Origin of the sequence: Mycobacterium sp. E136 (assembly GCF_001666865.1) — a bacterium.
Classification (GTDB): Bacteria; Actinomycetota; Actinomycetes; order Mycobacteriales; family Mycobacteriaceae; genus Mycobacterium.
In genome coordinates, this window is record NZ_LZJE01000083.1 from 1 (window position 1) to 86,325 (window position 86,325).

Sequence of the window (86,325 nt, forward strand, 5' to 3'; positions counted from 1 at the left end):
CGGCTCGCGATGGGGCCGGCCCGTATCCGCGGTGGTCGGACCCGACGGCGCGGTCTACATCACCGATGACTACGCCGACGCGGTCTACCGGCTGGCCCCGCCGGGGCGTTAGCGGACCGTGGTGCCGCGGGTCGTGCCCTTGCGGCCGGTGATGCCGACGTAGATCGCGATGAGCACGATCGCGACGATGATGCCGACGAGGAACGGAATGACTTCCCAGCCACCGTTCGAATTCGAGTAGCCGAGCTGGTAGGTCAACCAGGACCCGATGAACGAGCCGAGTGCACCCAGCACGATCGTCATGATCACGCCGATGTTCTGCTTGCCCGGCATGATGAGCCGCGCGAGCGCACCCACGATCAGACCGATGACGAGCGCGCTGAGGATGGTTCCGATCATTTCTGCTCCCTGTTCGTTGTCTGCCGGGGGCCGGTTACCCGTTAACCCCGGTTTCAATGCGCCGGCACGATGAAACCAGATCGTGATGCCGCTGTGATGCAAGTTAACGGTGTTCAAGGTGAGATTGGTGGTGTCACCGTTTCACCGTCGTATTGGGGCCCTCACGTGTCGGCGCGATCAGCAAACCTCCGGCGCCTCGCGGCATCGGCCGCGGCGCTGTTGATGTGCGCCGCATTGTCGACGACCGGGGGTGCACCCGCCGCCAACGCGGCCGGCGCACGCGAGATGCTCGCCAACGCGATCGCCAGCACCCGCGGGTCCTATCTCGTCTACAACTTCGGCGGTGGCCACCCCGCCCCGATGCTCAACGCGGGCGGCGGCTGGTATGAAACCACCAGCGGCGGGCGACTGATGATCATCAAGGCGGCCTCCACTCGGCTTGCGCCACGCCTGCTGGTCGACTCGCACAGGGGTTATCAAGCGCGTTGCGAACGTGATCCCCGCGCCCGCACCGGGGAGGGGTTGTTGCAGGCGTCGGAGATCTTCACTCCGCTGCAAGCCTGGCAGGCGCTCGGACAGCCGACGATCGCGATCAATGCCAACTTCTTCGACGTGCGCGGTCAACGAGGCGGTTCATGGAAAGCCACCGGGTGCAGTTCGCCACTGGGCGCCTACGTCGACAACACACGCGGCCAGGGTAAGGCGAACATGGCGGTGACCGGCACCATCGCCTATGCGGGAAAGCAGGGGTTGTCCGGAGGCAACGAGCACTGGAAAGCGTTGTCCACCATGATTCTTCCGGTGGGCGGAGCGCCGTACGTGGTGCCGCCCGCCAGCCCTGACGATTACGACGCGGCTTCACCGGTGGTGCAACGGCTGGTGGACGAGGGCGTGCGGTTCGTCGCGGTCGCCGGTATCGGCCTGCTCGCGCCGGGTGACACCGGTCAGCTCAACGACGGCGGGCCGAGCGCGGCGCGCACCGCGCTCGCATACGCCAAGGACAAGGACGAGATGTACGTCTTCCAGGGCGGGAGCTACACCCCTGACCAGATCCAGGATCTGTTCCGCGGGCTGGGCAGTGACGCCGCGATCCTGCTCGACGGAGGTGGCTCGTCGTCGATCGTGCTGCGCCGCGACACCGGCGGCATGTGGACCGGCGCGGGGGTGCCCCGCGGGTCCTGTGACACACGGCAGGTGCTGTGCGATTCGCGTGAACGCGGATTGCCGAGCTGGCTCGCGTTCAACTAGGCCGTTCAACTAGGCCGCGGCGCTGTCGGACCCTTCGCCGGATGTGCCGGACGTGCCGCTGTCGGCATTGCCGGTGCTGGCGGTCGAGGAGTGGTTGTCCGGTTTGGCATGCTTCGGGCCGGACTTGGCGCCCGCGTTCGGGCTGAACTTGTTGCCCGGCTTGTAGCCGTTCTTCGAAGTGACGGTGTCACCGTCCGTGTTGCCGGTCTTGGTTTCGCCGGCTTTCGTTTCGCCCGTTTTGGTGTCTCCGGTCTTGGTGTCGCTGGTGTTGGTCTCGCCGGTCCTGGTGTTGGACTCGCTCAACGTGGCGCCGCCATCGCCATCCTCGTCGGTCTTCACGTCCTCGGTGGCGGCCTCTTCGGTGACGGTCGCTTGCTCCGCAGGCGTCTCAACGACGACTTCGGAGCTGATCTCGTTGGCCGGCTCCACCTCACCTTCCGGTTCGTCGGTCACGAGGGTGAGCATCCGCGCGCCGGAATCGGGCAGATCCGTCGGCGAGGGAAGTTCGTCCTCCTCCCGCGTGGCGTCGGGGAGGACATTTTCGGTGGCCTGCTCCAGCGCCTCATCGACGATGTCGGTCAGCGTACTGGTCGGCGTTGTGCCCCAGAGGGATTCGCCGCTGAGGAACCTGAGCAGACTGGTCAGGACGTCTGAGCAAATTTCTTTACGCGCTAAATAAGTTAACTTATCGAACTGGTGGGTCCAGCCAGCGCATTCCTTGAATTCACCCGACTAGGGCGCTGCGCGCCGCCGCCGATGTTTGCCGTACATAACCGCCACCGAACAGGACGACGTGGGCTAACAGCGGATAGAGCTGATGCAGGCCGATCCGGCCGCGCCAGCCCGCCCGCAACGTCCGCGCGGATTGGTAGCCGTCGATCACCTCGTCGAAGTAGGGACAGCCGAACAGCGCAAGCATGGCCAGATCGGTCTCGCGGTGGCCGCCGTGGGCGGCCGGGTCGATCAGCACCACTCCACCCGGTGTCCACATCACGTTGCCACTCCACAGGTCGCCGTGCACGCGGGCGGGTGGGTCATCGTCGTCGAAATCGCCTTCTTCGCACTTCACCATCGCCGTGTCGATGGCAGCGTGGCACTCCGCGTCCAGTCGATCGGCCGCTGCGCGCGCCATCGGGGCCAATCTCTCGCGCGCGTAGAAGGCGCCCCAGCGCTCGTGTCCCCTCAACGACATGGGCAGCGGATCGTGGAGCGGCCCGAAGAACCCGGGCCCTTCCCATCCGTCGGGCGGGGCTCCGAACGCCGCGGCTCCGGCGTCGTGCGTACGAGCGAGTCGGCACCCGAACTCGCGCGCGGCGGATCGGCTGGGTCCAACGCTTCGCAGCCGTTCCAGGGTGAGGCTGCGGTCGTCGTAATCGAGCACGGCCGCGCACGGAACCCCTCCGTCGGCCGCCGAAAGCCACTGCAGCCCAGCGGCTTCACAGGCGAAGAAGCCTGGGGGTGCGGAGGCGTTGCGCTTGACGAACTCGCCCATCGGTCAGGGTTGGCCGGACACCCGGCGCAACACGGCGTCGCGCACGCGGGTCGGCAACTTCGGCACGGCAACCTGCAGTTTGGGCCCCACCCCGACCACATAACGAGCTCGTGGTCTGCGCGCGGTGAGCGCCTCCTCGACCACGGCGGAGACTTTCGCGGTCGGGACAGCGATTCGTTGCGCGACGGGCACCATCTTCTTCATCCCCGCGATGTGTTCGGCGTACAGCGCGCGGTGCTCCGAGGAAAGGGCGGCCTCGGCTTCGACCACCATGGTGTCGGCGGTACGCCACATGTCGGTGTCGGTCTGCGCCGGCTCGACGACGACAACCGGTATCTGCCAGGGCCGCAACTCCATACGCAACGCATCGGCCGCGGCCTCGAGCGCGAACTTGCTCGCGGCATACGCTCCGAGCAACGGCATCGACAGCCTACCGTTGACGCTGGAGATGAACACGATCCGGCCGCGGGCTGCCCGCATCCGCGGCAGTATCGCCCTGGTGACGGCGAGCTGGCCGATCACGTTGATCTCCAACTGCTTTCGCCATTCATCCGATGTCACCGTCTCCATGGGCCCGGTGACGACCACACCGGCGTTGTTGACCACCGCGTCCAGTCGCGGAGGCAGGACGTCGGCCAACGCGGCGATGTGGCCGGCGTCGGTGACGTCGAGGAGTACCGCCGAGATACGGTCCGGATCCAGCCCGGTGACCGCCTCGGCATCCTGCTCCGTGCGGACACCGGCAATCACCTGCCATCCACGCGCGGCCAGGTGCACGGCGATCGCCCGGCCAATTCCCCGTGACGCACCGGTGACGAGTACCGAAGGCATACGGCAAGACTAGCCTCGGCCGCGCCTGTCCCCGACCCAGAACAAGACTCCGGACAGCGCCACCATTGCCGCGGCGATGCCGATGATCGGCGCGACGGTGAAACGGCTCATCGTCGCCCCCACGACCGCCCCACCGCACATCGTCAGAACCACGCTGTAGCGCAACTTCTCCCGCTCACCGGTGCCACCGGCCAACCGGCTGTCGAAGCCGATCCGCACGATCGTCGTCGTCAACACCGTCGTCGACAACTCCTGGATGCCGAACTGCTGGGCGCTGGAGTTCTGGACGCCGAACGCCACAGCCAGGCCGGCGATGAGCAGCAGTTTGGTGTTGTCCTGATAGTCGAGCACGCCGGTCCCGGCAAGCACCGACAGGGCCGCGAGCAGCACGACCTCGAACGTCAGCGTGATCGCCAGCCACCGGCGGACATCGGTGCCGATGTGGCGGGTGAACCGGCCACTGACCACCGCACCCGCGACGAAGCCGGCGAACGCGACGAGCGCGGCGGTCACGTCGACCCCGGAGTTCGGCACCAGCCAGAAACCCAGGAAGATCACGTTTCCGGTCATGTTCGCCACGAACACGTGACCGAGCTTCAGCACGCTGACCGCATCGACCAAGCCGGTCGCGAACGTCAACAACAGCAGGCAGGTGATCGTCAACCGTTGCGAGACAGGGGATTCGACCGCCATGCGCCAGCTCCCCGACTACAGCTGTGGTGTCAGGTCCAGCGACGTGATGGTCGACATATTCGTGATCAGCCACTTGGCATCGCGGCGTTCCATCGTCAACCGGTAGGACAGGTAGCGCAGCGAAGGGATGTTCTTGCTCATCGGGCTGGTCGCCACCGAGTTGGTGTAGACGATCGCGGTGGCCTCGTCGGGGGTCAGGGTTTCCACCGCCGCGCCCAGCACCTGCGTGGTGTTGGTGACCTGCGCTTGTTTGTTCGTCGCGACGATCGCGTCGATGTACTTGCGGTACTCATAGGCGAAGTCGCCACCGAGGAACGCCGCCGACCGGTCCGGCAACGTCTCCATGTTGTCCGGCGTGTAGGTCCACAGTGTGGAGATCGCACTGGCCGCGGTGCGAGCCACGTCGAGTTTGGTGTCGATCTCGGCTCGCTCCGACAGGTAGGGCTGCAGGGTCGACGCGGCGAACGCGGCAGCACCGACGAACAGCACGGCGGCCGCCGCCATCGCAGCGACGAGCCGCTTGCCTGCTGGCCGGTGCGGTACGAATCGCACTTCCTGCGGCACGACGGCGGACTCGTCCGTGGGGTCGGCCTCGACGGCCTCGGCTTCGGCCTCTTCGGGTTCCGAGGCGGCTGCGTCCTGCGCCGCGGCGTCGACGGTGTCGTCGTCGGCCTCCTCGACGCGCGTCCTGCCCTGGCGTTTCGCCTTGCCGACCGGCCGAGGCGCGGGCGTATCCGCTGCGGGTGCCGCCTCCGGTGTCTCCGCCGTGGCGGAATCCGGGGCGGCTTCCGTCGATTCCTTCTGCCGACGCCGAAGGAAGGACCACCGACGCCGGCTCGGCGCCGGGGTGGATTCCGCCGGGGGTCCGGTGGTCAGATCACCTGGATCAGCTGGCTGATCTTCCACTGCTGTCCCTCCTTGATAGCCGTTGCTATCCAACGACTTCCACTCTCGACTGTCGATTTGCCGTCCGGCCCTTTCGTGGAGACCTTGGTCGCGACCAGGATGTCGGCGCTGCCGTTGTCGTTCCACCGCTGCACACCCGCGGCCAGCACTGCTCCACTGGTGGGCTCAGCCTGTGCGACCTGGATCAGTATCTCGTTCTGCTTCTCCTTGAACATCTTCGCGAAATCACCCGTCCCCTGCGCCAGGATCCGATCCACATAGGCGTTGGCGTTGAAGGGGTCCAACGACGTGTAGTCGGTCATGAATTCGCTGACGTACACCAGCGCGGCGTGGTCATTGGCGACCGTGCGGCGGTTGTTCTCGTGGCTGACCAACATCAGCGATCCCGCCGCGATCGCGGCCGCCATCAGAAGTGACGCCGCGGCGGCGATGATCGGAAGCCCCCAGCGGCGCGGTGGCCTCGGTTCCACCTCGAAGAAGTCTCGCTCATCGGCGTCGACTCTGCGCCGCGGACTCATCGGCCCTGCGTATTCATCTGGGGTCGCTTCAGCACGGTGAGATTGGCGACGCGCCACTGGCCGTCGCCGGATTTCGCCAACTCGACCTGCACGGTGGCGGTGATGAACTTCAGCTCGTTGGGGTCATCGCCCCGCTGGCCCTGCAGCGCCAGCAGCATCTCCGCGGTGTCCGGCGTCGCTTCGAGCACCGCGCTGCTGACCGCCCAGTACTCGTTGGAGCTGACACCCGCGCTCTGTCCGGCCTTCTGCTGGTCGATCAACTGCTGCCGGTAACCGTCGGTGGCCAGCGACTGTGCCCGCGCGAAATCCTCCTGCATGGTGTCGCTCTTGAAGCTCAGCATCTGCTCGACGATCCGCGGGCCCTGTTCGGCGATCTGTTCTCTGGTCTCCTCGACCGCGCGCTCGTGCCGGTACACCACCCAGTAGTTCACTGCGACGGCCGCCGCGCAGGCCACCGTGGCGACGATGAGCACGACGGCGGTCAGCGTGCGGACGTTGCGCTCGGGCGGCGGCACCGGACGTACCTCGGTGCGCAGCAGAAGGTCGGCGAAGGTGCGGTGGCGCCGATCCCACAGTGGCCATAGCCATCCGATGAACAACGCCGCGGTGTCGAGCACGTGCGCGACGTCGCGCAGCAGCAACCGCCACACTCCCGGGGTCGAACCGTCGCGCTTCCTGACCGCGATACCGAAAACGGCGCGTCCCAGCGAGAAGCCGACGATGCCAGGCAGTACGAGGCGATTGACCGCGATCACCAACACCACGACGACCACCGCGGCGATGTAGCACCACCACAGCGGACTGCGCAGCGGCGCGGTCAGCGAAACCAATGCCAGCGTCACCAGCACGGCGAGCCCGATCAGGACGTCGACGGCGAACGCGCCGGCCCTGGCCGGCCACGACGCCACCGGCTCCACGGTGGCCTGGTCGGTGGCCGGCGAATCCGGGGTCGTGTCGAGTGTCAGGGTGGACGATGTCACGATGTGACCTGATCCAACTCGGCGACCTTGTAGGTCCCTTCGTCCGGTGCCATCCGCACCCGCAGCCGGTAGCCCTGCTCCTCATCGGCGGTGTCGGAGTTGGTGACCTTGACCCGCACCGCGACCAGGATGTCGAAAGACCCGTCGTCGTTGTGCTTCTCCACCGCCGCGCGCATATCCGAAACCTGCACCCGCACGTCGGCGGCCTGGTACGCGTCGACCAGCACCCCTGCGTACAGCGAGGACTGCACGGCGAAGTCGCCGGTCGAGCAATCGATGATCTTGGTCTGCGCCGCGGTCATGGCGGCGGTGTCGGGCGCGTGCGTCGCGGCCACACAATCCTTCGCCGCCTGCAGTGCCGCCGCTTCGGCGCGCTCGCTGGCCGCGACCCGTTGGTCATTTTTGAAGAGCAGGAATCCCGCGACACCCCCGGCGACGGCGAGCGCGAGCAGCGCCGCGCAGATACTGACAGCCAGGCCGCGACCGATCCGCGACGGTCGGCGGGGATCGGCCGAAACCTGTTCTTCTGTGGTGTCCGGATCCTCGGCGGGCGCTGGGCCTGGGGATACTGCTAACGACTCGTCGGGCGTCTCATCAGCATCGGTGGGGTTCAGCTGGCGGGTGCCAGCATCTCCTTCCATCCGTCGTCTCCTGGGTTACTCGAGTTGCTGACGTTGTATTTCACGCCGTCGGGTCCGACCACCTGGCCGCTGCTCGGGCTGTACACCGCCGTGGAGCCGGGTGGCCCTGGTGCCGGAGTGTAGATGCAGGGGTTGGGTTGTTGTCCACTGCAGGTCACGCTGCCCTGTCCGGGCGGGCTCAGCGGATCGCTGACCGGCGCCGTCGAGTTCGGCGGCGGCAGGTCGCTCGCGGGTGCAGGATTCATCCCGCTGTTGACCGACGGCGCCTGGATGACGCCGCGGCCCGGGTTGACGCCCTGATCGCAGCGCGCGCCAGGGGCCGGGCAGGACAGGATCTGGTTTGGGTCGCCGTACCACGGGTTGGTGCCCAGCGGAACGTACGGCTCATCGCTGCGGCACTCCATCGGCGTCGCCGCCCGCTTGCCCGGGACGTCGACGCAGGGATAGTTGCGGGCGCCGCGAACGACGTTGCCCTGGTAGTCCTTCGGGATCTTGCAGTAGGTGCCCCGCGGCAGCGGCGCCATGCTGGTGTCGGCCGGCGAGCGCCACTCGGACGCGGGCAGGAAGCCGGTCAGACATGGCGGCGGCTGGTTGAGTGCACCTAACGCGAGCGGCAGTTGGCCGTAGCCCTCAAACAACGTGCCCGCTTGCGCCACCGCCGCGCCCTGCGGTAAGAGAACTAGCGACTGCTCGAGGCCCTTGTTGTAGCGCTTGAGCATGTCGGTGACGATCGCGAGGTTCGCTAGCGTCTGCGGCAACGACTCGCGCACCCCGCCGAACACTGCGTTGAGCTGGTCGGCTGTCGGAGCGGCCTGCTGGAGGCCGCTCCGCAGCGCCGCATCCTGCTCGGCCGACTGCGCGGCGATCACGTTCAGGTTGCGCGACCACTGCTCGATGTTGTCGCCGGACTGCACCTGGCTGTCCAGGATCGGGCCTGCGTTGACGATGATGTCGTTGACCTGCGGCAGATGGTCCTTGAAGCCCTGCGCGATGTTGGTCGTCGAATCCACCAGCCGTTGCAGCGCCGGGCCCAGCCCGCCGACCGCCTGTGACGTCTCGGTGAGCAGCGCGTCGATCTTCTCCTTGGGCAGCACCGCCAGACCCCTGTTCGCGGCGTCCAGCGCCGGGCCGACCTCGCTGGGCACGGTGCTCTCGGTGATCGTCGAACCCGGCGACAGGTACTGGTCCGCGTCGCCCGTCGACACCAGGTCCAGATACTGCTCGCCGATCGCCGACACCGAGTGCACGTTCGCCGTCGCGTCGGCGGGAATCTTGTAGCGGTCATCGATGCTCATCACCGCGAGCGCGCCCCGCTGGGTCGGCTCGACCGAGGTGACCTTGCCGATCTGCGTGCCGCGGTAGGTGACGTTGGCCGTCGCGTACAGACCGCCCGAGCGGGGGAGTTCGGCCTTCAACTCGTACTGGCCGATACCGACGAGGCTCGGGATGCGCAGGTAGTACCACCCCAGCACCACCAGCGCGACGATCGTCAGGATGGTGAACAGCACCAGCTGGATCCTGATGAACCTGGTCAGCACAGCTCACTCACCCCTTTCCACCAGCGGGCCGTTCGGTGCGTTGTGCGCGTTCGGCACGAACCGCACATCCGGGATCATCGTCGCCGGGTCGCGACCCCACGCCTGCTCCAGCGCGCGCAGCATCCCGGAAAGGCCCGTGCCCGTCAGTACTGCATTGTCGAGCGACGAAAGTGTCAAGTCCACCATCAGTGACGCGTTGAGGTAGTCGCCGCGGATCACCTTCGGCACGTTCTCAATCGAGAACGGCGCGGTGAGCATGAGCTTGAGGGCGCCGATCAGGTACGGCGACGCCCGCCCGAGCTGCTTGAGCGGCCGCTGCAGGTTCTGCAGGTTGGTGTGCAGATTGTCGCTGGCCGGCGCCAACGCGTTGTCTGCGGCCCGGCTGATCCGGCCGACGGCCTCCACCGCGTCGGCGAACAGATCGCGCGTCTCCGCGAAATGCTTGATCAGCGGCGGGAACTCGGTCAACACCCGGTCCAGCGTGTTGTTGCGCTCCGCGACGATCGTGAGTAGCCGGTCGGTGGAATCGATTGCGCGCGTGATGTCCTGGCGCTGCTGGTTCAATTCGGCGGTGAACGTGTCCAGCTTGTTGAAAAACTCGCGGATCTCATCGGCCCGGCCGTTGAGCACGTTGAAGATCTCGGTCTGGATGACCTCGAGGTTCTGCACCCCGCCGCCCTGCAGGATGGTGGCGATGCTCGCCAGCACCCGCTCGGTGCTCGGGTAGGCCGACGAGTTCGCGAGCGGGATCGTGTCACCGCTTTGCAGCGGCTCCGGCGACGGGTTCGGCGGCGGCTCCAGCTCCACATGCTGTGAACCCAACAAGCTGGTCTGGCCGATGCGGGCTAGGGCGTTCCTGGGCAGTTCGATGTCGGGCTGCAGATCCAGCGTCAGCGTCGCGACCCAGTTCTTCAGCTCGATGGCGCGCACCCGGCCGACATAGACGTCGGCGACCCGCACCCGGCTGTTCACGTTGAGCGCCAAGGTGTCCGGCATCTGCACATAGATCGTCGTCGCGTTCGGCCCCGTGCCCGGACCGCCCGGCAACGGCACGTTCGCGATGCCCTTCCAGTTACCGCAGGAACTCAGCACGAGCGCGACCGCGCCCAGCGCGACGGCTCGCTGCGCGAACCTGCTCCACCTACGAACGCTCATCACCGACCTGCCTCTGCTGGTAGCGGCGGCCCTGCCGGGGCGGGCGCGGCCGGAGCGGGCCCCGGTCCCGGGCCGGGAGCCGGCAGCGGGCCGGCCATCGCCGCTCCGCCCGGATCGCCCGGGATCACACCCGGCGCCGGCGGCGGCGGCGGGCCCGGCTGCGGGTACCACGGCGGCGGCAGCGGGTTGTTCTGGTCGAAGGCATTCGGCGGACCGGGCAGATTGCCGTTGCGCGTCGTGCCGAACGCCGGCGGTGCCGCGGGGACCACACAGTTGGGTCCGCCCAACAGTTCCGCCAGGCACTCCGGGGTCATCATGTTCGCCGTGAACGGTTGCACGTCGACACCCTGCATACCCGGCGCGGCGACCCAGCCCGGTTCGTGGTTGCCGTGCGAGAACAAGGTGTCGCGTGACCAGATGCCCGGCACGGTCGTGTCCTTGTAGCCCGGCGGCGGCTGCAGCCGCGGCTCGGAGTAGGCGATCTGCTTGGGCAGCGTCATCGCCGAGCTGAACTGGTTGATCCCGAACGGCGGGAAGTTGAACTTGATCGCGTCCAGGATCGGCGCTAGGTACTGCGCGCACATCTCGGCCGACTCCTGATAACCCAGCCGGCTGCCCGCCTGGATTGCACTGCACACAAACTGCAGCGGATTGGCGAAGTTGTTTATGACGGCGTAGCTGTTTATGCCACCGGTGACCGGAGAAGCAATATTCACGAGATTCGCGCCGAGATTCGGGAACACGTGTAGGGCGGTCTCCAGACCGTTGCGCGGCTCTGGTTGCAGGATCGCGGTGGTCGCTTCGGCCAGGTTGTTGACGTCGGTGGTGAGCACCTCGGCGTTCTCGTCGAGGAACCCGCGGGTGGTCGTCAACAGCTGGTTGAGGTCCTGCAGTGCGTTCGCGACCTCGCGGTCGGTGTTGGTGAACGCGTTGGTGAACTCGGCGAGATCGTCGTTCAGCGCGACGAACTGCTGATCGCTCTGGTGCAGCGCGTTGACGAACAGCGCCAGGCTTTTCACCACGCTGAAGAAGTCGTCGCGGCCCTCGTTGAGCGCGAACAGTGCCTCCGACAGGTTGTTCAACGTCTCGTTGAGCTGCTTGCCCTTGCCCGCGAAGCCGTCGGCCGCGGATTCGATGATGTCGCCGAACGGGCCCATGGGCTGCTCCGGCGTCGGCCCCAGATCGGTCAGGATCCGGTTGATCGAGTCACGCAGCTCGTCGTACTCGACCGGCACCTGCGTACGCTCCAGCGGGATGACCGCACCGTCCTCCATCACCGGCCCGCCGGTGTACGGCGGCGACAGCTGGATGGTGCGCGACGCCACCAGGCTCGGGTTCAGGATCGACGCGGTGGCGTTGGCGGGCACCTTGTACTTGTTCTCGTAGTGGAAGGTGACCTTCATCTTGTCGCCGGCCGGTTCGATCGCGTCGATCGAGCCGACCTTCACCCCCATGATCTGCACCTTGTCGCCGGGATACAGCGCCAGCGTGTCGGTGAAATAGGCGACGACGGTGTTGGTGGTCAGCTTCTTGTACAGGTTGTACCCGACGAAGGCGGCCACCAACGCCAGCACCACGACCAGCGCGCCGATGATGACGGTCACCCGGGAAACCTTGGGCAACTTCAGGTTTCGGATGTTGAAGATCGTTGTCATCGATCAGCCCCCCTGTCCCTGAGAGAGTGGCGGCAGGAACGGTGGGTTCCCCGGCAGCGGTGGCGTGTTGGCGGGTGGCAGCTGCTGACCGGGGCCCGGGACCGCCGGCGCGGGCAACGCCGGTGGCAACGGTGCGATGCCCGGCGTGAAATCCGGCGGCAGCGGCGGTTGCGGCCCGACCGGCACTGTGCGCGCTCCTGGCGGGGCCGGCGGCAGCGGCATGTCCGCACCCGGCACCGGCGGCGAGATCTGACCCGGAATCGCCGCGGCCGGCACGCCCGGAGACGGCTGCGGGCCGTGCACATTCGGGTCAGAGGTCGCCACATTGGGTGGCCCGTACGCGGGACCGCCGAACGGCCCCACGGACAGATCCGCGCAGGGCAGCGGGTCGCCTGGTGTCGGCAGACCGTCGGCCGGCGGCGTGTACGAGCACGGTGAGCCCTTCAGCACACCGGGTCCCGGGTTCTCGGGGGTGCCTTCGAGCACGGCCGGTCCCGGCGGCGGGGCGCCGTTCTCGAAGCCCTGCGCGTTCGGGTCCGGGAACCGCCAGGCGGGCAGGCCCGCGTCGCGCCAGAACTTCTGCGGGTCGATACCGCGCTTCTTGAAGGCGGCGTCCACGAACGGCTGCAGGATCTGGCCCGGCAGCAGGTTGACCAGCATGACCTTGAAGTACGGGCCCGAAGCGACCGCTTCACCGAGCGACGCCACGAAGCTTGCGACCGTGGTCAGGGTGTCCATCAGGTCGTACTTGCGGTCGACCAGCACGCCGCTGACCACGCGGAGTTGTTCGAGCACCCGGTTGAGGTTCGGGTTGTCGTCGATCAAGCCCTTGACCTGTTCGGAGAACGAGCCGACGCGCTCGAGCAGCATGCTCACCGCGTACTGGCGCTCATTGATCGCGCCGAGCAAGGTCTGGGCGTTGACCAGCAATTGGTTGATCTGTTCACTGCGGCTGCCCAGGATGCCCGCGATTTTGTTGGCGTTGCTCAGCAGCTTCTTGATGTCCTCGTCGCGCTTGCCGATGGTGTCGGAGAACCGGGCCACCCCGTCGAGCGCGGCGCTCAGGTGTGGATAGGTCTGGTCGATGGTCTCCGAGAGCACGTTCAGCGAACGCTTCACGGTCTGGGTGTCCCAATCCGAGGCGGCCTTCGTCACGTCGAAGAACGCGTCGTAGATCTGGTACGGCGTCGTCGTCTGGCCGAGTGGCAGAACGCCGTTCGCGCGCAACGGTTCCGAACCGCGTGGCTCGATCTCCATGGTGCGGCGTCCGAGAATGGTGTCGGTGCGGATGGCGGCGCGGCTGTCGGTGCCGATCTGCGTCCCGCCAAGCCCGAAGCCGATCTTGACCTTGTCGCCCTCGATCTCCATGCTGCGCACATCGCCGACGTCCACGCCAGCGATGCGCACCTTGTCGCCCGTGCCGATGCCACCGGTGTCAGAGAAGTACGCATAGTAGGTGGGCGATGCGAAAAGCATCGGGACACTGGCGAAGCTCTGTCCCACGCCGATGACGATGATCAGGATGATGATTCCCATCAACCCGCCACGGACCCGGTTCGACCCTTCGAGCGTCCTCATTGCGGTGTGCACCTACCCGACGGCTGACTGAAGAGTTTGACGGTCCGGACCGGCCCACCCGGCTGAAGGCCGTTGAGCCGCAAGGAGATATCGCAGGCGTAGAAGTTGAAGAAGTCGCCGTAGATACCGCCGGCCCTGCCGATGATCTTGAACGCGGTGGGCAGCCTGGTGAGCAAGTCGTTGAGCTCGTCCTTCTGATCGATCAGCGGTTGCTGGATGACCTCGAGATGTCCGACGGTGCTCTGCAGCAGCGGCCGGTTGTCGGCGAGCAGGTCGGCGACCGTGCCCGCCGCGTCGCTGATATCCCCGACCGAGGTGGCGATCGGATCCGCGCGGTTCTTCAAGCCGGTGATCAGCTTCTCGAAATCCTGCACGGTCTGGTCGAACTCGGCCTGATGCTTGACCGTGGTGTCCAGCACGGTGTTCAGGTTGCGGATCACCTCGCCGATCGCCTGGTCGCGGTCGGCCAGCGCCGATGTGAGCGAGGCGGTCTGGTCCAGGATGTCGTTGATCGTGCCGCCCTGGCCCTGGAAGACCGTGATGATCGACTCGGCGATGGTGTTGACCTTCTCCGGGTCCAGCGCGCGGAACACCGGCCGGAAGCCGCCGATCAGCGCGTCGAGATCCAGTGCGGGCTGGGTCTGCTCGAGCGGGATCGTTGCGCCGCTGGGCAGCCGCTTGTCGCTGTCACCCCGCTTGAGTTCCAGATAGCGGTCGCCGATGAGGTTCAGGTACCGCACCGAGGCGGTGGTGCCCTCGAACATCGGCAGCGATCGGTCGACATTGAATTCGACCTTCGCCTGCGATCCGCCGTTGACCAACTCGACGCTGTCAACCTTGCCGACCTCGACGCCCGACGCGCGGACGAACTGGCCGGCGCGTAGCCCGCTGGCGCTCGAGAAGATCGCCGAGTAGCTGGTGGTGCGGTCGAAGCGCATCTGTCCGAACACCACCACGATAATCGCGGTGAACAGCAGCAGCACCACTGAGAAGGCGCCGAGCTTGATGGCGGTACCGGTGATTTTCATGGGTTGATCGTGTTCTCCCCGACCTGGCGACCCCAGACGTACTCGATCAGGATCGGCTGGCCCAACTCGAAGTGGTTGTACGGCGCGATCGAAACACCCGTGTCCGCCACAAGATACGGCGCGGGATACAGGTCGCGCGTGATCGGCTGCCAGCAGCCCGGCCGGCCCTCGGGGCCACCGCGCGCGTTCACCCGCGGCAGGTTGTCCGGATACACATAGGGGTTACCGGCGCCTTCAATGGTGGACAGGGTCTGCAGCGAATACCCGTTGCCGCCAAGGGATGCAGCGACTTTTGGCTCCACGTCGTGAAAATTTCGAATGGTGCAGAACAGCGCAGGGCTGTACTCGTCGAGCGTCTTCGATGTCGTCAGAAGGTCTTCGGTGCCGCGAATCAGGTACGGCGCACTGCGCTCGAAGATGTCCGCACCGGTGTTGCCGAATCCGACGGCCGCCATCAGTGCCTGGTCGATGTTGCCCTGCTGCTCGTTGAGCGTGCGGGCGGTGGTGACCGCGTTCTCCAACCCGGCGAACAGGTCGGGCGCCGCGTCGGCGTACACCTCGCCGAGGTCGGCCAGCAGGCGGTTGTCCCGCGCGAGTTCGGGCATCCTGGCGTTGACGTCGGTGAGGATCTCGTTGCCGTTGATGATCGACTGGCCGAAGCGATCGCCCAGCCCGTCGAGCGCCTCCGCCGTTGCGCTCAGAGTCTGGTTCAGCTTGATCGGGTCGACCTGCTCGGAGAGCGACACGACCGTTTCGAACAAGGTGTTGAACTCCGTTGTCACCGTGGTCACGTCGATCACGTCCGACGACGTGATGCGTTGCGGTGTCGGGTTTTCCGGTGACGAGAAGTTGATGTACTTGTTGCCGAAGACGGTGGTCGCATCGATGCTGGCATCGACGTTCTTCGGGATCAGCTCGAGGTACTTCGGATCCACGTCGAGGAGGATCTTGGCCCTCGGCTCACCGCCGACGTTGACCGCTTCCACGTCCGCCACCCGGCCGATCTCGACGCCGTTGTAGGTGACCTTGGCGCCGGGATCCATGGACAGGCCCGACCGCGCGGAGATGATCGTCAGCTGTTCGCGCGGCAGGAAGTCGCCGCGGAACTGCATGTACACCAGCACCAGCCCGACGACTGCCAGCAGGCTCAGCACCAGGCCGGCCAGCTTGTACGGCGGGGTGCGGGGGTTGTTGAGTGGGGCGGTCATGGCGCTACACCGTCAGGTTGAAGTTCGGGTCGACGCCGTAGAGCGCCAACGAGGCGAACAGGACCACACAGACGATCGCCACCAGCGATGCGCGCATGGAGCGACCGACGGCCTCGCCGACGCCGACCGGGCCGCCGCTGGCGAAGTAGCCGTAATAGCAGTGGTTGAGCATCACGATGACCGAGATGATCACCGCCTGGATGAACGACCAGAAGACGTCGTCGGGACGCAGGAACGTCCGGAAGTAGTGCTCGTAGGTGCCGATCGACTGGCCGTAGAAGAACGTGGTGGTCACCTGGGCGGACAGGAAGCTCATGATGATCGCCATCGCGTACAGCGGGATGATCACGATGAAGCCCGCCATGATCCGGGTCGACACCAGGTACGAGATCGACTTGATGCCCATCACCTCGAGCGCGTCGATCTCCTCGCTGATGCGCATGGCACCCAACTCCGCCGTCGCGCCCGCCCCGACCGTGGCGGCCAGCGCCTGGCCCGCGACGACCGGCGCCGCGATGCGCACGTTGATCAGTGCGGCGAAGAAGCCGGTGAACGCTTCGACACCGATGTTGCCGAGCGAGGCGAAGCCCTGGATCGCGACCAGCGACGAACCGGACAGCGTCACGAAGCCCACGATCGCGACCGTGCCGCCGATCACGGCCATCGCGCCCGTGCCCATGCCGATCTCGGCGATCAGCCGCAGCGTCTCCCTGCGGTAGTAGCGCAGTGCGTGGCCGATCGACCCGACCGCGGTGATGACGAACCATGCGACGTGCCCGACGCTGTCGAGGAACCGGGCCGGCGCGCTGGCCACACCCTTGGTGCGCTCGTACGCCCGCGGAAACCGAGAACGCAGGACCGTTGTCGTCGACACGTCAGCTCCCTGTTCCGAACCGGACACCGATCGTGGTCAGGACCACGTTGACCGCGAACAGCGCGATGACGCAGAGCACCAGCGTCTCGTTGACCGCGGTACCGACGCCCTTCGCGCCGCCGGCGACGGTCAGGCCGCGGTAGCAACCGACCAGGCCGGCGATCAGGCCGAACGTCATGGCCTTGATGATCGAGATGACGACCTCGGGCAGCCCGGTGATCAGGGTCAGCGTCGAGACGTAGGCGCCCGCGGAGACGTTCTGCAGGTAGACGCCGAAGATGAAGCCACCGACCAGCCCGACCGTGATCACCGCGCCGTTGAGCAGCAGAGCGACGAAGGTGGAGGCGACGACGCGGGGCACCACCAGCCGGTGGATCGGGTCGATTCCGAGGACCTCGAGCGCGTCGATCTCCTCGCGGATGGTGCGTGCTCCCAGGTCTGCGCAGATGGCGGTCGAGCCCGCCCCGGCGACCACGAGCACCGTCACCAGAGGCCCGAGCTGCGTGACGGCGCCGATCGCCGCCCCGGCGCCGGAGACGTCGGCGGCGCCGAACTCGGCGAGCAGGATGTTGAGCGTGAAGATGAGGAGCACCGTCAGCGGGATGGAGACCGCCAGCGTCGGCAGGAACGCCACCCGCATCAGGAACCAGCTCTGCAGGATGAACTCGCGCCACTGGAACGGCGGCTTGAACAGTGCTTTACCGACGAGAACGCACATGCGTACGAAGCCGCCGACCGCTTCCAGGCCAGGTCTGACCTGATCGCGTACGTAACCGACAACGCCGGTCGACGCCGTCACCAGTGTGCTCCCGTGGCGCAACGGCGACTGTCGCGGTGCACCGGCAGCCCCTGTCGCACGGCCCCTCCTTGCCCCGACCTGATTGTTGTTGTCCCCGTCTCGCTACCAGTCGGTAGTAAGACAGACCACAGGAATGTACCCGATGCGATTCCCGCCGTGCAGGGCATCGGCCGGATTGTGCCTGGAACCGTTAGCAAACCCGATTCCGTTCTCTAATTCGGCTGTGGCGCAGTAGAAACCGTCCCTTCGGAGCTACTTTGCGCGGCGTCAACCGGCTTCGCGGCCCCAAACCGTGCTCGCAGTTCGGTTTTCAGGACTTTGCCGGCAGGGTTGCGCGGCAACGCATCAACGACCTCGACCGCCTTCGGGTGCTTGTACCGGGCGAGCCGTTCGTCGAGGAACGCGTCGAGCTCGCGCAGGTCGAGATGGGTCTGCTCGGCCGCGCTGAGAGCGGCATCCAGCGCGACAACGGCCACGGGGACCTCGCCCCACTTCTCATCCGGGCGGCCGATGACGGCGACCTCCGCGATCGCGGGGTGCGCGGCGAGCGCGTTCTCCACCTCGGCACAGTAGATGTTCTCTCCGCCCGAGATGATCATGTCCTTCTTGCGGTCGACCACCCAGACATAGCCCTCCTCGTCCTGACGGACGAGATCGCCGGAGTGGAACCAGCCGCCGGCGAACGCTTCCGCGGTGGCCTGGGGATTGTTCCAGTAGCCGGCCATGAGAGTCGGTGCACGATAGACGATCTCGCCGACCTGACCGACCGGAACATCGTTCATGTCCTCGTCGACGACACGCGCCGCCACCGTCGGGATCACCTTGCCGACCGATCCGAGTTTGCGGATCGCGTCCTCGCCCAACAGCATGCAGGTCACCGGCGACATCTCGGTCTGGCCGAACGCGGCCAGGATCTGGGTGCCGGGGAACGTCTCGGCCATCTGACGCAGCAACGTGTCCGACGCGGGCGCCGCGCCCCAGGACAGCACGCGCAGCCGCAGATCGCGGGGGCGGGCCTGCTGTGCCGCGCACACCGCCTGCCACTGGGCGGGCACCAGGAAGATGCCGGTGACCTGCTCGGCCTCGAGCACGTCGAGCAGCTCGTCGGGGTTGAACGCGCCCAGCGGGTAGACGACCGTCGGCCGCCCCAGCAGCAGGCCGGGGATCATGTTGCCGATCCCGGCGATGTGGAACAGCGGCACACCGATGAAGCCGACGTCGCTGTTGATGTCGGCGCCGTTGGTGAACAGGAAGGTCAGCGCCTGCCCGGCGATGTTGGTGTGGGTGAGCACCGCGCCCTTCGGCCTGCCCGTGGTGCCCGAGGTGTACATGATCAGCGCCGGGGAGTCGTTCGGGATGTCCACGACCGCCGCCGGTGCGCCGGCCTCGGAGATCAGGTCGTCGTAGCCGATCAGGTCGTTCTCGGTGCTGCCGCCGGCTACGACGACGGTGGTCAGCGTCGGGTCGATGTCACGCACCGCGGTGGCCACGCCGGCCAGCACCGCCTCGGTGATGACCACCCCGGCCTGACAGTCGCTGACCAGGAAGGCGATCTCGGTCGGGGTCATGCGGAAGTTGACCGGGACCGCGATCGCACCGAGCTTGTTGACCGCCAGGAACGACTCGATGTACTCGGTGCGGTTGAGCATCAGGATCAGCACCCGGTCGCCGGAGCCCACTCCCCGCCGGCTCAACGCCCCGGCCAAGGCGCCGACCCGCTGGTCGAGCTCACGCCAGGTGGTTGTCTTGCCGAGATAGCGCAGCGCGGTGGCGTTCGGCTGCATCAGTGCGTGGCGGGCCAGCTGGTTGGTCCAGTTCTGTCTGCGAGCGAGATAGGGCTGGGCGGTGGGGTCCGGCTCGATCAAGACTTGCTGCTCCATCGGATCTCGGGGTTGCGCGCGTTTGACATTTGATCAAACATGGTGTTGCCCCGGTCACACTATGGCCTCGGCCGCTCGGGTACAAGCCCTCGTCAACGAAGGCCGGATCGCACCGGGAGAACACAGTGAACGCACCGACCGCACGGCTCTCGAAGCCGCGCCGGAGCGTACGGCGCGAACAGCTGTCCGACGAGGTCGCGGCGCGGCTGCGCGCCGACATCATGACCGGCGTGCTGCGGCCGGGCACCTTCATCCGGCTCGACGAGACGGCCGCAGCGCTCGGGGTCAGCATCACGCCCGTGCGCGAGGCGCTGCGCACCCTGCGCGGCGAAGGCATGGTCCAGCTCGAGCCGCACCGCGGCCACGTGGTCGTGCCGCTGACGCGCGCCGACGTCGAGGACATCTTCTGGCTGCAGGCCGCTATCGCCCGTGAGCTGGCGGCGACGGCCACCGCCCGCATCACCGACGGCGAGATCGACGAGTTGGACCGGCTCAACGATGAGTTGGAAACCGCGGTCGCCCACCACGACATCGCCGAGATCGCCGCCGCGGAGTTCGCGTTCCACCGAGCGTTCAACCGGTCGACCGGCCGCATCAAGCTGGCCTGGTTCCTGCTCCACGTCGCCCGCTACCTGCCGGGCCAGATCTACGCCGGCGACCCGCAGTGGGGGGTCGCCGCGGTGGCCAGCCACCGCGAGCTCATCGCCGCCCTGCGCCGACGCGACGTCGACACCGTCGTCTCGCTGACCGCCGGCGAGTTCACCGACGGGGCCCAGCGCCTGATCGCGCGCCTCGACGAAACAGGGTTGTGGAGCTGACCCCTCTACGTGGCCGCCAGTTGTTCGGCGCGGGCCTTGAGATTGTCGGCCAAATAGTCGAGCGTGTCGCCGATCGCCTTCTTCACCATCGGCTTCGGAATGGGCAACTTGGTCTCGACGTCGAGGTCGACGGTCAGCAGCGAGGTCGCGCCCAGCGGCACGACGGAGAACTTTTGTTCCTGTTTCTCGAAGTGATCGCCCTGCTGCAGGACGGTGAAGATCTGGTTCTCGCCGGGGTAGTAGACCGCGGTGATGAAGGTGCCCGCCTGGCCCTGCACCACGACGTCGAGTCGCAGCTGGCTGGGCCGGCCGTCGTTGTACCGGGCCAGCACCCAGCACCCCTTGATCTCCTCGTTCCATTCGGGGTAGGCCTCGAAGTCCGCGACGATCCCCATGATCGCTTCGGCGGAGGCCGCCACCTCGACTGTCTTGCTCACGAGCGGCATCCGACGAGCATATCTATTGGTCGATGCGGGCCTTTTCCAGCAGTGCGCGGATCGGATCCGGGATCGGCACCGGCTTGCGTCGCGCCCGGTCGACGTAGACGTGAACCCAGTGCCCGACCGCGGCGGTCGGACCGTCCTGCTGCCACAGCCCCAGCCGGTACGTGACGCTGCTGTTGCCCAGCCGGGTGACCGCGAGGCCCACCGTCAGCGGGTCCGGGAAGCGCAGCTCGGCCTCATACCGGCAGCCGGATTCGGCCACCACGCCCTGCCAGGGCGCGGTCAGCGGGTCGAGCCCGAGGCTGGTGTTGATCCATCCGTTGATCGCCGAGTCGAACAGCGCGTAGTAAACCGCATTGTTGAGGTGTCCGAACATGTCGTTGTCGGCCCACCGCGTGGTCACCGGCCAGTGCACCGGAAAATCCGCCGGGGCCGGGATCGCCTCGCGTTCGGTCATGGCGCAAGTCTGGCAGGCGTGCGATTGCCGGTTCGGGCGGTGCGACGGCAGGCTGGTCCCATGAGGATCCGCGGTGCCGTGCTGGAGGAGATCGGCCGCGACCGGCCGTATGCCGAGTCCCGACCCCTGACCGTCGGCGAGCTCGACCTCGCCGCGCCGGGGCCCGGGGAACTGCTCGTGCGGGTCGAGGCCGCGGGGCTGTGCCACTCCGACCTGTCGGTGGTCGACGGCAACCGCGTCCGGCCGGTACCGATGCTCCTCGGCCATGAGGCGGCCGGCGTCGTCGAAGAGATCGGCCCCGGCGGATCCGACATCGGAGTCGGCGCCCGCGTGGTGATGACGTTCCTGCCTCGTTGCGGCGAATGCGCGGCATGCGCGACGGACGGCCTCACCCCCTGCGAGCCGGGCTCCGCGGCCAACGGTGCGGGCACGCTGCTGACCGGCGAGCGCCGGCTCTCGCGCGACGGGCAGCCCGTGCACCACCATCTCGGCGTCTCCGGTTTCGCGACCCACGCGGTGGTCGACCGCCGGTCGGTCGTGCCGGTGCCCGACGACGTGCCCGCGGTGGTGGCCTCGCTTCTCGGCTGCGCCGTGCTGACCGGCGGCGGTGCGGTGGTCAACGCTGGGCGGCCCCGCCCGGGCGACACCGTCGCCGTCGTCGGCCTCGGCGGGGTGGGCATGGCCGCCGCGCTCATGGCGCTGGCGCAGGACGACGTCCGCGTGGTCGGCGTCGATCAACTTCCCGAAAAGCTCGAGCGGGCACGCGGTCTCGGGGTGCACGACACCTACTCGCCGGAAGACGCCCGCGAGAACGGCGTCAAGGCGCACATCGTGGTCGAAGCCGTCGGGCATCCGAGCGCACTGGAGACCGCGGTCGATCTCACCGCCGCGGGTGGGCGCACGGTGACGGTGGGCCTCCCCCGCCCCGATGCACGAGTGACACTGTCTCCCTTGGGTTTTGTCGCCGAGGGACGTTCGCTGATCGGCAGCTATCTCGGTTCGGCGGTGCCGTCGCGCGAGATTCCGCAGTTCGTCGAGCTGTGGCGCGCGGGGCGGCTGCCTGTCGAATCGCTGGTGTCGTCGACGATCTCGCTCGACGAGATCAACTCCGGTATGGACGAGTTGGCCGACGGCCGGGCGGTGCGGCAGGTCATCCGGTTCGACTAGGCGTCAGAACCAACCGTCGCGCATTTCCAGGGTTGTGCGATCCAGGCTGGCCAGCAGGTCGAGTTGCGGTGCGGTCCTGGGCAATTCGTATCGGAAGAAGTAGCGGGAGGCCTGGCGCTTGCCGTCGTAGAAATCGCCGGTGTGGCCGTGCGCGGCGATCTCCTGCTGTAGCCATATCCAGGCGATGACGATGTGGCCGAACGCCTCGAGGTAGATCACGCTGTTGGCCATGGCCGCGTCGACGTCACCGGAGCCGAACATGTCGGCGGTGACGGCGGTCAGGCGTTGCCACGCCGCGTCCAGAAGGCTCGCGTGTTCGGCGGGGCGACCCCCGAGTGCGGCTGCCTCGGCGACCGTCTTCTCGATCGCGGTTCCCAACGCCGCCAGGCCCGCGCCGCCGCGCGCAGGAACCTTGCGGCCCAACAGGTCCAGGCTCTGGATTCCGTGCGTGCCTTCGTGGATCGGGTTGAGCCGGTTGTCGCGGTAGTGCTGTTCGACGTCGTACTCGCGGGTGTAGCCGTATCCGCCGTGCACCTGGATCGCCAGGCTGTTGGCCTCCAGACACCACTGCGACGGCCAACTCTTGCCGACGGGCGTCAGCATCTCGAGCAGCAGGGTGGTGGCGTCGCGCTCCTCGTCCGACACCGCGCTGTGCTGCAGGTCGACCAGCTTCGCGCAGTACAGCAGCAACGCCAGCCCGCCCTCGGCATACGCTTTCTGCGCCAACAACATCCGCTTGACGTCGGCGTGCTCGATGATCGGCACCTGCGGCGTCGACGGATCCTTGGCGCTGACCGGGCGGCCCTGCGGGCGCTCGCGGGCGTACTGCACCGATTTGAGATAGCCGGTGTAGCCGAGCGCCACCGCGCCCATCCCGACGCCGAGTCGGGCCTCGTTCATCATGGTGAACATGTAGGCGATGCCGCGGTGTGGTTCGCCGACGAGATAGCCGACCGCTCCGGGCTTTCCGCCCGGCGTGTACGTGCCCTCGCCGAGGTTGAGCACCGTGTTCGTGATGCCCCGCTGGCCCATCTTGTGGTTCAGCCCCGCCAGCACGATGTCGTTTCGCTCGCCGACCGCGCCGTCGCCACCGGGCAGGTATTTGGGCACGATGAACAACGAGATGCCCTTGGTTCCCGGTGGCCCGCCGGGAATCTTGGCGAGCACCAGGTTGACGATGTTGTCGGTCAGTTCGTGTTCGGCGCCGGAGATCCACATCTTCGACCCGAACAGCCGGTAGGTGCCGTCTTCTCGGGGTTCGGCGCGGGTGGTGATGTCGGCCAGCGACGAACCCGCCTGTGTCTCCGACAGCGCCATGGTGCCCGAGAACCGGCCCGCCAGCATCGGTTTGACGAACCCCTCGATCTGCTCTTCGGTGCCGAAGCGGGCCAGCAGGTTGGCGTTGGCCATCGTCAGCATGAGGTAGCCGGTCGTGCTGAGGTTGGCCGCCGAGAACCAGGCGAACGCGGCCTGTGCCACCGCTGCGGGCAGCTGCGCGCCGCCGAGACGGTGCTCCATCGACATCGCAATCAGGTCGGCGGCGGCGAACGCGTCCCACGCCTCCTTGACCTCGGGGATCACGGTGACCTTCTCGCCGTCGAAGGTCGGCTCGTTGGCGTCGCTGGTCTTGTTGTGCGGCGCGAAGTACCGCGTCGCCAGCTGCTCACAGAGTTCCAGCACCGCGTCGAAGGTCTCGCGCGAGTGCTCGGCGAACCGTTCGCGTTCGGTCAGCTGCTCGACGCGCAGCCACTCATAGAGCAGGAAGTCGAGGTCGCGACGCGACAGCAGCAGCGACTTCACGGTGCGGTCGCGGTGTCCGGTTCGCCGGGTAGCGCGTCGACCTCGATGCCCAGCGGGGACTCCGCCCGCACGGACTCGTCGCGGATCAGGCCGCGCAGTAACGCCGTGCTGAACTCGACGGCGATCTCCTGGGCGGTGCGCCTGCCGTGGGGCCGCAGCCAGCGGTACGCGCCCAGCGTCATGCCGATGTAGCCCAGCGCCAGCACGTGTGAGTCGCAGTCGTAGAACTCACCGCTGGCGATGCCACGGTCGATGACGTCGCGCACGTGTTCGTAGACCTGCGTCTCCTTCTCGCGGATGTAGGCCACCTGCTCCTCGGTGAACCACTCGCCGATGTAGGGGCCCTCCTGGAAGTACACGGCCGCACGTTCGATGTCGCTGGCGATGCCGACGAGCAGGCGCCGGGTGAAGTGGTAGATCGTCTCGCGGGCCGACGCCGTGGGGTCGTCGTGCAGCGCGTCGACCGTGAAGTCCGCCGCGCCCTTGTAGATGTCGTAGAGGATCAGCGACTTGCTGGCGTAGTAGTGGTAGACGGTCGCCTTGTTCAGGCCGACCGCGTCGGCGACATCGTCCATCCGGGTGCCGTGGTAGCCGCGCGCGGCGAAGAGCTTGGTGGCTACGGCCAACAACTCGTCGCGACGGGTCCTCCCGTTCTGGGTGGCGGCGTCCGAAGAGGGCATGGCGACTCACTATATGCAGGCCGGAAGCGCGTCCGGCGGTCAATCAACTGGTTGGAAGTGTAGGTGTTGGGGGTGTCGCACTGCGCAGGGCGGGTCTAGACTTCGGTCATTACCGGCCGCACTCGAGAGGTGACCCCATGGATCCGAATCCGGACTATGACGCGAGCGACGAGCTGGAATACGGCGTGAACTGGTTCGCCTGGATTCTGCGTGGGGTCTACCCGCCGCCCGCCTATCCGCCGGTCTAACCCGTCAACTGCCAGCGGTGTACCCCTGCGCCTTGGGCATAGGACAGGTGCCCGCCGAGCGCACCGCCCACTGAAACCGCGGTCAACCCGAGCACGCTGAACGTGCGCGCCGCGCCCAGCTTCCCCCTCTTGTATTTCCGATAGGCCATCCAGAACGCCAGCGCCGCGACGGTGTTGCCTGCCGCGTGCACGAGCCCGACCCGCCGCTGCCGCGTTCCCAGCGTCGGGAACTCCGCAAGCCCCGCGAGTACCGCGGGTGGCGTCGCGGCCAACCCGATCGCGATGAGCTGGCGCGCGGCGTCGCGGTCCTTGAAGATCAGGTCCAGCACCATCGACGACATCCATGCGCCTATCGGAAGCGTGATCATCAACGGATGCGTCGGGTGGCCGAGCCAGGAGCCGCGCAATCCCTGCGCCAACGCGCCGTCGCCGAGGACCCGGTCGACCGCGTCGGCCGTCCGGTCCGCGACCGCGTCGAGAGAGCCGGCCGATTCGGGGATCTGAAGAAGGGCGTGCATGTCCATGACGTCGGATTACCCGACCGCCGTCGGCTGAACCGCCCAAGGTCAGGCCGCGGCCGCCTTCACCGCTGCCCCCACCTCCGCGCGCAGTTCCGCGTACTCAGGCGAGCGCCGCAACTCGTCGGGGTCGCTGCCGGTGCGGGGGAGGTCGACGGGAATGTCCAAGGCCACCTGGCCGGGCCGCCGGGTGAGCACCACGATGCGTGAGCCGAGGAACGCGGCCTCGTCGGCGCTGTGCGTGACGAACACCGTCGTGCGCCCGGTCTCGGCGCTGACCGCGCGGACGTCCTCCTGCAGCAGCTCACGTGTCAGGGCGTCGAGCGCGGCGAACGGTTCGTCGAGCAGAAACAGCGGGGTCTCGGCCGCCAGCGCCCTGGCGATCGCGACCCGTTGCTGCTGGCCGCCGCTGATCTCCCAGATCTTGCGGCCCGCCGTGCCTTCGAGCCCGACCCGACGCAGCAGTTCGTCGCGCCGCTCGCTGCGACGCTCGCGCGGCACTCCCGCGTATCGCAGCGCCAGGTCGACGTTTCCGCCGACCGTGCGCCACGGGAACAGCCGCGGCTGCTGGAAGACGACGCCCGCGGTGACACCCGGCGTAGGCGGGGCGCCCGCCACCCGGACCGAGCCCTCGCTCGGCGCCTCGAACCCGGCCAGCAGCCGCAGCAGCGTGCTCTTTCCGCAGCCCGACGCCCCAACCAGGACCAGGAATGCCCCCGGTTCCACGGTGAGGTCGACGGGGCCGAGTGCAGTCACGGCGTCGCCTCCGCGGCCGTACCGGTGCGAGACGCCGCTGATCCGGACCCCGTCGGTGTTCCGCTGCTGTGCAACGGTTTCGACGTCACGAAGTGAGGACACCCGGCAGACCCTTGGTGTAGAGCGCGGCCTGGAACGTCGACAGCGGTGCGGCTTCGGGAATCTGCTTCTGGTCGGCGAGGAACTGCGAGGCGCTCTGCAGGTTGACGGCCAGGTTGCCGGGTTCGCCGTCGGAGCCGAGCCATTCGATGGACGCGACTTCCTGCGGTGTCAGGTACACCGTCTGCTTGAGCTGTCCGGCGACTTCCGATGGAGTGAGCCCGATTTCGGCGGCGATGGCCTTGGCCGCGGCGTCGGGATCGTTGTGGAGGACGTCGAGCGCGCGGGCCTGCTGCTGGCGCCAGGTGTCGACGACGTCGGGATGTGCGCCGGCGAACTCGTCGGCCACCACGGCGAGGTCGAGGGTGGGTTTACCCGCCTCGGCCAGTTGCCGGCTGGTGATGAGGTCCTTGCCGTTCTTGCGGAGCTGATCCAACGTCGGCAACCAAGAGTACCCGGCGTCGATGTCGCCGCGGTCGAAGGCCGCAAGAATGGCCTGCGGTTGCAGGTCGACGAGCGCAACGTCGTTGGCGGACAGCCCGTTCTGGGCCAACGCGGCGAGCAGGCTGTAGTGCGCGGTGGAGGCGAACGGCGTGCCGACCCGCTTACCGCGCAGTTCGGCGATGGTGTTCACACCGCTGCCGTTGCGGGCCACCAACGCCTCGTTGTCGCCGGCGACGTCGAGCACGAACGCGACCTTGTAGGGGATGTTCAGCGGGGCCGAGAGGCCGCGCGCAACGGGGCTCGAGCCCAGCGCGCCGAAGTCGAGTTCCTTTGCGATGAACGCGGTGTTGACGTCGGCGCCGGAGTCGAACTTGGTCCACTTGATGTTGTAGTCGGGCAGCGCCTCCTCGAGCCAGCGGTTGTTCTTGACGATCAGGTCGCCGCTCGGGAAGGTCTGGTAGCCGATCCGGATCGTCGGTTTGCCCGCCACCTGGTCGGACTTGTCCACCGAGCAGCCGGCTAGGGCCAGGACGGCCGAAAGAAGCGCTATCAGAAGAGCTTTGGTTCTCATATCTTTCCTCTCCACGGGACGGCGCGCCGTTCGGCGGCCCGAAGCAGACCGTCGATCAGCAGGCCGGAGATGCCGATGGCGAAGATGCCGACCAGCACGACGGGGGTGTTGTTGTAATTGCTCGCGTCTTTGACCAGACCGCCGATGCCCGGAATGCCGTTGAACAGTTCGGCGGCGACCACCGACGAGTAGGCCATGCCCACCGCGAGCCGGATGCCGGTGAACGTTTCGGGCAGTGCGGACGGGACGACGACGTCGCGGATCACCTCCCGCCGCGACGCGCCCAATGCCCGTGCGGCTTCCTGTAATCCGACCGGCGCGGCGAGCACGGCGGCGGTGGTGGCGACCGCGGCGGGCGGCAGGGCGGCCAGCGCCAGCAGGGTGATCTTCGGGGCCTCGTCGATGCCGAGCCAGATCACCAGCAGGAAGAAGTATGCCAGCGGCGGCAGCGCGCGCAGGAATGTCAGCCACGGTTCGAGGACGCTGCGCACCCAGCCGATCGAACCCATCACCAGGCCGAGCAGCACGCCGAGGGCCACCCCGATCGCGACGCCGGCCAGCACCCGGCGCAACGTCATGTAGAGGTGCTCCCACAACAGGTACCCCGCATAGCCGCGGACCCCGTCGTGGGTGGTGGAGATGTCGACGAAGGCTCGCCACACAGTGCTCGGATAGGGCACGAACGTCTGGTTCCAGACCCCGCTCGCGGCGGCGAGCTGCCAGACGGCGAAGAACACCATCACTGACAAGACCGGCAACATCGCACGGGTCAGACGGCCGTGCCACCTCGCGGTGGGCTTCTCGACGATCGGCTCGTCGCGCACGATGTCAACGAATACGGACACGGTCTGCGGCTTTCTGTGGCTGAAGTGAGGCGAGAAGGGTTCAGCGACAGCAGCAGTCGGCAGCAAGTGTCGCGCTCACCCGGGTATTCGTACCGGGTGTCGGCGCAGGGGTGAATATCTGCGATCAGCGCGAGCGAAATTCCGCGAGCGGCTCAGGCGGAGCGCGGCAGCGTGCGCAGCGCGGTGCGGATCGCGAGGTAGATGACCGTCGAGGTGACCACGAAGATCGGCCAGCCCATCGCGACGCGCGCCAGGGCAAGCAGCCCCTCCCGGTCGGTGTCGTAGAGGTAGTACTGCACACAGAATCGCGACCACGACGCCGCGGCCATCACCGCGGTCGCGATGTCGAATGCCAGCCGCGCACTGCGCACCCGGCGCCAGGAGCCGTCGCGTCCGGTGATCCACGCCCACACCACGCCGACCAGCGGACGGCGCACCACCAGCGAGGTCGTGAACGCGATCGCCAGGCCCAGATACATCCAGATTCCCGGCAGATAGAAGTCCTTGGCGCGCCCGGTGATCAGTGCCACCACCGCGCAGACCGCGACCGCGCCGAAACCAAACAACGCTGGCCGCACCGAGTTCCGTTGCAGCAGTTGCCAAATAGCCACCACCGCCGCGGCACCGACGGCGGCTGCGGTGGCGACCGGCAGCCCGAGCGTCGGCGACGTCGCGGCGAACACCACGACCGGCAGTGCGGAGTAGATCAGGCCGCGAACACCGCCCGCGCGGGCCAGCAGGACCTCGAAGGGCGAACGTCGCTGCGTCACCCGCCCGAGCTTACGTTCGACGCGAGCTGCGCGGCGGGCGGGACCGGTGCCACGGTCACCCGGGCGGCCGCGACCTGGGCGGCCTGGTCGACCAGGCCGGACTGGATGTAGAGGCTGTGTGCGGCACGGTCGTCGCCGTCGGAGCACACCGGGTCACCGACAGTGCAGTACTCGGCGGTCTTGGCGCCGTACAGCGGGCTCGCCCCGGTGAGCGGCAGGCCGACCCGGTCGGAGGGGTTGCCGAACACCGCGACGGCCGCGACGCGGTCGGCCAGCGCCGGCGGCAGCGGGTCGGCGAAGTCGAGTATGGGCCCCGGTGCCGCCGTGAGGATGTCGACGACCGCCGCGCCCTGCGAGTAGCCGCCCAACACGAAGCTGGTATTCGGGCAGGCCGCCGCGGTGGACTGGATGTGGGCGCGTCGATCTCACCGCGGGCGCAACGCCGCGCCAATGGCGCTGGCAGCAGAACCCACTACCGGCTAGCAGGTAGTCGTTAGAGCGCCTTGAGCTCCTCGATCACCGAGGTGACGGACTTCTTTGCGTCGCCGAACAGCATCGAGGTCTGGTCGAGGAAGAACAGCGGGTTCTCGATGCCGGCGTAGCCCGCGTTCATCGAGCGCTTGAGCACGATCACCGACCGCGACTCGTCGACGTTGAGGATCGGCATGCCGTGAATCGGGCTCGACGGGTCGTTGCGCGCGGCCGGGTTGGTGACGTCGTTGGCGCCGATGACCAACGTGACGTCCGTGCGGCCGAATTCGCCGTTGATGTCGTCCATTTCCTTCATCGCGTCGTACTCGACGTCGGCCTCGGCCAGCAGCACGTTCATGTGCCCCGGCATGCGGCCCGCGACGGGATGGATCGCGTATTTGACCTCGACGCCCTTGCTCTCCAGCAGATCGGCCATCTCCTTGACGGTGTGCTGGGCCTGCGCGACGGCCAGTCCGTAGCCCGGGACGACGATCACCTGGTTGGCGTAGGCCATCTGGATCGCGGCGTCCGCGGCCGAGGTCGCCTTGACGGTGCCCTGGTCGCCGCCGGGGCCGGCCGCCGCGGCGGCGCCACCGCCGAAGGAACCGAACACGATCGCCGGGATCGACCGGTTCATCGCCACGGCCATCAGGTTGGTCAGGATCGAGCCCGATGCGCCGACGATCATGCCCGCGACGATCATCGCGGTGTTGTTCAACGCCAGACCCGCTGCGGCCGCGGACAATCCGGTCAGCGCGTTGAGCAGCGAGATGACGACCGGCATGTCGGCGCCGCCGATCGGGAACACCACGAACAGGCCCATCAGGCCGGCCAGCACGAGCACCACCGCGATCGTCCAGTCCGGGCTGCCCGTACCGGCGTTCAGCCCGATGTAGATCGCCGCCGCGGTCGCACCGAGCAGCAGCACCACGTTGGCGGCCTGAAAGACCTTGGCCGAGGCGACAAGTCGCTTCTCGACTTTCTTGGGTATCGACTCCTGGAGTTTGAGGAACGCCACCAGCGAACCCCAGAACGACACCGAACCGATGATCGCGGCGAACAGCGACCCGGCCACCAGCGCCACCGTCGGGTGCTGGTCCGGGGTGAAGTGTCCGAAGCCATCGGTCTCGATGAACTCCGCCCACGCGATCAGCGCCACGGTGCCGCCGCCGACGCCGTTGAACAGCGCCACCAGCTGGGGCATCGCGGTCATCTTGGTCTTCTTGGCCGGCGGCACACCGAGAATCACGCCCAGCGCCAACCCGGCGACGATCAGAATCCAGTTGATCGGCGCGGTGTCACGCACCTTGATCAGGGTGGCGATCACGGCGATGGCCATACCGGTGGCGGCGATCCAGTTGCCCCGCACCGCGGTCTTGGGTCCGGTCAGCCCCGAGAGGCCGAGGATGAACAGCGCGAACGCGACGATGTAGAGGACGGTGACGAGGTAGTTCACTTGTCGGCCGCCGCTTCCGTCGTCTCGATAGATTTCGGCTCCGGTTTGCGGGACTTGAACATCCCCAGCATCCGGTCCGTCACCAGGAAGCCGCCGATCACGTTGAGCGTGCCGAAGATCAAGGCCACGAACGCGATGGCGCGTACACCCCAGTGCGCGTCGGCGGGCAGGTCGCCCAGCACGATCAGCGCACCGAGCACCACGATGCCGTGGATGGCGTTGGTGCCCGACATCAGCGGTGTGTGCAAGGTGTTGGGCACCTTGGAGATGACGGCGAACCCGACGAACCCGGCGAGCACCAGGATCGCGAGATTGGCCAGCAGATTGTCGTACATCATCCCTCCCGGGTGACGCAGGAGGCCGCCACGACCTCGTCGTCGAAGTCGGGTGCCAGCGCACCGTCGGTGATCAGCAGGTCCAGCAGCGAGGTCAGGTTCTTCGAGTACAGCTCGCTGGCGTGCTCGGGCATGGTCGCGGGCAAGTTCAGCGGCGAGGCGATGGTGACGCCGTGCTTGACGACCGTCTGTCCCGGTTCGGTCAGCTCGCAGTTCCCGCCCGTCTCACCCGCGAGGTCGACGACGACACTGCCCGGCTTCATCCCCTCGACGGCGGCGGCGGTTACCAGCCGGGGCGCCGGCCTCCCGGGCACCAGCGCCGTGGTGATCACGACGTCGAACCCGGTGATCGCGCGTTCCAGCTCCTTCTGCTGCTGCGCGCGCTCCTCCTCGGAGAGCTCACGGGCGTAGCCACCCTCACCCGCGGCCTCGATGCCCAGTTCGAGCCACTGCGCGCCGACCGAGCGGACCTGATCGGCCACCTCGGGGCGCACGTCGTAACCGGTGGTGCGCGCGCCCAACCGCTTGGCGGTGGCCAGCGCCTGCAGTCCGGCCACTCCCACCCCGAGCACCAACACCGACGCCGGCTTCACGGTGCCGGCCGCGGTGGTGAGCATCGGGAAGAACCGCGTCGACTCCGAAGCCGCCAGCAGTACGGCCTTGTAGCCCGCGACGTTGGCCTGAGACGACAGCGCGTCCATCACCTGGGCGCGCGAGATGCGGGGGATCGCCTCGACGGCAAACGCCTGCACACCCGCCGTCTTCAGCGCCGCGATCTGGTTGTCCGCGTTGCGCGGCGCCAAGAATCCGATCAGCGTCTGCCCGCTCTTGAGCCTGGCCACCTCGTCGGCGCTCGGCGGCGCCACCTTGACCACGACATCAGCGCTCCATGCGTCGCCGATCGTCGCGCCCGCGGCGGTGTAGAGATCGTCGGGCAGCAGCGCCCGCTCGCCCGCCCCGGATTCCACGACGACGGCGACGCCGCTGTTCACCAGCGACGCGACGGCCTTCGGCACCAGCGCGACGCGGCGCTCGTCCGCCCCGGATTCGCGGACCACCCCGACCGTCGGAGCCGCCGCGGCGGCGACATCAGCATGCGTCTGCTCCGTCATGACGGAACACCTTAACCGCTACCGCTGGTCACAGCTAAATCGATACGGGTCGTCGCGGATTTCCACCGGCACGGCGCGCCGGGATCCGGCGCCGCTGCAACTAGCATCCGCGTGGTGGGGGAAGAAGAACCGTCGAGGTTGCGCAGCCGCAGGCGCTCACGGTTGAACGACATAGCCACCGTCCTGATCATCCTGATCATCTACGCCGCCTCGCTGGTCGGCTATCACTACCTCTCCGGACAGGCCTCGACTCTCGGTTCGCCCGACCTCGGCACCGACGACGACAACATCGTGCGCGTGACCTTGTCGGAGCTGCACACGGTCGCCAACCAGATCGACGTCAAAGTCGTAGTCTTCCCGTCCGACGATCACATGAACGACGACCTCAACGTGGTCAACACCGATATCGCGGTGCGCCTCTTCATTGACGAGGTCAACATCGACGTCGACGATCTGCAGACACCGAAGGGCCAGCTGCCCGCCGAGATCAGCACCACGCTCACCGCCAGCGGCGACGCCGACAAGTGGCCGTTCGACTCGTACAGGCTGGGCGCGCTGGGGGCCGACATTCTCATCGGCAGCGGTGACGCCCGTACGTTCGAGCCCGCACGGGTGGTGGTGACCGGCGGGCTGGACGGCTGGGACGTCTCGAGCACGCGCAGCGGCCCGGCCACCCAGTCGGCCAAGGACGGTGACTACGAGACGGTGACGTTGAGGCGAGCCAAGGGCCCGCTCGCGTTCGACGTGGGCCTATGCCTGGTGTTGATCACGCTGCCCGCGCTGGCGCTCTTCGTGTCCATCGAGATGCTGCGCGGACGACGCAACTTCCTCCCGCCGTTCGGTACCTGGTATGCCGCGTCGTTGTTCGCGATCATCCCGATCCGCAACTTCATGCCCGGTGCTCCGCCGCCCGGCGCGTGGATCGACCAGGTGCTCGTCCTGTGGGTGCTGCTGGCGATGACGGGGGCCATGGTGCTGTACTTCACCGCCTGGTGGAGACGCAGCGACTGACGGCGCAAGCGCCCGCCTATGGTTGTCTCGACCCGCACAACCAGGAGGCCATCGGATGGCTGTCGACCGGCTGCTGCCCACCCCGGACGCCGAGGACCTGATCGCGCTGACCCGCGACATCGCCGACAAGGTGCTCGACCCGATCGTCGACGATCACGAGAAGGCGGAGCGCTATCCCGAAGGCGTGATGGCTCAGCTGGGCGCGGCCGGGCTGCTGAGCCTGCCCCAGCCCGAGGAATGGGGCGGCGGCGGACAGCCGTTTGAGGTCTATCTGCAGGTGCTCGAGGAACTGGCGGCGCGCTGGGCGGCCGTCGCGGTGGCCGTCAGCGTGCACAGCCTGTCGTCACATCCCCTGTTGACCTTCGGCGCCGACGAGCAGAAGCAGCGTTGGCTGCCCGGGATGTTGTCCGGTGAGCAGATCGGCGCGTACAGCCTGTCCGAACCCCAGGCCGGTTCCGACGCGGCCGCGCTGCGCTGCGCGGCCACCAAAACCGATGGCGGATACCGGCTCAACGGCTCCAAGTCATGGATCACCCACGGTGGGCGCGCCGACTTCTACACGTTGTTCGCGCGGACGGGCGAAGGCTCGCGGGGCATTTCGTGTTTCCTGGTGCCCGGCGACCTTCCGGGGCTGAGCTTCGGCAAGCCCGAGGAGAAGATGGGCCTGCACGCGATTCCGACGACGTCGGCGTTCTACGAGGACGCCGACATCGAGGCGGATCGGCTGATCGGCGGCGAGGGTCAGGGCCTGCAGATCGCTTTCTCCGCACTGGATTCCGGGCGGTTGGGCATCGCCGCGGTGGCCACCGGGTTGGCGCAGGCCGCGCTCGACGAGGCCGTCGCCTATGCGAACGAACGAACCACGTTCGGGCGCAAGATCATCGACCACCAGGGCCTCGGGTTCCTGCTCGCCGACATGGCGGCCGCCGTGGCCACCGCCAGGGCGACGTACCTGGACGCGGCCCGACGGCGTGATCAGAACCGGCCGTACTCACAGCAGGCCAGCGTGGCCAAGCTGGTCGCGACCGATGCCGCGATGAAGGTGACGACCGACGCGGTGCAGGTGTTCGGCGGCGCCGGCTACACCCGCGACTACCGCGTCGAGCGATACATGCGCGAAGCGAAGATCACCCAGATCTTCGAGGGCACCAACCAGATTCAACGTCTCGTCATCGCCCGGGGCCTCAGTTCCTGACCGCGAGCAGACAGCAAACTGCCCTTCTTCGCGGCGAAATGGTCAGCTTTGCGTCTGCTCGGCGGTTGACGGGGTCGGCTCCGGCGGCGAGGTGACCGTGGCCTGGGTGCCGTGGCCCTCAACGGAGTTCACCTTCATCGAGCCGCCCATGGCGTCGAACCGGGCCAGCAGCGAACCCAGTCCGATATGGCCGTCGGCGACATATTGTTCGATGATCGCCGGGTCGAAACCCTTGCCGTCGTCGGAGACCGTCAGCACGACCCGGTCCCCCCGCCGTGTCAGCCCCACCCGCACGGTCGTCGCGCCGGCGTGCTTGTGGATGTTGGCGAGCAGCTCCCGGGCGGCGCGATAGAGCAGTTGCTGTGATTCTGGCTTTCCGACATCGTCGAGGTCCGCGTGCACGACATAACCACCGCGGGATTCGAATTGCCGCACCAACTCTCGCACGGCTGGCGTGAGGCCCAGCTGTGCGAGCACCTGCGGGTGCAGTTCGGTCACCGTCGAGCGCAGCGCGGCGGCGGTCTGCTGAAGCGCTTCACGCACCGCCTCCAGCGCGGGATCGTCGTTGCGCTCCTGCAACTCGTCGAGGTCGAGGCGCGCCGCGAGCAGTGTCTGCAGCGGTCCGTCGTGGAGGTTCTCGGCCACCTCGCGGTTGTGACGCTCGTCGGCCTGCATCGCCTCGGACACCAGTTGACGCCGCACCGCTTGAAGTTTCGCGACACGCGCCTGGCGGCGGACCAGCACGACGCACAGCGCGGTCATCGCCACTGCGCCCCATACTAGGAATCCGAATTGGGTGTATACGACGTCCGGCAAGCCCACCGAGTCATCCCGCTTCGAGTAGACGATCCATGCCCCGAGATACGCGCACGCCGCGCCGAGTCCGAGCAGCGCTGTCAGTGCCGGCCGGTCCTGAAACGCCACCGCGATGGGCAACAGGAAGAAGACCGGGAGCAGTGCTGCGGTGGCTCCACCCGACACCAGGCACAGCACCAGGATCATCAGGACGTCGACACCGGTGGACGCCCAGCCTCCCCACCGCGGCACCGGGCCACGCAGCACCGCGATGAGCCAGACCACGGCCGCCACCGACCACGTCCCCAGCACCACCGCGTAAAGCCCTGGCAGCCAGTGATCGACCTCCCAGATCAGCACGAGCACCGCGACGAGTGCGAGCAGCGGCAGCCGCATCACGGCGGAGACGCGCACGGGTTCCGTGGCGAAGAAGTTCGCGATCCGGTCCACCACGGCGGTGTCAGTCCAGCAGCTTGCGACGCATCGCCTCGGCGACGGCGGCGCCGCGGTCGTTGACTCCGAGCTTCTCGTAGAGCCGCTGTACGTGGGTCTTCACCGTCGATGGAGCGAGGTAAAGCTGTTTGGCCATCGTCGGGATGCTGCAGCCAGATGCGATGAGCTTGAGCACTTCGCGCTCGCGTGGGCTGAGCGTCGGACCGTCGGGCTCCGCGCGCTTGCGGATCTCACCGGCGAGACCGGCGGCCAGGCTCGGAGCGACGATGTCTCGGCCCTTCGCGCAGTCGAGCACGGCGTTGACGAGCTCGGAGCGGGTGGACTCCTTGGGCAGGAAGCCCGAGGCGCCGTTCTGCAGCGCCTGATAGACGATCGCGGATTCGTCGTGTGCGGAGATCAGCAGTACCCGGGTGACCAGCTCGTCGCGCGCCACCGCGGCGGCCACTTCCGAACCGTCCATCCCCGGCATCCGGTAGTCCAGCAGCGCCACTTGCGGGTTGTGCTCGCGGATGGCCGCGAGCGCGGTCGCCCCGTCATCGGCCTCGGCGACCACGTCGATCTCCCCGCTGGATACCAACGCCCGGACCACTCCGTCGCGAAACATCGGGTGGTCGTCGCCCACCACCACGCGGACTTTCTCACCGGTCGTGCTGCTCACCACGCGTTCAGCTTGGCACAGCGGCGCCTTCGCTTCCCCCATTTGGAGGACACGAGATTCATCCGGTTCGACCGCCGTTCGCCGGACATACACCGAGATCGCGTTGCAGCACTCTTGAGTCATCACCGGAACAACCCGGTCGACAAACCAAAAAGCAAGGATCACAGGAGATTCAGATGGACACCAACACCACTCACCGCTTCGCCCGCTTCTTCGCGCTGCCCGTCCTCGCGGGCGGAATCCTCGCCGGGGCACTCGGTTTCGCCGGTGCGGCCAGCGCCGGGACCTACACGCAGGATCCGACGCCGCGGCCGGGCATCGTCGCGACGCCCGACGTCCATGCGCCGGGAGTCCAGTCCGGAACGCACGGCCACCGCATCGATCACATCGAGTTCGAGCAGCCGAGCTATCACCGCTGAGGCGGACACGAAAGCGGGGGCACCCCACCGGTGCCCCCGCTTCATCGTGTTCGGTCAGACAGTGGTCAGCACGTCCGCGGTCTGCAGCGCCTGGGCCACGCCCGAGACGATCGAGGCCAGCCGGATCGCTTCGAAGATCACCGTGCGCGACACCTGCGCGTCACGCAGCGTCTTCTCGTGCGCCGCGAGGCAGTGGCCGCATCCGTTGATCGCCGACACCGCCAGCGACCACAGCTCGAAATCCTCCTTGGCCACACCGGGATTGCCGATGATGTTCATCCGCAGGCCGGTGCGCAGATCGTCGTAGCCGCCGTCGAGCTGGCCCTTCGTGCGGTAGAACACGTTGTTCATCCCCATGATGGCGGCCGCGCCGAGCGCGGCGTCGTAGGCCTCCTGGCTGAGGATGTCCAGTGCGTCCTCGGCGATTTCGCGCAGCAGGCGGTCGGACTTGGTCGCCGCGGCCGTCGCCACCAGGGCACCCCACAACTGCTGTTCGGACAGCTCGTTGGTCTTGACGATGCTGCCGAAGTTGAGCTTCAGGTCCTTGGCGTAACCCGGAAGCGCTTCCTTGATGTTGTCGATGCTCATGGTCACACCGCCTCCGCCAGCAGCTCGGCCGGCTTGATCGTCGGATCGCCCTTCTTCCAGTTGCAGGCGCACAGCTCGTCGGACTGCAGCGCGTCGAGCACCCGCAGCACCTCGTCGACGTTGCGGCCCACCGAGCCGGCGGTCACCGACACGAACTGGATCTCGTTGTTCGGGTCGACGATGAACGTCGCGCGGTCGGCGACTCCTTCGGCGTTGAGCACGCCGGTGGCCAGCGACAGCTCGCGCTTGAGGTCAGAGGCCATCGGGAACGGCAGCGTCTTGAGGTCCTCGTGCTGGGCGCGCCACTGGAAGTGGACGAACTCGTTGTCCACCGACACCCCGATGACCTTCGCGTCTCGGTCCTCGAAGTCCTCGTTGAGCTTGCCGAAGGTGGCGATTTCGGTCGGGCACACGAAGGTGAAGTCCTTCGGCCAGAAGAAGACGATCCGCCACTTGCCGGGGTGATCCTCGCTGGTCACACGGATGAAGTAGTCGTCGGGCTGCTTGGCATCGACCTCGGAGAGGTCACCGCCGACCACCGCCGCCATGTCGTAGCTGGGGAACTGGTCACCGATTGTCAACAATGCCATCGCGAGCACCATCCTTCTTTCGCTTAGTTTGGATTCAGTCCAGATTACGTACTCAATACTCTGTCCCTCGGACGAATAAGGCAAGCAAAAAGGCCGTGATTGTGGCCACACCGCGCCCAGTCAAATCGGTTCGCAGTCAGCAGATTTCGGGGACGTGCGCGACGGTGGACGCATCGGCGAACGCACGACACCATAGCCTGCAGCCGACGTTGCTACGGTCGACGGATGTCGAACATCTCTGAGAACGACCGCATCGAGGACGTCGCACCCGGCGACATCGTCCTCGTCGACCGCGGCGCCGAACCCGTCCCCTGCAAGGTGGTGCACAAGGACGTCAACGACGGCACCGCCCTGATCACCTACGAGGTCGACGACGGTGCGACGTTCCAGGTCGAGTACGCGGCGGGCACCCGGGTGACCCGCAGCCTGGAGTCCAAGTGGGAGTCCCCGCAAAGCCCGACGCAGCAGAAGCCCGGCTGAGGATGTGACATATCGTGGCGGGCATGGATTTCGCGATGTCGGCCAAGGCTGCGGACTATCACCAGCGGCTGTCCGAGTTCATGACGGAGTTCGTCTTCCCCGCCGAAGCCGAATACGACCGCTACCGCGAAGAGGCCGGCCCCAAGGACCACACCGTCCCGCCTATCGTCGAGGACCTCAAGAAGCTCGCCAAGGACCGCGGCCTGTGGAACCTGTTCCTGCCCGCGGAGTCCGGTCTGACCAACCTCGAGTACGCGCAGCTCGCCGAGCTGACCGGCTGGAGCATGGAGATCGCACCCGAGGTCACCAACTGCGCGGCCCCCGACACCGGCAACATGGAGACGCTGCACCTGTTCGCCGATGAGCAGCAGCGCAAGCAGTGGCTCGAGCCGCTGCTGGCCGGCGAGATCCGCAGCGCGTTCGCGATGACCGAACCCGCGGTCGCCTCCAGCGACGCCCGCAACATCGAGACGACCATGCTGCGCGACGGCAACGACTACGTCATCAACGGTCGCAAGTGGTGGATCACCGGAGCGGCCGATCCGCGCTGCAAGATCCTGATCGTGATGGGCCGAACCAATCCGGATGCCGCCAGCCACCAGCAGCAGTCGATGATCCTCGTGCCGGTCGACACCCCAGGTGTCGACATCCGGCGGTCGCTTCCGGTGTTCGGTTGGCAGGACCAGCACGGTCACTGCGAGATCGTGTTCGACAACGTGCGGGTGCCCGTCGAGAACCTGCTCCACGAGGAGGGCAGCGGCTTCGCGATCGCCCAGGCGCGACTGGGTCCGGGCCGTATCCACCACTGCATGCGGGCGCTGGGCGCGGCCGAGCGCGCGCTGGCGTTGATGATCGACCGTGTGCAGAAGCGCGTGGCGTTCGGCAAGCCGTTGGCCGAGCAGGGTGTGGTGCGCGAGTCGATCGCGAAGTCGCGCAACGAGATCGACCAGGCCCGGCTGCTGTGCCACAAGGCGGCGTGGACCATCGACCAGCAGGGCAATAGGAGCAAGGACGCCCAGGTGCAGGTGGCCCAGATCAAGGCGGTCGCCCCGCAGGTCGCCTGCGATGTCATCGACCGCGCCATCCAGGTGCACGGCGGCATGGGCGTTTCCGACGACGTGCCCCTGGCGCGCCTGTATGCCTGGCACCGCGCCATGCGGCTGTTCGACGGCCCCGACGAGGTGCACATGCGGACCATCGCGCGCGCCGAACTGGGCAGGGAGAAGAGCGCTTTCGCTGCCGCGGTGACCGGAGGGACCGGATAGGTGGCGGGCAACCCTGACGCCCTGTCAGGGGCGTGGAACTTTCGCGACATAGCCGAGGAAACGGGCATCCGGCCGGGCCGGTTCTTCCGATCCAGCGAGCTGAGCGGTCTGAACGATGTGGGCCGGGAACTGTTGCGCCGGTTGAACATCACCGATGTCGCCGACCTGCGCTCGGAGCGCGAGGTCGAGCGGCGCGGGCCGGGCCGCGTACCCGACGGTGTGGCGATTCACCGGCTGCCGTTCCACGAGTTGGCCAAGCCGGGCGCGGAGGCCCCGCACGAGCAGAGCTTCCAGCGGATGATGACCGAGAAGCCGGACGACGAGGACGTGACGGTGGCCGCGCGCCGGTTCATGATCGAGGAGTACCAGAAGTTCCCGACGTTGCCCGGTGCGCATCTTGCCGTGCGCCGGGTCGTTTCGATGCTCGCCGAACAGCGTCCGGTCATCGCGCACTGCTTCGCGGGCAAGGACCGCACGGGTTTCACGGTGGCGACGGTGCTCGACGCCATCGGCGTGGACCGCGACGCCGTCGTCGCCGACTTCCTGCGCAGCAATGAGGCCGTGCCGCGGCTGCGCGAAAGCATCCTCGAATCGATCCGCGACCGGGCAGAGGAGAGCACCGACGAGATCCTCACGTTCGCCGAGGCGCGACTGAACTCCGAGGTGCTGGGGGTGCGTGAGGAGTACCTGGATACCGCGCGGCGCTCGATCGTCGAGAACTACGGTTCGGTGCGCGGCTTCCTCGAGGCATCCGGCGTGACCGACGACGAGGTGGTCCGGCTGCGCGCGGTCCTGCTGGGCTGAAATCCCCTCAGCTGCCGCCTTTTTCGGCCTCGTACTTCTGCGTCATGTGCTCGATCGCGGACAGCTGCGTCTGCGCGAGGTTTTCGCGCACATCGCTGGCCCGCGCGGCGGCGTCCAGCGTCGGCTGGGCCTGACCCTGGAAGTGCGGCATGACCTCGGCGGCGAACAATTCCGCCGAGCGTTTGGTGGCCGCGGGGTTGGCCCACTCGTGGCCCATCTGCAGCATGCAGCCGAAGCCGCCGGACTGGTCCCACAGCCGCTGCACCTGGGCGCGTGCCTGCTCGGGTGTGCCGATCACACCCGCGCCCGCGCCGTTGATGATGTCGACGACCTCGTCGAGGTTCTCCCCCGGAACCTCCATCTGCGGGAACGCCGCGACCTTCTGGAAGTAGCGGTACCAGTGCTCGAGGCCGAAGCGCACGTCGGCGCGGGCCTGCTCCTCGGTCTCGGCGATGTGCATGGGGCAGACCAGCGACCAATTGCGGCGGTCGACCTTGGTGCCGAACGCGGCCGCGCGTTCCTCGGCGATGCCCCAGTGATGCGCGAGCGCGTCGAATCCCTCGACCACCAGCGTCGCGCCGATCGACAGCAGGCCGATACCGTGCTTGCCCGCCAGCCGAGCACCGGTCGGCGACGCCACGGCGGCGACGGCGAGCGGGATGCCGTCCTCCGAGTAGGGCGCCAGTTGCAGTCGCGCGTCGAACAATTCGTGTGTGGCGGTCTTCGCGGACACCGTCTCGCCCTTGAGCAACCGGACCATGATGTCGAGGTTGGTCTCGAGCAGTTCGCGGGTGTCGGTGGGGGTCAGCCCGATCATCGCCGAATCCGTGGGTAGCGAACCGGGTCCCACGCCGCCGATGATCCGGCCGTGGGTGAGGTGGTCGAGCAGCATCAGCCGGTCGGCCGTCCACAGCGGGTTGTGATACGCCAGCGAGATGACGCCGGTGCCGAACCGGATCCGCTTGGCCCGCTGCGCGGCCGCGGCGATGAACACCTCGGGTGAGCTGATGATCTCGCTTCCGGCCGAATGGTGTTCGCCGATCCAGGCCTCGTCGAAGCCCAGCGCGTCGAGGTGCTCGATGAGCTCCAGGTCGCGCTGCAGCGCGAGCGTCGGGTTGGTTCCCGCGCGGTGGAACGGAGCGATGAAGTATCCGAAACGCAGCTTGGCCATGCCTGCAAGTTACTGCGTCAGGTACACCCCGATGGCCCAAACGACGGTGGCGAGCAGCGCGCCGGCCATCTCGACGCCGACCGACAGCGCGACGCCCTTGAGCGCGTGCTTGGTCGACGTCCACGCCGCGCGCTGCTCGTGCCGGTTGGCCAGTTCGGCGAGGTAGATGCCCAGCACGAAACCGATCGGCAGCCCGAGCACGGGGATCACGAAGAAACCGACGACCCCGAGCACGCCCCCGGCGACCAGGCTCGACGTGCGCACGTCGGCCTCACGCATCCGCCGGACGGGCCAGGTGTACTTGATGAACGCGGCCGTCAGGAGCAGCGCGGTCGCGACGCCGAACGTCACCCACGCGGTGACGTCGCGCTCGACGACCGCCCACACCGCGATCGCACCGAAGACCAGCAGCGTGCCGGGCAGCAGCGGTACGACGATGCCGACGATGCCGACCGCGATCGCCAACGCGACAAGGACGATGCCGCCGGTGCTCATGCGTCGAATCTACGGGCGCTGCGCCCGGACCCACTGCATGTTGCCGATGGTCTTGGTGCGCACGCGCTCGAATCCGCGATGTTCGAACACGTCGCCCAGTTCGTCTTCGGCGAAGAAGCGCGCCCCGCCCCGCGACAACCATCGCAGCGGCGGAGGAACGCTGCCGACAGTGGGCACCATGATCGCGATCCGGCCGCCGGGTCGCAGCACCCGGTGCATCTCGGCCACCGCCGAGGAGGGCTCGGGGATGAGCTGCAAGACCGCGAGCGACGTCACCGCGTCGACGGTCGCATCGCGGAACGGCAGCCGCTGCGCATCCGCGCGCAGGAACCCGACGTTCGGCCCGGCCTGCGCGCTGACCGCGCGCGCCAGCATCGGTTTCGAGATGTCGACGCCGATCGCCAGCCCCTGCGGTCCGGCCGCGCGGGCCAGCGAGGCGGTCACGTTGCCGGGGCCGCTTCCGATGTCGAGCGCGACACCGCCCTGCGGAATCTCGAGCCACTCGATCGGCAACTGCCACATGCTCAGGAACCTGCGGGCGAAGGCCTGCGAGTAGTCGTAGAACATCGACCCGGGACCCGACGCCCACACCGCCTGGATCAGACCCTTGTTCTCGGGCGGTGACTGGCTTCCGGCGGCGTCGTCGTCGAGCAGATCCAGGTAGCCACCACTGACGTCGAGGCGCGCCGGCGTTTCGGCGAAGAGTTCGACCGCCCGGCGCAGCGCGGGCGGCAGCGAGGAGGTATCGGTCACGCACCCACGCTACTCCCCGGCGGTCATGCTCCGAGCCGCTCCGCCAGGTCCACGAAATCGGTTGCCATGAGGTCGAATTCCCCGTCCTCGATCTTCGACGGACGTCGCCTGCCCTCGCCGTACTCCAGCGGCCGGTCGACGTAAGCCGTCATCAGCCCAGCGCGTTTGGCGCCGCGCAGATCGCTGGCGTGCGCGGCGACCAGCATCAGCTCACCGGGCGCGACGTCGAGCAGCTCGGCGCAGCCGAGATAGGCCTCGGGATCGGGTTTGTAGTGGCGGAAGAGCTCGGCGGAGATCACGCAGTCCCACGGCAGCCCCGCCCGCTTGGCCATGTTCGTCAGCAGCGAGACGTTCCCGTTGGACAGCGTCGTGATGAGGTAGCGACGCTTCAGCCGGGTGAGCCCGTCGACGGCGTCGGGCCACGGGTCGAGCCGGTGCCACGCCCGGTTCAGGTGATCGACGGCGGCGTCGTCGATACCGGTGATGCCCTCACCGTCGAGCAGGTCGACGAGGATCATGCGGTGCAGGTCATCGATCCTGGTCCACGGCAGCTCGCCGCGACGCACCCGGTCCATCGCGGGCGGATAGCCGGCCCGCCAGTCGTCGGCGAACGCCGCCCAGTCCCGTTGCACGCCATGGGCGCGGCCGAACTCCTCGAGCTCGCGGATGACGCTCGAGCGCCAGTCAACGACGGTGCCGAAGGTGTCGAACGCCAGTGCGCGAGGCGCCATTACGGCTCCAGCACGACCTTGCCCAGCACGCCGCCGTCGGCCAGCGCCTGCAGCGCGTCGGCGCCCTTCGACAGCGGGTAGCGCACGGGCGGCGGCGGGCGCAGTCCGGCCTTGACGAGTTGCGTGACGCCGAACTCGAACACCGACTGCGAGCCCGGCTTACGGTTGACGTATTCGCCGTAGCCGACACCGATCACCGCGACGTTGCGCAACAGCAGCCGGTTCACCTTCACGGTCGGAATCCCGCCCGCCGCAAAGCCGATCACCAACAGCCGGCCCTCCACCGAGAGCGCGCGGATGGCGTCGTCGAACGCGTCACCGCCGATCGGGTCGACCACCAGATCGACGCCACGGCCCTCGGTCGCCTCTTGCACCGCCATCAACCATCCGTCGGTCAACGGCAGCACGACGTCGGCGCCCAGCGACTCGACGAACTCGACGGCATGCGGGCGGTGCACCATCGCGATCACCTTGGCGCCCAACGCCTTCGCGACCTGCACCGCCGCGGTGCCGACACCTCCGGCCGACCCCAGCACCAGCACCGTCTCACCCGGCCGCAGCGCGCCGCGCTTGGCCAGCGCGAAGTACATCGTCTGGTAGTTACCCAGCAGCGCAACGGCTTGCGCGTCGTCGAGATCGTCCGGCGTGGGCTTGACGCTCTCGGGCGCCACCGCCACCCGCTCCGCCCATCCGCCGAGCATGGACAGCGCCGTCACCCGCTGCCCCGGCTTGAACTCCGACTCGTACGGCGCAGAACGCACCACCCCGGCGACCTCCATGCCGGGGATGAACGGCGGGTCGAGCCGCAGCTGGTATTCGCCGCGCAACAGCAGCAGGTCGGGGAAGCTGACCCCGGCCGCATCGACGTCGACGACGATGACGTCCTCGCCGCCGACATCGTCGACGTCGGTGTAGGCCAGTCCGGCCGGTCCGGTGAGTTCTTGCGCGACAAGCGCTTTCATCGAACTCAGCCGAGGCTGAAGGTTGCCCGCTGCGCCGCCGACAGGTCGGTGATCTCGCCCCACTTCGCGGCGATGTCGTCGACGGAGGGCACCTCGGTGAAGGTGACGCCCTCGTTCTGGAACAGGGCGGTGCGCTGCACCTTGCCACCGCCGACGATGAACACCGAAGCGGTCTCGGGCACTTCCTCGGTCATCAGGTAAGCCACCACCGGCGCAACGTATTCCGGGGTCAGCTTCTCGAAGACCTCCGGCGGCAGGATGTCCTGCGTCATCCGGGTCGCGGCGATCGGTGCGAGCGCGTTGGTCTTGATGTTGTACTTCGCGCCCTCCTGGGCCAGCGTGTTGATCAGACCGACGAGGCCGAGCTTGGCGGCGCCGTAGTTGGCCTGGCCGAAGTTGCCGAACAGGCCGCTGGTCGAGGTGGCCACGACGACGCGGCCGAAGTTGTTCTCCCGGAAGTGCGGCCAGGCGGCGCGGATCACGTTGTAGCCGCCGTACAGGTGGACCTTGAGTACGGCGTCCCAGTTCTCGAACGTCATCTTGTGGAACGTGCCGTCGCGCAGGATGCCCGCGTTGGAGACGACGCCGTCGATCTTGCCGAACTCGTCGAGCGCGGTCTTGATGATGTTCTCGGCGCCCTCGGTTTCGGCCACCGAGTCGTAGTTGGCCACGGCGCGGCCACCGGCGTCCTTGATCTCCTGGACGACCTGGTCGGCCATGTTGTGGCCGGCGCCGGTGCCGTCACGTGCACCACCGAGGTCGTTGACGACGACGCTGGCGCCCTCCTTGGCGAGCGTCAACGCGTATTCGCGCCCCAGTCCGCCTCCGGCACCGGTGACGACGATGACGCGATCCTGCACTCCTGGCATGGGATTCCTCTCTGCTGTGCTAGTCCCCGAGGCGCTGCGCGCCTACCCCTAGAAGAGCTTCTTGGCGAGCTTTAGCGCCTTCTCTGTATACGGGGGATAGATGAATGCGCCGACGTCGGGTCGGGTCGGTTTGGTCATCACGGTCTTCTTGTGGCTGAACTGCTCGAAGCCGTACCTGCCGTGGTAGGCGCCCATGCCCGACGGGCCGACGCCGCCGAACGGCAGCTTGTTGGTGGCGAAGTGGAACAGCAGGTGGTTGACCACCATGCCGCCGGCCGGCACCTCCTTGATCACCCGTTCCCGGATGCTCTTGGTCTTGGTGAAGAGGTACGCCGCCAACGGCTTCGGCCGCGAGTTCACGAAACTGATTGCGTCGTCGAGAGATTGGACCGTCACGACGGGCAGGATCGGACCGAAGATCTCGTCGGTCATCAGCGGTTCCGCGGGGTCGGGGTCGACCACGACCGTCGGCTGGATGCTGATCTTCGACGCGTCGGAACCGCCCCCGATCACGACCTCACCCTTGGTCGCGGCCAGCGCGTCGGTCAGCCGGCCGAAGTGCCGTTCGTTGACGATGCGCTTGCCGTCGGGGTTCTCGGACTCGAAGGTCGTCACCGCCTCTTTGATCTTGTCGACCAGCTTGTCGCGGATCTTCGCGTCGGCGAGCACGTAGTCGGGCGCGATGCAGATCTGCCCGGAGTTGATCAGCTTGGTCCAGGCGATGCGCTTGGCCGCGACGTCGACGTCGGCGTCGGCCGACACGATCACCGGGCTCTTGCCGCCGAGTTCGAGCGTGACCGGCGTCAAGTGCGGTGCGGCGCCCTCGTAGACCTTGCGGCCGATCTCGGTGCCGCCGGTGAAGCAGATGTGGTCGAAGCCCTGCGAAATGAGCTCTTGGCTGACCGAACCGTCGCCCTCGATCACCGCGATCGCATCGGAGTCGAGGTAGCGCGGCACCAGCTCGGCCATGAGCGCCGACGAAGCCGGGCAGACCTCGGACGGCTTGAGCACCACGGTGTTACCCGCCGCGATCGCCCCGATCGCCGGGCCCAGCGTCAACACGAACGGGAAGTTCCACGCGCCGATGACCAACACCGTGCCGAAGGGCTCGTATTCGACCCAGCCCCGGCCGGGCAGCTGCGACATCTCCAGCAGCCGGTATCGGCGGCGGGTCCACTTCTTCAGGTTCTTCGCGGCGTCCTTGGCCTCGCCCGCGGTGCTCGCGATGTCGGCCAGCCACGCCTCGAAGCGGCTGCGGCCCAGATCCTGTTCGAGCGCGGCGGCGATGGCCTCCTCGTTCTCGACGGCGAGGCGCTCGATCGCCTTGAGCTGCCGTTTACGCCACTCGAGGTCCCTGGTGCGTCCGGTCTTGAAGGTCTCTCGCAACCGGCGGACGACGCTGGGAATGTCGTCGGTGGCTTGGGTGGGAGCGGCGATGTCGGTGGTCATGGGGGAGTCCTTCCTGACCCGAGGAATGCCCCGATCCTAACCAACCGGTTGGGCCGCCCAGAAGGGCTCCGTCAGTCCTTGTACGCGGTGACGAACTCGGAAAACCCGCTGTCGTTCTCGTACTCGGCCGGAAGCACCCAGCGGTCCAGTCGACGCATCTCCTCCAGCGAGGTCACCGATGTCGCCCGCCAGCCGTGCGCATCGAGCCACTCGGAGACGTCCGCGCGGTCCGGGTCGTTGTACATCAGTTCCGCGACGTCGACGGAATCGTCCATTCCGAGCTGCGCACGGATGCGCTCGAACCGCTCGCGCATCTGCTCGCGCCGCTCCTCGGCCTGCACCCCGACGGTCTCCACCGACACGCGGCTACCGGGCGCGCTGAGCGCGGTGATCTGCTCGAACAGGCGGTCCTGGGCGTCGGCGGGCAGGTACATCAACAGGCCTTCGGCCAGCCATGCGGTCGGGGCCGTTGGGACGAACCCTGCCTCCTGGAGAGCGGCCGGCCAGTCGTGGCGCAGGTCGACCGCGACCGCCACGCGATTGGCGGCCGGCAGCACGCCCTCTTCGGCCAGCCGGGCGGCCTTGTACTCGAGCACCTTGGGCTGGTCGATCTCGTAGACCGTCGTGCCCGCGGGCCAGTCGAGCCGGTACGCGCGCGAGTCCAGCCCCGACGCCAGGATGACGATCTGCCGGATGCCCGCGCCGACGGCGTCGGTGAAGTAGGCGTCGAAGTAGTGCGTCCGCACCGCCTGGTAGTTCCCCATGTGCTCGAAGATTGCGGCGACGTCGGGATCCGCCTCGTCGACCTTCGCGCGGGTGGCAGGGTCCGTCATCACGTCCCAGGCACCGCCGCCGGTGCCCGCCACCAGCACCTTCGCGAACGGATCGCGGATCAGCGCGTCGTCCCGGTCGGTTTCGGCGGCGCGGGCCGCCGCCACCATGACCGCGGTTGTCCCAACGCTGGTCGCGATGTCCCAGGTGTCGTCTTCAGTGCGCAGCGAACTCATCGAACGCCATGGTAGCCGGAAGAACTTAGGCAGGCTATCGAGCTGTGGGGCAGGTCACCCGTCAGGACTGAAGGCGCCAGAGATTGTTCGACATCAACAGCTCGAACTGCCGCACCACGGCCTTGAGTTCGTCGTGGCTGCCGACGAAGCCGGCGTAGAAGCCCATGCCCCACATCACCGCGACGAGCATCTCGACCAGCGAGTCGACCTCGGTATCGGTCGTGAGCTCGCCGCGCTGGATGGCCTCGTTGACCGCCCAGGCCACGAATTCGCGGGAATGCCGCAGCGAGTCGTGCTCCTCGTCGGCGAGCTCCGGATGGCGCTGGGCCTCGAGCACCGACGTCACCAAAAAGGCTGCGGCCGAACGATCTTCGGACTCGGCCTGCATCGCCGCGGTGAAGTACGCCGACAGCCTGGCGAGCAGGTTCGTCTCGTCCTCCGCGCGCGCCCGGCCCGCGCTAACTATCGCGGCGTTGGTCTGCTGTACGACCTCGCGCCACAACACCTGCTTGTTGGAGAAGTAGTGGTTGATCGCCGGCCGCGTCAGATCCGCCCGAATCGCGATCGCCTGGAAGGTCGCGGCGTCATATCCGAGTTCGCTGAAAACCTCGCGCGCGGCCCCTATGATGCGCTCACGTGTCTCCGCAGCCTTCGCTGCGGGTGGACGACCCGGACCCCTACTCGCCGTGTGCGGCACGGTCAAATTGTGCCACACGTCACCTGGTGCTTCAGACATCAGCTGCTGGGGCCGCCCCGACCAGCCGTTTGTCAGCAAATTGCGAGATTCAATCGCCGAGAAATTTGCCGTAGAGAATCAGCACCTCTTGGAACTAATGTCCAGGTAATGGGGAGCGTCGTATCGCGGGACGGTTACTTCGATGTGGGTATCGAGATTCTGTCCGACATGGGGTACGGCGGCCTGAAACTGGCGGAGGTCTGTCAACGCCTCGGCGTGACGACCGGCTCGTTCTACCACTATTTCCCGAACTGGCCCGCCTACACCAGGGAGCTGCTCTCGCACTGGACGCAGGAGCGCACGGTGCGGGTGGTCGAGGCGGTCCGCAGTGAGCCGGACCCGCGCCGCCGCATCGACGCCCTGTTCCAGACCGGGCTGGATCTGCCCCACAGCGCGGAAGCCGCGATCCGGGTGTGGAGCGCGCTGGACCCGCACGTGCACGAGGTGCAGGTGGCCGTCGACCAGCAGCGCTTCGACATCCTCTACGAATCGGCGTTCGAGATCCTGGAGAACAAACGCCAGGCACAGCTTTTCGCTGAATCCGCCGTGTACGTCTTCATCGGGTACGAGCAGACGAAGTTGACGCCAGACCCAGACGGATTGCGGTGGATCTCCGCACAGCTACGCCAGGCCCTCGACGACGGCCGGTTCGCGTCGGTTCCCGACGCCGAGTAGCGCGGGCGGCGGGGTTGTCGCTCACTGAAGTCGTCGCTCCGCTTCTGCGCCGCGCCGAAAACCGGCTTCGGCGGCGCGATCCCGAACTCGACGCGCTGCGGCGCGCGATCCGGGCCGCGATCGTGGTGCCGATCGCCGCCGCGGTGAGCTTCGCGGTGGGTGGCGGAACCCAAACACCGATGATCACGATCTTCGGCTCGGTCTCGCTGCTGATCATGGTCGACTTTCCGGGCAACCGGCCGGCTCGCGCGCTGGCGTACCTGGGGCTGGCGATCAACGGCGCCATCCTGATCACGCTCGGCACCCTGGTCGCTCCGCATCCGTGGCTGAGCGTCGCGGCGATGTTCGTACTCGGGGTGGTGGTGACGTTCTCGGGAGTGCTCAGCGAGATCATCGCCTCCGGCCAACGTGCGACGCTGCTGACGTTCGTACTGCCCGCATGTACCCCGGTGGGCCCCATCCCCGATCGGCTTCTCGGCTGGCTCATCGCGCTCGTGTTCTGCGTGCCCGCCGCGCTGTTCCTGCTGCCGCCTCGCCACCACGACGAGTTGCGCAGCGGCGCCGCGCGGGTCTGCGACCGGCTCGCCGACTGTCTGCAGGGCACCACGCCCGCCAAGAACGTGACCCGGGCGATGAACAACCTGTGGGAGACGTTCCTGGGCGCCGACTACCGCCCGGTCGCCTTGACCGCTGGCAGCCGCGCGCTGGTCCGTGTGGTCGACGATCTCGGGTGGCTGTCCGACCGGATCTCAGACGACACCGGGCGGTTCCTCGCCGACATGAAGGACCCGCTGATCCGGGTGCTGCGTGATTCGGCCGCCGTACTGCAGATCTCCGACGTCGCGGCCCGTCGAGCCCGCTCGGCCGATCTCGACGAGGCGCTGACCGAACTGCGCTCGATCGCCCAGGGTCGCTATCGCGAAGACATTGTCGAGATCCTCGCATCGCCCGACGACGCGGACGCCATCGAGGTGGGCCGGAAGTTGTTGGGACGACGCACGTTTTCGGCCACGGTCGGGGTGACCGGCCGCGTCATTCGCAACGCCGCGGCGGCCGACGCCCGCCCGGTGTTGGCACGCGTGCTGGGCCGCGGGCTGCCCAAGACCGGCACCGCGGATTGGGTGATGCCCGAGACCACGGCCGTCGCCGCCATCACGAGCGGGTTCTTCGCCACCCGGGCGGTGGTGCTGCGCAACAGCATTCGCACCGGTCTGGGTTTGGCGCTGGCCATCGCCGTCACCCATCTGTTCCCGCTCGAGCACGGCTTCTGGGTCGTACTCGGCGCGATGTCGGTGCTGCGCAGCAGCGCGCTGACCACCGGCACGCGGGTGTTGCGCGCCGTCGCGGGCACCGCGATCGGATTTCTGTTGGGCGTCGGGCTGATCGAACTGGTCGGCGTCGATCCGGTCGTGATGTGGATGCTCCTGCCGGTGGTGGCCTTCGGTTCGGCGTTCGTGCCGGAGGTGGCGTCGTTCATCGCCGGCCAGGCCGCGTTCACGATGATGGTGCTGATCATCTTCAACTTGATCGCGCCGACCGGTTGGAGCGTCGGGCTGATCCGCGTCGAGGACGTGGCCGTCGGGGCCCTTGTGGGCATCATGGTCTCGCTGTTGTTGTGGCCGCGGGGTGCGCGTAATCGGTTGGGGCGGGCCATCGACGACGCGTTCGCGGTCGGTGCGACGTTCCTGAGGGAGGCGGTGCTGCGGGTGACCCGCGGGGCCTCGGAGGAGGCCACGAATCGGGTGATCGCGCTGAGCCAGGAGGCGTTGCGCGCGACGCGGACCGTGGATGACGCCGTGCGACAGTTCCTTTCGGAGAGCAGCGGTCCCACGGACATCCGCGGGCCCGCGGTGCGGTCGGCGAACCGGGCGGTCAGGCTGCGCGCCGCCGCCGAGCTGATCACCGACGTCGTCCCTCCGCCGCACGGGGTCTACTCGAAGACCAGGGAGGTGCTCGAATCGCACGCGGAGGCCATCTGCGCGAGAGCCACTGGCGGTGCGCCCCGCTCGCTACCGCGGCTCAGTGACGACTTCGTGACGGCCTTGCGCGACGAGACCACCGACGACGGACTGGCTGTCTCGGCGGCCCTGCCGCTCGTGGCGGTCGCGGCGCATCTCGGCGCGTTGAACCTGCTGTACCCGAAGCCCGAACCGCGGCGGACGGCGGCTAAGGACGGTGCGGCATAAGCGCATTCGGCGGGATGGTGCCGAACTTGCCTGCTTGGTAGTCCTCGAGCGCCTGAACCAGTTCGGACTTGCTGTTCATCACGAACGGGCCGTACTGGAACACGGGTTCGCGGATGGGCCGGCCGCCGAGGATCAACACCTCGAGTGCGGGACGGTTGGCGTCCTGCTTGCCCTCAGCGTCGACGCGGATCCGGTCACCGGGTCCGAAAACCGCAAGCTGTCCCTGCTGGATCGGATGGGCGACGGGCCCGACCGTCCCGCGGCCCGACAGCACGTAGACGAGCGCGTTGAAGTCACGTCGCCAGGGCAGGTCGAGGCGCGCACCCGGCTGAATCGTTGCGTGCGCCAACGTGATCGGGGTGTGTGTCGCACCGGGGCCGGTATGCCCGTCGACGTCGCCGGCGATGATCCTTACGAGGGCACCGCCGTCGTCGGAGGACAACAGTTTCACCTCGTTCCCCTCGATCGCCTGGTATCGGGGTGAGGCGAACTTGTCCTTGCGGGGCAGGTTCACCCACAGCTGGACGCCGTGGAACACGCCGCCGCTCTCGACCAACTCGGCGGGCGGGGTCTCGATGTGCAAGATGCCCGAGCCCGCGGTCATCCACTGGGTGGCGCCGTCGGTGATCAGGCCGCCGCCGCCATGAGAGTCCTGGTGCGCGAAGCGTCCGTCGATCATGTAGGTGACGGTTTCGAAGCCGCGGTGCGGGTGCCAGTCAGTGCCACGCGGTTCGCCGGGTTCGTACTCGACCTCACCCATCTGATCCATGTGGACGAATGGATCGAGGTCGGCGGCAGAGACTCCGGCGAAGGCACGGACAACGGGGAAGCCCTCGCCTTCCAGGCCGCGGGGTCCCGTGGTGATCGACCGGACAGGCCGGTCGGTTTCGGACGGTCCGGCCGCAGAGATACGGGGAAGGGTGAGCGTGTCGGCGGTGATGGCAGGCATGTCATGGATAACCGGACTGTGGTCCGATTAATTCCTTGGGCTTCAGCAGTCCCTGCTGGCGGGGGATCTACCTCTCCCTCGGCCCTCCCGCCCCCTGTGGATAACTTTCCCCGACTTGTCAGACCCCGCGGCTACCCTTTCGTACATGCGTTCGAATCGAATCTCCGACGTTCTCACCGAGCTGGAGTCGCTCTATCGGGAGCTCGCCACTCTCCGGCTCGACGGGTTGACGCGCACCGAGTTGTACGCGCTGATCGAGCAGCTCGACAAGCTCGACAACCAGATGGCGGCGCTCGAACAACGGTTGTTCGGCCGACTGCTTCTCGACCGCGGCGCGACACCTCGGGACGTGGCCAGGCGCCTGCGCATCTCACAGGGAGAGGCGCAACGGCGTCTCGGTCAGGCGGCTTCCTAGCCATGAATGCGGGCGGGGTGTGCGGTCGGGAGCGGGTTGTGAAGGCTCTTGATGCGTTGGATTCCGCGTTGGATGAGCTTGTTGGTTTGTCGGTGGAGGGGTTGGGGTCGTGTGATCTGGTGGAGGTGTTGTTTCGGTGTGAGCGGGTGGTTCGGCGGTTGCCGGTGGTCGATCATGCGGTGATCGCCCGGCTGGTGGCCGAAGTGGAGCCGAAGGCGGTGGGGGCGTCGTCGTGGCCGGAGGCGATAGCGACGGTGTTGCAGGTGTCGCGTAAGGAGGCCAGGCGCCGTATCGCGTCGGCGGCGGTGTTGGGTCCGCGTCGGGCGTTGACAGGTGAACCGTTGGCGCCGGTGTTGGAGGCCACGGCGGCGGCTCAGGCGCGCGGACAGTTGGGTGGTGAGCAGGTCGGCATCATCGAGAGGTTCTTCGACCAGTTGCCCGCGCAGGTCAACTATGAGGCCCGCGAGTTGGCCGAGGCCGATCTGGCCCGCACCGGGGGCGGGTTGTGTCCTGAGGAGTTGCGCAAGGTCGCCGAGCGGTTGATGGCGCTGCTCGATGAGGACGGCACACCACCGGAGGAGGCCGAGCGGGAACGGCAACGCAAACGTTTCTTCGAGTTCGGTCCGCAAGGTGCCGATGGGATGAGCCGGGTGCGTGGGCTGCTCACCCCGCACGCGCGCGCCACCCTCGATGCGGTGATGGCCAAGTTGGCCGCCCCGGGGATGGGCAATCCCGATGACCCCGACCCGTGCGTGGACGGGCCGCCCTCGGGGGAGCAGTTCGTCAACGACGCCCGCTGCGCCGGGCAGCGCCAGCATGATGCGTTGATCGCGATGGGCCGCGCCCTGCTGGCGTCGGGGCAGTTAGGGCAGCACAACGGGTTGCCGTCGACGATCGTGGTGTCCACGACGCTGAAGGAGTTGCGGTCGTTGGCGGGGTTCGCCGTCACCGGCGGCGGCACCCTGGTGCCGATGGCCGACCTGATCGCCATGGCCGCCAGCAGCGAGCACTACCTGGTGGTCTATGAGGATCATCGGGAGGTGCCGATGTATGTGGGACGGGCCAAACGCTTGGCCACACCGGGGCAGCGCATCGTGTTGCACGCCCGCGACCGTGGCTGCACCAAACCCGGGTGCAGCGCCCCGGCGTATTGGGCCCAGGTCCATCACGCCGCCCAGGACTGGGCCGACGGCGGGGCCACCGACATCGACGGGCTCACCTTGGCCTGCGGCCCGCACAACCGGCTGGTCACCGACGGCGGCTGGCGCACCCGCATCCGAGCCGACGGCCGCGTCGAATGGCTACCCCCACCCGACCTCGACACCGGCCAAACCCGCGTCAACAACTACCACCACCCCGAGAAATACCTCCTGCCCGACGAACCCGACGACCCACCCGATCCCGACAACCACCCCAAGAACAGCGAAGGACCGTGAGTCCTGTCGGTTGTCGTCGACGCGACCACCCGCGACCTGTCGCCGGCGTTCGCTATTCCGTCTTGGGCTTGAGCGTCCACGCGGGGATCCAGTGCGTGACCGCCTTCCGGCGAGCGCCGTAGGCAATCTCGTAGGTCACCCATCCCCACCAGTAACCCTGCTCGCACAGCCCCCAGCACGAGAGCCGCCCCTCGACCACCGCATGCATCTGCAGACCCGCCGGGTTGTAACCGCCGACGGCGTGCGGCTCACGCGGGAAGACCGCGGCCAGGTCGACCATCACGGCAATCGGCGGGTCGACGCGCCGGAAGGCTTGCTGAACGGGCTGACCGTTGTACCCGATGCCCTTCAACTCGCCCACGGTTCGATCATACGTTCGAACGCGGTACGACGAACGCGAACGGTCGCCGATACCCCAGCCCGACCAACCGGCCCCGTCGCACGCTGTCCACACCGACGGATCGCACCGCCCCGGACGTCGGCTCATAACACTCGAGCCGACCACCCCCGCTCCCGACGATCAGCACCCAATGCCGCGGGACAAACCGACCGACGAGCATCGCGACCGGCCACCCGTCGGCCACCGCCCGCCGCACGTCGGCAAGCGAGTCCCGCGACCCGCAGAACAACCGCCACCGGTACCGGACGCCGAGCTTCCGACTCCAGCCGTTGACCGCCCGGGCCTCCCGCACGGCGTGGTGCCCAGCCGCCTCGGCCAGAGCCGGTTGACGTCGCGATGCACCCGCGTCTGCTCCGCCGCGAACCACGCCGGCTCGACAAGCCGCGCATGCGCGTCCGGGTTCACCAGCGCACCAGCCACCACCGCAACCGTCGGACCGCACGTAACGCCGTCGCGCTGTCGCAGTCGAAGGCCCGCCAGGTCCATCCCCTCAGTGTCCTCGTTGGGCCAATTCGGGCGCTCCAACATGGGCAATCGGCTGTCCCGCACCAGAATTCCTGCCATCAGGCAATCAATTTCTGCCAACGGAATTAAAACCTTTGACCTTGAGGTTTCCAAGATCAGCTGCAGCTACGAACCGCGACACATGCCACGGCTCGGACACCGAACGGAACAAAAGAAGAAGGCTCAAAAATGAAGCAGTTTGGTATCGCTACCGTCGCCGCTAGCGCCTTTGCCGCCGCACTGATCGGACTGGCCGCACCCACCCAGGCAGCGCCGTCTGGACCGGGGAACGCGCAGGACACCATCAGCCAGCTGGAATCGCAGGGCTACCACGTCATCGTGAACCGCATTGGTAACGCCCCGCTGGACAAGGCGTCCGTAGTGGCGGTGCGTCCCGGTCAGACCTACACCCAGACGGACAGCCTGGGCGTCGGCGGTGACCGCAACACTCGGGTGATCAACAAGACGGTCTATGTAGACGTCAAGTAGCTCACCCACCGACGAGCCCCCGGATGAACCCCTAGCCATCCGGGGGCTTGTCCATTTCAGCGAACAAGTGTTTCGGATTGCGGATGCGCGGCTAACTCTCTGTCGTGGCCTTCGACCTCACGCCCACCGAGGCGCAGCACGACCTGGCGCGACGGACCCACGAATTCGCCGAAGAGGTGATCCGTCCCGTTGCGCTCGACTACGACCAGCGCCAGGAGTTCCCCTGGCCGGTCCTCGAGGAAGCCGCCACCCGGGGCTTCTACAGTCCGCTGTTCTACCGCGACCTGATCGGCGACCCGACCGGGCTCTCCCTGCCGATGTTCATGGAGGAGCTGTTCTGGGGGTGCGCAGGCATCGGGCTCGCCGTGGTGATGCCCGCCCTCGCGCTCTCGGCTATCGGTCAGGCCGCCTCACCCGAGCAGATGTTGCAGTGGGCACCCGAATGCTTCGGCACCCCAGGCGATCTCAAGCTTGCAGCACTGGCGATATCCGAGCCGGAGGGCGGCAGCGACGTCCGCAACCTTCGCACCCGCGCCCACCGCGACGGTGACGACTGGATCATCGACGGCCACAAGATGTGGATCGGCAACGGCGGCATCGCCAACGTGCACGTCGTCAACGCCGTCGTCGACGAGGAACTCGGCCACAAGGGCCAGGCGCTGTTCATCGTCCCCGGCGGCACCCCGGGACTGGAGATGGTCCGCAAGCTCGACAAGCTCGGCTGCCGCGCATCGCACACCGCGGAACTGAAGTTCAACAGCGTCCGCGTTCCCGCCGAGAACCTGCTCGGCGGCCAGGAGAAGCTCGACCACAAGCTGGCCAAGGCCCGCGAGGCCATCGAAGGCGGTAGGCATTCCGGCTCGGCGACGCTCGGCACCTTCGAACAGACCCGCCCGATGGTCGCCGCCCAGGCGCTCGGCATCGCGAGGGCCGCATTGGAATACGCCACCGAATACGCCAACCGGCGGGAGGCGTTCGGCGCCCCCATCATCGACAACCAGGGGATCGCGTTCCCGCTCGCCGAACTCGCGACCTCGCTCGACGGCGCCCGCCTGCTCACTTGGCGTGCGTCCTGGATGGCCGCGAGTGGCATCCCGTTCGAACGCGGCGAGGGCTCGATGTCGAAGTTCGCTGCCAGCGAGGTCGCCGTCCGCGCCACCGAGCGCGCCATCCAGACGATGGGCGGCTGGGGCTACATCAAGGATCATCCCGTCGAGAAGTGGTATCGGGATGCCAAGCTGTACACCATCTTCGAGGGCACCAGCGAGATCCAGCGGGTCGTCATCGCGAACGCGCTCGGCGCCGCCGACGGCAAGCCCCCGCTGCACTTCGATCTCGAACCCAGCGGTGGCCCGTTCAACAAGATGTTCGGTCGCGGCACGCCGCTGCGGGGTCGAGCGGCCGACGCCGCGCTTTCCGCCAAGGATCGGGTGCCCGCGCCGATAATGCGGTTGGCGATGAACGTCTTGCGCCCGCCGCGCAAGTAACAGACAAGGGGTGCCCGATGGCCATCCGGATGGCCGACCTGTTGCGCGGGAACCTCGATGCCCTCCGATACGAACCGACACCGAAGCGGATCCGCGTGGCCCTGGCCGGTGAACCGGTCGTCGACACCTGCGAGGCCCTCCTCGTCTGGGAACCGCGCCGAATACTGCCGGTGTACGCGGTGCCTATCTCTGCACTGGCCGGCCAGCTGGTGCCCGCGGGCGCGGAGTCCGGCGACGACGACGCCGACCGTCCCGGCGACGACCGCGCGGTGATCGACCCGACGGTCCCGTTCGGCACCCATTCGTGCCCCGGTGCCGAATTCGACGTCATCGCCGGCGAAGAGACGGCACCCGCAGCGGCCTTCCAACCCGAGGACCCCGACCTCGCCGACTACGCAGTCCTGGACTTCGGCGCGTTCGAGTGGCGGGAAGAGGACGAGCCGATCGTCGGCCATCCGCACGATCCGTATCACCGCATCGACATCCTGACCGGCAGCCGACACGTCCGCATCGAATCCGATGGCCGTCTGCTCGCGGAGTCGACGCGCCCGTTGCTGCTGTTCGAGACCAACCTGCCGGTGCGGTATTACCTGCCGCGCGAAGACGTCGTCGCCGACCTCGACGACAGCGACACCGTCAGTTACTGCGCCTACAAGGGGCGGGCGTCGTACTTCTCCGTGCCGGGCGGACCGGACGACGTCGCATGGACGTACCGCGATCCGCTGCCTGACGGCGAACGTGTCGGCGACCGCATCTGCTTTTTCGACGAGCGGGTGGACGTCACCGTCGACGGTATCCGCCAGGACCGACCGGCGACGCAGTGGAGTTAGAAGCGCAGATTGCGCAGCAGGTCGTAAACGCCCGCGATCCACAGCAGCATCGGGATCACCGCGGCGATCGTCGCGCCGTCGAGCAACTCGAGGATCCGCTTGGTCACCGGTGAGATCCGGCGCACGCCCGCGGTGGCCCCGACGACGATCAGCGCGACGAGCCCGAGCAGAAGGTAGAGCGCCAGCACGAGCCATGACCGGTCCGGATACCACAGGCACAGTCGCACCATCACGCCGGTCGGAACGGCCACGACACCGGCCAACAACGCCCAGGCACACCATCTTTCGGCGTACAGCCGCGACCGGAAGCCGCAGATCGCGGTGATCAGTCCGGCGACGATCATGCTGTGGATGAAGAAGTGGCCCTGCGTGATGACGGTGATCGCGCCGACCGCCAGCACGAGCGCTCCGGCCGTCACGAATCCGATCAGCAGGCGCCTCGCCAACTGGCTGCGCTCGTGCAACCGCGCCGCCGACTCCGGTACGGAGGCGATGATCGCTTGCCAGGTCGGCGACTCCTCGTCGCTGCCGGCCGTCGCGACGGGGTCGAGCAATTCGTCGTTGGCAACCGTCTCACCCGGTGCGGGTATCGGGGGCAGTGCGATACGGGCAACGGCGACAGTCAGTTTCGCCGCATTGGTGACCACGATCAGGCCGAACGCGATCGCCCCCGCGGGCACCCAGTGTTGCCAGCCGTATCCGTACGCGATCGCCGCGGCCGTCGCCGCGATGGACGTCACCGCCAGAAACGATGCCAACTCGGCTCGCCGGCGAGGCCCGCCGCGCGTCGCCAGGGTCAACAACAGGACCACCGCGGTAGCCCCCGCAATCTGCGGCGCGCCCAACGAATCCACGCCCCGTGGCAGTGGCACGGCAAGGGCGACCGCGCCTGCGAGCATCGGTATCCCCCCGGTCAACAGGCTCTCCGCCAGATCGATGTTTCGGTAGCGGCTGTTCGCCACCGCGCTGCCACCGAGCAGACCCAACCCGAGGACGCCGAGCGCCACCGCCCACCACCAGTCGTGGCCGGCCCGCGACCACGCCAGCAGCGCCATCACCGTCACGACGACGGATACGAGCGGAATCGCCACTCCGACAAAGCGGTTCAACGCCGTGCGGTCGAACTCCGGCGACTCGTCCAGCACCGCGATCGCGTCGATGACGTCCTCTACGAGCGGGCGATACCGCTCGGTGCGGCTGACCGAAACCAACGTCAGCAGCGACCCGTCGACGACTCCCGCGTCGTCCAACGACTCGTTGAACTTCAGCGGCGGCGCACCGGGCCGAGCGAACGCCCAGACCCCCTGTGCCTTGAAGTCGAACCCCGCCAGCACATCCTTGGGTGTGTCCTCGAGCAGATCGGCCAACACCGAGACGGTCTCGTCGATGTAGGTCTCGATCGGCGCCGTCGCGGGCAGCACCAGGTCGGTCATGCGCCGCCCGGTCAGGATCGTCACCCGGGTTGTCGACGGCCGCCCTGGCGTGACGCTCGAGGCGGATGTTGCTGCGGCGGTTGAGGTCACCGACGTTCGAGCCTGTCGAAGTCGTCGGACAGGGCGGCTGCCAGTTCGACAATGCGCCGACGGAACGACTTGCCGAGCAGATCCAACTGGATCTCGGTGCCTGCCGCGATGTGCTTGTCATACGGCAGCACGACGACCCGGCCGGGCGGGACATGGCGCTCGAACTGCGCGACCAGATCGTCGACGTCGATGTTCGGCTTACCGGGTACGACGTGGTTGATCACCACGCACGAACGGCTGAGCAGATCCTGATATCCGTTCTGGCGCAACCAGTCCATGGTCATCGCGGCCTGCCGGGCACCGTCGATCGAAGCGCTCGCCACGATGACCAGGCCCGAGACCGTCGACAACACGCCGCGGGCCGCGGGCTGGAACAGTCCGGCGCCGCAGTCGGCGAGCACGAGGTTGTAGTAGCGCGACACGATGTTGGTCACGCCCTTCCAGTCCTCGTCGTTGAACTCGCGGCGGGCCCCACTGTAGTCCTCGCTGGAGAGCACCTCGAGGTTCGCGCCGTTCATGCTCGTGTACGCGCGAATGTCGTTGTAGCGCTGCAGTTCCTTGTCGGACAGAAGATCGGCGACGGTGGCCGCGGACTGGCGTCCCGCTCGGTCGGCGAGGTTGCCGCCGTCGGGGTCGGCGTCCACGGCCAGGATCCGGTCGCCGCGCACCTTGCTCAACGCGGATCCGAGCGCGACGGTGACGGCGGTCTTACCGACACCGCCTTTGAGGCCGAAGACGCCGATCTGGTACGAGTCCCGGGCATTTCGGCGAATTCGGGTGTGCAGGTCCATCTCGTAGAGCTCGTCGGGCGACAACCCGAGGTTGATGCGCGTCAGCATGTAGAGGATGTGGCGCCAACCGCGCTGCGACGGCATCTTCACCGCCGACTTCACCCCGACGTGCGACAGGGCGTCGATCGCACGGTGATTGCCGATGGTGGCCGCCGACGTCTGCGCGGGTGTTCCGCTGGCGAAGGCGCCGTTGGGCTCCGCCTCGCGCTCGGCGAAGTGCTGGCTCGGCGCAGGGGCGGGGGCGGGTCGCGGGGCCGGTGCTGGCACCGACCGGGGCTGCTCGAACCGGGCGCCGGCCGGCGTGCCCGACATCGGCACCCGCATCATCGAATTCGGTTGCCGCGGCGGAGTGCTCGACCGTGCGGCCGGCATCTGGGTGGTGATCTCGTTCTGCTGCGGCGGCGGCGCCTGACCCGCCTTGGTCTGCCCGACGGACACCGTGGGTCCGGTCATCTCGACGGGGGCGTGACCGGTGGGCATCGGTGCGGGCGGGGGCGTGGCCGAACCGGTGGCGGCGGCGTCACGATCCACTGCGTCGTCGTCGGCTGTCTGGACAGCGTCTCCCGCGGAGTGGAAAAGCCGGTCATAGTCTGCCGACATGGGAACCTCTCTGATCAATAACTAGTGCGGATGCACGCGGTGGTGGGCAAGACCCCCCGTAGGGTTGCGCTTGCCCACCCGCGTGCGGCTTCTATCCGCCGAACGAGCCCTCGATGAGCTTGTCGGCCTGAAACATAGTTCCCCCGGTGCCGCCGGACTCCTGAATGGTGGAGGCGAGCTGCCGGAGCGCGGTGTTGAGCTCCGCCGACGCGGTGTCCCAACGCATTTGGACGGCCTGGTAGGCCTCGGAGCTGGTGCCTCCCCAGACACCGGCGAGGGCCGCCAGCGAGCCCTTACCCTCCTCGAGCAGGCCTTCGGTCTGGCCCACAGCGGTGTTGATCTCGGCCGACGACGCATCGATCGCGGCGTAGTTGTAAACCTTCTCGCTCATAACGTTTCTCCGTTCGTCTCAGTGGGTCAGAACTGCATCGCCGAGGACAACGCCGCGGACCCGTCGCTGTCCATCGCCGCGTACTGCGAGCCCGCAGAGTGGATGTTGGCCGAGATGTCGTCGAGCGCCTGAACCTGACGGACCGCCGCCTCGTGGAAGCGCATCAGCGCCGCCTGAGCGGCCGACCCGGCCTCACCGACCAGCTGTGCCGACAGCGCGCCGGCCGTCGACTCGACGTGACCGATGACGGCCCGCAGCTCTCCACCGATGCGTTCGAAATTGGCTGCCTCCTTGGCGAGGACAGCAACGTCGGTATTCATTGCCATGCTGGATACTCTTTCTCTCTTCCTCTGTCCTCACCATCGATGGCGAGTCTTTCCGGTCGGTTGACCGGGAAGTCTTGGTGTGCGATCACCAGTCGTCGTCCTCGTCTTCTCCGAGGTCCTGAGGCAGCACGCGCGGCGCCGTCAGCCCCTGCTTGCTTCCGCCGCTGCTGCCCCGCTGGCCCATGTGACCCATCGGCGCTCCGCCGCCACCACCGGCGCCGACCGGCGCGAGACCGCCACCGCTGCCGCCGGCAGCGGCACCCGGAGCACCGGCGCCCGTCGACGGTTGACCGATCAGCTCGGCCATCAACGGGGTGCGCGCCATCGTCCCACCGGCACCCGGCAGCGACGCCGCGCGCACCAGGCCCGCCCCAGACGTCGCCCCCGAACCACCGGCCAGCGGATGGTTCGACAACGGGCTGGCACCGACGAGACCGACCTGCATCTTGTCGCTGCCCAAACTGCTCCCGAGCTGGGTGAACAGCGAGGTGACCTGTTGCAGCGGCTGGGTCATCTGCTGCACCGGTTGCGTCACCATCTGCATGGCCTGCTGCGGCACCTGCGCCAGCGTCGAGCCGAGCTGCGACGCCATTTGCATGCCCATCTGCATGCCTTGTTGCATCGGTTGATTGGGTTGTGCGTGCTGCGTGAGGTTCTCGGCCTTCTGCACCTGGCCCTCGGCGTGCTGGCCCGCCATGCCCATCTGGGAGGTCGCCCGCCCACCTTGCAGCACCGCCGACTCCATCGACGCCTGCGTGCTCACCTGGGTGATGACCGCGTTGCGCAGCGCGGTGGCCGGCGCGGCGGCCGCCGCGAAACCGGTGGCCATCGCGGCGCCGCCTGCGGCCACACCCGGTATCACGATCGGTTTCGGCGGCATGATCGGTTCGAAGAGGAGGTTGAGGGCGGTCTCGGCCTGATAGAGGTCCATCGCCCCGGCGGCCTGGTTCCACATGCGGACGAAGTAGTCGAACTCGTTGACGCCGATGGGGACCGTGTTGACGCCGAGGAAGTTGGTGGCCTCGAGCACCCCATGGGTGATGTGGTTCTGCTCGATCTCCGGGAGCGGCGGCGTGGTGGCCATCGCCTGGCTGTAGGAGTTCGCCTGAGCGGTCGCCTGCAACGCCCGCTTCATGGCCTGAGCGCTTACGGTCCGTAGCCAGGCGATCATCGGCATGGTTGCCGCGACGACCCGTTCGCTTGCCGAGCCGCTCCACACCGACGTGAGGGCGGCCAGGCTCGCGGCCAATTCGTCGGCCTGCGTCTCCAACGAGATCGCCAACGCCTCCCAGCCCGCGGCGGCTTGTAGCATCGGCGCCGCGCCCGCGCCGGCCATGAGCCGGGCGGTATTGAATTCTGGCGGCAAGGCATGCCAGAACATCGTCTAGATCTTCCCTGGTTCGTCGAATCGCGATCAGAACGTCGCGGCGTTCGAGCCGTCCACGGCGTTGTAGATTCCGGCGCTCTCGACGACGGCCGCGCCCATGCGAGCCAACTCTTCCTGGGCAAACGTGTTCATCGCGAGCGTCTCCACGCCTTCGGCTGCGAAGGCGGCCGCGGCCTGTGCGGAAACCTCGTCGGCACCGGCCGGAACCAGGGCGGTGACCGCCGCGCCGGCCGTCGTGCCCGCTGCGAGCCCGCGGGTGCCGTTAGCCACCACCTGCGACCCGATTCCCACGGCGCCCGGGTTGTGCATCAACGGTTCCATTCGAAAAATCTCCTCATTGGCTACGAAATCGATGCGTATGAACTTGTGAACGTTCGGATACGGTTGTCGGTCAGCTAGGAACCGCGCTCCCCCGACCTCTTTGCTGCGACGCCACCATCGTGTTTGCTAGCATGCGCTTCGAACCATAGTAACCACGGTTCGCGGGTGGTGCTTACACAACTTCTTCCGGCGGATCCACATACGCCGCCTGGATGACCTCCTTTCCGTCGGGTGAGACCAGGAACCCCTGGCCGGGTGGCCGGCGCTTCAGCCTGACCTCGCTGGACGGAAACTCCTGTTTCTCGCCCGAGAGGAACAGCGTCGGCGATCCGGCGCCGTACGCGGCTCCGACGAATTTGTCCATGGTCGCGCGGTGCGCCTGGCTCATCTGGCAGGTCACGATGATGTGCAGGCCGATGTCAGCGGCCGCAGGCAACAGCGGGAACAGCGGAGCCATGGGCGGCACCACGCCGCTTGCGGCGACGATCATGTGCCAGTCGTCGACCAGCAGCACGACATCGGGTCCGCTCCACCACGAGCGCGAACGCAACTGCGCCGTGGTGAGATCCGCGGGCGGGAGCCGCCTCTGCAGGTTGATGGCGAACGCCTTGATCGCCTCTTCGAGGCTCGCATTGTTGCGGTTGATCGCGCCCGCGGCGAGCAGGTGCGACTCCGGCACCGCGTCGAGCAGTCCGGACCGGTAGTCGGCGAGCATGAACCGCACTTGATCCGGACTGTTGCGAGCGCAGATCGCTTGCGCCACGGCGTGAGCGATGCGGGTCTTACCCGACTTGGGCCCGCCGAAGATCAGCAGGTGCGGCGTGGTGTGCATGTGGTTGTAGGCAACGCCCATATCGGACTCGCGCAGGCCGAGCGGCACCGTCCACCTGTTGCGGTAATCGGCATCGGGGCCTGGCGGGTTCGGATCGAGCTGATGCAGGTAGATGCGCTCGGGGAGCACGCGCACCTTCGGCGCCTGGTCGGTGTGCCGTGCCGAAATGATCTGCACGGCTTCGGACATCGCGCCGACGAGGTTGTCCGCGCTGTGCGCACCGTCGAGCCGCGGCACTCCCATCATCAGGTGGTGCTTCTCCGTCGACACCGCGCGACCCGGCCGGTTCGCCGGTATTTCGCGGGTGATGCGGTCGATCTGGGTCTCGTTGACGTCGCCGAGCCGGAACTCGACCTTGGTGCCGAGGTAGTCGCGCACGCGCGCCTTCAGCTCGGTCCAGCGCGGCGTCGAAATCACTGTGTGCACACCGAATTGCAGACCCTGACCGGCGAGGTCCTGCACGACGGGCTCGAGGTCGGGGAATTCCGCGACGAAGGCGGGCCAACCGTCGATGACCAGGAACACGTCGCCGAACGGATCGGCGGCCAGCGGATGGTTCGCGTCGTCGCGCATCTGGCGGTACGCGGCCATGGAGCCGACGCGGTACTGCTTGAACATCGCTTCGCGCTGCCGCAGAACCCCTTTCATCTCCGCGATGACGCGGTTGACCCGGTCCGGCTCCGAACGTGTCGCCACGCCGCCGACGTGCGGCAGGTCCTCGAGATACATCAGACCGCCGCCGCCGAGGTCCACGCAGTAGAACTGGACCTGCCGCGGCGAGTGTGATGCGGCGGCGGACAGGATCAGGGTCTGAAGAAACGTCGACTTGCCGGTCTGCGGCGCGCCACCGACGGCGATGTTGCCGCCCGCGGACGAGGTGTCGATACCCCATACCTCCTGGCGGTGCCTGCGAGGCTCATCCATGATGCCGAGACCGAAGCGCAGCGGCTGACGCTGGCGGTCGTTGGCGATCAGTTCGTTGACCGGCGTCGGATCGGCCAACGGCGGCAGCCACATTCGATAGGCGCGGGTCTCACCGGTGGTCAGCTGGTCGAGGACCACCTCGCGGAGCACGCGCTGCTCGGATTCGATGCTCATGACCTCACCACCGGTTCAGGGATTGGCGCCGCGGTGAAGGGGCGGATCCGCACACGGCCCTGCCCGTTGGTTTGCGGTCTGGCTTCCCCGTCATCTTGTCGCGCGGCGGAAGGGACGTAGTTGACGCCGGTGTAGACGCTGTGGAACTTGACCGGATCCTCCATGCCGACGCGGAGGAAGCCCACACCGCTCTCCTTGTTCGTGATGTACTGCGCCTCCGGCGTTCCGATCACGGCCTTGGATTCCGCGGAGCTGGTGGTGCGCAGCGCGATCCGGTAGGTCAGGTTCGGTTCGAGCTTGTCGATCCGCACACCGCCGGTGTTCAGCGACTGCGTCGCCAGCAGCAGGTGCACCCGCAGCGACCGGCCGACGCGGCAGATGCGGTCGAACAGCCCGATGAAGTCGGGATGGTTCTGCAGCAACTCGGCGAACTCGTCGACGACGACGAAAAGGGTTGGCAGCGGCGGGAGGTCGGCTCCGCGTTCGCGGTGCTTCTCGTACTCGGCCACACCCGACAGGGCGCCCGCCGCGCCGACCTGGATACCGGCCTGGCGCAGGATGGACTGCCTGCGGTCCAGCTCACCGCTGAGCACCTCGCCCATGCGGCTGACCAGTTCGGCTTCTTCCTCCATGTTGGTGACGACGGCGGCGGTGTGGGGCAACTTCTCCATGCCCAGGAACGTCGAACCGCCCTTGAAGTCGGTGAGCAGCAGGTTGACCTGGTCCGGGTGGTGGGTGGCCGCCAGCGACAGGATCAAGGTGCGCAGGAACTCCGACTTGCCCGAACCCGTTGTCCCGATCAGCATCCCGTGTGGTCCGGCGCCGAACTCGGCGCCTTCCTTGATGTCGAGGTGCATGATGTCGCCGGTCTTGAGCTCGTGGCCGAACGGGATGCGCAGCCGGTCGCGGTCGGTGTCGCTGAACATGCGCCACCGCGCCGGCGTCACCTCCTCGATCGTCTGCGCCCCGACCAGTTGGTGCCACTCGGTGGCGACCTTCTTGTGCACGCGGACGCTCTTGTCGATGATCGTGCCGGTGATCGACCAGCCCGCCAGCTTCCGCGCGATGCGCGCGGCTTGATCGGAGGTCATGCGGTCGACGGTCGACGTGATGAGCCGGAAGGTCTGGTTGGGCAGCCGATCGTCGGCGGTGCCGTCGGCCGCCACCCGAACCCGGTACGCCGAGCCGCGGTGGTTGCCGAGCGTGATGACCGTGACGCCAGCCCGTCCGTCGACCGGGAATCCGGCCTTTCCGCCCGTCAGGTCGAATACCACAACGTAGGGTCCGCTCGGCGCCGCGTCAGCGGTGTGCGGGCCGCGTGCGGTGAGGTCGCTGAAGCCGTCGGGGCGGGTGAAGATCATGCGGGTGGGGCCGGCGGCGTCGGTGTCCGTCTGGTGTTGCACATGCGGTAACCACTTGAGCCAGGCCCAGTTCGGGTCCTCGGGATTGTCGATGAGCACCCGCATCTGCAGGAGGTCCGGCGGGTGGAAGACGGCGAGGTGACAGATCATGGCCGTCAGCAGGCCCGCGGCGCCGTCCGGGTCACCGCCGATCGCGATGGTCGGAAACGTGCGCAGCTGCAGTAGTTTCGGGCAGTCGTGAATGAGCCCGTGGGTGCGGAGGAACTTCGTCACCCACATGTGGCTGACCGGTTCCAGGTGCGGTTGGGGCGCGCCCTGTGGACCCGCCAGCTCTCCCCCGACGGCGGGTTTCAGCAGGCGGTCGACCGCAGGCTCGGTGCCCAACCCGATCCGGGTGGCGGCGTAGAAGTCGGCATTGGTCTGCCGCGACCACTGGCGGTTGGTCCCGATGATCGACAACAGGTCTTCGGGGTGCGGCGCGTGATAGTTGAAGAACGTGACCTGCGCGGCGGCCGACGATGTGACGCGGGTGCGGAGGCCGGCCAGATAGCGCAGGTATTCCTTGCGGTCGGCGTTGATCTCGGGAACGCGCTTACCGCCGGGTCCGCCGCCCGCCATGAACCCGACGGTCGCCATGATCATCATCAGCGGCATCATCAGCATGTACGGCGAGAGTTGCCGGATGCCGGTGAAGATCATGATCGCGACCATGCCGAGCATGCCGCCGCCCATCACCCACGGCAGCGCCTTCTGGATACCCGACGGCGGAACCTCGACACCGAGGTCTTCCGGTGGGGCGACGTTGATCTCACCCGGTGTCAGGCGCGGGCCACGCTTGATGATCGGCGTGAACTTCTTGGTGGTCATCCGCCACCTCCTGCCGGTGCGGCGGCCGGCTCGGCGGCGCCGTTCACCTTGCGCGGATTGGGATCCGGGGGCAGCGTGTCGTGTTCGACGAGCGCCGCCTCCTTCGACAGCACCGGGCCGTCCATCAGCAACCCGACCACCTGCCACGGCGCGGTGGTGGGTCCGGTCAGCCCGAGGGTCTTGCCGGTGTCCTCGTTGGGCAGGCCGTACCGGACACCCTGCGGGTCGATGTAGTAGAGACTCTCGCCGTAGCGCGGATCGGGCGACTGCAACTGGATGTACTGTCCGCCGTCGATGTAAACGGTTGCCGCGCCACCGATCTGCTTGATCCCGGTGCTCATGGCCGACGACGGGATGGGCAGGTGGCGCCCGGCGATCACCGTGGTCTTCGGCGCCTGGTCGCCTGGCTCGCGCTGCCACGCCCAGCACAGGTTCGGCGCGTCGTCACGCTGCAGGATCTCCAAGGGCTTGTCGGGTAGTGGAGAAGCGAACACCTGCTCGGGAATCCGCGCCACCACACTGGCTTCCACCGACGGCGGCGTCACGAGTCCGAACGAATTGGTCGCGCGCAGCGCTGCGGCGGTGGCGTCGTTGATCCGCGCGACACCGTCGGGCAGCACCACGAAGTGCTGTTCACCGTCTTCGGTCAGCGCCTTGAACACCGAACCGATCACCAGGTTCGGCGGCAGCCCGACCGTGTTCGGCGTTCCGAACAGGGGGATGTCGGGCAGACGCCACGGTCCGGCGTTGGGAAGCGCGTTGAACAGTCCCTGCGAGATCGGCGTCGCCCTCGCCGTCACCGGAATCCCTACCGCCGAGGTGACCGCGCGGTCCGCGAGATCGATGTCGTGCCTTCCGCCCTCGGTAACCAGCCAGACGTCGTTCTCGTAGGACACCAACATGCCCTGGTCGGGGCGCATCGGCGCGACCGCGGAGTCGGTGACCAACGGCCGCACGATGGTCGATGACTCGAGGTTCGGCACCACGCTCTCCGGCTTGGTGACCGTGTCGCACAGCGTCCACATCGAATTCGCGCCGCCCACCGGCGTCGCGTACGGCGCGCCGGGGATGCCGATCGGCTGGCCCTTCGGCATCCGGTTCAACTCCTCGGATTTGACGGCCGACGGCGTTCCGGCGTTACCGAGCACCAAGCGCGCCGAGGTGAGGTTGTACACGGGCCGCAGCTGTCCACTGCCCGGAAGCACGACGTAGAGCTGGTTGGTGCCGCGGTCGACGAGAAGTGTGTCGTTCCCGCGCTTTCCGAGCGGTTTGAAGTACGCCAGCAGCGCGGCGCCCAGGCAGACCGCGACCGCGATGATCACGCCGACGGAGACCGCGCGGCTGTAGAACTGCAACGGGTCGTCGAACATCCTGGTGTCCCGGCGCACGATCGCGTGCTCCACACGGCGCAAGAGAAAACGCCAGCCGCTGACCTGCACCTTGGTGGTGAGCCGGAAACCCGCCATGCCTACTCGCCGATACTCAGACGTGCGTGGACCGCGCTGATCGCGGCGGCCATGTCCTCACCGTTGATCTCGGACAGTTGCTCGTCGCCGAGGCTTTCGATGTCCAGCGACCGGGCCAACCGCATGTCGCGGTTCTGTTCGGAGGCCTCGACCAGCTGGCGGGCGTAGCGGCCGTTGCCCGCGATGTCGAGCGCGGGCTTGCTGTTGAGAGACCGGCTGCTCAGCAGCGTGGCCGCCTCTCGCACCTGCTTGGCTGCCTGATCGTTGAGCGACGAGTCATTCGCCCGCGCAATGACTTCGGCGATCTCGACGATCTCGTCGGGGGTGTACGAGTCGAACTCGATGCGGGTGGCGAAGCGCGACCGGAGGCCGTCGTTGGATTCGAGCAGGCGGTCGATGTCCGCGCTGTAGCCGGCGATGATCACCACCAGCCTGTCGCGGTCATTCTCCATCCGGGCCAGCAGTGTCTCCAGCGCCTCGGTGCCGAACGGGTCGGCGCGCCCGTCGCGTTCCTGCACCAGGGTGTAGGCCTCGTCGATGAACAACACGCCGCCGAGGGCGCGGTCGATGGTGCGGCTGGTCTTGACCGCCGACTGGCCCTCGTACTCGGCGACGAAGTCCCTTCGGGACGACTCGACGAGCTTCGGCTCGGCGATGACGCCGAGGCCGGCAAGGATATTCGCCACGACGCGGGCGATCGTCGTCTTCCCGGTTCCGGGCGGCCCGGCGAAGATCATGTGCTTCGACGTCTGCGCGACCTTCATCCCGCGCGCCGCGCGGATCTTCGCCATCTGCGTGGCGGCGCGGTAGGCCTCGATCTGTTCCTTGACCCTCGTCAACCCGATCTGACGGTCGAGTTCGGCCTGCGCCTCGGCGAGTAACCGCTCCCGGCCGGTGGTGTCGGCCTCGACGCTGTTCGGGTCCCACGGATCCTTGCGGGCCGCGATCTGCTCCGCGGTGGTCGTGGTGAGCCGGTACGACGGGTCGCGCAACGCCTCAATGACTTTCGGGTCCGGGTGCGTGGCCTGCATCCACTCGAGTAGCGCGAGCGCGGACTCTTCGTTGCCTTGGCTGCGGCGGGTCATCGCCAGGAACCACGCGATCGCGGGTGCGCACGCCTCCCCGGCGGGCGAGGAGTTGGACTCGGTGAGTCGCCGCTCGGCCTCGGTGAACAGTCCGAGGTTGGCCGCCGCGACACCGTGCGCCACACCCGCTGCCGCCGCAAGGAACTTGTCGGGCCAGGCGCCGGCACCGCGAACCTGGTCGATCACATCGGTCCAGCGTTCCGCGGCACCGTAGATCACGGCCTTGATCCAGGACACTAGATGCTCGGCGCCGGCGGCGGGGGCGTCCTCGAGCGCCTCCATCGCGTCGGCGTAATTGCCGATCGACGCTTCGTTGGCCGCAAATCCCATGGTGATGGCCAACGGCGAGTTGACCGGGTAGGTGATGTCGCCGAACCGTCCGCCGATCGGCACCCGCGCGTTGAGGCTGTTCATCGAGATCTCCGCCGCGCCGGCGAGTTGGCCGAAGTTGGCCCGCGAGTACCACGCCCGGAACAGCGTGACCCTGTCCGTGTCGCCGCAGCGGATGCGTCCCACCCACGCATCGCAGGCGGATTCGTCGAAATTGGTGATCTCCGTGAAGATTTCGAATGATCGCGCCGGTGTGCTGGCCAGCATTCCGACCGCACTTCCGAACAGGCTCGCGAGATGCTCAGTCATGGTCACCGGCATATCGTGTCGAGAACACCCGTGCGCGTTCGGCGCGGGCCTGTTCGGGGCTGGGCAATCCGAGGTCGCGGGTGAGGAAGTCGCGGGTCGCCGCGTCGTCGTGACCCTGTTCGCGCATGCCCTCGAGCATGCTGGCGTACTGCGCCGACTGGGCGTCCCGGGCGGCGAGACCCGCCACGACGACGACCTCGTCGGCGAGCACGGACTCGGTCAGGCCGCCGGCCTTTTCGGATAGGCCGATGCGGCTGATGCGACCGTCGAGGAAGGCGCTCACCGAGACCGTACCGGGCGGGTTCGTCACGGTCACAACGGAATCCGGCGATTGCGGGGCGTCGTCCTCGGCGTGTCCGTAGACGTCCAACACATCGAGAACTGATTCCTCGGGCGCGCCGGGAGGGCCGAAGTCCAGCGCGGCCATATCGTCACGCTCGTCATCGAAGTCGCCCGGCGACGTCTCATCCGCCATTCGCGGCCTCCGCTGACTCGAGCGTGGCATGGTCGAACCACTTGCCCGACGGCAGGAATTCGATCAACCCGTCCAGTGCCCGCGCCAAATTGTCGGCGCTGCCCGGCAGGAAGCTTCCGTAGAGTTCACCGCTGACGCGGCGCGGGATCGACACGATCCGGCCGTACTTCGAGTCGAGCACGCCTGCCGCGACGTCGGCCTGTGTGAACGTGCCGCCGGGATGCCGCTCGATCGCGGTGATCTCCGCCCAACTGTCCGGGCCGGCGATGATGTCGGCGTATGCGCGCGCCGAAGACGGGCCGATGCCGTAAGCGGCGATCTGGTTTGCGTCGCGGCACTCGGCGAGTTTGCTCGCCACACCGGTGAGCGGTTCGACGTCCGCAGGCGTGGCGGTACCGAGGACGGTCATCACCATGCCCGCCAGACCAACCTGCGGGGCCACCCGCTGCAGCACCAGCATGTCGCCGTCACGAGCGGCGACGACATGGCGGTCGCCCTTTCGGCAGACCACGAAACGAATGAGCTTGCCGCCGACGTCGCGCCGCCACCAGCGCGCCTCCAGCGTGCGGTCCGCCCGGCTCAAGGTGTCGACCATGGCCGCCACCTCGGGATGGGGCTGGCCGAAGACGTCGAGCACGCCCTGCGCGGTCAGGTCGCGAGCGACCTGCTCCCAGACACGGTCGCGCAGTTCGGGCTGCGGGATGTTCTGCCGGATGCCCAACGCCGTCGGAAACTCCATGAGGCCGAGCCGGTCGGCGATCACCAGGATGCCGTCGATGGTGACTTCGACACCGACGACGTCGTCGATGTGCGTGGCGTCGGGGCTCACGTCCGATCCGCCTGCATCTGCGCGTTCAACACCGAGGCCGCCGCCTCATCGGTCCGGTCGTAGTGCGCGAGCGCGTCAGCGAGCGTGTCGGACAGCGCCGCGGATGCGTCGACCAGCTTGGCGCCCGCGCGCCCCCGCGAGTCCAGCACGGTCCCGAGCGCGCCGGCGGTAGAGGCCGCGATGTCGCCGTGGGTGTTCCTGACCGCTTCACCGATCTCCTCGGCGGCGCGTGCCGTCGCCATGGCGTCCGAAGCGGTGCGCGCATGGCGGGCCGCCAGGTCCGCGAGGTGAGTGGCGGAGACGCGCACATCGTCACCCGACATGACGTTTGCCCCTCTCCTTCGTGGTGCGGTGGCGGGCGGTGCTCGCTACCGCCACCGTTTGCGCACAGACCCCGAGTCTTTTGCCGCGGATCAGCCACACGCGGCCGGAGCCGAACGCGCAGGCCCCGTCGCCGCGAGCCAGCGTACCAGCGGTTCAGCGGTGCTCATGACACGGAATTTCGTTGCATTGATCAGCACTCCCGGCACGTACGGGGAACTCCTAGTTAATCCCCACAGTGGGATTTCGGCGGCATAAGACGGCCTATGGCGAGATCAGCAAATGCTGAGTCTCAGGTCTGGCCCGCTCCGTACGTGGTGAGACCTGCATCGAGCGTCAACACTGGCAAGTTACGCAGACGATAATTTTGGCGCCGCCCAATCGGACCTCGCAGCAGCCCTCGCCACCGCCACCGAGCCGCCTTTGGTGTTTGCTGGAAGCGCGGTCGACGGGCGCCTGGAACAGTGGTCGATACTGGGGCGGGGACCCGCGACACGAGCTGGAGGAGATCGCATTGACGGACCGCGATGACGCGCTGCGACGAGAACTCGGCTGGGCGAGCTCCGAGGACGCCGCCGGTGAGCCGTCGTCCTCCGAACCAGAGGCCACGCCCACGCCGCCTCCGGGATTCCCCGATCCGGAGCCGCCACGCACCAGCTTCCGTGAGCAGCCCGCGCGGTTCGGCCCGCCGCCCGACTCCCTGGACGACACCGGGCCCATCGCAACCCGTCCCGATCCACGGATGTGGGGCGACCCCACCCGACAGCAGCCGGCTCCCAGGGCACCGCAGCAGCCCGGGCAGCCGGCGCCGGGCCCGTGGGTGGGCCACGGTCCCCAGGCGCCCGGCCCGCAGGTCCCGCCCCCGCAACCCGGTTCCTACGCCGAACGCATCAGGCCCGACGAGTTGGTTCCGCCCCGCAAGCCGGCGCCGACGCGGGGCTGGCGGTTTGTCGTCTACCGGGCCACATTCGGATCGGTGAACCTCGGCCCGGGTCCGGACGAGGTGCGCCAGGCCGAGTTGGAGGCCAAGATCCGCGGAGCGCTGCGGGGTCACTACAAGATCGGCGTGATGGGCAAGGGCGGGGTCGGCAAGACGACCGTTTCGGCGAGCCTCGGCTCGGTGTTCGCCGAACTGCGGCAGGACGACCGGGTGGTGGCGATCGACGCGGACACCGCGTTCGGCAAGCTCGGCAGCCGCGTCGACCCCAGGGCCCAGGGCTCGTACTGGGAGCTGGCGTCCGATCAGCACCTGGAGACCTTCGCCGATGTGCGCAGCCGCGTCGGCAACAACGCCGCCGGGTTGTTCGTGCTCGCCGGTGAAGGCACGCCCGCGCGCCGCCGGGTCCTCGACCCGGCGATCTACCGCGAGGCGACCTCACGGCTGGACCGCTACTTCACGATCTCGATCATCGACTGCAGTTCGACGATGGACTCACCCGTCACGCAGGAGGTGTTGCGTGACCTGGACGCGATGGTCGTGGTGTCCTCGCCGTGGGTCGACGGCGCGGCCGCGGCGGGCCAGACGCTGGACTGGCTGGCCGCCCGCGGGTTGACCCGGCTGCTGCAGAGCACGGTCATCGTGCTCAACGACTCCGACGGACACGCCGATAAGCGCACGCGTTCTATTCTGGCGCAACAGTTTTCGGGTCAGGGGCAGAGGGTCGTCGAGGTGCCGTTCGACGGTCACCTGCGGCCCGGCGGCGTCATCGACGGAACCTCGCAGATGTCGACGAAGACCCGTCGACGGTTCCTGGAGATCGCTGCCGCGTTGGCCGATCACTTCCCCAGCAGCGACGACCGTAGCCGCGAGCGGTACTGACGCGCTCAGCCGAGTTCGTCGATCAGCGCGGCCATTGCCTGCGCGGCCGCGGATGACACCTGCTCCCCCGCCTCTACGTGCACGATGTCGTCGTCGGAAACGCCCGCCGCTTCGGCGGTTTCGGAGATGGTGAGGTTCGCCTGACGGCGCGCGGCGTAGAGGCGTTGGCCCAGGGTCGCGCCGGGAGAGTGCGCGGCGCGCAACATCAGGTCGTCGTAGCGTGACCGCACCGCGCTCAACGCCTTGATCAACGGTGGAGTCACCCGGCTTATCCGCGCGGCCCGCGCCGCCACGGCTTCCAACTGCCGAAGGTCGGCGAGGATCTGGGCCGCTTTCGGCGCGAACTCCGGATCCTCCGCTTCGGGCAACGCAGCGATCGCCGAGTCGAACGTCCTCGCGGCGGTGATCACGGCTTCGGCGATCAACGGCACCTCGTCGCTCGCGGGCGTCGTCGCGGGACGGTGGTCGGGTTCTCCCCGGCGGAGCTTGGCGATCGTGCCCGGGGGCCAGCGCAAGACCTCCTCGAGCTTTGCTCGGGTGCGCTCCCGCGGCCAGCTTCTGCCCTTCTCGAAGGCGATCAGGGCGCCGGCGTTGATGATGCCGTCGGCCGCCAGGCTGCGTTGGCTGATGTTGAGTTCTCGGCGTCGCGCGGCGGCCGCCGCACCGGCCCGCGCCATCCCCGGATCGGGCGCCTCGGACGATCCGTCGGTCGACTCCGGATTGGTCATGGGGCGGTGGGGTCCTCGAAGCGGGCGGATGAGACGGCGCCGTAATCGTATCCGTCGTTATGTAGCGCGCTACGGCTTAGGGCGGCGTGGCGCCGATCGAATCGTGGCGATGCTCCGGTTCTGCTGCGGTTAGCAGGGCTGCTGCTACGCTTTTGCCCCTTCGATCCACCCGACTAACTACCAGGTCAGAGGACTCTCGGCGGCGCAGCCGATCGACCAGAGTATATAACCGTTGCATCGCTACGGTTTATGCGCTACGTTTTCCACCATCGCAGCCGACGCGCTGCATTCGGCACGGAGGAGTTTCGCAGATGCACACGACTGAATCGGACGAGATGCCCGTCGGCGCATGCACCAGGGATCCGGAGAGATGGACGACGTCGGCCGACGAACAGGCCAAGGCGATCTGCCGGGCGTGCCCCCGCCGGTGGCTGTGCGCACGGGAAGCCTGCGAGCTACCGCGCGCCGAAGGCCTCTGGGCGGGCATCTACGTGCCCGAGGGCGGGCGCGGTCGCACGTTTGCTCTGAGGCAGCTGAAATCGCTGGCCGAACGGCACGGACAGCCGGTCCGCGAACGCCGGTTCTACGCGGAATCCGCGTGAGGTTCGGTTCGCCCGCCGCCGCATCCGGGGGGTCGGCGGCGGGCGACCCATCCTCGGAATATCTCGCGGCCGACTCCGGTTGATGGATGCGACGGTGCCGGGCATGCCCCGGGCCCCAACCACAATCGTCGCTTCGAGCGACCACTCGCCGAGAGGCGCAGGCGGCACCGTCCCCTTCTTCTCTCCCCGGCTACCAGGTGTCGACGAACCGTCGACCCTGGCGCCCGGGGGTGTGCGCTGTGGCGGCGGTCAAGGTGTTGATGATGATCTCGCGGGTGTCCGCAGGATCGATCACGTCGTCGATCTCGAACAGCGCAGCGGCGTTGAGCGCCTTCGCATTTTCCTGCGCGGCCGCCGTCGCCTGCCGGACCCGCTCCTCGCGCTCGTCGTCGTCGGCGATCGCCTCGAGCTCCTTGCGCATGCCCAACCGAACCGCGCCCTCCAGGCCCATCGGTCCCAGGTGCGCCCCCGACCACGCCACCGTCAGCGCCGGCTCGCGCAGGCTGCCGCCGGTCATCGCCTGCGCGCCCAATCCGTAACCGCGACGCAGGATCACCGCGATCAGCGGCACCTCGAGCGATGCCCCGGCGACCAGCATCCGTGACGCCCGCCGCACCAGCGCCTCGGATTCGGCCGCCGGGCCCACCATGTAGCCGGGACAGTCCACCAGCGACAGCACCGGCAACCCGAACGCGTCGCACAGCTGCAGGAAACGCGCCGCCTTGTCAGCGGCAGCGGCCGTGATCGCACCGGCCATCACCATCGTGTTGTTCGCGATGACGCCAACCGGTCGGCCGTGTACGCGCGCCAGCGCCGTCACCATCTCCGGCGCGAACTTCGTCCGCAGGAACGTCACCGATCCCTCGTCGGCGATCGTCTCGATGATCGGGGCGACCTGATAGGCGCGGCGGGCACGCTCCGGAACGATTGTGCGCAAACGGGTTTGGTCGGCAACCGGTCCCGGTTCGGTCCGGCCCTGGAAGTAGCCGATCAGCCGCTTGGTCACCGCGACCGCGTCGGCCTCGTCGGCGACGACGACGTCGACCACGCCGTTGGGCGCCTGCATGCTGATCGGGCCCACCTCGTCGGGTGGCACGTCACCGAGCCCGCCGCCGGCGATCATCGCGGGCCCGCCCATGCCGATGGACGTGTTCTCGGTCGCGACGATCAGGTCCGCACACCCGGCGATGACGGCGTTGCCTGCGAAGCAGCGGCCGTGCACGACGGCGATCCGCGGCACCACGCCCGACAGCGCCGCCCACAGCTTGAACGCGCGGGCGTCGAGCGCCGAGACCGACGGGATGTCGGTGTCACCCGGCCGCCCGCCGCCGCCCTCGGCGAAGAACACCGTCGGCAGCCGCAACCGCTCGATCAGCTCGAACAGCCGATCCTTCTTGCGGTGACCCAGCGCCCCCTGGGTCCCCGCGAGCACCGTGTAGTCATAGGACAGCACCGCGCACGCGCTGCGCTCGTCGCCGAAGAGGTCGCCGTTGACGCGTGCTGTGCCGGCGACCAGACCGTCGGCGGGGGTGCGGGCGATCAGGTCGTCGAGGTCGCGGCGGTGCCGCTGCGCCGCGATCGCGAACCGCCCGTATTCGACGAACGAACCGTCATCGACGAGGTCGGCGATGTTCTCCCGTGCGGTCCTGGCGTTGGCCGCATGTCGCCGGGCCACGGCGTCCGGTCGGGCCGCGTCCTCGGTGAGTTCGCGGCGTCGTAGGAGTTCGGCGTGGTCGTCGCGCAGCGACTCGTCACTCACGGCGTCCGATGCTAATCAGGCGACGGCGGCGCGAGTTATCCACAGGCACTTCTCGCGGCGTCCGAACCTGTCGGCCGTGGCGCTTAGCGTTCGGGCATGACGAACTGGATCAACACAGTCAGCCGCGATCATGTCGAACTCGGCGTGCGCGGCCGCTTCACGCAGGCCAATCACGGCAAACCGCACATGCTGCGCAGGATGGCGCGCGGCGATTGGATCGTCTTCTACTCACCGCGCACCATTTATCCCGACGGGCCGCCGTTGCAGGCGTTCACCGCGATCGGACAGGTCTCCGACGACGAGCCCTACCTCGATCCGGCCTCCCCGGATGGAGAGCGGTGGCGACGCAACGTCGACTTCCTCGACGCGCACGAGACGCCGATCCGCCCGCTCCTCGAGCACCTGGACTTCATCGAGGACAAGGTGCGGTGGGGCTACAAGTTCCGCTTCGGGGTTTTCAAGATCGGCGACGACGATTTGGAGGTGATCCGTTCGGCGATGACGGACACGGGATAGCCCTACTGTGGGTTGGTGAGCAATACCGACCCGGCACCGGCCGAAGTCGCCTGCGCGGCAGCCCCGTTCGCGGGTGTCCTGCATCCGCGGGAGGTGCCGCTGGGCGGGCCGAGGGCGATCCGGGTGCGGCGTACGCTGCCGCAGCGTGAGCGATCGCTGATCGGGGCATGGTGCTTCGCCGACCACTACGGCCCGCACGATGTACGCGGCGGTACGGGTATGGATGTGCCGCCGCACCCGCACACAGGACTGCAGACAGTCAGCTGGCTGTTCAGCGGCGAAGTCGAGCATCGCGACAGCGCCGGTGTGCATGCGATGGTGCGGCCCGGCGAGCTCAACCTGATGACGGCCGGCGCGGGCATCTGCCACTCGGAGGTGTCGACCGACGCGACCGCGATCCTGCACGGCGTGCAGTTGTGGGTGGCTCTGCCCGACGGGGCACGCGACACCGGCCGCGGCTTCGAGCATTACGTACCGGCGCCGCGGGCGTACGAGGGTGCGACGCTGCGGGTGTTCATCGGCGAACTAGAGGGCGAGCGGTCACCGGTTCACACGTTCACGCCGCTGCTCGGCGCGCAGGTCGACCTCGAAACCAAGGCGGAGCTGACGCTGGAGGTCGATCGGGAGTTCGAGCACGGGGTGCTGCTCGACCACGGCGACGTTGCGGTTGGTGACACGGCGCTGGACGTCGCTGATCTGGCGTTCCAGGCCGCCGGGGCCGACCGGCTGCACCTGGCCAACCGCGGCGACGAGCCCGCCCGGCTGGTGCTGCTCGGCGGGCCGCCGTTTCCCGAGGAACTGATCATGTGGTGGAACTTCCTCGGCCGCAGCCACGACGACATCGCGTCGTACCGCAGGCAGTGGGAGGACGGCGACGACCGCTTCGGCGCCGTGCAGGGATACCGCGGCGCGGTGACGCGGCTGCCCGCTCCCCCGCTGCCCAACGCGACCTTGCGTCCGCGACGCAAACCGCGGGTATAGAGGAACCATGACGACCGACAAGACCGGCGCGCCCACCGAGGTCACCGCCGAAGCCGACCGCTACGCCATCGCCGTCGATCAAAAGAAGGTCGGGTTTGCCGAGTTCGCCGACCGCGACGGTCAGCGAGTCTTCACCCACACCGAAGTCGACAGCGACTTCGAGGGCCGCGGCCTGGCGACGATCCTGATCGGCGAGGCGCTGCAGAAGACCCGCGATGCCGGGCTGCGCATCGTGCCCGTCTGCAAGATGGTCGCCTCCTACGTCGAGAAGCACGACGAGTACAGCGACGTCGTGGATCCGGTGTCCGACGACGTCGAGCAGTGGCTGGCTAATCGTTAGGTCCGCTAACCCGCTATCGTCTTCGCGATGGTGGCCGCGTTTTTCACCCCCGATGGCGATGCCTTCGTGCCCTCGCCGATGGCGCGCGGGCCGTGGGGGCAGACGATCAGCGGCAACTACGCCGGCGGTCTGCTCGGACACGTCGCCGAACGCGACGCCGGCGACCCGGACTTCCAGCCTGCCCGCCTGACCGTCGACCTGTTCCGCCCGGCCGCGCTGGCCGCCGTCCGCGTCGAAACCTCCGTCGTCCGCGAAGGCCGGCGCCTCAAGCTCGTCGACGCGCTGATGACGCAGGGCGACACGACCGTCGCGCGCGCAACCGCCCTGTTCCTTCGGCACGGCGAACAGCCCACCGATGAGATCTGGACGACGCCGGTCACCATGCCGCCGCTGCCGCCGACACCCGATCCCATCCCCCGCGAACTCTCGACGCTGGTGTGGACCTACGGCAGGGACGGCCGCGAACCCGGGCCCGGCGAGGGCCTGATGAACTGGCAGCACTCGGGGCCGAAACACCTGTGGGTCCGCGACTTTCGGCCGCTCGTCGAAGGCGTCGAACTCACCCCGTTCACCCGCGCCGCGATGGCCGGCGACATGGTGAGCTCGTTGACACACTTCGGTCCCAGCGGTCTGCAGTGGATCAACGCCGACTACACGCTGTCGCTGTCGCGGCTGCCGAAGGGCGCCTATCTCGGGCTCGCCGCGCTCACCCACTTCAGCGACGCGGGCGTGGCGACTGGAACCGCGACGATCGTCGACGAGTACGGGCCGATCGGCGGCGGCGTCGCCAACGCGCTGGCGAATCCGGGCTTCACCCCGCCACGCATGTAGCGCGCGATCGCCCCTCGCACCGATCTCGAAAACCCCTGCGACAGAAGAAACACCCCGCGGTTTCCCGCGGGGTGCTTCGTGCCATCCATGTGGTCTCGGTCAGCTGATGCCGACGACCTCCTGAGCGATATCGGCCAGGCGCGTCTGCGCTGCCGACACCAACCGCTGGCGGTTCTTGTGCATCTCCTCGTAGGCGATGATCGTGCGGATGTCCGACGGATCGTCGAGATCCTTCACCGCCGCGACCGCGTCGCTGAGGTTGAGATCCTCGTATCCGGCGATCGGCAGCTCGTCGGCGTCGACGACACCGCCCTCGGCACGGGCCTTGTGCAGCGCGTCGGCCGCGTCGTCGGCGCCTTCGCGGCGGACAACCTTCTCGGCGCTGCGCAGCGCACCGTCGCGCGACGCACCGAGCGCCTTGAACGTGATCTCGCTGGCCCGCTGGGCCCGCTCACGCAGGTCATCGACGGCCGGTCCAGCCGAACGCAGCAGCTCCGCGAGCCGCTCGACCGACTGCGCCGACCACTGACCCGGCAGGTTGACCAGCTTCACCGCGGTACCCGCGGCGGCCTGCAGCGGGGTGCGCTGCAGCGCGGCCGGGCCGCCGAGCGCGTCCTCGGCCAGAACGGTCGTCAGCCAGTTCACCGTCGCGGAGTGCGCGGTGATCAGGCGATCCGCGAGTTCCTGCACGTCGGGCTTCTTCGCGGCGACCGCGAGCGCCTTGATGTAGCGGGCGCGGTCGAGCAGCTGATCCTCGAGCGCCAGATCGCCCAGCAGCGCCTCGTCGAAGGGCTGGGCCTGCTCGGTCAGCGCCTTCACCGCGGCGGCGGCGCGGCCCAGGAACGGGCCGATGGTGTCGGGGAATCCGCCCAGGTCGCGGATCGCTTTCTCGATCGCCTCGGCGCGGATGCGGCCGTTCTCCGCGTTCTGAGTCAGCTCGCGACGAACAGCCTCGGTGCGCGCCTGCGTGATCCGGGTCTCGGCGACCTGAATCTCGGTGTGCGTGAGGTCAAGAATCGTACGCAACTGGTTCAGCAAGGTGGTGGTACTCATATATAGAAATCGCCCCTTAAGCGTTGACGGTTTGGGTCGGCGCTGGGGTGCACCTGTCCAGTTGGCTACCCGGTGTGCGGGGGCGGCCGAACGCTTCAGGAGTGTGAGATGGATCGCACTCGGCGTGTCGTCAGCGTGGTTGCAGGATGACCACCGGGATCTCCCGGTCGGCCCACGCCTGATAGGTGTCGAAGTCGGCATACGCCTCGACCAGCTTCGGCCACAGCCGGGCCTTTTGCTCGGGCGTCGCGGTCACCGCGCGCACGGCGCGGCGGTCCGAACCGATCTCGATGTAGGCGTCCGGGTTCGCGACCAGATTGCGGTACCACTGCGGGTCGGTGTCGCTGCCGCCCTTCGAGGCCACCACGATGACGTCGTCGCCGTCGTTGATGAACACCAGCGGCGACACCAGCCGTCGGCCGGACTTGCGCCCGATGTGCTCGAGCAGCAACGTCGGCACCGGCTTCTTGAGCCCCGCGCCCACCCGCCAGTTCGCACCGATCTTGCCGCCGGTGCGGCGGTACACCCACACGTGCGCCTTGCCCGCGTACTTCATGACCCGATCGACGACGGGCGAGTTCAGCTGCTTGGGCTTGTTGTTCGGATCCATGCGATCAACCTAGGTATTGGGCCGTGCTGCCGCCCAGCGGCATCGCCGGCATGCCGAGCTTGCGGTGGTCCCAACTCCGCGTGCGCAGCGGCACCACCCGCACGCAGATGCGGTTGTTCATCATCTGGTCGACGAACGGCCGCATCTCGTCGGAGTACGGCCCCGTGTAGCGCTCCCACACGCTGATGCCAACGCGCAGAACGGTTTCGGGGTCGTCGACGATCTCGGCCCTGCCGTCGATCGACACGCCGCGCAGCGTGTCGTAGGTGTCGCCGTCCTCGATCATCACGGTGACGGTCGGATTGCGGCGAAGGTTGACCGCTTTCTGCGACTTGGCTTTCGTCTCGAACCAGATCTCGCCGTCGAGCACGGCGTACCACATCGCGACCAGGTGCGGCCGCCCGTCTGGCAGCACGGTCGCCATGGTGGCGGTGCGGCTGCGTTCGATGAATTCGGCGATCTCGTCGTCGGACATGACGATCTTCGCGCGTTCGTTCTTGCCCACGGTCCGATCTTGTCAGGTCGCCGCGGCGACGACGGTCACCGGGATGCCGTTGAGTGCGCCGTTGCCGGACGGTTCGTCGACGAACGTCGGCGGCGACAGGATGTTGGTGTTCACCCCGGGCGCCTGATTGGCGACGGACATCCGCGTGCCGGGCTTGCCGTGGCCCCAGCCGTGCGGCATCGAGACGACGCCGGGTTTGATCGCGTCCGTCACCTCGACCGCCACCTCGATCTCACCTCCCGAGGAGCTCACGCATACGAGGTCGCCGGTCGCGACACCGCGCTTGACCGCGTCGTCGGTGTGCATCAGCAGCGTGCACCGGTCGCGGCCCTTCATCAGCGGCGCGACGTTGTGCAGCCAGGAGTTGTTGGAGCGCAGGTGCCGTCGGCTCACCAACACCAGTTCATCGGGCGCACGGTCCAGGCGCGCAGCCAGCCGGGGCAGGTCGTCGAGCAGGTACTGCGGAGCCAGCCGGATCTTCTGGTCGGCGGTGTCGAGCACCTCGGGTATCCGCGACACCATCGGCCCGAAGTTGACGCCGTTGGGCTGCGCCTTGAGCTTCTCGAGCGTCAGGCCGTCCGGGTTCTCCCCGTAGCGGTCACCGAACGGCCCGGTGCGCAACGTGAGGTCCAGGATGCGCTCGGGGCCGCCATGGGTGTAGTGCTTGCGGATCTCGGCGCCGTCGAGGCCCTGTGTGAAGGCCATGTAATCGAAGAACCCGTCGTCGATCGCGGCGACGTCGACATCCTCGGCCGGCGTGCCCGCGCACAGGCCGGTGAGCCGGATGAGGATCTCCCACTCCTGCGGCCGGTCGGGGTCCTCGGGTTCGAAGACGGGCGGCGAGTAGTTCGCGATGCTGTTGATCGCGAAGTTGAGGATCAGGTCGTCGTGGTGGGGCTGCTCGAGCGGTGACGGCGCGGGCAGGATCACGTCGGCGTGCCGAGTGGTCTCGTTGATCAACATGTCGACCGCGATCATCGCGTCGAGCATCGGCAGCGCCTCGTCGAGGGTGTGTCCGGCGGGCGTCGACAGCACCGGGTTGCCCGCCACGGTGATCAACGCCTTGATCTGCCCCTCCCCCGGCGTCGCGATCTCCTCGGCCAGGCACGACACCGGTACCTGCCCGAGCACCTCTTTGGCGCCGCGCACGCGGGTGCGGAAGCGGCCGAACTCCGGGGCGCCGTCCTCGAGCCCGGGGATCGGTTGCACGGTCACCGACCATGCGGCGGCCCGCGGGAACATCGCCCCGCCGGGAGTGTCGAAGTGCCCGGTGAGGATGTTCACGACGTCGACGAGCCAGCTGGCCAGGCTGCCGAACTCCTGGTTGCACAACCCGATTCGGCCGTACACGACCGAGCGGTCGGTGCCGGTCAGCTCGCGTGCCAATCCCCTGATGCGCTCGGCGCCGATTCCGGTCACTGCGGCGACGCGCTCCGGCGGCCAGTCCGCGGCCACCTCGCGCATCCGCTCCAGCCCGTCGACGTGTGGGGCCAAGCGCCCGAGCGACACCAGTCCCTCGGCGAACAGCGTGTGTGCGACCGCCAACAGCAGCGCGGCGTCCGTGCCCGGGGTGATGGGCAGCCACTCGTCGGCCCTGGCCGCGGTCGCGGTGCGGACGGGGTCGATCACGATCACCCTGCCGCGCCTGCGGATCGCATCGATGATGCCCATCACGTCGGGCGCGGCCAGCAGCGAGCCCTGCGAGGCGGCGGGGTTGGCGCCCATGATCACCAGCAGGTCGGTGCGTTCGATGTCGGGTACGGGAAACGACCACCACCCGCCGTACATCAGGTGCGACGACAGGTTCTTCGGCCACTGGTCGACCGTGCCGGGCGAGTAGCTCAGCGGGATGCCGGACATGCCCAGCAGCACACCGGTGTAGCGGCCCAGCGAAAACGAGTGTGCGAGTGGGTTGCCCGTATAACAGGTGACCGCGCCGATGCCGTACTTCTCGATCACCGGCGCGAGCAGCTCGGTGCACCGGCGGAACGCGTCGTCCCAACTCACCTCCCGCCACTGCCCGTCGACCTTGATCAGCGGGCGGCGGATCCGGTCGGGGTCCTCGTGCACCGCGCCGAGCGTCGCGCCCTTCGGGCAGATGTGGCCGCGGCTCCAGGTGTCGTCGGGGTTGCCGCGGATGCCGGCGACGCGGCCACCGTCGACGTGAATCTCCAACCCGCACATGGCCTCACACAGCGGGCAGGTGTACAGGTGCCGGCCGTCGTCTCCCGGCGCGGCGAGTGGCGTGGTGAGCTCTGCGGTCACGCTGCCCTCCTCCTCCATGCACGCTTTGTTGTGACACACTGTAACGACAACGTGTGATGAAGGGACGGAAATGGCCGACACCGTTGCGCCGCGGCGCCGGCGCCAGGGCTCACGCCGCGACCCGTCCATCGATGCCGACGTTCTGGCCGCGACGCGTCGGCTGCTCACCGAGCGCGGCTACGCGAACACCACGATCGACCTGATCGCGACGACGGCGAACGTCAGCAGGCCGGCCGTCTACCGCCGGTGGCGGTCCAAGGCGCACCTCGTCCACGAGGCGCTGTTTCCGGACCTCGGCCCGGGACGGCCCGCCGACGACTTCGCCGAGGAGATCACCCGGCTGTGTCGCGGGGCGCTGGCCATGTATGCCGATCCCGCCGTGCGCGAGGCGATTCCGGGTCTGCTCAGCGATCTGCGCTCGGACCGCGGAATGCGCCGCGTGCTCAGCGATCGCCTGGAGGCGACGGCGCGCAGCCAGCTCGGTGAGCGGGTGGCCGCCGCGGTCGCCGACGGTGTCGCCCGACCCGGCATCGGCGCCGACACGATCATGGACGTGATCGCCGGCGGCGCCTGGTACGCCGTGTGCGTGCGCCGCATCAGGGACGTCGACGCGGCCGCCGAGAAACTGGCCGCGCTGGTGCTCGGCGGGGTGCTGGCTAGCTCATCAGCATGATGTACTGCGCGGCCGTCATCTGTTGCGCCGCAAGCAGAGTCGGGGCGCTGGTCTCGATGGTGTAGCGGTCGGCGGTGGCCAGGCAGTAGAAGGCTCCGTCGTCCGTGCGCAGGCATCGGCTGCCCGGCATGTCCGGGACCGGGTTGGCCGGTTTGGCGGTCGCCGACACCTCGTCGGCGAACTCCTCGACGACGACCTCGGCCCCCGCGCCGTCCTCGGCCTCGTAAACCGTCGTGCCGCCCATCGCGACGAGGTCGACGCCGGTGTCGGAGAAGAGCTTGTCGGACCGGACGGGATCGGACTGGAAGTGCAGCGCACCGCGCCGTTCGTAGGTGCCGCCCTTGGTGAAGGTCGGGTCCCGACCGTCGAGCGGCAGGGTGCGGGCGAGCAGCCCGGTCGGATCGATCGAGATGTCGGCCAGTTCGTCGGGGGCCGTGGCGCGGAACTTGTCGATCTCGGAGGCCTGCATGTCGATGCTCTTGGTGACCAGCCGGGCGGCGGCGTCCACACCCGCGGTCGCCTGCGCCAGCTGCATCATCACGTAGGGGCCGTGCGCGGTGAACGACCGCACCGCGCCGAACTTTCCGATGTTGCGATCGGTTCCGGTGTGGCTGCTGGCGCGCGCCTCGGGATGGCCGGGGATGTCCATCTTCGGCGACGGCCCGTCGGGGCCCTGAGGCTGTGACACGGCATCGCCCATGTCGTCGCCGGCCGCCTTCGCGGCCCGGTCGTCGGCGAAGCGCAACACCGCGTTGAGCAGGATCTGCTTGTTCTTCTCGGTGCGCGTGGTGGCGAAACCGGTGACGAAGTCGTGCCGGGCCGCCGCCGCGGCGACGTTCATCGGCCCGATCGCGGCCAGCGCCTCGGCCCGGGGCAGCACCATGGCTCCGAGTCCAAACCAGTCCTTGATCGCCGGGTCGATCTCCCACGGCCCGATGACGTGGTTGGCCATTCGCTGCCCTTCGAGCACCACGCCGAGCATCGGGTCACCGGCGACGCCCAGCGGATCGCGCGGTGCCGTCGGGAAGCGGCCCGGGTCCAGCTGGTCGAAGTCGAGCGCGGGACCCGACGCTCGCACGGCGGATCCCTCGACGGTCGACGTGCACGCCTGAAACT

General features: G+C 67.9%; 89 protein-coding genes and 2 pseudogenes. 24 read left to right on the plus strand and 67 right to left on the minus strand.

Annotated elements, in window-relative coordinates; all coding sequences use genetic code 11:
• Positions 1–108 precede the first annotated feature (108 nt).
• Positions 109–399 carry a GlsB/YeaQ/YmgE family stress response membrane protein gene (locus A5698_RS05930; protein ID WP_068294383.1) on the minus strand — a complete coding sequence of 97 codons (291 nt, stop codon included), beginning with the start codon at positions 397–399 and terminating at the stop codon, positions 109–111.
• Positions 400–621: 222 nt separating this feature from the next.
• Here A5698_RS05930 and A5698_RS05935 point away from each other — a divergent pair, with 222 nt between their 5' ends.
• Positions 622–1,647 (plus strand): phosphodiester glycosidase family protein, encoded by a 1,026-nt coding sequence (locus A5698_RS05935; protein ID WP_231967314.1) that lies wholly within the window; start codon positions 622–624, stop codon positions 1,645–1,647.
• A gap of 9 nt (positions 1,648–1,656) precedes the next feature.
• Here the strand turns inward: A5698_RS05935 and A5698_RS05940 are convergent, their stop codons facing one another.
• From A5698_RS05940 to fadD5, 17 genes are all read right to left on the minus strand, one after another.
• Complete coding sequence (locus A5698_RS05940; protein ID WP_156670626.1) at positions 1,657–2,100, minus strand: hypothetical protein; 444 nt, start codon at positions 2,098–2,100, stop codon at positions 1,657–1,659.
• Between the two features lie 271 nt (positions 2,101–2,371).
• Positions 2,372–3,139 carry a fructosamine kinase family protein gene (locus tag A5698_RS05945; RefSeq protein WP_068294393.1) on the minus strand — a complete coding sequence of 256 codons (768 nt, stop codon included), beginning with the start codon at positions 3,137–3,139 and terminating at the stop codon, positions 2,372–2,374.
• A 3-nt stretch (positions 3,140–3,142) separates the two neighbouring features.
• The gene (locus A5698_RS05950) at positions 3,143–3,970 is read right to left on the minus strand and encodes an SDR family NAD(P)-dependent oxidoreductase (protein WP_068294396.1); all 828 of its coding nucleotides are present in this window, start codon (positions 3,968–3,970) and stop codon (positions 3,143–3,145) included.
• 9 nt (positions 3,971–3,979) lie between these two features.
• On the minus strand, positions 3,980–4,663 hold the full coding sequence (locus tag A5698_RS05955) for a YoaK family protein (protein WP_067080293.1): 684 nt from the start codon (positions 4,661–4,663) through the stop codon (positions 3,980–3,982).
• Between the two features lie 15 nt (positions 4,664–4,678).
• The gene (locus tag A5698_RS05960; RefSeq protein WP_068294399.1) at positions 4,679–5,569 is read right to left on the minus strand and encodes a mammalian cell entry protein; all 891 of its coding nucleotides are present in this window, start codon (positions 5,567–5,569) and stop codon (positions 4,679–4,681) included.
• Positions 5,536–6,087 carry an Rv1363c family protein gene (locus A5698_RS05965; protein ID WP_067080300.1) on the minus strand — a complete coding sequence of 184 codons (552 nt, stop codon included), beginning with the start codon at positions 6,085–6,087 and terminating at the stop codon, positions 5,536–5,538. Before A5698_RS05965 ends, A5698_RS05960 begins: the two co-directional genes overlap by 34 nt.
• Complete coding sequence (locus tag A5698_RS05970; RefSeq protein WP_068294402.1) at positions 6,084–7,067, minus strand: RDD family protein; 984 nt, start codon at positions 7,065–7,067, stop codon at positions 6,084–6,086. Before A5698_RS05970 ends, A5698_RS05965 begins: the two co-directional genes overlap by 4 nt.
• Positions 7,064–7,708: an Rv1363c family protein gene (locus A5698_RS05975; protein WP_067080306.1), complete on the minus strand. Its 645-nt coding sequence runs from the start codon at positions 7,706–7,708 to the stop codon at positions 7,064–7,066. Before A5698_RS05975 ends, A5698_RS05970 begins: the two co-directional genes overlap by 4 nt.
• The gene (locus tag A5698_RS05980) at positions 7,678–9,246 is read right to left on the minus strand and encodes a virulence factor Mce family protein (RefSeq protein WP_067080307.1); all 1,569 of its coding nucleotides are present in this window, start codon (positions 9,244–9,246) and stop codon (positions 7,678–7,680) included. The genes A5698_RS05975 and A5698_RS05980 overlap by 31 nt, the downstream gene beginning before the upstream one ends.
• A gap of 3 nt (positions 9,247–9,249) precedes the next feature.
• Positions 9,250–10,401: an MCE family protein gene (locus tag A5698_RS05985; protein WP_067080309.1), complete on the minus strand. Its 1,152-nt coding sequence runs from the start codon at positions 10,399–10,401 to the stop codon at positions 9,250–9,252.
• Entirely contained in the window at positions 10,401–12,056 is a 1,656-nt protein-coding gene (locus A5698_RS05990; protein WP_067080312.1) for a virulence factor Mce family protein, read from the minus strand. Before A5698_RS05990 ends, A5698_RS05985 begins: the two co-directional genes overlap by 1 nt.
• Before the next feature lie 3 nt (positions 12,057–12,059).
• Positions 12,060–13,634, minus strand: a complete 1,575-nt coding sequence (locus tag A5698_RS05995; RefSeq protein WP_067225413.1) for an MCE family protein — start codon at positions 13,632–13,634, stop codon at positions 12,060–12,062.
• Positions 13,631–14,662, minus strand: coding sequence for a virulence factor Mce family protein (locus A5698_RS06000; RefSeq protein ID WP_067080318.1), 1,032 nt, complete (start codon positions 14,660–14,662; stop codon positions 13,631–13,633). The genes A5698_RS05995 and A5698_RS06000 overlap by 4 nt, the downstream gene beginning before the upstream one ends.
• Positions 14,659–15,870 carry an MCE family protein gene (locus A5698_RS06005; protein ID WP_068294405.1) on the minus strand — a complete coding sequence of 404 codons (1,212 nt, stop codon included), beginning with the start codon at positions 15,868–15,870 and terminating at the stop codon, positions 14,659–14,661. The genes A5698_RS06000 and A5698_RS06005 overlap by 4 nt, the downstream gene beginning before the upstream one ends.
• Before the next feature lie 4 nt (positions 15,871–15,874).
• Positions 15,875–16,744, minus strand: a complete 870-nt coding sequence (locus A5698_RS06010) for an MlaE family ABC transporter permease (RefSeq protein WP_068294408.1) — start codon at positions 16,742–16,744, stop codon at positions 15,875–15,877.
• Position 16,745: 1 nt separating this feature from the next.
• Positions 16,746–17,543, minus strand: coding sequence for an MlaE family ABC transporter permease (locus tag A5698_RS06015; RefSeq protein WP_064401098.1), 798 nt, complete (start codon positions 17,541–17,543; stop codon positions 16,746–16,748).
• 212 nt (positions 17,544–17,755) lie between these two features.
• Positions 17,756–19,423, minus strand: coding sequence for a fatty-acid--CoA ligase FadD5 (gene fadD5, locus A5698_RS06020; protein ID WP_068294411.1), 1,668 nt, complete (start codon positions 19,421–19,423; stop codon positions 17,756–17,758).
• Between the two features lie 125 nt (positions 19,424–19,548).
• On the opposite strand from fadD5, the gene A5698_RS06025 reads away from it, so the two are divergent.
• Positions 19,549–20,241, plus strand: a complete 693-nt coding sequence (locus A5698_RS06025) for a GntR family transcriptional regulator (RefSeq protein ID WP_068294414.1) — start codon at positions 19,549–19,551, stop codon at positions 20,239–20,241.
• Between the two features lie 5 nt (positions 20,242–20,246).
• Here the strand turns inward: A5698_RS06025 and A5698_RS06030 are convergent, their stop codons facing one another.
• A complete protein-coding gene (locus A5698_RS06030) occupies positions 20,247–20,687 on the minus strand; it encodes an SRPBCC family protein (protein WP_067080334.1) in 441 nt (146 codons plus the stop codon).
• 13 nt (positions 20,688–20,700) lie between these two features.
• Complete coding sequence (locus A5698_RS06035; protein WP_068294418.1) at positions 20,701–21,141, minus strand: acyl-CoA thioesterase; 441 nt, start codon at positions 21,139–21,141, stop codon at positions 20,701–20,703.
• Between the two features lie 60 nt (positions 21,142–21,201).
• On the opposite strand from A5698_RS06035, the gene A5698_RS06040 reads away from it, so the two are divergent.
• Entirely contained in the window at positions 21,202–22,308 is a 1,107-nt protein-coding gene (locus tag A5698_RS06040; protein WP_068294422.1) for an alcohol dehydrogenase catalytic domain-containing protein, read from the plus strand.
• Positions 22,309–22,311: 3 nt separating this feature from the next.
• Here A5698_RS06040 and A5698_RS06045 read toward each other — a convergent pair whose 3' ends face one another.
• Together A5698_RS06045 and A5698_RS06050 are read right to left on the minus strand one after the other, a co-directional pair.
• Complete coding sequence (locus A5698_RS06045) at positions 22,312–24,108, minus strand: acyl-CoA dehydrogenase (RefSeq protein ID WP_068294424.1); 1,797 nt, start codon at positions 24,106–24,108, stop codon at positions 22,312–22,314.
• The gene (locus tag A5698_RS06050; protein WP_067080346.1) at positions 24,105–24,788 is read right to left on the minus strand and encodes a TetR/AcrR family transcriptional regulator; all 684 of its coding nucleotides are present in this window, start codon (positions 24,786–24,788) and stop codon (positions 24,105–24,107) included. Before A5698_RS06050 ends, A5698_RS06045 begins: the two co-directional genes overlap by 4 nt.
• Before the next feature lie 134 nt (positions 24,789–24,922).
• On the opposite strand from A5698_RS06050, the pseudogene A5698_RS28460 reads away from it, so the two are divergent.
• A pseudogene (locus A5698_RS28460) lies at positions 24,923–25,036 on the plus strand (CAP domain-containing protein); the annotation flags it as partial.
• Here A5698_RS28460 and A5698_RS06055 read toward each other — a convergent pair.
• The 9 genes from A5698_RS06055 to A5698_RS06095 form a co-directional block, all read right to left on the minus strand.
• The gene (locus A5698_RS06055; RefSeq protein ID WP_067080349.1) at positions 25,033–25,560 is read right to left on the minus strand and encodes a DUF2231 domain-containing protein; all 528 of its coding nucleotides are present in this window, start codon (positions 25,558–25,560) and stop codon (positions 25,033–25,035) included. The pseudogene A5698_RS28460 and the gene A5698_RS06055 overlap by 4 nt on opposite strands.
• A 42-nt stretch (positions 25,561–25,602) precedes the next feature.
• Positions 25,603–26,412, minus strand: a complete 810-nt coding sequence (locus A5698_RS06060; protein WP_068294427.1) for an ABC transporter ATP-binding protein — start codon at positions 26,410–26,412, stop codon at positions 25,603–25,605.
• Complete coding sequence (locus tag A5698_RS06065) at positions 26,396–27,424, minus strand: taurine ABC transporter substrate-binding protein (RefSeq protein ID WP_068294430.1); 1,029 nt, start codon at positions 27,422–27,424, stop codon at positions 26,396–26,398. Before A5698_RS06065 ends, A5698_RS06060 begins: the two co-directional genes overlap by 17 nt.
• Entirely contained in the window at positions 27,421–28,269 is an 849-nt protein-coding gene (locus A5698_RS06070; RefSeq protein ID WP_068294433.1) for an ABC transporter permease, read from the minus strand. Before A5698_RS06070 ends, A5698_RS06065 begins: the two co-directional genes overlap by 4 nt.
• Before the next feature lie 152 nt (positions 28,270–28,421).
• Positions 28,422–29,039 (minus strand): DUF3159 domain-containing protein, encoded by a 618-nt coding sequence (locus A5698_RS06075; protein ID WP_068294437.1) that lies wholly within the window; start codon positions 29,037–29,039, stop codon positions 28,422–28,424.
• Positions 29,036–29,449, minus strand: a complete 414-nt coding sequence (locus tag A5698_RS06080) for a cutinase family protein (protein WP_084792288.1) — start codon at positions 29,447–29,449, stop codon at positions 29,036–29,038. The genes A5698_RS06075 and A5698_RS06080 overlap by 4 nt, the downstream gene beginning before the upstream one ends.
• A gap of 83 nt (positions 29,450–29,532) precedes the next feature.
• A complete protein-coding gene (locus A5698_RS06085) occupies positions 29,533–30,966 on the minus strand; it encodes an NAD(P)(+) transhydrogenase (Re/Si-specific) subunit beta (RefSeq protein ID WP_068294443.1) in 1,434 nt (477 codons plus the stop codon).
• Positions 30,963–31,301, minus strand: a complete 339-nt coding sequence (locus A5698_RS06090) for an NAD(P) transhydrogenase subunit alpha part 2 (protein WP_067080361.1) — start codon at positions 31,299–31,301, stop codon at positions 30,963–30,965. Before A5698_RS06090 ends, A5698_RS06085 begins: the two co-directional genes overlap by 4 nt.
• Positions 31,301–32,413: a Re/Si-specific NAD(P)(+) transhydrogenase subunit alpha gene (locus A5698_RS06095; protein WP_068294445.1), complete on the minus strand. Its 1,113-nt coding sequence runs from the start codon at positions 32,411–32,413 to the stop codon at positions 31,301–31,303. The genes A5698_RS06090 and A5698_RS06095 overlap by 1 nt, the downstream gene beginning before the upstream one ends.
• Positions 32,414–32,527: 114 nt before the next feature.
• On the opposite strand from A5698_RS06095, the gene A5698_RS06100 reads away from it, so the two are divergent.
• Both A5698_RS06100 and A5698_RS06105 read left to right on the plus strand, forming a co-directional pair.
• Entirely contained in the window at positions 32,528–33,424 is an 897-nt protein-coding gene (locus tag A5698_RS06100) for a DUF4436 domain-containing protein (RefSeq protein ID WP_197506688.1), read from the plus strand.
• A gap of 55 nt (positions 33,425–33,479) precedes the next feature.
• Positions 33,480–34,619, plus strand: a complete 1,140-nt coding sequence (locus A5698_RS06105) for an acyl-CoA dehydrogenase family protein (RefSeq protein ID WP_068294449.1) — start codon at positions 33,480–33,482, stop codon at positions 34,617–34,619.
• A 42-nt stretch (positions 34,620–34,661) separates the two neighbouring features.
• On the opposite strand, the gene A5698_RS06110 is transcribed toward A5698_RS06105, so the two are convergent.
• Together A5698_RS06110 and A5698_RS06115 are read right to left on the minus strand one after the other, a co-directional pair.
• Positions 34,662–35,810 (minus strand): sensor histidine kinase, encoded by a 1,149-nt coding sequence (locus A5698_RS06110; RefSeq protein ID WP_068294569.1) that lies wholly within the window; start codon positions 35,808–35,810, stop codon positions 34,662–34,664.
• A 64-nt stretch (positions 35,811–35,874) separates the two neighbouring features.
• A complete protein-coding gene (locus A5698_RS06115) occupies positions 35,875–36,525 on the minus strand; it encodes a response regulator (protein WP_197506690.1) in 651 nt (216 codons plus the stop codon).
• A 176-nt stretch (positions 36,526–36,701) separates the two neighbouring features.
• Here A5698_RS06115 and A5698_RS06120 point away from each other — a divergent pair, with 176 nt between their 5' ends.
• Positions 36,702–36,944 carry a hypothetical protein gene (locus A5698_RS06120; protein ID WP_068294451.1) on the plus strand — a complete coding sequence of 81 codons (243 nt, stop codon included), beginning with the start codon at positions 36,702–36,704 and terminating at the stop codon, positions 36,942–36,944.
• Between the two features lie 54 nt (positions 36,945–36,998).
• Here A5698_RS06120 and ahpD read toward each other — a convergent pair whose 3' ends face one another.
• The gene (gene ahpD / locus A5698_RS06125) at positions 36,999–37,532 is read right to left on the minus strand and encodes an alkyl hydroperoxide reductase AhpD (protein WP_068294575.1); all 534 of its coding nucleotides are present in this window, start codon (positions 37,530–37,532) and stop codon (positions 36,999–37,001) included.
• Positions 37,533–37,534: 2 nt separating this feature from the next.
• Positions 37,535–38,122: a peroxiredoxin gene (locus tag A5698_RS06130; protein ID WP_067080451.1), complete on the minus strand. Its 588-nt coding sequence runs from the start codon at positions 38,120–38,122 to the stop codon at positions 37,535–37,537.
• 225 nt (positions 38,123–38,347) lie between these two features.
• On the opposite strand from A5698_RS06130, the gene A5698_RS06135 reads away from it, so the two are divergent.
• The 3 genes from A5698_RS06135 to A5698_RS06145 are packed head-to-tail and all read left to right on the plus strand — an operon-like array spanning position 38,348 to position 40,671.
• Positions 38,348–38,602 carry a hypothetical protein gene (locus A5698_RS06135; RefSeq protein WP_068294454.1) on the plus strand — a complete coding sequence of 85 codons (255 nt, stop codon included), beginning with the start codon at positions 38,348–38,350 and terminating at the stop codon, positions 38,600–38,602.
• 35 nt (positions 38,603–38,637) lie between these two features.
• On the plus strand, positions 38,638–39,867 hold the full coding sequence (locus A5698_RS06140; RefSeq protein WP_197506694.1) for an acyl-CoA dehydrogenase family protein: 1,230 nt from the start codon (positions 38,638–38,640) through the stop codon (positions 39,865–39,867).
• The gene (locus A5698_RS06145; RefSeq protein ID WP_068294459.1) at positions 39,868–40,671 is read left to right on the plus strand and encodes a tyrosine-protein phosphatase; all 804 of its coding nucleotides are present in this window, start codon (positions 39,868–39,870) and stop codon (positions 40,669–40,671) included.
• A 7-nt stretch (positions 40,672–40,678) separates the two neighbouring features.
• On the opposite strand, the gene A5698_RS06150 is transcribed toward A5698_RS06145, so the two are convergent.
• The 9 genes from A5698_RS06150 to A5698_RS06190 form a co-directional block, all read right to left on the minus strand.
• A complete protein-coding gene (locus tag A5698_RS06150; protein ID WP_068294466.1) occupies positions 40,679–41,842 on the minus strand; it encodes an LLM class flavin-dependent oxidoreductase in 1,164 nt (387 codons plus the stop codon).
• 9 nt (positions 41,843–41,851) lie between these two features.
• Positions 41,852–42,337, minus strand: coding sequence for a DUF456 domain-containing protein (locus A5698_RS06155; RefSeq protein WP_068294469.1), 486 nt, complete (start codon positions 42,335–42,337; stop codon positions 41,852–41,854).
• Positions 42,338–42,346: 9 nt separating this feature from the next.
• Complete coding sequence (locus tag A5698_RS06160) at positions 42,347–43,090, minus strand: methyltransferase domain-containing protein (RefSeq protein WP_068294472.1); 744 nt, start codon at positions 43,088–43,090, stop codon at positions 42,347–42,349.
• Between the two features lie 23 nt (positions 43,091–43,113).
• Positions 43,114–43,821, minus strand: coding sequence for a haloacid dehalogenase type II (locus A5698_RS06165; protein WP_068294475.1), 708 nt, complete (start codon positions 43,819–43,821; stop codon positions 43,114–43,116).
• Positions 43,821–44,783, minus strand: a complete 963-nt coding sequence (locus A5698_RS06170; protein ID WP_068294477.1) for an NADPH:quinone oxidoreductase family protein — start codon at positions 44,781–44,783, stop codon at positions 43,821–43,823. Before A5698_RS06170 ends, A5698_RS06165 begins: the two co-directional genes overlap by 1 nt.
• Before the next feature lie 5 nt (positions 44,784–44,788).
• The gene (locus A5698_RS06175; RefSeq protein WP_067080405.1) at positions 44,789–45,652 is read right to left on the minus strand and encodes an SDR family oxidoreductase; all 864 of its coding nucleotides are present in this window, start codon (positions 45,650–45,652) and stop codon (positions 44,789–44,791) included.
• A 48-nt stretch (positions 45,653–45,700) separates the two neighbouring features.
• Complete coding sequence (locus tag A5698_RS06180) at positions 45,701–47,101, minus strand: aldehyde dehydrogenase family protein (protein WP_068294479.1); 1,401 nt, start codon at positions 47,099–47,101, stop codon at positions 45,701–45,703.
• Between the two features lie 71 nt (positions 47,102–47,172).
• The gene (locus A5698_RS06185) at positions 47,173–48,108 is read right to left on the minus strand and encodes a class I SAM-dependent methyltransferase (RefSeq protein WP_068294483.1); all 936 of its coding nucleotides are present in this window, start codon (positions 48,106–48,108) and stop codon (positions 47,173–47,175) included.
• A gap of 61 nt (positions 48,109–48,169) precedes the next feature.
• Positions 48,170–48,805, minus strand: a complete 636-nt coding sequence (locus A5698_RS06190; RefSeq protein ID WP_068294579.1) for a TetR/AcrR family transcriptional regulator — start codon at positions 48,803–48,805, stop codon at positions 48,170–48,172.
• Positions 48,806–48,952: 147 nt separating this feature from the next.
• On the opposite strand from A5698_RS06190, the gene A5698_RS06195 reads away from it, so the two are divergent.
• Positions 48,953–49,519, plus strand: a complete 567-nt coding sequence (locus tag A5698_RS06195) for a TetR/AcrR family transcriptional regulator (protein ID WP_068294486.1) — start codon at positions 48,953–48,955, stop codon at positions 49,517–49,519.
• A 14-nt stretch (positions 49,520–49,533) separates the two neighbouring features.
• A complete protein-coding gene (locus tag A5698_RS06200; protein WP_068294489.1) occupies positions 49,534–51,705 on the plus strand; it encodes an FUSC family protein in 2,172 nt (723 codons plus the stop codon).
• Here A5698_RS06200 and A5698_RS06205 read toward each other — a convergent pair.
• Entirely contained in the window at positions 51,686–52,654 is a 969-nt protein-coding gene (locus A5698_RS06205; RefSeq protein ID WP_068294493.1) for a pirin family protein, read from the minus strand. The two genes, A5698_RS06200 and A5698_RS06205, sit on opposite strands and share 20 nt — an antisense overlap.
• 145 nt (positions 52,655–52,799) lie before the next feature.
• Here A5698_RS06205 and A5698_RS06210 point away from each other — a divergent pair, with 145 nt between their 5' ends.
• Together A5698_RS06210 and A5698_RS06215 are read left to right on the plus strand one after the other, a co-directional pair.
• Positions 52,800–53,069: a hypothetical protein gene (locus A5698_RS06210; RefSeq protein WP_068294496.1), complete on the plus strand. Its 270-nt coding sequence runs from the start codon at positions 52,800–52,802 to the stop codon at positions 53,067–53,069.
• 38 nt (positions 53,070–53,107) lie between these two features.
• A complete protein-coding gene (locus A5698_RS06215; protein ID WP_286144351.1) occupies positions 53,108–54,505 on the plus strand; it encodes an HNH endonuclease signature motif containing protein in 1,398 nt (465 codons plus the stop codon).
• 52 nt (positions 54,506–54,557) lie between these two features.
• Here the strand turns inward: A5698_RS06215 and A5698_RS06220 are convergent, their stop codons facing one another.
• Together A5698_RS06220 and A5698_RS06225 are read right to left on the minus strand one after the other, a co-directional pair.
• Positions 54,558–54,866 (minus strand): hypothetical protein, encoded by a 309-nt coding sequence (locus A5698_RS06220; RefSeq protein ID WP_068294502.1) that lies wholly within the window; start codon positions 54,864–54,866, stop codon positions 54,558–54,560.
• Positions 54,867–54,873: 7 nt separating this feature from the next.
• Positions 54,874–55,391: pseudogene (locus A5698_RS06225) on the minus strand (hypothetical protein).
• A 207-nt stretch (positions 55,392–55,598) separates the two neighbouring features.
• Here A5698_RS06225 and A5698_RS06230 point away from each other — a divergent pair.
• The 3 genes from A5698_RS06230 to A5698_RS06240 all read left to right on the plus strand — a co-directional run bounded on the left by A5698_RS06230 (position 55,599) and on the right by A5698_RS06240 (position 58,215).
• Positions 55,599–55,898 carry a hypothetical protein gene (locus A5698_RS06230; protein WP_067086116.1) on the plus strand — a complete coding sequence of 100 codons (300 nt, stop codon included), beginning with the start codon at positions 55,599–55,601 and terminating at the stop codon, positions 55,896–55,898.
• A 104-nt stretch (positions 55,899–56,002) separates the two neighbouring features.
• Positions 56,003–57,385 carry an acyl-CoA dehydrogenase family protein gene (locus A5698_RS06235; protein WP_068294506.1) on the plus strand — a complete coding sequence of 461 codons (1,383 nt, stop codon included), beginning with the start codon at positions 56,003–56,005 and terminating at the stop codon, positions 57,383–57,385.
• Between the two features lie 17 nt (positions 57,386–57,402).
• Entirely contained in the window at positions 57,403–58,215 is an 813-nt protein-coding gene (locus tag A5698_RS06240; protein WP_068294508.1) for a DUF427 domain-containing protein, read from the plus strand.
• Here the strand turns inward: A5698_RS06240 and eccD are convergent.
• From eccD to A5698_RS06305, 13 genes are all read right to left on the minus strand, one after another.
• Positions 58,212–59,738 carry a type VII secretion integral membrane protein EccD gene (eccD, locus tag A5698_RS06245; protein WP_068294514.1) on the minus strand — a complete coding sequence of 509 codons (1,527 nt, stop codon included), beginning with the start codon at positions 59,736–59,738 and terminating at the stop codon, positions 58,212–58,214. The genes A5698_RS06240 and eccD overlap by 4 nt on opposite strands.
• Entirely contained in the window at positions 59,735–61,129 is a 1,395-nt protein-coding gene (locus tag A5698_RS06250; RefSeq protein WP_068294516.1) for a MinD/ParA family ATP-binding protein, read from the minus strand. The genes eccD and A5698_RS06250 overlap by 4 nt, the downstream gene beginning before the upstream one ends.
• A 91-nt stretch (positions 61,130–61,220) precedes the next feature.
• On the minus strand, positions 61,221–61,520 hold the full coding sequence (locus A5698_RS06255) for a WXG100 family type VII secretion target (protein WP_067080511.1): 300 nt from the start codon (positions 61,518–61,520) through the stop codon (positions 61,221–61,223).
• Positions 61,521–61,546: 26 nt separating this feature from the next.
• A complete protein-coding gene (locus A5698_RS06260; protein ID WP_067080509.1) occupies positions 61,547–61,846 on the minus strand; it encodes a WXG100 family type VII secretion target in 300 nt (99 codons plus the stop codon).
• Positions 61,847–61,931: 85 nt separating this feature from the next.
• Positions 61,932–63,227 carry a PPE family protein gene (locus A5698_RS06265; RefSeq protein WP_068294522.1) on the minus strand — a complete coding sequence of 432 codons (1,296 nt, stop codon included), beginning with the start codon at positions 63,225–63,227 and terminating at the stop codon, positions 61,932–61,934.
• 33 nt (positions 63,228–63,260) lie between these two features.
• Positions 63,261–63,554: a PE family protein gene (locus tag A5698_RS06270; RefSeq protein ID WP_067080498.1), complete on the minus strand. Its 294-nt coding sequence runs from the start codon at positions 63,552–63,554 to the stop codon at positions 63,261–63,263.
• A gap of 172 nt (positions 63,555–63,726) precedes the next feature.
• Complete coding sequence (eccCb, locus tag A5698_RS06275) at positions 63,727–65,484, minus strand: type VII secretion protein EccCb (protein WP_068294525.1); 1,758 nt, start codon at positions 65,482–65,484, stop codon at positions 63,727–63,729.
• Positions 65,481–67,712 (minus strand): type VII secretion protein EccCa, encoded by a 2,232-nt coding sequence (gene eccCa, locus A5698_RS06280; RefSeq protein ID WP_068294526.1) that lies wholly within the window; start codon positions 67,710–67,712, stop codon positions 65,481–65,483. The genes eccCb and eccCa overlap by 4 nt, the downstream gene beginning before the upstream one ends.
• A complete protein-coding gene (gene eccB / locus A5698_RS06285) occupies positions 67,709–69,178 on the minus strand; it encodes a type VII secretion protein EccB (RefSeq protein ID WP_068294530.1) in 1,470 nt (489 codons plus the stop codon). Before eccB ends, eccCa begins: the two co-directional genes overlap by 4 nt.
• A gap of 2 nt (positions 69,179–69,180) precedes the next feature.
• Complete coding sequence (gene eccA, locus A5698_RS06290; RefSeq protein ID WP_067293505.1) at positions 69,181–70,902, minus strand: type VII secretion AAA-ATPase EccA; 1,722 nt, start codon at positions 70,900–70,902, stop codon at positions 69,181–69,183.
• Positions 70,895–71,377 carry a secretion protein EspD gene (locus tag A5698_RS06295; RefSeq protein ID WP_068294532.1) on the minus strand — a complete coding sequence of 161 codons (483 nt, stop codon included), beginning with the start codon at positions 71,375–71,377 and terminating at the stop codon, positions 70,895–70,897. Before A5698_RS06295 ends, eccA begins: the two co-directional genes overlap by 8 nt.
• The gene (locus A5698_RS06300) at positions 71,367–72,206 is read right to left on the minus strand and encodes an ESX secretion-associated protein EspG (RefSeq protein ID WP_067293329.1); all 840 of its coding nucleotides are present in this window, start codon (positions 72,204–72,206) and stop codon (positions 71,367–71,369) included. The genes A5698_RS06295 and A5698_RS06300 overlap by 11 nt, the downstream gene beginning before the upstream one ends.
• Positions 72,203–72,529 carry a type VII secretion target gene (locus A5698_RS06305; RefSeq protein ID WP_067293332.1) on the minus strand — a complete coding sequence of 109 codons (327 nt, stop codon included), beginning with the start codon at positions 72,527–72,529 and terminating at the stop codon, positions 72,203–72,205. The genes A5698_RS06300 and A5698_RS06305 overlap by 4 nt, the downstream gene beginning before the upstream one ends.
• Before the next feature lie 512 nt (positions 72,530–73,041).
• Between A5698_RS06305 and A5698_RS06310 the strand changes: the two genes are divergently transcribed.
• Entirely contained in the window at positions 73,042–74,346 is a 1,305-nt protein-coding gene (locus A5698_RS06310; protein ID WP_068294582.1) for a MinD/ParA family ATP-binding protein, read from the plus strand.
• A 5-nt stretch (positions 74,347–74,351) separates the two neighbouring features.
• Here A5698_RS06310 and A5698_RS06315 read toward each other — a convergent pair whose 3' ends face one another.
• Complete coding sequence (locus A5698_RS06315) at positions 74,352–75,074, minus strand: helix-turn-helix domain-containing protein (RefSeq protein ID WP_068294534.1); 723 nt, start codon at positions 75,072–75,074, stop codon at positions 74,352–74,354.
• Between the two features lie 311 nt (positions 75,075–75,385).
• Here A5698_RS06315 and A5698_RS06320 point away from each other — a divergent pair, with 311 nt between their 5' ends.
• Entirely contained in the window at positions 75,386–75,676 is a 291-nt protein-coding gene (locus A5698_RS06320) for a WhiB family transcriptional regulator (protein ID WP_067293340.1), read from the plus strand.
• 190 nt (positions 75,677–75,866) lie between these two features.
• Here the strand turns inward: A5698_RS06320 and A5698_RS06325 are convergent, their stop codons facing one another.
• Positions 75,867–77,435 carry an acyl-CoA carboxylase subunit beta gene (locus A5698_RS06325; protein ID WP_068294536.1) on the minus strand — a complete coding sequence of 523 codons (1,569 nt, stop codon included), beginning with the start codon at positions 77,433–77,435 and terminating at the stop codon, positions 75,867–75,869.
• Between the two features lie 96 nt (positions 77,436–77,531).
• Here A5698_RS06325 and A5698_RS06330 point away from each other — a divergent pair, with 96 nt between their 5' ends.
• The 4 genes from A5698_RS06330 to A5698_RS06345 are packed head-to-tail and all read left to right on the plus strand — an operon-like array spanning position 77,532 to position 80,103.
• A complete protein-coding gene (locus tag A5698_RS06330; RefSeq protein WP_068294541.1) occupies positions 77,532–77,951 on the plus strand; it encodes an EVE domain-containing protein in 420 nt (139 codons plus the stop codon).
• 15 nt (positions 77,952–77,966) lie between these two features.
• The gene (locus tag A5698_RS06335; RefSeq protein ID WP_068294545.1) at positions 77,967–78,932 is read left to right on the plus strand and encodes a pirin family protein; all 966 of its coding nucleotides are present in this window, start codon (positions 77,967–77,969) and stop codon (positions 78,930–78,932) included.
• A gap of 7 nt (positions 78,933–78,939) precedes the next feature.
• Positions 78,940–79,272, plus strand: coding sequence for a GNAT family N-acetyltransferase (locus A5698_RS06340; RefSeq protein WP_068294547.1), 333 nt, complete (start codon positions 78,940–78,942; stop codon positions 79,270–79,272).
• 27 nt (positions 79,273–79,299) lie between these two features.
• The gene (locus A5698_RS06345; RefSeq protein WP_068294550.1) at positions 79,300–80,103 is read left to right on the plus strand and encodes an acyl-CoA thioesterase domain-containing protein; all 804 of its coding nucleotides are present in this window, start codon (positions 79,300–79,302) and stop codon (positions 80,101–80,103) included.
• A 99-nt stretch (positions 80,104–80,202) separates the two neighbouring features.
• Here the strand turns inward: A5698_RS06345 and A5698_RS06350 are convergent, their stop codons facing one another.
• The 4 genes from A5698_RS06350 to A5698_RS06365 form a co-directional block, all read right to left on the minus strand.
• Entirely contained in the window at positions 80,203–81,156 is a 954-nt protein-coding gene (locus A5698_RS06350) for a hypothetical protein (RefSeq protein WP_068294552.1), read from the minus strand.
• Between the two features lie 130 nt (positions 81,157–81,286).
• Complete coding sequence (locus A5698_RS06355; protein WP_068294554.1) at positions 81,287–81,766, minus strand: nitroreductase family deazaflavin-dependent oxidoreductase; 480 nt, start codon at positions 81,764–81,766, stop codon at positions 81,287–81,289.
• Between the two features lie 4 nt (positions 81,767–81,770).
• Entirely contained in the window at positions 81,771–82,271 is a 501-nt protein-coding gene (locus A5698_RS06360; protein ID WP_068294556.1) for a pyridoxamine 5'-phosphate oxidase family protein, read from the minus strand.
• Between the two features lie 12 nt (positions 82,272–82,283).
• On the minus strand, positions 82,284–84,554 hold the full coding sequence (locus A5698_RS06365) for a molybdopterin-dependent oxidoreductase (RefSeq protein WP_068294559.1): 2,271 nt from the start codon (positions 84,552–84,554) through the stop codon (positions 82,284–82,286).
• Between the two features lie 52 nt (positions 84,555–84,606).
• Here A5698_RS06365 and A5698_RS06370 point away from each other — a divergent pair, with 52 nt between their 5' ends.
• Positions 84,607–85,209, plus strand: a complete 603-nt coding sequence (locus A5698_RS06370) for a TetR/AcrR family transcriptional regulator (protein ID WP_068294562.1) — start codon at positions 84,607–84,609, stop codon at positions 85,207–85,209.
• On the opposite strand, the gene A5698_RS06375 is transcribed toward A5698_RS06370, so the two are convergent.
• On the minus strand, positions 85,193–86,325 hold a 1,133-nt coding region (locus A5698_RS06375; RefSeq protein WP_068294565.1), incomplete at its 5' end, for a DUF7373 family lipoprotein. The two genes, A5698_RS06370 and A5698_RS06375, sit on opposite strands and share 17 nt — an antisense overlap.

Coding starts and splice junctions, on each gene's coding strand:
- A5698_RS05930 (WP_068294383.1), bottom strand. CDS start 399: ATGATCGGAACCATCCTCAGCGCGCTCGTCATCGGTCTGATCGTGGGT.
- A5698_RS05935 (WP_231967314.1), top strand. CDS start 622: ATGTGCGCCGCATTGTCGACGACCGGGGGTGCACCCGCCGCCAACGCG.
- A5698_RS05945 (WP_068294393.1), bottom strand. CDS start 3,139: ATGGGCGAGTTCGTCAAGCGCAACGCCTCCGCACCCCCAGGCTTCTTC.
- A5698_RS05950 (WP_068294396.1), bottom strand. CDS start 3,970: ATGCCTTCGGTACTCGTCACCGGTGCGTCACGGGGAATTGGCCGGGCG.
- A5698_RS05955 (WP_067080293.1), bottom strand. CDS start 4,663: ATGGCGGTCGAATCCCCTGTCTCGCAACGGTTGACGATCACCTGCCTG.
- A5698_RS05965 (WP_067080300.1), bottom strand. CDS start 6,087: ATGAGTCCGCGGCGCAGAGTCGACGCCGATGAGCGAGACTTCTTCGAG.
- A5698_RS05975 (WP_067080306.1), bottom strand. CDS start 7,708: ATGGAAGGAGATGCTGGCACCCGCCAGCTGAACCCCACCGATGCTGAT.
- A5698_RS05985 (WP_067080309.1), bottom strand. CDS start 10,401: ATGAGCGTTCGTAGGTGGAGCAGGTTCGCGCAGCGAGCCGTCGCGCTG.
- A5698_RS05990 (WP_067080312.1), bottom strand. CDS start 12,056: ATGACAACGATCTTCAACATCCGAAACCTGAAGTTGCCCAAGGTTTCC.
- A5698_RS05995 (WP_067225413.1), bottom strand. CDS start 13,634: ATGAGGACGCTCGAAGGGTCGAACCGGGTCCGTGGCGGGTTGATGGGA.
- A5698_RS06000 (WP_067080318.1), bottom strand. CDS start 14,662: ATGAAAATCACCGGTACCGCCATCAAGCTCGGCGCCTTCTCAGTGGTG.
- A5698_RS06005 (WP_068294405.1), bottom strand. CDS start 15,870: ATGACCGCCCCACTCAACAACCCCCGCACCCCGCCGTACAAGCTGGCC.
- fadD5 (WP_068294411.1), bottom strand. CDS start 19,423: ATGGAGCAGCAAGTCTTGATCGAGCCGGACCCCACCGCCCAGCCCTAT.
- A5698_RS06030 (WP_067080334.1), bottom strand. CDS start 20,687: ATGCCGCTCGTGAGCAAGACAGTCGAGGTGGCGGCCTCCGCCGAAGCG.
- A5698_RS06035 (WP_068294418.1), bottom strand. CDS start 21,141: ATGACCGAACGCGAGGCGATCCCGGCCCCGGCGGATTTTCCGGTGCAC.
- A5698_RS06040 (WP_068294422.1), top strand. CDS start 21,202: ATGAGGATCCGCGGTGCCGTGCTGGAGGAGATCGGCCGCGACCGGCCG.
- A5698_RS06050 (WP_067080346.1), bottom strand. CDS start 24,788: ATGCCCTCTTCGGACGCCGCCACCCAGAACGGGAGGACCCGTCGCGAC.
- A5698_RS06055 (WP_067080349.1), bottom strand. CDS start 25,560: ATGGACATGCACGCCCTTCTTCAGATCCCCGAATCGGCCGGCTCTCTC.
- A5698_RS06065 (WP_068294430.1), bottom strand. CDS start 27,424: ATGAGAACCAAAGCTCTTCTGATAGCGCTTCTTTCGGCCGTCCTGGCC.
- A5698_RS06090 (WP_067080361.1), bottom strand. CDS start 31,301: ATGTACGACAATCTGCTGGCCAATCTCGCGATCCTGGTGCTCGCCGGG.
- A5698_RS06095 (WP_068294445.1), bottom strand. CDS start 32,413: ATGACGGAGCAGACGCATGCTGATGTCGCCGCCGCGGCGGCTCCGACG.
- A5698_RS06105 (WP_068294449.1), top strand. CDS start 33,480: ATGGCTGTCGACCGGCTGCTGCCCACCCCGGACGCCGAGGACCTGATC.
- A5698_RS06110 (WP_068294569.1), bottom strand. CDS start 35,810: ATGCGGCTGCCGCTGCTCGCACTCGTCGCGGTGCTCGTGCTGATCTGG.
- A5698_RS06120 (WP_068294451.1), top strand. CDS start 36,702: ATGGACACCAACACCACTCACCGCTTCGCCCGCTTCTTCGCGCTGCCC.
- ahpD (WP_068294575.1), bottom strand. CDS start 37,532: ATGAGCATCGACAACATCAAGGAAGCGCTTCCGGGTTACGCCAAGGAC.
- A5698_RS06130 (WP_067080451.1), bottom strand. CDS start 38,122: ATGGCATTGTTGACAATCGGTGACCAGTTCCCCAGCTACGACATGGCG.
- A5698_RS06135 (WP_068294454.1), top strand. CDS start 38,348: ATGTCGAACATCTCTGAGAACGACCGCATCGAGGACGTCGCACCCGGC.
- A5698_RS06140 (WP_197506694.1), top strand. CDS start 38,638: ATGTCGGCCAAGGCTGCGGACTATCACCAGCGGCTGTCCGAGTTCATG.
- A5698_RS06150 (WP_068294466.1), bottom strand. CDS start 41,842: ATGGCCAAGCTGCGTTTCGGATACTTCATCGCTCCGTTCCACCGCGCG.
- A5698_RS06155 (WP_068294469.1), bottom strand. CDS start 42,337: ATGAGCACCGGCGGCATCGTCCTTGTCGCGTTGGCGATCGCGGTCGGC.
- A5698_RS06165 (WP_068294475.1), bottom strand. CDS start 43,821: ATGGCGCCTCGCGCACTGGCGTTCGACACCTTCGGCACCGTCGTTGAC.
- A5698_RS06170 (WP_068294477.1), bottom strand. CDS start 44,783: ATGAAAGCGCTTGTCGCGCAAGAACTCACCGGACCGGCCGGACTGGCC.
- A5698_RS06175 (WP_067080405.1), bottom strand. CDS start 45,652: ATGCCAGGAGTGCAGGATCGCGTCATCGTCGTCACCGGTGCCGGAGGC.
- A5698_RS06180 (WP_068294479.1), bottom strand. CDS start 47,101: ATGACCACCGACATCGCCGCTCCCACCCAAGCCACCGACGACATTCCC.
- A5698_RS06185 (WP_068294483.1), bottom strand. CDS start 48,108: ATGAGTTCGCTGCGCACTGAAGACGACACCTGGGACATCGCGACCAGC.
- A5698_RS06195 (WP_068294486.1), top strand. CDS start 48,953: ATGGGGAGCGTCGTATCGCGGGACGGTTACTTCGATGTGGGTATCGAG.
- A5698_RS06205 (WP_068294493.1), bottom strand. CDS start 52,654: ATGCCTGCCATCACCGCCGACACGCTCACCCTTCCCCGTATCTCTGCG.
- A5698_RS06210 (WP_068294496.1), top strand. CDS start 52,800: ATGCGTTCGAATCGAATCTCCGACGTTCTCACCGAGCTGGAGTCGCTC.
- A5698_RS06230 (WP_067086116.1), top strand. CDS start 55,599: ATGAAGCAGTTTGGTATCGCTACCGTCGCCGCTAGCGCCTTTGCCGCC.
- A5698_RS06240 (WP_068294508.1), top strand. CDS start 57,403: ATGGCCATCCGGATGGCCGACCTGTTGCGCGGGAACCTCGATGCCCTC.
- A5698_RS06250 (WP_068294516.1), bottom strand. CDS start 61,129: ATGTCGGCAGACTATGACCGGCTTTTCCACTCCGCGGGAGACGCTGTC.
- A5698_RS06255 (WP_067080511.1), bottom strand. CDS start 61,520: ATGAGCGAGAAGGTTTACAACTACGCCGCGATCGATGCGTCGTCGGCC.
- A5698_RS06260 (WP_067080509.1), bottom strand. CDS start 61,846: ATGGCAATGAATACCGACGTTGCTGTCCTCGCCAAGGAGGCAGCCAAT.
- A5698_RS06265 (WP_068294522.1), bottom strand. CDS start 63,227: ATGTTCTGGCATGCCTTGCCGCCAGAATTCAATACCGCCCGGCTCATG.
- A5698_RS06270 (WP_067080498.1), bottom strand. CDS start 63,554: ATGGAACCGTTGATGCACAACCCGGGCGCCGTGGGAATCGGGTCGCAG.
- eccCb (WP_068294525.1), bottom strand. CDS start 65,484: ATGAGCATCGAATCCGAGCAGCGCGTGCTCCGCGAGGTGGTCCTCGAC.
- eccCa (WP_068294526.1), bottom strand. CDS start 67,712: ATGACCACCAAGAAGTTCACGCCGATCATCAAGCGTGGCCCGCGCCTG.
- eccB (WP_068294530.1), bottom strand. CDS start 69,178: ATGGCGGGTTTCCGGCTCACCACCAAGGTGCAGGTCAGCGGCTGGCGT.
- eccA (WP_067293505.1), bottom strand. CDS start 70,902: ATGACTGAGCATCTCGCGAGCCTGTTCGGAAGTGCGGTCGGAATGCTG.
- A5698_RS06295 (WP_068294532.1), bottom strand. CDS start 71,377: ATGGCGGATGAGACGTCGCCGGGCGACTTCGATGACGAGCGTGACGAT.
- A5698_RS06305 (WP_067293332.1), bottom strand. CDS start 72,529: ATGTCGGGTGACGATGTGCGCGTCTCCGCCACTCACCTCGCGGACCTG.
- A5698_RS06315 (WP_068294534.1), bottom strand. CDS start 75,074: ATGACCAATCCGGAGTCGACCGACGGATCGTCCGAGGCGCCCGATCCG.
- A5698_RS06320 (WP_067293340.1), top strand. CDS start 75,386: ATGCACACGACTGAATCGGACGAGATGCCCGTCGGCGCATGCACCAGG.
- A5698_RS06330 (WP_068294541.1), top strand. CDS start 77,532: ATGACGAACTGGATCAACACAGTCAGCCGCGATCATGTCGAACTCGGC.
- A5698_RS06340 (WP_068294547.1), top strand. CDS start 78,940: ATGACGACCGACAAGACCGGCGCGCCCACCGAGGTCACCGCCGAAGCC.
- A5698_RS06345 (WP_068294550.1), top strand. CDS start 79,300: ATGGTGGCCGCGTTTTTCACCCCCGATGGCGATGCCTTCGTGCCCTCG.
- A5698_RS06350 (WP_068294552.1), bottom strand. CDS start 81,156: ATGAGTACCACCACCTTGCTGAACCAGTTGCGTACGATTCTTGACCTC.
- A5698_RS06355 (WP_068294554.1), bottom strand. CDS start 81,766: ATGGATCCGAACAACAAGCCCAAGCAGCTGAACTCGCCCGTCGTCGAT.
- A5698_RS06365 (WP_068294559.1), bottom strand. CDS start 84,554: ATGGAGGAGGAGGGCAGCGTGACCGCAGAGCTCACCACGCCACTCGCC.
- A5698_RS06370 (WP_068294562.1), top strand. CDS start 84,607: ATGGCCGACACCGTTGCGCCGCGGCGCCGGCGCCAGGGCTCACGCCGC.